Annotated in this window: 107 protein-coding genes (2 of these 107 only partly in view); 39 read left to right on the top strand and 68 right to left on the bottom strand. The window is 55.0% G+C overall.

The features are described from left to right. The 5 genes from ACTU44_RS21405 to ACTU44_RS21385 form a co-directional block, all read left to right on the top strand. On the top strand, positions 1 to 931 hold the 3' portion of the coding sequence (locus ACTU44_RS21405; RefSeq protein WP_462096328.1) for an NAD(P)/FAD-dependent oxidoreductase. 413 nt of this gene lie to the left of the window's left edge; only the last 931 of its 1,344 coding nucleotides appear in the window; its start codon lies beyond the left edge, outside the window; it ends in the stop codon at positions 929 to 931. Further along, the gene (locus ACTU44_RS21400) at positions 928 to 1,764 is read left to right on the top strand and encodes a DUF1365 domain-containing protein (protein ID WP_462096327.1); all 837 of its coding nucleotides are present in this window, start codon (positions 928 to 930) and stop codon (positions 1,762 to 1,764) included. The genes ACTU44_RS21405 and ACTU44_RS21400 overlap by 4 nt, the downstream gene beginning before the upstream one ends. A gap of 5 nt (positions 1,765 to 1,769) precedes the next feature. After that, the gene (locus ACTU44_RS21395; RefSeq protein WP_462096326.1) at positions 1,770 to 3,047 is read left to right on the top strand and encodes a class I SAM-dependent methyltransferase; all 1,278 of its coding nucleotides are present in this window, start codon (positions 1,770 to 1,772) and stop codon (positions 3,045 to 3,047) included. Next, positions 3,034 to 4,368 (top strand): MFS transporter, encoded by a 1,335-nt coding sequence (locus ACTU44_RS21390; protein ID WP_462096325.1) that lies wholly within the window; start codon positions 3,034 to 3,036, stop codon positions 4,366 to 4,368. The genes ACTU44_RS21395 and ACTU44_RS21390 overlap by 14 nt, the downstream gene beginning before the upstream one ends. Positions 4,369 to 4,455: 87 nt before the next feature. Beyond that, on the top strand, positions 4,456 to 4,947 hold the full coding sequence (locus ACTU44_RS21385; protein WP_258548616.1) for a DUF3833 domain-containing protein: 492 nt from the start codon (positions 4,456 to 4,458) through the stop codon (positions 4,945 to 4,947). Here ACTU44_RS21385 and ACTU44_RS21380 read toward each other — a convergent pair. The 3 genes from ACTU44_RS21380 to ACTU44_RS21370 are packed head-to-tail and all read right to left on the bottom strand — an operon-like array spanning position 4,910 to position 6,965. Beyond that, positions 4,910 to 5,356 (bottom strand): nuclear transport factor 2 family protein, encoded by a 447-nt coding sequence (locus tag ACTU44_RS21380; RefSeq protein WP_462096324.1) that lies wholly within the window; start codon positions 5,354 to 5,356, stop codon positions 4,910 to 4,912. The two genes, ACTU44_RS21385 and ACTU44_RS21380, sit on opposite strands and share 38 nt — an antisense overlap. After that, entirely contained in the window at positions 5,353 to 6,120 is a 768-nt protein-coding gene (locus ACTU44_RS21375) for an SDR family NAD(P)-dependent oxidoreductase (RefSeq protein ID WP_462096323.1), read from the bottom strand. The genes ACTU44_RS21380 and ACTU44_RS21375 overlap by 4 nt, the downstream gene beginning before the upstream one ends. After that, the gene (locus tag ACTU44_RS21370; RefSeq protein ID WP_258548617.1) at positions 6,117 to 6,965 is read right to left on the bottom strand and encodes a DUF6134 family protein; all 849 of its coding nucleotides are present in this window, start codon (positions 6,963 to 6,965) and stop codon (positions 6,117 to 6,119) included. The genes ACTU44_RS21375 and ACTU44_RS21370 overlap by 4 nt, the downstream gene beginning before the upstream one ends. A 136-nt stretch (positions 6,966 to 7,101) precedes the next feature. Between ACTU44_RS21370 and ACTU44_RS21365 the strand changes: the two genes are divergently transcribed. Further along, entirely contained in the window at positions 7,102 to 7,905 is an 804-nt protein-coding gene (locus tag ACTU44_RS21365; protein WP_114096999.1) for an RluA family pseudouridine synthase, read from the top strand. Here ACTU44_RS21365 and ACTU44_RS21360 read toward each other — a convergent pair. The 10 genes from ACTU44_RS21360 to ACTU44_RS21315 all read right to left on the bottom strand — a co-directional run bounded on the left by ACTU44_RS21360 (position 7,852) and on the right by ACTU44_RS21315 (position 21,300). Beyond that, positions 7,852 to 8,778 (bottom strand): AEC family transporter, encoded by a 927-nt coding sequence (locus tag ACTU44_RS21360; RefSeq protein WP_462096322.1) that lies wholly within the window; start codon positions 8,776 to 8,778, stop codon positions 7,852 to 7,854. The genes ACTU44_RS21365 and ACTU44_RS21360 overlap by 54 nt on opposite strands. A 60-nt stretch (positions 8,779 to 8,838) precedes the next feature. Further along, entirely contained in the window at positions 8,839 to 9,285 is a 447-nt protein-coding gene (locus ACTU44_RS21355; RefSeq protein ID WP_114097001.1) for a methylglyoxal synthase, read from the bottom strand. Positions 9,286 to 9,489: 204 nt separating this feature from the next. Continuing rightward, positions 9,490 to 10,896, bottom strand: a complete 1,407-nt coding sequence (gene lpdA, locus ACTU44_RS21350) for a dihydrolipoyl dehydrogenase (protein ID WP_462096321.1) — start codon at positions 10,894 to 10,896, stop codon at positions 9,490 to 9,492. A gap of 24 nt (positions 10,897 to 10,920) precedes the next feature. Next, the gene (gene odhB, locus ACTU44_RS21345; RefSeq protein WP_462097444.1) at positions 10,921 to 12,189 is read right to left on the bottom strand and encodes a 2-oxoglutarate dehydrogenase complex dihydrolipoyllysine-residue succinyltransferase; all 1,269 of its coding nucleotides are present in this window, start codon (positions 12,187 to 12,189) and stop codon (positions 10,921 to 10,923) included. A gap of 104 nt (positions 12,190 to 12,293) precedes the next feature. Continuing rightward, complete coding sequence (locus ACTU44_RS21340; RefSeq protein WP_114097003.1) at positions 12,294 to 15,206, bottom strand: 2-oxoglutarate dehydrogenase E1 component; 2,913 nt, start codon at positions 15,204 to 15,206, stop codon at positions 12,294 to 12,296. 69 nt (positions 15,207 to 15,275) lie between these two features. Then, positions 15,276 to 16,151 (bottom strand): succinate--CoA ligase subunit alpha, encoded by an 876-nt coding sequence (gene sucD, locus ACTU44_RS21335; protein WP_336083220.1) that lies wholly within the window; start codon positions 16,149 to 16,151, stop codon positions 15,276 to 15,278. A 2-nt stretch (positions 16,152 to 16,153) separates the two neighbouring features. Further along, on the bottom strand, positions 16,154 to 17,383 hold the full coding sequence (gene sucC, locus ACTU44_RS21330) for an ADP-forming succinate--CoA ligase subunit beta (RefSeq protein WP_258548629.1): 1,230 nt from the start codon (positions 17,381 to 17,383) through the stop codon (positions 16,154 to 16,156). Between the two features lie 140 nt (positions 17,384 to 17,523). Further along, a complete protein-coding gene (gene mdh / locus ACTU44_RS21325; protein WP_114097006.1) occupies positions 17,524 to 18,474 on the bottom strand; it encodes a malate dehydrogenase in 951 nt (316 codons plus the stop codon). 578 nt (positions 18,475 to 19,052) lie between these two features. Further along, positions 19,053 to 20,180: a cell division protein ZapE gene (zapE, locus tag ACTU44_RS21320; protein WP_114097007.1), complete on the bottom strand. Its 1,128-nt coding sequence runs from the start codon at positions 20,178 to 20,180 to the stop codon at positions 19,053 to 19,055. 130 nt (positions 20,181 to 20,310) lie between these two features. Further along, complete coding sequence (locus ACTU44_RS21315) at positions 20,311 to 21,300, bottom strand: CorA family divalent cation transporter (protein ID WP_462096320.1); 990 nt, start codon at positions 21,298 to 21,300, stop codon at positions 20,311 to 20,313. Positions 21,301 to 21,475: 175 nt separating this feature from the next. Between ACTU44_RS21315 and ACTU44_RS21310 the strand changes: the two genes are divergently transcribed. Next, a complete protein-coding gene (locus ACTU44_RS21310) occupies positions 21,476 to 24,079 on the top strand; it encodes a mechanosensitive ion channel family protein (protein ID WP_336083209.1) in 2,604 nt (867 codons plus the stop codon). 11 nt (positions 24,080 to 24,090) lie between these two features. Here the strand turns inward: ACTU44_RS21310 and ACTU44_RS21305 are convergent, their stop codons facing one another. From ACTU44_RS21305 to nadA, 3 genes are all read right to left on the bottom strand, one after another. After that, positions 24,091 to 24,507 (bottom strand): NUDIX hydrolase, encoded by a 417-nt coding sequence (locus ACTU44_RS21305; protein ID WP_462096319.1) that lies wholly within the window; start codon positions 24,505 to 24,507, stop codon positions 24,091 to 24,093. Positions 24,508 to 24,524: 17 nt separating this feature from the next. Continuing rightward, a complete protein-coding gene (gene nadC / locus ACTU44_RS21300) occupies positions 24,525 to 25,364 on the bottom strand; it encodes a carboxylating nicotinate-nucleotide diphosphorylase (RefSeq protein WP_462096318.1) in 840 nt (279 codons plus the stop codon). A 75-nt stretch (positions 25,365 to 25,439) separates the two neighbouring features. After that, entirely contained in the window at positions 25,440 to 26,462 is a 1,023-nt protein-coding gene (gene nadA / locus ACTU44_RS21295) for a quinolinate synthase NadA (protein WP_462096317.1), read from the bottom strand. A gap of 424 nt (positions 26,463 to 26,886) precedes the next feature. On the opposite strand from nadA, the gene ACTU44_RS21290 reads away from it, so the two are divergent. Beyond that, a complete protein-coding gene (locus tag ACTU44_RS21290) occupies positions 26,887 to 27,120 on the top strand; it encodes a hypothetical protein (protein ID WP_462096316.1) in 234 nt (77 codons plus the stop codon). 562 nt (positions 27,121 to 27,682) lie between these two features. Next, a complete protein-coding gene (locus ACTU44_RS21285) occupies positions 27,683 to 28,009 on the top strand; it encodes a hypothetical protein (RefSeq protein ID WP_114097195.1) in 327 nt (108 codons plus the stop codon). A 51-nt stretch (positions 28,010 to 28,060) separates the two neighbouring features. Here ACTU44_RS21285 and ACTU44_RS21280 read toward each other — a convergent pair whose 3' ends face one another. The 6 genes from ACTU44_RS21280 to fsa form a co-directional block, all read right to left on the bottom strand. Further along, complete coding sequence (locus ACTU44_RS21280; protein WP_462096315.1) at positions 28,061 to 29,449, bottom strand: glutamine synthetase family protein; 1,389 nt, start codon at positions 29,447 to 29,449, stop codon at positions 28,061 to 28,063. A gap of 50 nt (positions 29,450 to 29,499) precedes the next feature. Next, complete coding sequence (locus tag ACTU44_RS21275; protein ID WP_462096314.1) at positions 29,500 to 29,991, bottom strand: class I SAM-dependent methyltransferase; 492 nt, start codon at positions 29,989 to 29,991, stop codon at positions 29,500 to 29,502. 91 nt (positions 29,992 to 30,082) lie between these two features. Beyond that, positions 30,083 to 30,688 (bottom strand): glutathione S-transferase, encoded by a 606-nt coding sequence (locus ACTU44_RS21270; protein WP_462096313.1) that lies wholly within the window; start codon positions 30,686 to 30,688, stop codon positions 30,083 to 30,085. 119 nt (positions 30,689 to 30,807) lie between these two features. Further along, complete coding sequence (locus ACTU44_RS21265) at positions 30,808 to 31,758, bottom strand: tyrosine recombinase XerC (RefSeq protein ID WP_462096312.1); 951 nt, start codon at positions 31,756 to 31,758, stop codon at positions 30,808 to 30,810. Next, positions 31,737 to 32,426, bottom strand: coding sequence for a DUF484 family protein (locus ACTU44_RS21260; RefSeq protein WP_114097017.1), 690 nt, complete (start codon positions 32,424 to 32,426; stop codon positions 31,737 to 31,739). Before ACTU44_RS21260 ends, ACTU44_RS21265 begins: the two co-directional genes overlap by 22 nt. Before the next feature lie 125 nt (positions 32,427 to 32,551). Then, complete coding sequence (gene fsa, locus ACTU44_RS21255) at positions 32,552 to 33,208, bottom strand: fructose-6-phosphate aldolase (protein WP_114097018.1); 657 nt, start codon at positions 33,206 to 33,208, stop codon at positions 32,552 to 32,554. Between the two features lie 172 nt (positions 33,209 to 33,380). Here fsa and ACTU44_RS21250 point away from each other — a divergent pair, with 172 nt between their 5' ends. Next, the gene (locus ACTU44_RS21250) at positions 33,381 to 35,612 is read left to right on the top strand and encodes a primosomal protein N' (RefSeq protein ID WP_462096311.1); all 2,232 of its coding nucleotides are present in this window, start codon (positions 33,381 to 33,383) and stop codon (positions 35,610 to 35,612) included. A gap of 16 nt (positions 35,613 to 35,628) precedes the next feature. Here ACTU44_RS21250 and ACTU44_RS21245 read toward each other — a convergent pair whose 3' ends face one another. Next, on the bottom strand, positions 35,629 to 36,462 hold the full coding sequence (locus ACTU44_RS21245) for a substrate-binding periplasmic protein (protein ID WP_462096310.1): 834 nt from the start codon (positions 36,460 to 36,462) through the stop codon (positions 35,629 to 35,631). 114 nt (positions 36,463 to 36,576) lie between these two features. Between ACTU44_RS21245 and ACTU44_RS21240 the strand changes: the two genes are divergently transcribed. From ACTU44_RS21240 to atpC, 6 genes are all read left to right on the top strand, one after another. Beyond that, on the top strand, positions 36,577 to 36,849 hold the full coding sequence (locus tag ACTU44_RS21240) for a MazG nucleotide pyrophosphohydrolase domain-containing protein (RefSeq protein ID WP_114097196.1): 273 nt from the start codon (positions 36,577 to 36,579) through the stop codon (positions 36,847 to 36,849). Positions 36,850 to 37,325: 476 nt separating this feature from the next. Beyond that, positions 37,326 to 37,883, top strand: a complete 558-nt coding sequence (locus tag ACTU44_RS21235; RefSeq protein WP_114097021.1) for a F0F1 ATP synthase subunit delta — start codon at positions 37,326 to 37,328, stop codon at positions 37,881 to 37,883. Then, positions 37,883 to 39,415, top strand: a complete 1,533-nt coding sequence (atpA, locus tag ACTU44_RS21230) for a F0F1 ATP synthase subunit alpha (RefSeq protein WP_114097022.1) — start codon at positions 37,883 to 37,885, stop codon at positions 39,413 to 39,415. Before ACTU44_RS21235 ends, atpA begins: the two co-directional genes overlap by 1 nt. Before the next feature lie 30 nt (positions 39,416 to 39,445). Then, complete coding sequence (locus ACTU44_RS21225; RefSeq protein WP_114097023.1) at positions 39,446 to 40,336, top strand: F0F1 ATP synthase subunit gamma; 891 nt, start codon at positions 39,446 to 39,448, stop codon at positions 40,334 to 40,336. Between the two features lie 52 nt (positions 40,337 to 40,388). Further along, on the top strand, positions 40,389 to 41,807 hold the full coding sequence (gene atpD / locus ACTU44_RS21220) for a F0F1 ATP synthase subunit beta (protein WP_114097024.1): 1,419 nt from the start codon (positions 40,389 to 40,391) through the stop codon (positions 41,805 to 41,807). Positions 41,808 to 41,848: 41 nt separating this feature from the next. Further along, complete coding sequence (gene atpC / locus ACTU44_RS21215) at positions 41,849 to 42,253, top strand: ATP synthase F1 subunit epsilon (RefSeq protein ID WP_462096309.1); 405 nt, start codon at positions 41,849 to 41,851, stop codon at positions 42,251 to 42,253. Between the two features lie 133 nt (positions 42,254 to 42,386). Here atpC and ACTU44_RS21210 read toward each other — a convergent pair whose 3' ends face one another. The 4 genes from ACTU44_RS21210 to ACTU44_RS21195 form a co-directional block, all read right to left on the bottom strand. Further along, positions 42,387 to 44,990, bottom strand: a complete 2,604-nt coding sequence (locus ACTU44_RS21210; RefSeq protein WP_462096308.1) for an ABC transporter permease — start codon at positions 44,988 to 44,990, stop codon at positions 42,387 to 42,389. A gap of 22 nt (positions 44,991 to 45,012) precedes the next feature. Next, positions 45,013 to 45,459, bottom strand: a complete 447-nt coding sequence (locus ACTU44_RS21205) for a response regulator (protein WP_114097197.1) — start codon at positions 45,457 to 45,459, stop codon at positions 45,013 to 45,015. Between the two features lie 463 nt (positions 45,460 to 45,922). Further along, positions 45,923 to 47,155 carry a c-type cytochrome biogenesis protein CcmI gene (ccmI, locus tag ACTU44_RS21200; protein WP_462096307.1) on the bottom strand — a complete coding sequence of 411 codons (1,233 nt, stop codon included), beginning with the start codon at positions 47,153 to 47,155 and terminating at the stop codon, positions 45,923 to 45,925. 20 nt (positions 47,156 to 47,175) lie between these two features. Continuing rightward, entirely contained in the window at positions 47,176 to 49,158 is a 1,983-nt protein-coding gene (locus ACTU44_RS21195) for a heme lyase CcmF/NrfE family subunit (RefSeq protein ID WP_462096306.1), read from the bottom strand. 196 nt (positions 49,159 to 49,354) lie between these two features. On the opposite strand from ACTU44_RS21195, the gene ACTU44_RS21190 reads away from it, so the two are divergent. Next, positions 49,355 to 50,374 carry a cation diffusion facilitator family transporter gene (locus tag ACTU44_RS21190; RefSeq protein WP_114097029.1) on the top strand — a complete coding sequence of 340 codons (1,020 nt, stop codon included), beginning with the start codon at positions 49,355 to 49,357 and terminating at the stop codon, positions 50,372 to 50,374. A 107-nt stretch (positions 50,375 to 50,481) separates the two neighbouring features. Here the strand turns inward: ACTU44_RS21190 and ACTU44_RS21185 are convergent, their stop codons facing one another. The 6 genes from ACTU44_RS21185 to ACTU44_RS21160 form a co-directional block, all read right to left on the bottom strand. After that, entirely contained in the window at positions 50,482 to 51,243 is a 762-nt protein-coding gene (locus ACTU44_RS21185; RefSeq protein WP_114097030.1) for a PhoH family protein, read from the bottom strand. A 338-nt stretch (positions 51,244 to 51,581) separates the two neighbouring features. Next, positions 51,582 to 52,808, bottom strand: a complete 1,227-nt coding sequence (arsJ, locus tag ACTU44_RS21180) for an organoarsenical effux MFS transporter ArsJ (protein ID WP_114097031.1) — start codon at positions 52,806 to 52,808, stop codon at positions 51,582 to 51,584. Positions 52,809 to 52,819: 11 nt separating this feature from the next. Beyond that, the gene (locus ACTU44_RS21175) at positions 52,820 to 53,836 is read right to left on the bottom strand and encodes an ArsJ-associated glyceraldehyde-3-phosphate dehydrogenase (RefSeq protein ID WP_462096305.1); all 1,017 of its coding nucleotides are present in this window, start codon (positions 53,834 to 53,836) and stop codon (positions 52,820 to 52,822) included. 38 nt (positions 53,837 to 53,874) lie between these two features. Then, complete coding sequence (arsB, locus tag ACTU44_RS21170) at positions 53,875 to 54,912, bottom strand: ACR3 family arsenite efflux transporter (protein ID WP_114097198.1); 1,038 nt, start codon at positions 54,910 to 54,912, stop codon at positions 53,875 to 53,877. Positions 54,913 to 54,935: 23 nt separating this feature from the next. Then, positions 54,936 to 55,448 carry an arsenate reductase ArsC gene (locus ACTU44_RS21165; protein ID WP_462096304.1) on the bottom strand — a complete coding sequence of 171 codons (513 nt, stop codon included), beginning with the start codon at positions 55,446 to 55,448 and terminating at the stop codon, positions 54,936 to 54,938. 29 nt (positions 55,449 to 55,477) lie between these two features. Then, complete coding sequence (locus ACTU44_RS21160; protein WP_114097034.1) at positions 55,478 to 55,810, bottom strand: ArsR/SmtB family transcription factor; 333 nt, start codon at positions 55,808 to 55,810, stop codon at positions 55,478 to 55,480. Positions 55,811 to 55,970: 160 nt separating this feature from the next. On the opposite strand from ACTU44_RS21160, the gene ACTU44_RS21155 reads away from it, so the two are divergent. The 4 genes from ACTU44_RS21155 to ACTU44_RS21140 all read left to right on the top strand — a co-directional run bounded on the left by ACTU44_RS21155 (position 55,971) and on the right by ACTU44_RS21140 (position 60,153). After that, positions 55,971 to 56,294: an ArsR/SmtB family transcription factor gene (locus ACTU44_RS21155; RefSeq protein ID WP_114097035.1), complete on the top strand. Its 324-nt coding sequence runs from the start codon at positions 55,971 to 55,973 to the stop codon at positions 56,292 to 56,294. A gap of 77 nt (positions 56,295 to 56,371) precedes the next feature. Next, positions 56,372 to 57,409, top strand: coding sequence for a permease (locus ACTU44_RS21150; RefSeq protein WP_462096303.1), 1,038 nt, complete (start codon positions 56,372 to 56,374; stop codon positions 57,407 to 57,409). Positions 57,410 to 57,511: 102 nt separating this feature from the next. Continuing rightward, positions 57,512 to 59,107 (top strand): peptide chain release factor 3, encoded by a 1,596-nt coding sequence (locus ACTU44_RS21145; RefSeq protein WP_114097037.1) that lies wholly within the window; start codon positions 57,512 to 57,514, stop codon positions 59,105 to 59,107. Between the two features lie 8 nt (positions 59,108 to 59,115). After that, positions 59,116 to 60,153 (top strand): acyltransferase family protein, encoded by a 1,038-nt coding sequence (locus ACTU44_RS21140; RefSeq protein WP_462096302.1) that lies wholly within the window; start codon positions 59,116 to 59,118, stop codon positions 60,151 to 60,153. A gap of 12 nt (positions 60,154 to 60,165) precedes the next feature. Here ACTU44_RS21140 and ACTU44_RS21135 read toward each other — a convergent pair whose 3' ends face one another. The 3 genes from ACTU44_RS21135 to ACTU44_RS21125 all read right to left on the bottom strand — a co-directional run bounded on the left by ACTU44_RS21135 (position 60,166) and on the right by ACTU44_RS21125 (position 62,353). Next, positions 60,166 to 60,492 carry an AzlD family protein gene (locus tag ACTU44_RS21135; protein WP_114097039.1) on the bottom strand — a complete coding sequence of 109 codons (327 nt, stop codon included), beginning with the start codon at positions 60,490 to 60,492 and terminating at the stop codon, positions 60,166 to 60,168. Continuing rightward, the gene (locus tag ACTU44_RS21130; protein ID WP_114097199.1) at positions 60,489 to 61,301 is read right to left on the bottom strand and encodes an AzlC family ABC transporter permease; all 813 of its coding nucleotides are present in this window, start codon (positions 61,299 to 61,301) and stop codon (positions 60,489 to 60,491) included. Before ACTU44_RS21130 ends, ACTU44_RS21135 begins: the two co-directional genes overlap by 4 nt. Positions 61,302 to 61,444: 143 nt before the next feature. Next, on the bottom strand, positions 61,445 to 62,353 hold the full coding sequence (locus ACTU44_RS21125; protein ID WP_462096301.1) for a LysR family transcriptional regulator: 909 nt from the start codon (positions 62,351 to 62,353) through the stop codon (positions 61,445 to 61,447). Between the two features lie 288 nt (positions 62,354 to 62,641). Between ACTU44_RS21125 and speB the strand changes: the two genes are divergently transcribed. Beyond that, entirely contained in the window at positions 62,642 to 63,694 is a 1,053-nt protein-coding gene (gene speB / locus ACTU44_RS21120) for an agmatinase (protein ID WP_462096300.1), read from the top strand. A 71-nt stretch (positions 63,695 to 63,765) separates the two neighbouring features. Here speB and ACTU44_RS21115 read toward each other — a convergent pair whose 3' ends face one another. Beyond that, positions 63,766 to 64,659, bottom strand: coding sequence for an AraC family transcriptional regulator (locus tag ACTU44_RS21115; RefSeq protein WP_336083164.1), 894 nt, complete (start codon positions 64,657 to 64,659; stop codon positions 63,766 to 63,768). 359 nt (positions 64,660 to 65,018) lie between these two features. Between ACTU44_RS21115 and ACTU44_RS21110 the strand changes: the two genes are divergently transcribed. The 6 genes from ACTU44_RS21110 to ACTU44_RS21085 all read left to right on the top strand — a co-directional run bounded on the left by ACTU44_RS21110 (position 65,019) and on the right by ACTU44_RS21085 (position 75,161). Next, complete coding sequence (locus tag ACTU44_RS21110) at positions 65,019 to 67,139, top strand: methyl-accepting chemotaxis protein (protein WP_462096299.1); 2,121 nt, start codon at positions 65,019 to 65,021, stop codon at positions 67,137 to 67,139. A gap of 339 nt (positions 67,140 to 67,478) precedes the next feature. Then, positions 67,479 to 68,639: an efflux RND transporter periplasmic adaptor subunit gene (locus ACTU44_RS21105; protein ID WP_114097045.1), complete on the top strand. Its 1,161-nt coding sequence runs from the start codon at positions 67,479 to 67,481 to the stop codon at positions 68,637 to 68,639. Between the two features lie 2 nt (positions 68,640 to 68,641). Further along, positions 68,642 to 71,836 carry an efflux RND transporter permease subunit gene (locus ACTU44_RS21100; protein WP_462096298.1) on the top strand — a complete coding sequence of 1,065 codons (3,195 nt, stop codon included), beginning with the start codon at positions 68,642 to 68,644 and terminating at the stop codon, positions 71,834 to 71,836. A gap of 1 nt (position 71,837) precedes the next feature. Beyond that, on the top strand, positions 71,838 to 73,289 hold the full coding sequence (locus tag ACTU44_RS21095) for an efflux transporter outer membrane subunit (protein WP_462096297.1): 1,452 nt from the start codon (positions 71,838 to 71,840) through the stop codon (positions 73,287 to 73,289). Between the two features lie 103 nt (positions 73,290 to 73,392). Next, the gene (locus ACTU44_RS21090; RefSeq protein WP_462096296.1) at positions 73,393 to 74,004 is read left to right on the top strand and encodes an alpha-ketoglutarate-dependent dioxygenase AlkB family protein; all 612 of its coding nucleotides are present in this window, start codon (positions 73,393 to 73,395) and stop codon (positions 74,002 to 74,004) included. 110 nt (positions 74,005 to 74,114) lie between these two features. Beyond that, positions 74,115 to 75,161: a LacI family DNA-binding transcriptional regulator gene (locus tag ACTU44_RS21085; RefSeq protein WP_336083152.1), complete on the top strand. Its 1,047-nt coding sequence runs from the start codon at positions 74,115 to 74,117 to the stop codon at positions 75,159 to 75,161. A gap of 3 nt (positions 75,162 to 75,164) precedes the next feature. Here the strand turns inward: ACTU44_RS21085 and ACTU44_RS21080 are convergent, their stop codons facing one another. Together ACTU44_RS21080 and ACTU44_RS21075 are read right to left on the bottom strand one after the other, a co-directional pair. Next, positions 75,165 to 76,325, bottom strand: coding sequence for a glycosyltransferase (locus tag ACTU44_RS21080; protein ID WP_462096295.1), 1,161 nt, complete (start codon positions 76,323 to 76,325; stop codon positions 75,165 to 75,167). A gap of 52 nt (positions 76,326 to 76,377) precedes the next feature. Then, positions 76,378 to 76,965: a DNA-3-methyladenine glycosylase I gene (locus ACTU44_RS21075; RefSeq protein ID WP_462096294.1), complete on the bottom strand. Its 588-nt coding sequence runs from the start codon at positions 76,963 to 76,965 to the stop codon at positions 76,378 to 76,380. A 327-nt stretch (positions 76,966 to 77,292) separates the two neighbouring features. On the opposite strand from ACTU44_RS21075, the gene ACTU44_RS21070 reads away from it, so the two are divergent. The 4 genes from ACTU44_RS21070 to ACTU44_RS21055 all read left to right on the top strand — a co-directional run bounded on the left by ACTU44_RS21070 (position 77,293) and on the right by ACTU44_RS21055 (position 79,554). Continuing rightward, the gene (locus tag ACTU44_RS21070; RefSeq protein WP_114097051.1) at positions 77,293 to 77,589 is read left to right on the top strand and encodes a YggT family protein; all 297 of its coding nucleotides are present in this window, start codon (positions 77,293 to 77,295) and stop codon (positions 77,587 to 77,589) included. Between the two features lie 16 nt (positions 77,590 to 77,605). After that, positions 77,606 to 77,941 carry a DUF167 family protein gene (locus ACTU44_RS21065; RefSeq protein WP_336083146.1) on the top strand — a complete coding sequence of 112 codons (336 nt, stop codon included), beginning with the start codon at positions 77,606 to 77,608 and terminating at the stop codon, positions 77,939 to 77,941. Then, positions 77,934 to 78,833 carry a bifunctional methylenetetrahydrofolate dehydrogenase/methenyltetrahydrofolate cyclohydrolase FolD gene (folD, locus tag ACTU44_RS21060; RefSeq protein WP_462096293.1) on the top strand — a complete coding sequence of 300 codons (900 nt, stop codon included), beginning with the start codon at positions 77,934 to 77,936 and terminating at the stop codon, positions 78,831 to 78,833. The genes ACTU44_RS21065 and folD overlap by 8 nt, the downstream gene beginning before the upstream one ends. A gap of 274 nt (positions 78,834 to 79,107) precedes the next feature. Then, entirely contained in the window at positions 79,108 to 79,554 is a 447-nt protein-coding gene (locus tag ACTU44_RS21055; RefSeq protein ID WP_462096292.1) for a DUF2059 domain-containing protein, read from the top strand. A gap of 147 nt (positions 79,555 to 79,701) precedes the next feature. On the opposite strand, the gene ACTU44_RS21050 is transcribed toward ACTU44_RS21055, so the two are convergent. After that, the gene (locus ACTU44_RS21050; protein ID WP_462096291.1) at positions 79,702 to 81,696 is read right to left on the bottom strand and encodes an SLC13 family permease; all 1,995 of its coding nucleotides are present in this window, start codon (positions 81,694 to 81,696) and stop codon (positions 79,702 to 79,704) included. A 204-nt stretch (positions 81,697 to 81,900) separates the two neighbouring features. Here ACTU44_RS21050 and ACTU44_RS21045 point away from each other — a divergent pair, with 204 nt between their 5' ends. Then, complete coding sequence (locus ACTU44_RS21045; protein ID WP_462096290.1) at positions 81,901 to 83,142, top strand: winged helix-turn-helix domain-containing protein; 1,242 nt, start codon at positions 81,901 to 81,903, stop codon at positions 83,140 to 83,142. 106 nt (positions 83,143 to 83,248) lie between these two features. Here ACTU44_RS21045 and ACTU44_RS21040 read toward each other — a convergent pair whose 3' ends face one another. The 7 genes from ACTU44_RS21040 to ACTU44_RS21010 form a co-directional block, all read right to left on the bottom strand. After that, a complete protein-coding gene (locus tag ACTU44_RS21040) occupies positions 83,249 to 84,019 on the bottom strand; it encodes an SDR family NAD(P)-dependent oxidoreductase (RefSeq protein WP_068519864.1) in 771 nt (256 codons plus the stop codon). A 78-nt stretch (positions 84,020 to 84,097) separates the two neighbouring features. Further along, positions 84,098 to 85,105, bottom strand: a complete 1,008-nt coding sequence (locus ACTU44_RS21035) for an ABC transporter ATP-binding protein (protein WP_462096289.1) — start codon at positions 85,103 to 85,105, stop codon at positions 84,098 to 84,100. 39 nt (positions 85,106 to 85,144) lie between these two features. Further along, on the bottom strand, positions 85,145 to 85,975 hold the full coding sequence (locus ACTU44_RS21030) for a carbohydrate ABC transporter permease (protein WP_114097057.1): 831 nt from the start codon (positions 85,973 to 85,975) through the stop codon (positions 85,145 to 85,147). Between the two features lie 10 nt (positions 85,976 to 85,985). Further along, on the bottom strand, positions 85,986 to 86,858 hold the full coding sequence (locus ACTU44_RS21025; RefSeq protein WP_114097058.1) for a carbohydrate ABC transporter permease: 873 nt from the start codon (positions 86,856 to 86,858) through the stop codon (positions 85,986 to 85,988). 154 nt (positions 86,859 to 87,012) lie between these two features. Next, positions 87,013 to 88,323 (bottom strand): ABC transporter substrate-binding protein, encoded by a 1,311-nt coding sequence (locus tag ACTU44_RS21020; protein WP_114097059.1) that lies wholly within the window; start codon positions 88,321 to 88,323, stop codon positions 87,013 to 87,015. Between the two features lie 199 nt (positions 88,324 to 88,522). Further along, on the bottom strand, positions 88,523 to 89,473 hold the full coding sequence (locus ACTU44_RS21015) for a sugar-binding transcriptional regulator (RefSeq protein WP_114097060.1): 951 nt from the start codon (positions 89,471 to 89,473) through the stop codon (positions 88,523 to 88,525). A gap of 193 nt (positions 89,474 to 89,666) precedes the next feature. Beyond that, the gene (locus tag ACTU44_RS21010) at positions 89,667 to 90,689 is read right to left on the bottom strand and encodes an aspartate-semialdehyde dehydrogenase (protein ID WP_462096288.1); all 1,023 of its coding nucleotides are present in this window, start codon (positions 90,687 to 90,689) and stop codon (positions 89,667 to 89,669) included. A gap of 446 nt (positions 90,690 to 91,135) precedes the next feature. Between ACTU44_RS21010 and ACTU44_RS21005 the strand changes: the two genes are divergently transcribed. The 4 genes from ACTU44_RS21005 to sigJ all read left to right on the top strand — a co-directional run bounded on the left by ACTU44_RS21005 (position 91,136) and on the right by sigJ (position 94,556). Further along, positions 91,136 to 92,359, top strand: coding sequence for a class I SAM-dependent methyltransferase (locus ACTU44_RS21005; RefSeq protein WP_462096287.1), 1,224 nt, complete (start codon positions 91,136 to 91,138; stop codon positions 92,357 to 92,359). A 138-nt stretch (positions 92,360 to 92,497) separates the two neighbouring features. Beyond that, positions 92,498 to 92,920, top strand: coding sequence for a hypothetical protein (locus ACTU44_RS21000; protein ID WP_462096286.1), 423 nt, complete (start codon positions 92,498 to 92,500; stop codon positions 92,918 to 92,920). A 131-nt stretch (positions 92,921 to 93,051) separates the two neighbouring features. Next, positions 93,052 to 93,486, top strand: a complete 435-nt coding sequence (locus ACTU44_RS20995; RefSeq protein ID WP_114097063.1) for a carboxymuconolactone decarboxylase family protein — start codon at positions 93,052 to 93,054, stop codon at positions 93,484 to 93,486. Between the two features lie 146 nt (positions 93,487 to 93,632). Next, positions 93,633 to 94,556: an RNA polymerase sigma factor SigJ gene (gene sigJ / locus ACTU44_RS20990; RefSeq protein WP_462096285.1), complete on the top strand. Its 924-nt coding sequence runs from the start codon at positions 93,633 to 93,635 to the stop codon at positions 94,554 to 94,556. 37 nt (positions 94,557 to 94,593) lie between these two features. Here the strand turns inward: sigJ and leuB are convergent, their stop codons facing one another. From leuB to ccoN, 20 genes are all read right to left on the bottom strand, one after another. Continuing rightward, positions 94,594 to 95,697, bottom strand: coding sequence for a 3-isopropylmalate dehydrogenase (gene leuB, locus ACTU44_RS20985; RefSeq protein WP_462096284.1), 1,104 nt, complete (start codon positions 95,695 to 95,697; stop codon positions 94,594 to 94,596). Between the two features lie 92 nt (positions 95,698 to 95,789). Then, positions 95,790 to 96,401: a 3-isopropylmalate dehydratase small subunit gene (leuD, locus tag ACTU44_RS20980; protein ID WP_114097065.1), complete on the bottom strand. Its 612-nt coding sequence runs from the start codon at positions 96,399 to 96,401 to the stop codon at positions 95,790 to 95,792. A gap of 4 nt (positions 96,402 to 96,405) precedes the next feature. Further along, a complete protein-coding gene (locus ACTU44_RS20975; RefSeq protein ID WP_114097066.1) occupies positions 96,406 to 96,594 on the bottom strand; it encodes a hypothetical protein in 189 nt (62 codons plus the stop codon). An 11-nt stretch (positions 96,595 to 96,605) separates the two neighbouring features. Next, positions 96,606 to 98,012 carry a 3-isopropylmalate dehydratase large subunit gene (leuC, locus tag ACTU44_RS20970; RefSeq protein WP_114097204.1) on the bottom strand — a complete coding sequence of 469 codons (1,407 nt, stop codon included), beginning with the start codon at positions 98,010 to 98,012 and terminating at the stop codon, positions 96,606 to 96,608. Between the two features lie 553 nt (positions 98,013 to 98,565). Continuing rightward, on the bottom strand, positions 98,566 to 98,970 hold the full coding sequence (gene rplS, locus ACTU44_RS20965; RefSeq protein ID WP_068519851.1) for a 50S ribosomal protein L19: 405 nt from the start codon (positions 98,968 to 98,970) through the stop codon (positions 98,566 to 98,568). Between the two features lie 3 nt (positions 98,971 to 98,973). After that, positions 98,974 to 99,690 carry a tRNA (guanosine(37)-N1)-methyltransferase TrmD gene (gene trmD, locus ACTU44_RS20960; protein ID WP_114097067.1) on the bottom strand — a complete coding sequence of 239 codons (717 nt, stop codon included), beginning with the start codon at positions 99,688 to 99,690 and terminating at the stop codon, positions 98,974 to 98,976. 3 nt (positions 99,691 to 99,693) lie between these two features. Continuing rightward, complete coding sequence (gene rimM, locus ACTU44_RS20955; protein WP_114097068.1) at positions 99,694 to 100,368, bottom strand: ribosome maturation factor RimM; 675 nt, start codon at positions 100,366 to 100,368, stop codon at positions 99,694 to 99,696. Positions 100,369 to 100,416: 48 nt separating this feature from the next. Then, complete coding sequence (rpsP, locus tag ACTU44_RS20950; protein WP_114097069.1) at positions 100,417 to 100,827, bottom strand: 30S ribosomal protein S16; 411 nt, start codon at positions 100,825 to 100,827, stop codon at positions 100,417 to 100,419. Between the two features lie 149 nt (positions 100,828 to 100,976). Then, positions 100,977 to 102,464 carry a signal recognition particle protein gene (gene ffh, locus ACTU44_RS20945; RefSeq protein ID WP_114097205.1) on the bottom strand — a complete coding sequence of 496 codons (1,488 nt, stop codon included), beginning with the start codon at positions 102,462 to 102,464 and terminating at the stop codon, positions 100,977 to 100,979. Between the two features lie 244 nt (positions 102,465 to 102,708). Next, positions 102,709 to 103,578 (bottom strand): pantoate--beta-alanine ligase, encoded by an 870-nt coding sequence (gene panC, locus ACTU44_RS20940; protein WP_462096283.1) that lies wholly within the window; start codon positions 103,576 to 103,578, stop codon positions 102,709 to 102,711. A gap of 54 nt (positions 103,579 to 103,632) precedes the next feature. Next, positions 103,633 to 104,478, bottom strand: coding sequence for a 3-methyl-2-oxobutanoate hydroxymethyltransferase (panB, locus tag ACTU44_RS20935; RefSeq protein WP_114097071.1), 846 nt, complete (start codon positions 104,476 to 104,478; stop codon positions 103,633 to 103,635). A 214-nt stretch (positions 104,479 to 104,692) separates the two neighbouring features. Beyond that, positions 104,693 to 105,391, bottom strand: a complete 699-nt coding sequence (locus ACTU44_RS20930) for a cyclic nucleotide-binding domain-containing protein (protein ID WP_114097072.1) — start codon at positions 105,389 to 105,391, stop codon at positions 104,693 to 104,695. 78 nt (positions 105,392 to 105,469) lie between these two features. Beyond that, positions 105,470 to 105,658, bottom strand: coding sequence for a cbb3-type cytochrome oxidase assembly protein CcoS (gene ccoS / locus ACTU44_RS20925; protein WP_114097073.1), 189 nt, complete (start codon positions 105,656 to 105,658; stop codon positions 105,470 to 105,472). A 4-nt stretch (positions 105,659 to 105,662) separates the two neighbouring features. Then, on the bottom strand, positions 105,663 to 108,083 hold the full coding sequence (locus ACTU44_RS20920; protein ID WP_462096282.1) for a heavy metal translocating P-type ATPase metal-binding domain-containing protein: 2,421 nt from the start codon (positions 108,081 to 108,083) through the stop codon (positions 105,663 to 105,665). After that, entirely contained in the window at positions 108,080 to 108,598 is a 519-nt protein-coding gene (locus tag ACTU44_RS20915; protein ID WP_336083107.1) for a FixH family protein, read from the bottom strand. Before ACTU44_RS20915 ends, ACTU44_RS20920 begins: the two co-directional genes overlap by 4 nt. Before the next feature lie 34 nt (positions 108,599 to 108,632). Next, positions 108,633 to 110,120, bottom strand: a complete 1,488-nt coding sequence (gene ccoG, locus ACTU44_RS20910) for a cytochrome c oxidase accessory protein CcoG (RefSeq protein WP_462096281.1) — start codon at positions 110,118 to 110,120, stop codon at positions 108,633 to 108,635. Between the two features lie 310 nt (positions 110,121 to 110,430). Further along, positions 110,431 to 111,303, bottom strand: coding sequence for a cytochrome-c oxidase, cbb3-type subunit III (gene ccoP / locus ACTU44_RS20905; protein ID WP_462096280.1), 873 nt, complete (start codon positions 111,301 to 111,303; stop codon positions 110,431 to 110,433). Between the two features lie 15 nt (positions 111,304 to 111,318). After that, the gene (locus ACTU44_RS20900) at positions 111,319 to 111,480 is read right to left on the bottom strand and encodes a cbb3-type cytochrome c oxidase subunit 3 (protein ID WP_114097078.1); all 162 of its coding nucleotides are present in this window, start codon (positions 111,478 to 111,480) and stop codon (positions 111,319 to 111,321) included. Positions 111,481 to 111,497: 17 nt separating this feature from the next. Further along, a complete protein-coding gene (gene ccoO, locus ACTU44_RS20895; RefSeq protein ID WP_336083096.1) occupies positions 111,498 to 112,229 on the bottom strand; it encodes a cytochrome-c oxidase, cbb3-type subunit II in 732 nt (243 codons plus the stop codon). A 14-nt stretch (positions 112,230 to 112,243) separates the two neighbouring features. Beyond that, entirely contained in the window at positions 112,244 to 113,701 is a 1,458-nt protein-coding gene (gene ccoN / locus ACTU44_RS20890; protein WP_114097080.1) for a cytochrome-c oxidase, cbb3-type subunit I, read from the bottom strand. A 419-nt stretch (positions 113,702 to 114,120) separates the two neighbouring features. On the opposite strand from ccoN, the gene ACTU44_RS20885 reads away from it, so the two are divergent. Next, complete coding sequence (locus tag ACTU44_RS20885) at positions 114,121 to 114,639, top strand: hypothetical protein (protein WP_114097081.1); 519 nt, start codon at positions 114,121 to 114,123, stop codon at positions 114,637 to 114,639. Here the strand turns inward: ACTU44_RS20885 and ACTU44_RS20880 are convergent. Further along, a complete protein-coding gene (locus ACTU44_RS20880) occupies positions 114,603 to 115,187 on the bottom strand; it encodes a Crp/Fnr family transcriptional regulator (RefSeq protein ID WP_462096279.1) in 585 nt (194 codons plus the stop codon). The two genes, ACTU44_RS20885 and ACTU44_RS20880, sit on opposite strands and share 37 nt — an antisense overlap. A gap of 92 nt (positions 115,188 to 115,279) precedes the next feature. On the opposite strand from ACTU44_RS20880, the gene ACTU44_RS20875 reads away from it, so the two are divergent. Beyond that, on the top strand, positions 115,280 to 115,343 hold the 5' end (the start) of the coding sequence (locus ACTU44_RS20875; protein ID WP_462096278.1) for an SDR family oxidoreductase. 707 nt of this gene lie beyond the right edge of the window; 64 of the gene's 771 nt are visible here — the first part of the coding sequence; its start codon is at positions 115,280 to 115,282; its stop codon lies beyond the right edge, outside the window.

Raw genomic sequence — 115,343 nt, 5'->3', positions numbered from 1 at the left:
CGAAGACGGAACCGCCGAACATATAAGCCTTGGCGATTATTTGCGCGACAAACGCTATTCCAGGGCCTTCATCAATGATCATCTTTTGCCGATGGGGGCTGCAATCTGGTCGACGCCGGTCGATACCATGATGGCTTATCCGTTGGCTGCCTTTGTCCGGTTCTGTCAGAACCACGGCCTGTTACAGATCAAGGATCGCCCGCAATGGCGTACCGTGGTTGGTGGATCGCGCGAATATGTAAAACGCATGACGGCGGGCATATCGGGCGGGGTGATGCTTGATCGTGCGATTGCAAAGGTCGGACGCAATCCGGCGGGCGGGGCCTATGTCGAAGACCGGTATGGCAAGCGCGATCTTTATGATCACGTTGTGCTGGCCTGTCACGGTGACCAGGCACTTGGCCTTCAGGAAAATCCTGATGCGCGGGTCAAAGAATTGCTGTCGGCCTTTAAATATGAACGCAACCTTGCCATCTTGCATAGTGACCAAAGCCTGATGCCGAAAAACGCGAAGGTCTGGTCAAGCTGGAACTATCTGGCCGAAGAACAGGATGGTGAACAAAAGGTCTGCGTTACCTACTGGATGAACCGTTTGCAGCATCTCGATGACAGCACCCCGTTATTTGTCACCCTCAATCCGCCGCGCCATCCCCAAACCGGCAGCGTGATCCGTTCATTCCTGTATGACCATCCGCTCTTTGATGCCGGTGCGATGGCTGCCCAAAAGGATCTGTGGTCAATTCAGGGCGTCGACAATCTTTGGTATTGCGGCAGCTATTTCGGATATGGCTTCCACGAGGACGGACTTCAGTCGGGCTTGGCAGTGGCCGAGGCCCTTGGAAATGTTCGCCGTCCTTGGACTGTCGAAAATGAAAGCGGTCGCATCCATGTCCGCAACCCCGCGAAATCGCAATCGAGCGAGGCCGCATGAGCCAACCATTGCAAAGCGCAAACTGGGCTTCGGCCCTGTATGAAGGGGTTGTAACCCATCATCGGCTGCGTCCGAAACGCCACAAGCTGCGTTATTCGGTGTTTTCCTTCCTGCTTGATCTTGATGAAATCGATGATTTGTCATCGCGGCTTCGGCTGTTTAGCCGCAACCGGTTCAATCTGTTTTCCTTCCATGATCGCGATCATGCCGACGGAGCAAATACAAATTTGCGCCGCCGTATGGAAACATTGTTGGGGCGTCATGGTTTGGGTGATTGTGCGCACAAAATCCGGTTGCTGTGCTATCCGCGGCTGCTCGGTTTCGTGTTCAATCCGTTGTCGGTCTATTTCTGTTATCGCGCCGACGCGACGATTGGTGCAGTCCTTTATGAGGTCTCGAACACCTTTGGTGACCGGCACAGCTACCTGATCCCGGTTGGGGAGCATGGCCTTGATGACAAAGGAGTTTTGCGCCAGTCCTGTGCCAAGGGGTTTTATGTTTCCCCCTTCATCGACATGGTGGCGGACTATCATTTCCGTATCCGTGTACCGGGTGAAAATGTTGCGGTGACCATTCGTGAAACCGATGCCAGAGGCGCATTTCTAACAGCGGCATTCGTCGGTGATCGAAACGCACTTTCCGACCGTAAACTGTTTGGAGCATTCATTCGCTACCCGCTTATGACCCTGAAGGTCGTCGCGGGTATCCACTGGGAGGCGCTTCATCTTTGGCGCAAGGGGATGACATTCCACAAACGACCGGCACCCCCGCAAGACGCGGTAACCTATGTGCTGGAAACCGGGACTGCAGCGGCCCAAGCAGGAAAGAGATAAGAAAAATGCCAGACCGCAACTCTTCGGCTTCAGAATTGTCTGTTTCAATGCGCGATCGCCTTGTGCCCTTGCTGGGCAGCATGACGGGAAATCGCAGCCTGTTGAAAGTCATGCTGCGCAGGGTTTTGTCGCATCTGCATTACGGCAGGCTGACCCTTGTTCTGCCCGATGGAGACAATCTTCATTTCGTCGGTAACCACGAAAATGATCTTCAGGCCGCGATCCATATCCATGACTGGAAAGCCATTCGCAAGCTTGCCACGGGCGGTGACGTCGCCTTTGCCGAGGCCTATATGGATGGCAGCTGGAGCAGCCCTGACATTACCCGGCTGATGCGGGTTGCGATGCTGAACGAGAATATCGTCCGGGCGCGTCTTGCCGGGGGGCTTTTGTCACGCACGATTGCGCGGATCGGGCATTTGCGTAATGCCAACACGCTCGAAGGATCAAGACGCAATATTTCCTATCACTATGATCTCGGTAACGATTTCTATGCTGGCTGGCTTGATCCCGGCATGACCTATTCATCGGGATATTATCGCCATTCTGACATGACGCTTGAATCCGCACAGGCCGCAAAATATCAGCGTATCTGTGATCTGGCCGACTTGCAGCCGGGCGAAACGGTTCTTGAGGTCGGGTGCGGCTGGGGCGGATTTGCCGAACTGTCGGCTGGAAAATATCGCTGCAATGTGACCGGCCTGACATTGTCGGGCGAACAGCATGCCTATGCCCGTCGGCGTCTCCTGATGCAGGGGCTTAATGATCGCACCAACATTGTTCTGCGTGATTACCGTCATCAGGACGGACAGTTTGACAAGATCGTTTCCATCGAGATGTTCGAAGCCGTCGGTGAAGAACACTGGCCGACCTATTTCGAAATGATCCGCAAGTGTCTGCGTCCCGGTGGCCGGGCTGTATTGCAGATCATCACCATTGACGATGAACGGTTTGAAACCTATCGCAAGGGTGCCGATTTCATTCAGCGTTACATCTTCCCCGGTGGCATGTTGCCATCGCCAACAGCCCTTGCTGCGGCGGTCAGTGACGCGGGGCTCAAGCTGCAGCATAGTGAATTCTTCGGCAAATCCTATGCCCGTACGCTGGGCGAATGGCAGCGACGGTTCCAGCATGGCTGGGATACAATTGCCAAACAGGGATTTGATCCGCGCTTCAAACGCATGTGGGAATATTATCTCGCCTATTGCGAAACCGGGTTTGAGTGCGGCTCGATCGATGTGGGTCTGTTCGTTATTGAACATCCCAACGATGCCCCAGCCTGATATTTCCCGTCACACGGCAATCTTTTATGCCCTTCCGGCGATGGCGGCTGCCGTGCCGACCATCCCGGCCTATGTATTATTGCCCAGCTACTATGGTGATGATCTCGGTCTTGGTCTTGCCATCACGGGTGTCGTGCTTTTGCTGGTGCGGGTAATTGATATGGCAACCGATCCGCTGATCGGCTGGTTATCTGATGTCACGGGCAGGCGCAAAATCTGGGTCGGTTTCGGGGCCGTGCTTGCCGGTATCGGATTATGGTATCTGTTCACGCCACCCGACGTTCCGGATGCGGTTTATCTTTTTGTCTGGGCCAGTGTCCTGTTTCTGGGATGGACCCTTTTTCAGGTGCCCTATCTGGCCTGGGGGGCAGACCTGTCTGGCGATTACAAGACCCGAACATCTCTGACGGCCCTGCGTGAAGGGGCGGGGTTGATTGGTATCGTTCTGGCCGGTGGTATTCCGGTTCTGATCCATGCAACGGATCGCGCTGATGAAATCAGGATGCTTGCGGTCGTCACACTTGTTTTGGGTGCCGTCTTTGTCGCGCTTCTGATCTGGCAGGTGCCTGATCCTGTTGCGCAACGTAAACGTCCAAAATCGATTGCCATGGGAAGTCCAACAGTTGCCATCCGTCTCGGATTGCGCAGCTTGCGCGATAATCGGCTTTTTGTGCGGTTGCTTGCAGCCTGGATGATCAATGGTCTTGCTGCCGGGTTGCCAGCGGTGTGTTTCCCGCTTTTCGTGCGCTATTATCTGCAACTTGATCAAGGCACGGAAAACGTTCTGATCCTGCTGTATTTCCTTGCGGCAATCATCGCCATTCCGCTGTGGGCTTTTTTGTCGGCCCGGTTTGGAAAGCATCGTGTCTGGTGCCTTGCGATGGCAATCGCGATCATTGCCTTTGGCTTTGTGCCGTTCCTTTCGGTTGGGGATGCGCTCGGGTTCGGGGTGATCTGTCTTGTGACAGGTGCGGCACTGGGGGCTGATCTTGCCCTGCCACCGGCCATTCAGGCCGATGTGGATGACTGGGATCATTACCGTTTTGGGACGCGACGAACCGCATTGCTTTTTGCCCTTTGGAACATGACCAACAAGCTTGCCATGGCGCTTGCCGCCGGGATTGCCTTGCCAATTCTGGGGGCTTTTGGACTAACGGATGACGCGGGGCAAAAAAGCGGCGCATTGGTCGTGCTTGTTTTGATCTATGCGGTCATCCCCATCGTACTGAAATCAGGAGCAATCGGGATGATGTGGCGCTTTCCTTTGGGGGCATCGCATCAGATTGCAATATGTCGGCGCCTGTCACGCCGCACTGTTTGATCTTGGGGCCAGATAGTCAGGAGCAAGTTCGTGCTGCGTAAAACAATCGCGTTGTGTTTGTTGTTGCTTGTAACCGGATGTGGGTCAATGAAACCGCAGGATTTTGCGCAAAAAGAACCCGTCTTCGATGTATTCGATTATTTCGAAGGCAGCAGCCGCGCTTGGGGAATATTTGAAGATCGATTTGGCAAATTGCGTCGTCAGTTTACCGTTGATATCACCGGGACAGTGACGGACGGTGTTCTGACTCTCCAGGAAGATTTTTTGTATGACGATGGCGAAACGGATCGTCGGGTCTGGGTGATCACCAAATTGGCGGATCACACCTATGAGGGCCGCGCAGATGACGTTATCGGTACTGCCATCGGAAGCCAGTATGGCAATGCCTTGAACTGGACATATGACATGGATCTCAAGGTTGGAGATGGTACCTGGCGGGTCAGTTTCAATGACTGGATGTTCCTGCAACCGGACGGGGTTCTGGTTAATCGTGCGCGGGTCAAGAAGTGGGGTTTGGAAATCGGCGAAGTGACTTTGTTCTTCAGAAAGCCGCAACACGTCGCGCAAGCCGCCGAATAATCCATCCAAGGACAGGCAGTTTGCCATAAAAATACTGGCCCGAATCCCAGTAATCAATATGGGATTCGAGAAGGCTGCCATCCTGATTAAAGCTGACTTCGGTCATGCCGGTGAATTCCCACAAACCGATGACCGGGATTTTTGCGCTAAATTGCCAGCGCAGGAACCCCAGATCACCGTCAAGCGCCTCATGGGTAACCACAAAATTCGGGTGTTGGGTTTCGCGGAACGTTTTGCCCAGATAGGCACACACATTATCTGGCCCGTGCAATGTGGTGAAGGGATCGGAAAACGTAAAATCCTCCGTCACCATGCTCGACAATTCATCGACCGTATCAGGCGACAGGTTTTCAAAATAGGCGCCATAGGCAGCCAGCAAATGGCGTTTCCTGTTTGCGATCTCGTTCATGCCTTCACCAGTTTGCGCATCAGTTTGAAAAACAGCCCATAAGGTAGAATTCGCGTCAGTTTCAGTTGTCGGACAAAGGGCGGTGGAAAGGCAATTTCGAAATCATTGCTTTTGCACAAATCCCGATACATGAAGTTTGCTGCCTGCTCGGGCGTTAGCAAATAGGGCATCTCGAAATCATTCTTGTCTGTAAGGCGCGTTTTGACAAATCCCGGATTGATCACGCGCAGCAAAACGCCAGTACCGGTCAGTTCGGTATGAAGCGTCTCACACAGATTGATAAGTGCGGCCTTGGTCGGGCCATAGGCCGCAGCATTGGGCAATCCGCGATATCCTGCAACCGAGGCAACCACGGCAATTTCACCCGACTTGCGCACCCGCATGCGGGCCAAAAGCGGCTCCAGACAATTGACGATCCCCATATAGTTGGTGTCGATATGGCTTCGGATGGTTTCTGCGGAGAACCCCGAAACCTTCATCGGGGAATAGATCCCGGCCGCCAGAACAACCAGATCAGGCAGGCCAAATTGCTGTTCGATGGTGTTAAGGGCGGTTTTAACCGCATTTAGATCGGTAACATCAATCGATACGGGGGTAATGCCGGGCATTTCGGTCGCCAAATCACGCAATTTGTCCGAATTTCGTGCCGAAATGATGATGTTTTGGTCATCTGATGTCGGTTCATCATGGAATTTACGGGCCAATGCGGCACCAATCCCTGCTGATGCCCCGACAATCCAGATGGTCTTGAACGACTTGGTCATCCCTGATCCTTTCGGGCGGTCCGGGTCTGGCAATTCATGCAGCGATAGGTGATGGTTGAACCATCGCGCGCCTTGAATTGCAATCCGACCCAGCGACCCTGATGGTCGTACCAGGCATTGGTTTCAAGCTCACCGTCATAGGTAAACTCCGTTGCCTGAATCGTCCCGTTTGTTGTGCGCAGCATTTCACTGCCATATGGTGTGATATCGACCGCGTTTGCCTTGCCCGTGATGGTATTGAGCACCGACTTCCCGGCCAGAACCCCGCAATGCCAGTGATCGGTCGGGAAAATTCCCGCCGGCACTGTTTGTATCCCGTCGGGACCATCGACAATCAGCCGGTCCTGATCACGGGTTGCACGAACCGATGTTTTCTTGCCATCGTCATCAACAGTGACAGACAGCCTGGTCAATTGATTGCCCTGCCACATGCTTTCGGACCGATAGGCAAAGCTATAGGCGTTAAAGCCAAGGAAACTGATATCGATATTGCTTTGGGCAATGACCTGAAGTCCGTCACGGCCCTGATTGAAGGTCACACTATGGCGCCCGACTGGGGCATCATTGCGGCGGATCTGGAATTGCAGTTCAGGACCATACCGTTTTACCGGATCAAACCCGCGACAGGTATCGGGACGCTCGAACGCATCTGAAAGTGCGACACTACGCAACCGATCATTTTCCCGTGCCGCAGATGGCGTTGCTGCTGGATTTTCCGCATCTTTTTGCGTTAGCGGACTGGCTTGCGATGCAGGCAGCATGGCAAAGCCCGCAGCACCAATCAGGCTTGCCGCGAAAAGGGCGGATCGAACAGGCTTGGGAATCTGGTCCATTGTCTGGTCCATTGTTTGGGCATTCCGGGTTGCATCGATACGGGTTGAACAACGGGTTGTATGTTCTTGTTACGAAGAATGCTGATCGCCGGATCAAACGTCATCGGCATTGCCGGGGGCCGTCCGATGGGGTAAAGCAGGGGCTTACATGAAAGGCCAAGCCATGCCCCATCCAATTGCCGAAGACCTCATCGCGCATGTCCTGCATCGCGATTCAAATGTCATCGTTTTGAACAAGCCGCCGGGACTGGCGTCGCATGGCGGGCCAAAGACCTATTTTCATGTTGATGCCTATCTGCCGGATCTGAAATTCGGCATTCAGTCTGAACCGACTTTGGCGCATCGTCTTGACCGTGATACGGCGGGCTGCCTTTTGCTGTGCCGTCATCCGAAATCGTCCAAGAAAATCACCCGCCTGTTTACTGAAAAGAAAATCGGCAAAACCTATTGGGCGATTGTGCGTGGTGCGATGGAGGACGATCACGGTTTCATTGATGCGCCGATTGGCAAAACCAATGATGAAAGCGGCTGGCAAATGGTTGTCCACGAAGATGGACAGCCTTCAAAGACCGAATACAAGGTACTGGGACGCGGCAAGGATGCCGATGGTCAGGACATTACATGGCTCGAACTCGTCCCGCATACCGGACGGACCCATCAGTTGCGTGTTCATCTTGATCATATCGGGCATCCGGTGGTCGGGGATCCGTTCTATGGACGCGGGGATGAACCGCCGATCTTCGGCGCGCCGCCGACCCTGATGCTGTTATCGCGTCAGATCATCGTGCCGTTCCATGCTGATCGCGACCCGGTCGTGGTTGATGCCCCGCCGCCCGAATTGATGCGGGCCGGGCTTTCAGCCTGTGGTTATGACGGGGATTATGCCGCGCATGCGAGCTCAATTGATGCTCAATATACCGGCGATGATAGCGACGCTGAAGGCGGAGAGTAATGTCTCAAGCGTGATGATCGATGCCATGGCATCGGGATCGCCATTAAGCTGACGCGCAAGGATATAGGCATTCCCCGCGCACGGCATTCCGGCATAAAACACCCCCATGGCCAGAACCATGCCATCAACGCCCGCCAGATGCAGGCAGATGCCGGTAATCAGCGGCAGGATGGCAAGCTTGATGGTGGTGGCCAATGTGATGGCCCAGATGGCCTTTTTGCTCAGGATAAATCGAAGTCCCGCCCCGACCGAAAGCAGGCTTAGCGGCAGGGCCGCGGTCTTGAACAGGGCAGCGGTATTTTCGATGGGCAGCGGAACGTGAGTGTTACTCACATTCAGGATCGCACCCGCACCAGCGGCAATGATGATCGGGTTTTTGACAATCCCGTTGATGATCCGGGTCAGGCTGCTTTTGCCGCCGCTAAAGGCACTTAGGACGACAACACCGAGCATGTTGGTGGCAATCACCATGACCGCAACAAAGACAATGGCAAGTGCCAGTCCCTCGGCCCCGTAAAGTGCATCGGCAACCGCAAGCAGGACATAGCTGTTATAGCGAACCGATCCCTGAAAAATGGATGTGAACAGGGGCGTGTCACGTGTGATCAACGGGCGCAGCAGCAACAAAGCTGCCGACATTCCAAGCGTCGCGGCAAGGGTGACACCTACAGCCGTTCCGGCATTGCCGCTTGAAAAATCTGCCCGGTAAATCTCGACAATCAGAAGGGATGGCAACAGCAAGTAATAGGTCAGCCGGTCAATCCCCGCCCAGATGTCAGACCCCTTGATCAGATAGCGCTTTAGTGCTGCCCCAACGAGGATGGCAGCAAAAATCGGAAAGATCGCAGCGATCAGTTCATAGGCAAGTTGCATGACGGACGGGGCGCTCTGAAATGGGTGGGCAGATATCGGGGGAATATTCCCCGGCAATCCTCAAACTTTTCGATTGTTGTAATCGGCAAAGACCTGTTCGGGGGAATGATTGCGATATTGCTCGCAGATTTCCTCGAACCGGGGATTGCTGATCAGAAGGTCTGCCGTGCTTTGGTTGCACGCAATCGGAACCTCATAGAGGTTTGCCAAACGAATCAGGGCACGCACATCCACATCATGGGGGTGTGGGGTCATCGGATCGGTAAAGAAGAACATGGCCTGCAACTGCCCATGGGCAATCATCGATCCCAATTGCTGATCACCGCCAAACGGCCCGCTTTTAAGCGGATGAATATCAAAGTCCGGAAACCGTTCCTGCAACACGCGCCCGGTGGTGCCGGTGGCAAAGATACGGGTATTGGCAAAGCTCGCCTGATGCTTGGCCAGCCAGTCGGCCATTTCGCGTTTGCGACGATCATGGGCAACGACGCCGATGGATAAGGTCATTTGTGGTCTCCCGGCCTTTGGCATTGATTTATCATACTAATCCGCAATGCCGTCTGGCGTCACGCGCCAATCATCGGACAAATGTGCAAAGCTGCCCTGCCGGAATGGGACTTGGCCCATATTGTGCGGCTTGGCGATGCCCCAAAACAAAACGGCCGCCCCAAGTGAATGGGACGGCCGTTTGCAGATCAGAAAACTGATCAATTACATGTGGATCGCGCGCTTGCCGGCATCCAGTGCGGCTTCCTTGACGGTTTCGCCAAGGGCCGGATGGGCGTGGCAGGTACGTGCGATGTCTTCGGCAGATGCGCCGTATTCCATCGCCAGAACCACTTCGGCAATCAGATCGCCAGCAGCCGGACCGACAATATGCGCGCCGACGACACGGTGCGTTTTCTGGTCTTCAAGCAGCTTGACGAAACCATCGGTGCTTTCCATTGCCTTCGCACGGCCATTGGCGGTGAAGGGGAATTTACCGACAGCGTACTCGACGCCTTCTTCCTTAAGCTGTTCTTCGGTTTTGCCAACAGAAGCAACTTCCGGCCAGGTGTAAACAACACCCGGGACCTTGCCGTAATCGACATGGCCTTCTTCACCGGCAATCATTTCTGCAAGGGCAACGCCGTCTTCTTCAGCCTTGTGGGCCAGCATCGGACCGACGATGGTATCGCCGATTGCAAAGATGCCGCCGATATTGGTCTGGAAGTATTCGTCGGTTTTGACACGACCGCGTTCGTCGAGTTCAACGCCAACTTTATCCAGGCCAAGGCCGGTGGTGTAGGGACGACGACCGATGGCAACCAGAACCACGTCGGCTTTGAGTTCCTCTGCATCGCCGCCCTTGGACGGTTCAACAGTCAGGGTCACACCGGACTTGGTGGTTTTGGCAGAGGTAACCTTGTGACCGAGTTTGAAGTCCAGACCCTGCTTGGCAAAGATGCGCTGGGTCTGTTTGACCAGCTCGCCATCCATGCCCGGCAGAATGCGGTCAAGGAATTCAACAACGGTGACTTCGGCACCCAGACGACGCCAGACGGAACCAAGTTCCAGACCGATGACGCCAGCACCAATGACAACCATCTTCTTCGGCACTTTCGGAAGGGTCAGCGCGCCGGTCGAAGAGACGATGGTTTTCTCGTCAATTTCAACACCCGGCAGCGGGGTGACTTCCGAACCCGTCGCAATGACGATGTTCTTGGCATTCAGGGTTTCTTCGCCGCCATCAAGAAGGGCAACCTTGACCGAGGTCGGCGAGGTGATCTCGCCGGCACCTTTGACATAGGTAACCTTGTTCTTTTTGAACAGGAATTCGATGCCTTTGACATTGCTGTCAACGACCTTGTCCTTGCGGGCCATCATCTTTTCAAGATTGACCTTCGGCTTGGAAACTTCGATGCCGTGGGTATCGAAATGTTCCGAAGCTTCTTCGAACAGGTGCGAGGAATGCAGCAGAGCCTTGGACGGAATGCAACCGACATTCAGGCAGGTACCGCCAAGTGCACCACGTTTTTCAACGCAGGCAACTTTAAGACCAAGCTGTGCGGCGCGGATGGCGCAAACATAACCGCCAGGACCGCCACCGATCACGACAACGTCGTAGTTCTCACTCATGAGTTCTTTGATCCTTTTGTCTGATCAGATGTCGAGCAGGATGCGTTCCGGGTTCTCGATGCATTCCTTGACGCGTACCAGGAAGGAAACGGCTTCACGGCCGTCAATGATACGGTGGTCATAGGACAGTGCCAGATACATCATCGGACGGATTTCGACTTTGCCGTCGATTGCGACCGGGCGCATCTGGGTTTTATGCATGCCGAGGATACCGGACTGCGGAGCGTTCAGGATCGGCGATGACAGCAGGGAACCAAAGACACCACCGTTGGAGATGGTGAAGGAACCACCGGTCATTTCGTCCATGCCGAGTTTGCCGTCACGGGCACGCTTGCCGAAATCGACAATGGTGCTTTCCAGATCGGCAAAGGTTTTTTCTTCTGCCGAACGGATGACCGGAACAACAAGACCCTGCGGGGTGCCAACGGCAACGCCGATGTCGCAGTAGTTTTTGTAAATGAAGCTGTTGCCGTCGATTTCGGCGTTAACAGCCGGCCATTCTTTCAGTGCCGTGGTGCAGGCCTTGATGAAGAAGGACATGAAGCCAAGCTTCACGCCGTGTTTCTTCTCGAAACCGTCTTTGTACTGATTACGGCAAGCCAGAAGGTTGGTCATGTCCACTTCGTTGTAAGTGGTCAGCATGGCCGCAGTGTTCTGGGCTTCTTTCAGGCGGCGCGCAATGGTCTGGCGCAGCTTGGACATTTTGACGCGCTCTTCACCGTCACGCAGTTCGCGTTCCGGCTTCGGAGCTGCCGGTGCGCTTGCGACCGGTGCAGCTGCACGCGGTGCCGGTGCGCCACCAGCAAGATAGTTCATGACGTCGCCCTTGGTCAGACGGCCATCTTTGCCGGTTGCCGGGATGGCCGCCGGGTTCAGATTGTTGTCTTCGACCAGTTTGCGAACTGCCGGCGGCAGCGGATGATCGGTATTGGCAGAAGTTGCCGCAGCCGGGGCAGCAGCAGGTGCCGGCGCAGCAGCCGGGGCTGCCTTTTCTTCCTTGGCCGGTGCGGCTTCTGCTTTTTCTTCTGCCGGAGCGGCAGCAGCAGAACCTTCTGCACCTTCGTTGATCATGGCGATCAGGGCACCAACTTCGACTTCGTCGCCTTCACCAACAACCAGTTCAGCAATAGCGCCGGCAACCGGTGCGTTGACTTCAACGGTTACTTTGTCGGTTTCAAGTTCGACAATCGGTTCATCGGCAGCAACAGCATCACCGACTTTTTTGTACCATTTTGCCACCGTGGCTTCAGATACAGACTCGCCCAGCGCGGGAACTTTAACTTCAGTCGCCATTTTTTCCTCGACCGTTTTTTCAATCAGGCAGTGTGGGTCTGCCATGATGCGAATGAATTCTAATGAACGTATCGGACGGGCGATTTCTCGCCCGTCCGGTAAAGTTATTTGACGCTTAGTGCCGCATCGACCAGTTCAGCCTGCTCACGCAGGTGGGCCTTCAGAAGACCCGTTGCCGGCGAAGCAGATGCTGCGCGACCGACATAAACCGGACGACCCGCCTTGTGCGAGATGTTCGACAGGGTGGCTTCGATACGACGATCGACGAAGAACCAGGAACCCATGTTCTCGGACTCTTCCTGACACCAGACGACATCAGCATTCGGGTATTTGGCCAGTTCCGTTGCCAGTTCCTTTTCCGGCCACGGATAAAGCTGTTCGACACGCACAAGCGCAACATCTTCGATGCCACGGTTTTCGCGCTCGGCGAGAAGATCGTAATAGACCTTGCCCGACGACAGAACGACGCGTTTGACCTTTTTGTTTTCCACCAGCTTGCCGGTTTCCTCGATCACGGGCTTGAAGGTCGTGCCTGCCGCAAATTCGGACAGGTTCGATACAGCCTGTTTGTGACGCAGAAGCGACTTCGGTGTCATCAGAATCAGCGGCTTGCGGAACGAGCGACGGATCTGACGGCGCAGGATGTGGTAATAGTTTGCCGGTGTCGTACAGTTCGCCACCTGCATGTTGTTTTCACCACAAAGCTGCAGGTAACGTTCCAGACGGGCGGAACTGTGTTCCGGACCCTGGCCTTCGTAACCATGCGGCAGAAGCATCACCAGACCCGACATACGCAGCCATTTGGCCTCGCCCGAGCTGATGAACTGGTCAATGATGACCTGTGCACCGTTGGCAAAATCACCGAACTGGGCTTCCCAGAGAACCAGCGAATGCGGTTCTGCAAGGGTGATCCCGTATTCAAAGCCCAGAACACCGGCTTCGGACAGCGGCGAGTTGAGAACTTCAAGCTCGGCCTGACCGGTACGGATGTTGTTGAGCGGGGTGTATTTTGCCTCGGAGGTCTGGTCGACCAGCTTGGCATGACGCTGCGAGAAGGTACCGCGCTGGCAATCCTGACCCGAAAGACGGACCGGGGTGCCTTCGCACATCAGGGTTCCGAACGCCAATGCCTCGGCGGTCGCCCAGTCAAGGCCCTCGCCGGTTTCGAACATCTTCGCTTTGGCCTTCAACTGACGAAGGATTTTGCGGTTGATGTCAAAGTCACTTGGCGGGGTGGACAGTGCGCGGCCGACTTCCTGCAACAGGTCATTGTCAACGCCGGTCTGACCGATCCAGTCGGCATCTTCGCCATGCGAGGATGCAAGACCAGACCATTTACCTTCAAGCCAGTCTGCCTTGTTCGGACGATAGCTTTCTGACGCCTTGAACTCTTCGTCAAGGTAATCCTGGAACGACTTGTCCAGTTCCTTGGCGCGTTCTTCGGTCAGAAGGCCTTCTTTGATCAGCTGCTGTGCATAGATGTCTTTGGTGGTCGGATGTTTACCGATCACATCATACATTATCGGCTGGGTGAAGGCCGGTTCGTCGCTTTCGTTGTGGCCAAAGCGGCGATAGCAGAACATGTCGATAACGACATCCTGTTTGAATTCCTGACGGAATTCGGTCGCGATGCGCGCGGCATGAACCACTGCTTCGGGATCGTCACCATTGACGTGCAGGATCGGAGCCTGAACGACTTTGGCAATGTCCGAGCAATACGGCGAGGAACGGGAGTCGGTCGGTTTGGTCGTGAAACCGATCTGGTTGTTCACAACAAAGTGGATCGTACCGCCGGTACGATAGCCTTTGAGGTGCGACAGATCGAAGGTTTCTGCAACAAGACCCTGACCGGCAAAGGCTGCATCACCATGCAGGAGGATACCCATAACCTGCTCGCGATTGACGTCTTTGCGCTGGGACTGTTTTGCGCGGACCTTACCAAGGACAACGGTGTTCACAGCTTCCAGATGCGACGGGTTTGCCGTCAGCGAAAGGTGAACAACATTGCCATCAAATTCGCGGTCGGCAGAAGTGCCAAGGTGATACTTAACGTCACCCGAGCCCATCACGTCGTCCGGCTTGGACGGGTTGCCCATGAATTCCGAGAAGATCGCACGGAACGGCTTGCTCATGACGTTGGCAAGAACGTTCAGACGACCACGGTGCGGCATCCCGAAGACAACCTCGCGGATACCAAGCTGGCTGCCGCGTTTGAGGATCTGTTCGAGCGCCGGAATCAGGGCTTCGCCACCGTCAACGCCGAAACGTTTGGTGCCGACATATTTGGTATGCAGATAGTTTTCAAAGCCTTCGGCTTCGACCAGGCGCTCAAGGATGGCTTCCTTGCCGCGTGCAGTAAACTGCGTCTGGTTGCCGATGCTTTCGATCCGCTGCTGAATCCATGACTTCTGTTCAGGTTCCTGAATGTGCATGAATTCGATACCGATCGACCCGCAATAGGTTTTGCGTGCCAGCGAAACGATCTGGCGGATGGTCGCGGTTTCAAGACCCAGAACGTTCGCGATGAAAATCGGACGATCAAGATCGGCTTCGGTGAAGCCATAGGTCTTGGGATCAAGTTCCGGGTGCGGTTCACGCGGGGCAAGGCCCAGCGGATCCAGATTTGCTTCCAGATGGCCGCGCACACGGAACGAACGGATCAGCATAAGTGCGCGAATGGAATCATTGGCCGCAGCGCGAATGGCGTCGGAATTTACCGTACCAGCCGCAGGTGCTGCGAGGGCTGCCGGAGCATAGGCCACCTGGGCCGGGCGTTCGGCATGTCCCTGTGAGACGTCGTATCCCTCCATGCCGCCAACAACCTTGGTTTCCCGTGGTTGCCAGCTAGGCCCGCGCATTTCTGCGAGAAGTTCGGAGGCGTCGTCCTGCAACCCGTCAAAAAACTCTGCCCAGCTCTGGTCTACCGCAGACGGGTTCTCCAGATACCGGGCATAGATTTGAGCGATGTAGGTTGCGTTCGACTCGTTAAGAATCGTGTCGAGATCTTGAGGTTTCATTTGTGGTCGGAAGGCATGGTCCTCAAGACAGGACCACGCCCCCCCTTGCCTTTCCTCTGACTACCCAGATTAGCCCTTCAAAGCCTTCAGCATCGTCGAGCCGAGGCTTGCCGGGGAATCGGCAACAAGAACGCCAGCACTACGCATGGCTTCCATTTTCGCATCCGCGGTGCCTTTGCCGCCCGAGATGATCGCACCGGCATGGCCCATGCGTTTACCCGGAGGCGCAGTAACACCGGCAATGAAGCCGGCAACCGGTTTCTTGACTTTGGAAGCCTGCAGGAATTCACATGCTTCTTCTTCAGCCGAACCACCGATCTCACCGATCATGATGATGCCTTCGGTTTCCGGATCCTTAAGGAACAGGTCGAGGCAGTCGATGAAGTTGGTGCCGTTGACCGGGTCACCACCGATACCGATACAGGTCGACTGACCGAGGCCAGCGGCCGTGGTCTGTGCAACTGCTTCGTAGGTGAGCGTACCGGAACGCGAAACGATACCGATTTTACCGCGACGGTGAATGTGACCCGGCATGATGCCGATTTTGCATTCGTCCGGGGTAATGATACCCGGGCAGTTCGGACCGATCAGGCGGGTCGAAGAACCTTCGAGCGCGCGCTTGACGCGAACCATGTCAGCAACCGGAATACCTTCGGTGATGCAGACAGCCAGTTCGACTTTGGCGTCGATGGCTTCGAGGATTGCATCGGCTGCGAAGGGCGGCGGAACATAGATAACCGAAGCATTCGCACCGGTTACATGAACAGCTTCTTCAACGGTGTTGAAGACCGGCAGGTCAAGGTGCTTGGTGCCGCCTTTACCCGGGGTTACGCCACCAACCATCTTGGTGCCATAGGCAATTGCCTGTTCGCTGTGGAAGGTGCCCTGCGAACCGGTGAAACCCTGGCAGATAACTTTGGTGTTTTTATCGACGAGAACAGCCATAGTTACGCGGCCTCCTTCACAGCTTTGACCACCTTCTCGGCGGCATCGGCAAGGTTGTCAGCCGAAACAATCGGCAGACCCGATTCTTCGAGGATCTTCTTGCCAAGTTCGACATTGGTACCTTCGAGGCGAACGACCAGCGGAACGTTCAGGCTGACTTCGCGGGCTGCTGCCACAACGCCGTCTGCAATCACGTCACAACGCATGATGCCACCAAAGATGTTGACCAGGATGCCTTCGACATTCGGGTCAGACAGGATCAGCTTGAAGGCCGTGGTAACGCGTTCTTTGGTTGCGCCGCCACCAACGTCAAGGAAGTTAGCCGGTGCGCCACCATAAAGCTTGATGATGTCCATGGTTGCCATGGCAAGGCCTGCGCCGTTAACCATGCAGCCGATGGTGCCATCGAGCTTGATGTAGTTGAGGCTGTGTTTTGCAGCTTCAAGTTCGGCCGGGTTCTCTTCGTCTTCGTCGCGCAGGTTTTCGATGTCCGGATGACGGAACAGCGCGTTGTCGTCGAAGTTCATTTTGCAATCGAGAGCGATGATATCGCCTTCGCCGGTCACGACCAGCGGGTTGATCTCAACCATGGCTGCATCGGTGTCGAGGAAGCACTGGTACATTGCCGACATGAATTTGACAGCTTTGGAAACCTGCTTGCCTTCGAGGCCAAGGGCGAATGCCAGTTTACGGCCATGGAAGCCCGAGAAGCCAGCTGCCGGATCGATGTCAACGGTGACGATCTTTTCCGGGGTTGCTTCTGCAACTTCTTCAATGTCCATACCGCCTTCGGTCGACGCCATGAAGATCACGCGCGAGCAAGCGCGGTCGACGAGAACCGAAAGATACAGTTCGCGTGCGATGTCGCAGCCTTCTTCGATATAAACGCGTTTGACTTCTTTGCCTTCCGGACCGGTCTGGTGGGTAACCAGGGTCGAACCGAGCATCTGTTCAGCGTTAACGCCAACTTCTTCGACGCTTTTGACAACGCGAACGCCGCCTTTATCGCCTGCTTTGGCTTCCTTGAAGGTGCCTTTACCGCGGCCACCTGCATGGATCTGGGACTTCACCACGTAAACCGGACCAGCCTGGGACTGGGCAGCTTCGATGGCTTCCTGAGCGGTATATGCAACTTTGCCATTCGGCACGGTCACACCGTATTTGCGAAGAATTTCTTTCGCCTGGTACTCATGAATATTCATGTTCGGTCGCTTTCTTGCCTTCCGTACGATTTCCGGTGGGTCAGAAATCGGGATTTCAATGTCCCCGTATATGCGGGAGGGACTTTGTTGCGAGGCCCGCGATCACTGAAGTTATAAAAACAACAATGATTGAAAAACGGGCCGGTCACTGACCAGCCCGCTTCGCGTTCTTAGAGCATGCCCTTGGCAGCTTCAACGAGACCGCGAACTGCGTTCACGGAATTGTCGAAGTTTGCTTTTTCGGACTCGTCAAGATTGATCTCGACGATGCGCTCAACACCGCCAGCACCCAGAACAACCGGGACGCCGACGTAAATACCATCAACGCCGTATTCACCGCTCAGATAAGCAGCAACCGGCATGACGCGTTTCTGGTCTTTCAGATAGCTTTCTGCCATCGCAACAGCCGAAGCTGCCGGGGCATAGAAAGCAGAACCGGTTTTGAGCAGGGCAACGATCTCGGCACCACCATCGCGGGTACGCTGAACGATCTCGTCGATTTTCTCCTGCGTGGTCCAACCCATTTTGATCAGGTCAGGAACCGGGATACCGGCAACGGTCGAGTAACGGATGGACGGGACCATGGTGTCGCCGTGGCCGCCAAGAACGAATGCGGTAACGTCTTTGACCGATACTTTGAATTCTTCTGCGAGGAAGTAACGGAAACGTGCCGAGTCCAGAACGCCTGCCATGCCGACAACTTTCTTCGGGTCGAAGCCGGTTGCCTGCTGCATCACCCAGACCATCGCATCAAGCGGGTTGGTGATTACAATGACGAATGCATTCGGTGCATGTTCCTTGATGCCCTGACCAACCTGGGTCATGACTTTGGTGTTGATGCCGATGAGATCATCACGGCTCATGCCCGGTTTACGAGCAACACCTGCGGTGACGATGACGACATCAGCGCCTGCGATGTCTTTATAGTCACTGGTACCCTTGAGGTCGGCATCAAACATGTCGACGGGGGAGGATTCAGCAATGTCAAGCGACTTGCCCTGTGGCATGCCATCAACGATGTCGAAAAGGACGACGTCGCCAAGCTCTTTCAGGCCGACGAGGTGAGCAAGCGTACCACCAATATTGCCAGCACCGACGAGCGCGATCTTGTTGCGGGCCATTCCGTTACCTTCTTCCCTATTACGCTTCCTGGGGGTCGAAACTCAACTTGGGAGCGCGATTGAAAATTTAAACCTGCGAACGCGAAATAATCGTTCGTAAACATCGAGTGTCGTAAACTGAATCGCTCCGATTTACAAGGGGAAACCCCGCTGTTTTTACGAGGAAAACCGCCGGTTCGCGGTTTATTGCAACTATGGTCTAAACGCTTAAAAACCGTTCATGTTGCGATTGCGAACGCGCATGAATGCGCAGCAAAACCAAAGCCTGTTTGCGATTGCGGGCTGCCTAAAGGAAAGGCAGTCTGGGCGTTTGCTGCGAATTCGGGCGTGCGATCATGATTATGCCACCCCAGCATTGCATGAAACTGCCATCAGCCATGCGATGCACACGTATTCGAAAAAACGCTAATACGACGAATTTTGCGTGATTTTGCGTTTGTGACATGCCTCACGCAAGAATCGCCTGATGAAGTGCGACCATGCGGCGAATTATTGCGACGGTTTTAAACTCTGGTGGGTGGAGTCGTTTTTGACATGGCGCAATGACAGGATACAGACCGGCTGCTAGACAGCTAGAATCAGGTCAAATGCGCCATATCGAGATATTCCTGACTGCGCATTTCGGTCAGTCGTGACACGGTGCGCTGGAATTCGAATGAATAATCCCCGTCAGTGTAAATCTCTTTCGGGTCACATTCGATGGCACAGATCAGTTTGGCCTTATGTTCATACATGGCATCGACCAGCGTGCCGAAACGCTTGGCCCAGTCGCGGCGCGAGTCCGGCAGCTTCGGAATGAAATCGATCACGATCGTATGGAAATGGGTGGCAAGGGCAATGTAGTCCCCCGGACCCAGCGGGCGGGTGCATAATTCATCAAAGGTGAATTTGGCAACACCGGCACCGGCTGCGGAAATTTCGATCTTGCGGCCCTTGATGGTCAGGCTGTCTGGGGCGACCCGCGCCCCATGCGTCAGGGTCGCAAACATTTCGTCAATTTTGCCAGCGGCCTCATCGCGTGCCACAGGATAAACAAACACGTCTGCCGCCGTCAGATTGCGCATGCGGTAATCGGTCGGGCTGGCCAGTTCAAGGACGTCGAGCTTGCGCTTGATCATGTCAATGAAGGGCAGGAAGTTCTGGCGTTGCAGACCGTCCTTGTAAAGATCATCGGGCACACGGTTCGATGTGGTGACAATGACCACGCCGTGTTCAAACAGTTGCTCGAACAGGCGGCCGAGAATCATCGCATCGGTGATATCGGTGACCTGCATTTCGTCAAAGCACAGCAACCAGGCACCGTCGGCCAGGTCCCTGGCGATGGGCGGGATCGGGTCGGCATCATCCTTTTTCTTGGTCTGGCGATACCGGTGCATGCGTTCATGCACATCCTGCATGAAGTCGTGGAAATGCACCCGGCGCTTTTTTTCAATGTCGATGGTTTCATAGAACAAATCCATCAGCATGGATTTGCCACGCCCCACTTCGCCGTAAATATAAAGCCCAAGCGGCGGGGTCGGTTCATCGCGACGACGCGTCAGACCAAACCGTTCACGCCAGCCACCCGTACCGGTTGCCGGTTCATAATGCGACAATGCGTTTTTCAGACTTTGCAGCTTTTCAGCGCAGAGTTCCTGCATCGGATCATGAGACAGCTCACCATTGGTGATTTTCGCGCGATAACGGGAAAGCGGGCCGTCGGTCATCAACAAATCTCGGATGCAGTGAAAGGAATCTTCAGAACGGGAACTGTCATAGCGCCAAGACGCATTGCAATGCAACAAGGGGCTTTGCATTTCAGCCCCCTGGATTGCGCAGACTTTGACAAAAGGGTTATCAGATCAGACGCATTTTCCGGAACAGCCAGATCTCGAACGCCGTAAAGGCAGCGAGCAGAACCACCACCCCGATAAAGCCAAACGGACTGTCTGCGGCGGGAATGCCGCCGACATTGATCCCGAGAAGCCCGGTCACGAAACTGATCGGAAGAAACAGTCCGGCGATCACGGTTAGCCAGTACATGGTGCGGTTCATCTGTTCGGTTTCGATCGCCATCAGGTTTTCATTGACGATCTGAAGACGTTCGCGAAGGGAATCAAATTCCTCGACCAGTCGCACAGTTTTATCGGTAAGCGCGCGGGCGCGCCGCTTGAACCGTTTGTCCGACCATGCCGGTTTCTGTTCGACATAGTTTGAAAGTGCATCGCGCTGCGGCGCCATATGCCGACGCAAACGCGATACCGTGTTGCGGATATCCGATCCGCGACGGCGCAGCGGAAGCGTTTTGCCCTCGGCTACGGTTTCCTGATCATCCTCGACGGCATCGACTTCTTCCTCGATGCCGCGCACAAGATTCTCAAGCCGGAAAACCAGCCGTTCGGCAACGGTCAGAACGAAGTCATCAATGCTGCGCGGTGCGTTGTTTTCCGCAATTGCCGCCCGGATATCATCAAAGGCCTTAAGGGACTGGTTGCGCAGTGTTATCACCATGTTTGCCGTCACCCAGAAACGTACCGAAATCATATCGGCCGGATCATTTTCGGCATTCAGGTTCACCCCGCGCAGGTTCAGCGAATATCCCGGATCATAGAAGAATACCGCCGGGCGCGTCCCGCGGGTGGCCAGCGTATCGGCAATGGTGGGATCAATTCCGACAATATTAATCAGCCAGTCACGCACCCCGTCGCCCATCCAGTCAAGATGCACCCACAAATAGGCATTCTCGTCCGGGGTCGGCAGGCTGTCTTGCAGGTTTGCCCATTCTACCGGTTTGGCAGTGCCATTGTGGCTGATCTCAAATGCGTTGATCAGGGCCGGTTTGCTCATTGGGGGCTCCTTGATTGTCTTGCCTGAATAGTCCGGGCAAAGAGCTGATGACGTTTTCATCAATCCATGGGAACGAAACGTTAGATGATTCGTTACAGTCTTCAGTGTAACCTGTTTACAAATCGCGAAAAACGTTCAAATACCGGTCTTTGGATATCATTATGGATCATCAGGCATGACTTCACTTCGTCGCGTGTTCGCAGGTTTTGTTATCTGTTTGTTTGCGATAATGGCGGCACAGAATGTGACGGCGCAAAGCAACGATAACGGGCCGGATGCCGTTCAGAAAATCGAACTGGAAAATGCCCAGAACCGCATATCGGAATGGGACGGGGCCCTTGATGACCTTGAACAGACCATCACCAGGGACGAAGTCACCAATCGCTTTATCAATGACGGGCGTGATGAACTTGAAGCAATCCATCTTGGCATCGTGACGCTTCGGGACCGTGCCGATGAACGCCTGAAACGTTTCAAGACGGCCCTTGGCAAACTGGGTGATCCCCCGGCCGAGGGACAGGAAGAAGTCCCGGCTGTGGCGCGTGAACGTGAACGCATCGGTCAGGATATCGCGCGCGTGACCGGCGTGATCAAGCAACTGGAACTTGTTGATTTCCGTGCGACAGAGCTTTCTGACCAACTGGCCGGACTGGCGCGCGAACGCTTTACACGACGCATTCTCGGGCGTGTTGATGTGCCGCTTGATCCGGGTGTCTGGCTGACGGCGTGGAGTGAAATTGTGCGCCTGCCCAGTATGGTTCAGGCCCGGTATGCCAATCTTGAGGTCGACGGACAGGCAGCTGACGAGCTGGCCGAAATTGCGCCGGGTCTCGTTCTTATGACCGTGATCGTGATTGCTGCGCTGATTGGTGGCGAAGTCATTGTCTTGCGCTATATGCCCGGTGGCTGGAAAACCGTGCCACAGGAAGACCGGGTGGCGTTGATTTCGGGAACCCGTTTTCTGTTTACGGCGATGGTGCCCGGTATTGCCCTTTTGATCGCGTACGGCATTCTTGATTCCCGTCAGGCCCTGTTAAAGGGGGCGATGGGTGACTTCATCCATCAATGTTTTGCCGCGGCCCTTTTCCTGTTGTTTGTCGGGGCGGCGATCCGCAGTGTTCATTCCCCGTTTTCACCCGCACTGCGCCGCGCGGGCACAACGCCGCGTGGGGCGCGAATTGTCGGGATTTCTTCGCTTGTCGTTGCGGTGATCTTTGCCTGGGACATGGTGTTGCTTCAGGGGGCGACCACCCTTGGAACGTCACTTGAAATCGCCCTTGTGCAAAGCATCTCGAATGTTCTGGTGATTTCGGTCCTGCTGTTCATCTCGTCACTTGGGGCGTTCTGGGTCCATGACGAGAAGGATCGTCATGAATTCTGGCCCAAGCTGGAGCGTCGCAGCCGCCGGGTTCTTAAGGCCGTCGCGATCCTGATGCCGGTTCTGATGGTGCTGGGATATGTCGCGCTGGCGCGGTTCATTCTTGAAAACCTGATGATGGGGCTGGCATTTCTGACCTGTTACTGGCTGCTGCGCGGTTATTTCCGGGCCTTGATGCATACCTATCTGGTGCGTCCGGAACCCAGTGACGACAGCAAAACCACAGATGCGGTACATGGCACGCTGTATTTCTGGCTCCGGGTTCTGATCGATGTGGTGATGGTGACGATTGCCGTGCCCGTCGCGGTGATGATCTTTACCGACATTGCCTGGACGGATCTGATCCTTGCGGTTCAGCAGGCCTTTGTCGGCATTCAGGTTGGCGGCATTCATTTCTCGCTGCGCTCGATCCTGCTTGCGGCTTTGATGTTTGTGATCGTGCTGGGCCTGATGCGGTTTTTCCAGCGGATGCTCAGCACCCGTGTCCTGCCTAACACCAAGCTTGATCAGGGATTGCAGCATTCTGTTTCGGCGATCTTTGGCTATGCAGGGATCTGTCTTGCCGTGCTTCTGGCCATTTCGGCGGCCGGGATGGACTTGTCCAACCTTGCGATCATCGCCGGTGCGATTTCGGTTGGTATCGGTTTTGGCATGCAAAGTATCGTCAACAACTTCGTATCGGGTCTGATCCTTTTGGTGGAACGTCCGATCAAGGTTGGTGACTGGATTGTGGTCGGCGCCGATCAGGGTTTGGTCAAGGACATCCGCGTGCGCGCAACCGAAATCGAAACCTTTGACCGTTCATCCATCGTCATTCCGAACTCGGAGCTGATTTCCAACCGGGTGCTGAACTGGACGCTCAAGGAACGGTCGGGCCGCGGCATCATCCGGATCGGGGTATCTTATGGGGCCGATGTCGACAAGGTTCGCGAAATCCTGCTCGAAATGGCGGACAAGCGTCGCGAAATTCTGAGTTATCCGGCCCCGCAGGTTATCTTTATGGATTTCGGTGCCAGTTCGCTTGATTTCGAACTGCGCTATTTCCTGCGCGATATTGGCGATGTGATTGCAGTGGCAAGCTCGATCCGCTTTGAGCTTGTGCAGCGCTTCCGCGATGAGGGCATCGAAATTCCGTTCCCGCAGCGTGATCTTAATCTGCGCGATATTGACAAGCTGACGGATGCCATTCGCGATGCGGGTAAAGGGGCGGTGCGATCCAAACCGGTGCCAGCGCCCTCGGTCCCTGACGAAACACCGACCTCGGATGACGAGATCGAGCATGGCGCGGACCAAAAGGCGGCACCGCCATCATCGGCCAAGGACATTTCGCGTGATCGCGATGCGTCCGGGCGTGACATTCCTGATGCTGGTGGTGATCCGGACGGGGATGCACCGCGCTAGGCGTGTAATATCTAGATATCAAAAAGTGCAGCTGTGATCTTTTGGCCCATCGGGGCCATCAGATCGCGCTCGCGCTGGGTCAGCCAGCGCAGCTCGGCGATTTCGCGTGCCGGGGCAAGGGTGCCATGATAATCGGCACTAAAACAGGTCATGCGGACAATCGCCCCGTCAGGCTGATTGTGCCCACGTCCGCTAAAGGTACCAATCTCGCGGATGCTGTCGTCAATCAGTGTGACACCAAGTTCCTCGGCAACTTCGCGGATGATGGCATCTCGCGCGGTTTCGCCCGGATCAATCTTGCCACCGGGCAGATAAAACCGGTCACGACCATGACTGCGCACCGACAGGATTTTGTCGCCATCGCGCAAAATCCAGTTGGCGGTTTCAATGACCTTGAGGGTCGGGATGTCTGTATCGCGATCTTCCATTTGGCAATCAGGGGCGATTACAGGATCGCCACATCCAGTCCGATATCGACCGCCGGGGCCGACTGGGTGATGCGCCCGACCGAGACGTAATCAACACCGGTCGCCGCAATTGCACCAATGGTCTGAAGGTTTACACCGCCAGATGCCTCGGTCTTGCAGCGGCCATCAACAATGGCAACGGCTTCGCGCAGCATGTCCGGGCCCATGTTATCCAGCAGGATGATATCAGCACCGGCCATTGCTGCCTCTGCCACCTGATCAAGGGTGTCGCATTCGACTTCGATCTTGGGCAGATTGGCTGCACGGGCGGCCTCGACGCATTTGGTGATCGATCCGACAACACCGATATGGTTGTCCTTGATCATCACCCCGTCATACAGACCCATGCGATGGTTTTGTGCGCCGCCCATACGGGTTGCATATTTTTCCATCTTGCGCCAACCCGGCAATGTCTTGCGGGTATCAAGAAGCTTTGCCGATGTTTCGCCCATGGCCGCTACATAGGTCCGCGTGGTGGTGGCAATGCCCGAAAGATGCTGCAGGGTATTAAGCGCCGTACGCTCGGCGGTCAGGATGCCGCGTGCATTACCCTCGACCACGGCCAGAACGTCCTTGGCCGCAATGGCATCACCATCTTCGCAATGCTTTTCGATTTTGGCATCGGGGACCAGCTTGCGGAAACACTCAAGGGCGATATCAAGCCCGGCCACCACGATATCCTCGCGGGTTTCAAGCGCGACGCGCAGGCGCGCATCGGCGGGCACGACGTTATCAGATGTGATGTCGCCGGTGCCGATATCCTCAGAGAAGGCGCGATCAATGAATTCCGAAATTTCAGCCTGGGTCAGGACGGTCATGGTGGGTGCCGTATTTAATGCGATGGGAATGGCAAGCAGCCCCGCAAATCTTGCGGGGCTGTGAGGTGATTTGGCTTAGGCCGCCGTGTCTTTTTTGACCGGAATGTTCTTTGACATTTCCAGCATGCGTTCAAGCGGCTTGACCGCTGCGACGCGCAGGTCTTCGGGCATGACAATCTGCGGGCCGTTATTGACAAGGCACAGATACAGCTTTTCAAGCGTATTGAGTTCCATGAACGGGCAGTTATTGCACGCACATGACCCGTCCGCACCCGGCACCGGAATGAATTCCTTGTGCGGGGCTGCCTTTTCCATCTGGTGGATGATGTGGGGTTCGGTCGCGATCAGGTATTTCTGATCCGGGCCGTTAATTACATATTCCAGGATCGCACGGGTCGAGCCAATGTGATCGGCATGTTTGAGAATACCCTCATGGCATTCCGGGTGGGCTGCGATCTTGGCATCCGGGTTCTGGGTTTTCAGGCGGATCAGTTCGCGCTCGGAAAACTGTTCATGCACAATGCACGAGCCGTTCCAAAGCGTCATGTCGCGACCGGTCTTCTTGGCAAGATAGGAACCAAGATGGCGGTCAGGCGCCCAAAGGATCGGCTTGTCGAGCGGGATCTGGTCGATGATCTCGGCCGCATTGGACGAGGTCACGATAATATCGGACGCAGCCTTCACCTCTGCCGAGCAGTTGATATAGGTGATGGATACGTGATCAGGATGCTGTTCGCGGAATTTGCGGAACGGTTCTGGCTGGCACGAATCCTCGAGCGAGCAACCCGCTTTCGAGTCCGGCAGCAGAACGGTTTTGTTCGGGCTGAGGATTTTGGCAACCTCGGCCATGAAACGCACGCCGCAGAACACGATAACATCGGCATCGGTTTCGGCAGCCTTGCGCGACAGGTCCAGACTATCGCCAACAAAGTCGGCAAGGTCCTGAATTTCCCCATCCTGATAGTAATGGGCCAGAATGATCGCGTTCTTTTCCTTTTTCAGACGCTGAATCTCAGCTTCCAGATCAAGGGTGGGATCAATCTGCATTTCCGACATTGCGTCAGCAGAAGCCTCGGCAATGGTGATCATTTCATTCATGGCGTCGTCTCATCTCGCCTGTTTGCAAGCCGGAGATAAGTCGCGGGGCCCGGCATTGCAAGTTAATGACAGTTTGAAACCTGAATATCGCCATTAGACCGGGATGGCAAGGAATAGGGCGGCAAGAAAGAGCCGCCATGCATCAGAAATGGTAAGCTGATTGATAAATCTCAGTGAAGGGGGGGGGGGCTGTGCCATTCTATGTCGGAGGGCAGTTTATTAAAATGGGCGGGGCATGACGTCCTTTAAGGGCCAAAATGCTTTGGCGGTATTTTGGTCTGATCGGGTGCTGATGTGCTGGCCCATTCACGGGGTGAAAAACCGCTATCAGCTTTTACATATCAGCGTTGCACAATCAGAAGTGTGCGTCTGTCCAAGATGCGATCATAACACCCGTAACGAATGCACATGAGAGTCTTTAGATATGGAAGATATGGATTGGGTTCCTATAGCCTTTGGTACATTTAAGGTTGTTGCCTTGGTCACGGCCATGTTCTTCGCGATCAAGTGGCATTACGATCAAGGGGAAAAGCTGGGTCGGCAGGCGGTACTGCGTGCCGGAATCAAGATTACAGCAGGCTTCGTTTTCGCGTTAACGGGTGTGGGGCTCCTCGTTCTGGTTCTTAGCAGGATGCTCGGTCTGGACTTGAGCTACTGAAACTGAAACCTGCGTTGAGATTGCCTGTTTGACTGAAATGACGAACCGGAAAGCTTCGCAGGGGCAGACCGTAAAACTTTAGATCGTCTCACGGCCGTTGAAGCATTCAGCGGCCGTCGTTCGTATTCGGATAGTTGAACTCTGGCAAATATGGCGCCGAAATGCGGATCTATACTGATTTTTAGGCAGTAAAGTGGGATTGGAATGTAACTTTACCTTTCCTTTCATGTGTTAAAATCAAGAAATATCCGAATAATTATTTTTTAATATTGGTAACTACTCGATATTTATTTTCCGGAAATAAATAAAAAATAACGAACTTGTAAATTTATGAAAAATATTCATACAGTGAAAACTGGATGTGTTTTTTGATTTTTCAAAAATATCCGGAATTATTCTAAAAATTTATTCGATAATTCGAGGTTTCGACGGCCTGAATTCATGTGGCCGTTGTTAATTCGAGACCTCTGACGTGTCTGTAATCCAAGCCAAGTGTTTGACAGCGGGAATGTTCCTGCTCGTTTGGCCTGCCCAACGTGCGTTTCCGCGCAAGGAGCCTTTTTTGACAAATCGTACCACTTCGAAAGTTCTGAATTTTGCACGCCCGTTCAGTATGCGCGGCCTTGCAGAAGTTCTTCCTGCTGGCTCTTACAAGGTCATTACCGAGGAAACGCAGGATGAAAAACTGACCTATCCCACCTGGCAATGGGTGTCGACGCAGATTCACCTTTATACGAATTCGGACCGCCCGGAATCCTCACGCGTGCTGAGCGTCGATCCGCGCGATCTTGAAGTCGCATATCTGCGCGATCAGAAAACAATGGATGCGCGCCCGCAAGTCGCGTTTTCGGCGCGCAAATCGAACAATCGTGCCAAGCGGGTTTTCTAGATTCCCGCTCTTGAAGTGACTCCGGTCAGTGCGATCTGACCGGACGGCACCTTAAACCGAAAACCCGTAATATTCCCACTCGGCGGCGCTGACCTTAAGTGCCATATGCTCGTATTCGGCCTGCTTGATTTTGGTGAATGCAGTGTGGAACCGGGCACCTAGGGTACGTTTGTTGAAATCCGATGCGCCAAACCGGTCGATGGCTTCAAGCCAGTGACGCGGAAGATCATTCGGGGCCTTGGCGTGGCCGATTTCATCTTCGCTGGGCTTGCCCGGATCAATCTTGCCCTCGATCCCGTCAAGGGCTGCACCCAGGGTGACGGCTGCGACCAGATACGGGTTGGCATCAACACCAGCGATGCGATGTTCGAAATGCCGGGTTTTGCCCGGTGTGCCCGGTACGCGCAGCGCCACAGTGCGGTTTTCAACACCCCAGTCATCCGATGCCGGTGAATACATGGCGGATGCAAAGCGACGCCATGAATTCATGAACGGGGCCAGCAACAACATGGTTTCGCCAATCGTGCCACGAATGCCGCCAATGGCATGAAGCATCAGCGGGCTGAGCGATCCGTCCGCCTGATCGGCAAACAGGTTATTGCCATTCGGGTCGGCAAGCGACAGGTGCAAATGCATCCCTGATCCGGCTTCGTTGCCGAATGGTTTTGGCATAAACACGGCCTCCATCCCGAAGCGCCGGGCGCAGGTGCGGATCAGGCGTTTGGCAATAATCACATCGTCGGCAGCACGCATCAGATCGCGATACCGGATGGTCATTTCATATTGGCCCGGACCATATTCCGAAATCAGGGTTTCAAGCGTCAGATCAAGATGCTTGGCCCCTTCATAAACCGCATCAAACAGCGGCGACATTTCGTCAATCTCGTCAACCGACATGGTATTGCGAAGCGCACTACGACGCTTGGTCATCGCATAGGATGCAGGCTGATAAAGCCCCGATGCGTCCGGTGTGCGATCCACCAGATAAAATTCCAGCTCGAACGCGCCCATGGGATGGTAGCCAAGCTTTTCGGCGCGCTTGACCTGTGCGCCAAAGACATTGCGCGGGTCGACGTCATGGGGCGTGCCGTCTTCTTCATACATGCTGATCAGAAGCTGCCCGCGTCCGGTATGGGGCAGATAGCCCAGCGTGCCGGGAACCGGCCAACACCGGCAATCGCCGCCGCCGCCGGTCTGGACCAGACCGCAATCATCGACATCCTCGCCTGTCACATCCTGTCCGAACAGGGAACTTGGCAAGCCACGCCCGGATTTATAAACGCCTTCGAGTTCGTGACGGCGGATCATCTTGCCGCGACCAATGCCGTGGAAATCGGTCAGGATAATGTCGATGGCCTCGACATCCGGATATTTGGCCAAGAATTCCTGTGCTTCGGAAAGCTGCGATCCGCTGGGCGAGGTGGCGTTATGGGTGGTCACGACTTGGCATCCTGATGGTGGTGTGGCGTTGGTCAATTACGGGGGGATTATTACCCCTGATAGCGCCGGAAGAAATAGCGATCTTGCGGAACGCCTTCGGGCAGCGGTTCGGCAATGGTGCCGGGCACGTCGATTTTCTGATCCGATGCGACGATTGCGCCCTTCATCAGGGCCGGTGGCAGGGTTTGACCGATGAAGGTTGCGATCCTGGCATTCAGGGCTTCATCCCCGGTGCCGACATCGGAATGCACAAGGGCAACCTTGCCCTTGAACCGTTCAACCGCCATGGGCAGGGTTTCAAAGATATCACCAAGGAAAAGGTGATCGTCATCCGGAATGCATTTCGGGTGGGCGGCGATCTGACGATCAAACACATAGATTTCCCGATCCGGCATGATTTCGCGGAGATGGTCGAACGTCCGGCCATTGCCAAGCCCGACTTCAAGTACGATACCGTCGTAATCCTTGATCATGTCGGCGGCGGCATTCAGGCAGTCGCGTTGGGCTTGCAGGCGGCGGATAACGCTGTTCAGACGTGACATAACGGGTGAAGCTCCGGGTTTTGAAAATCTGGAATGCTATTTGGATCGGATTGACGTCTTGCACACGTCATCATGCGCAAGGCGCTGAAAATCAGCCTTCAAACTTGGTTTCATCAAAGGCCGGAACACGCGCACGGAACGCATCCAGCCAGCTGATCAGCGTCGGATATGTTTCGCGCCATTTACCGTCAAAGCGCAGATCAAGATAACCAAGCGCACAGGCAATCGCGACGTGACCGATGGTAAGGTCACCCTCAAGCGACGGTGCGTTTGCACTCAGATGATCAAGGGATCGTTTGACCTTGTCGGACTGGTAGGACAGCCAGTCATCGTGGCGTTTGTCTTCCGGGCGCATCCGGGCTTCATATACCTGAAGGATCGAAGCATCGACGATGCCATCGCCCAGTGCCTGAAGGGTCAGGGCTTCCCAGCGGGCATCGCTTTCGGTCGGATGCAGGGATACGCCATCAGCCTGTGCATCAAGATATTCACAGATCACGCGCGAATCAAAAATCTTGCGACCATCATCAAGGATCAGGATCGGGATTTTGCCCAGAGGATTTTGCTGACGCAGGGTATCAGCCGGATCATTGGTGTTGGACATCTCGACGGTCAGCAGATCATAGACACCGAGAATCTTGGCAGCGATTTTGACTTTCCGGCCAAACGGTGATGGGGCACTGGAACGCAGAATCATGATTTTCCTCCATGGGGGCAACTGGTTGCGCGCAGTGTAAGGGGGAACTGCAAGCCGGAGGAACTGAAATTTTCTCAAATGACCGATCCGGGAGCAAAACCACCCGGCGCAACAGGGCCCTAGCGTCGGGCCCGCGGGTGGGTGCCATTATAAACCGCCATCAATTGTTCCGTATCGACGGCGGTATAGCGCTGGGTGGTCGAAAGAGACGCGTGCCCCAGTAAGTCCTGAATGGTGCGCAAATCCCCGCCACCTGCCAGAAGATGGGTCGCAAAGGAATGGCGCAGCGCATGCGGGGTGGCGGTATCGGGAAGGTTCAGCAGTTCACGTACCTTGCGCATTTCGCGTTGTGCAACCTGGGCAACCAGCCGCTTGCCGCGTGCGCCGACAAAAAGCGGTTCCTTGCCATCCGGGGCAAAGGGGCAGGCGCGCACATAGTCCTCGATCGCGTCACGCACGATGGGGAGAACAGGCACAAGTCGTTGCTTGTTGCCTTTGCCCGTTATTACCATTGAATCGCCGCTTGGGCGCTGATTGGCGTTAAGGTCGAGTGCCTCGGAAATACGAAGTCCACAACCATAAAGCAGGGTGAAAAGGGCCAGATTGCGCTTGGCGAGCCACGGTTCATCTTGCCAGACACCGGCATTATCAAGCACCGCCATCGCATCATCGGGTGCCAGTGGTTTTGGCGTTGATTGTGGCAGACGCGGGTTGCGGATCGACTGCACAGCGGCATTTTGCCCGCGCCCGGATCGTTCGAGAAAACGGTAAAAATTGCGTAGCGATGACAAGGCGCGCGCCGTCGACGTTTTGGCCATGCCATCCATGCTGCGCCGGGCCAGCCAGCTTCGAAAATCGCGCGGGTTCAGGCGCAGCAAATCTTTCAGATCGGGAACCGCGCCAAGGTGGCCGGCGACAAAACCCAGAAAGGCATAAAGGTCGGCCTGATAGTTTTCCGTGGTGTGATCCGATGCCCGTCGTTCGTTGCAAAGCCATCCCCGCCAGTCGGCAATGGCTTCGCGCAGGTCATTGGGCAATGTAAGGGCGGTCAGACCGTTTGGGTCAGCCATCTGCGCACACCAAATTCGATCACTGATGCCAGGAACATGATCAGGTCATTGGCCTGTGCCGGGCTGAAATAACCCGGTTCCTTGACGCCAAAGGCCACAAGTCCGACCGGATCGCCATAAAATGGTGCAAGCCGGACGATGGCGGCTGAGCGGATATCTTCGGCGCGCGGGCCAAAAATGGCCTCGTCACCGGCATCATCGGGCAACAGCCAGACATCCTGTTCTTCACCCAGAACCTGATCAACCGCACCAACGACCAGACGGCGCACACGCCCGTCACAGCTTGGCACCGGGGCCTCGTCACATTCTTCAAAGCACAGTGCAATCGCATCAAGATCAAGCAATTCCGGAACCAGGTCCTGCAATGCCTCGACAAAGGTTTCAAATCCGCGCGCATTGAGCAAGGCCAGCACCGCACGGTGAATACGGCTTTGGGTTTCGAGGTTGGATTTCGAAATATTGATCAGCTCGCTGGTCGCCCCGCGCAGCTTTTCGCGTTCGTCACGCAGGCGGGCAACGACATATTGCTGCATGTCGGCAACACCATTGCCCAGTTCACGAACCGGCAATTCAAGACTTTCAAGCAAGTCGGGGCGCGTTGTGAAGAAATCAGGATGTTCGGTAAGGTAGGCCATCACATCGTCGGCGCGCAAAGCTGTCTTTTCCATCGGTTCCGGCTTGAAAAATGAGAAACAAAAAACCCGGCTGCCACAATGCGGGCAGCCGGGTTAAATGCATGTTAAAAACCGGCGCTGTGTCCGGTTTTTATCTGTTTCTCGGGCTTTGGGCCTGATTACAGAATGGACTGGCCGGTTTTTTCCCAGTCAGCAAGGAAGGTCTCAAGACCCTTGTCGGTCAGCGGATGTTTGGTCAGCTGGCCAAGAACCTGCGGCGGGATGGTGACAACATCTGCACCAAGGCGTGCCGAATCGACAACGTGCTGCGGACCACGTGCCGAAGCAACGAGGATCTCGGTCGTCCAGTTCGGATAGTTGTTGTAAACCTCGACGATGTCGGCAATCAGCTGCATGCCATCAGACGAAATGTCATCAAGACGGCCAACGAACGGCGAAACATAAGTCGCACCGGCCTTGGCAGCCAGGATCGCCTGACCAACCGAGAAGCAAAGGGTGACGTTGGTCTGGATGCCTTCGTCGGTGAAGGTGCGGCAAGCCTTGAGGCCATCGGCGGTCAGCGGCAGCTTGACGACGACATTGTCAGCAATCTTTGCCAGCTTGCGGCCTTCTGCGACCATGGTCTCGTAGTCGGTCGCTGCAACTTCTGCGCTGACCGGGCCGTCGACGACGTCACAAATTTCCTTGATCAGTTCGAGAAACGGTCGGCCAGACTTTGCTACCAGCGACGGGTTGGTGGTGACACCGTCCACGAGGCCGGACATGGCGAGTTCGCGGATTGCGTCGATGTCAGCGGTATCGATGAAAAACTTCATTGGATTTCCTGTTTAGGACCTGTTGTTCAATGATGCGGTTAGCTGCTAGGGTCAGAGCCATCTGATGACGGGACCAGACCCTTTGCTGTGGGACCGTTTTGTCTTTGCCTGACGGCTCGAAACTGGCAATTCCGGTTCGGCGCAACAGGCAATCTCACGGGGTTTATAATATATGAGTGCCGCAAAGGCCACATCTGGAAATCTGTTTGCTGATGATCCGGCCTTTCAGGTAACTGCACAGACCATTTCCGTGCTGCCGCCTCTGCCTTTGGCGGGGCCATATGATTATCTGGTGCCCGAAGGTCTGTCTGTTGCCCCCGGAGATTTCGTTGAAATCCCGTTGGGGCGTCAAACACAGCGCGGTGTGGTCTGGGGACAGGCAAAGGGCGATGTCGAGTCGTCGAAGCTGCGCGAGATTTATGGTGTCCTGCCGACCGAACCGATGGCCGATGTCACGCGCCGGTTCGTAGACTGGGTGTCGGCCTATACCATGGCCCCGCAAGGTGCGGTGTTACGCATGGCGATGAGCGTCCCCGACGCACTCGAAGCCCCAAAACCGATTTTCAGATTCACCCTGAACCGTGATTTTGACGTAGCGTCGCTGCGCATGACGCCGCCGCGCAAACGCGTTCTGGAGTTCTTGGGTACCCATCCCCCGATGGAACAGGGCGATATCTTGCGTGAAACCGGGGCCGGGGCCAGCGTGGTCAAGGGACTGGTCGAAGCCGGTGCGGTGCAGCGCCTGATGGTGACGCCGCCATCCCCGTTTGACTTGCCCGATCTTTCTATCCCGCGTCCGGATCTTTCCGATGAACAGACCGAAGCCGCCGATGCGCTGTGCGCGCGGGTCGAGGAGGGCGGTTTTTCCTGCACGCTTCTTGATGGTATTACCGGATCGGGCAAGACCGAGGTTTACTTTGAACCGATCCGTGCCGCACTTGCGCAAGGCAAACAGGTGGTGGTTCTGTTGCCCGAGATTGCCCTTTCCGCGCAATGGCTGCAGCGTTTCCGTGACCGGTTCGGTGTGGAGCCCGCCTTGTGGCATTCCGAAGTCGGACAGGCGCGCCGTCGTGATACCTGGCGTGCGGTGGCTGATGGTTCGGCACGCCTTGTGGTCGGGGCGCGATCTGCCTTGTTCCTGCCCTATCATGATCTTGGTCTGATCGTGGTTGATGAGGAACATGAACATGCTTTCAAACAGGAAGATGGCGTGATTTATCATGCGCGTGACATGGCAGTGACGCGGGCCCATCTTGGCGGCATTCCGGTGGTGCTGGCATCGGCGACCCCGTCTCTTGAAACACTGGCCAATGTCGAGGCAGGCCGCTATCAGCGCGTGGAACTTGGCAATCGTCATGGCGTGGCTGTTTTGCCCAGTGTCGAGATCATCGACATCCGTTCGGACAAACCCGAACGCAATCGCTGGATCACACCGACCCTGAAAAAGCGGCTGGTGGAAACCTTTGCCAATGGCGAACAGGCGATGCTGTTCCTGAACCGGCGCGGTTATGCGCCGCTAACGCTGTGTCGGGCCTGCGGGCACCGGTTCCAGTGCCCGAACTGCACGGCCTGGCTGGTGGAACATCGCGCTTGGGGCAAGCTTCAATGTCACCATTGCGGATATCAGGCCAAGGCACCAGATACCTGCCCGGAATGCGGGGCAGAGGGCAAGCTTGCCCCGTGCGGGCCGGGAGTCGAGCGGCTGTTTGAAGAGGCGGTGGAAACTTTTCCCGATATCCGGATCGAGGTGGCGACATCTGACAACATCATGGGACCCAAGGCCGCAGCCGAATTGGTCCGGCGCGTTCATAATCATGAAGTCGACCTTCTGATCGGTACCCAGATTCTCGCCAAGGGGTATCACTTTCCCATGCTGACCCTTGTCGGGGTGGTTGATGCCGATCTTGGTCTGGCAGGTGGTGATTTGCGGGCAGCAGAGCGCAGCTATCAGTTGCTGACCCAGGTTGCCGGGCGTGCCGGGCGTGGAGATCGACCGGGCACGGTGATCCTGCAAACGGCGGATCCGGCAAACCGGGTTATCAAGGCAATTGCGGCGGGGGATCGGGATGCCTTTAACGAGGTGGAACTGTCCCAGCGTATGACGCACGGGATGCCGCCGCATGGTCGACTTGCCGCACTTATAATAAGTGGCAAAAAGGAAAACGAAGTCGATGAAGCCGCATGGCGGATCGGTCGCGTGGCCCCACGGGGTGACGGATTGATGGTTTTGGGACCGGCCCCGGCCCCGCTTTCATTGCTGCGCGGGCGCTATCGCCGTCGTTTTCTGATCCGTGCGGACAAGGGGGTAAAGATGCAGGCCCTGATCCATGACTGGCTGTCCAAGGTCAAGACACCGGGCAGTGTCCGGATTCAGGTTGATATTGATCCCTACAGCTTTATGTAGGCCTGTTACCGAATGCCTATTGGGAGTATTGGGATTGCCACCAGTCCAGACCATCCGGACCAAGGTAGCGTTCAAAAATCGCAAGTAACCGACCATCAGAACGCATTTCGCGAATGACCCTGTTATATTCGTTCAGGAACTGCTTTTTGTCCGGGTAGTCGGATGCTTTTGAAAACGGGTTGTAATAGGCAGCCCGGCGCAGGGGTGGATACAGAAACGCTATTCTGGAACGCTCGCCGGACTGGATGGTTTCAAAGACGGTGCTGAGATAATTGACCGGAACGGCATCAAAGCGTTGTTGCAACAGCATCGGGATCAAAAGGTCGTTCCGCGCAACGGTTTCAATATCAAGTCCGGAATTCCAGAAGGCCTGCGTGTAGGAATAACCGGCAGCTGCCCCGATTCTGAGATTGGCAAGGTCGGAAAAATCGGAAAAACGGATGTGGTTCTTGTCTTCCTTGCGAATGGCAAAACGCCAGTCGAGCAACAAATGCGCTTCGTCGGGATAAAGAAGGTAGCGCGCCCGTTCGTCATTCAGTGACAGGGTAAGGACAATATCGGAATCGCCCTGTTTGGCGTTGTGCAGCAACCGGCGGCCCGTATCGACGAAGCGGAATGTGAAGTCCGTGATACCCATCTCGCGAAGGACTTCGGTCATGATGTCGACATCAATGCCAAGCGGCTTGTTGTTCGAGGACCATTTCAGGGGCGGTTCGTTCAGGCATTCTATGATGAGTGTCCTTGCCGCAGCCGTGTGATAGGAAAATAGCAGGACACAAAGCGCAAAAAAGACGCAGCCCATTTGATAAATGGCATGTCTTTGCAGGCTTGTGTCGTTCGGCTTAATCATTTCTGCCGTCCGGTTGTGGGGCGTCAGTCTCGGCAATCAACTCGATGTCATCAGGGATTTAAAGTGAAAAACCGTTGCGAAAACAATAACGTCAGAGTGGAAACCCAGCAAACAATGTCTGACTGGGCAGAGGCAACTTTTGGTCCGGTGCAAGATCCAAAGGCGCTTTGGAACCGGGCCTTGCTCGAAATGCAGGAGCTTGGCGAAGCTGTAGATCACCAAGATCTTTCAGAAATCGGCAAGGAAGCCGCCGACGTCATGATCCTGCTGTATCGTCTGGCCAGTCAGTTTGATCTCGATCTTGATGCCGAGCTTGATGCGAAAATGGCGATCAACCGGTCCAGGACTTGGTCTTCAAAAGGGGACGGAACGGGATCACACATTTGACATATATATAGGGTGTCACAAACACCCGGGGGCGAATTGCCACTGAAAAAAAGATGTGTTGAATGGGGGGGCGTCTGTCGCAGAGGCGTTCGGAAAAAAAACAATCTGGTGTGAACTTGATTACATTTTTGCGGGTTTTTGTCTGATTTCGGTTGGAAGGGTGAAAAGAATGTCTGCCGAAATCGGGGGATTCGTCGCAAAAATACCGTGACCGGGCAGATCTGAACCCGGCTGCTGATAAAGGGCGACTTATAAAATAGTCGTACGACCTCCTGAAAACAGGGTGTTTTTGCGGTGTTTTGGCCCTTCTTTGCCAAAGAATGAAAAAGAGCACCCAAATGCGCTTGCGCGGGGGTTGCCCATGCCATGGACATGTGATACCAAACGCTCGCTTCCCGGAAGGAGACCCTTTCGGGAGACCATTTTTTTATACGTATCCGAGTCGTTCTCATAACCAGAATTGAGGGCTTTCACCGGTGTCCCAAAATACTGCCGCGACCGGGCTCCAAGGGCGCTACGCCACAGCACTGTTTGACTTGGCCAAATCGGCCAAGCAGCTTGATGTTGTCAAAAGCGATCTTGAATTGCTCGACCAGGCCATCGCAACCAGCGATGACCTCCGGAATGTACTCCGCAGTCCCGTGATTTCCCGGGACGTGCAGGCCAAGGCGATGGCGGCTCTTCTGGACAAGCTTGGCGTTTCCGAGTTGACCAAGAAGACCGTTGGACTTCTGTCTCAGAAGCGTCGTCTGTTTGCCCTGCCGGGTGTTATCGATTCCTACCTTTCCATGCTCTCGGCTCACAATGGCGAAGTAACCGCACAGGTCACCTCGGCATCCGAGCTGAAACAAGAGCAAATCGAAGCCGTTACCGGCGCTCTCAAAGAAGTTGTTGGCGCCACTGTCAAAGTGGACCTTAAAGTTGATCCGGCGGTTCTTGGCGGTCTTGTCGTCAAGGTCGGTTCCCGGGTTTTTGATGCCTCGCTTCGTACCAAACTTCAGAAGCTCGAGCTCGCTATGAAAGGGGTTGCGTGATGGAAATCCGCGCCGCGGAAATCTCCGCTATTCTTAAGGATCAGATTGCCAATTTTGGCGCTGAAGCCGAAGTTGCCGAAGTCGGTCAGGTTCTGTCCGTCGGTGATGGTATTGCCCGTGTTTACGGTCTGGACAATGTTCAGGCTGGTGAACTCGTTGACTTCCCGGGTGGTATTAAGGGCATGGCCCTTAACCTCGAAGAAGACAACGTTGGTGTCGTGATCTTCGGTTCTGACCGTTCGATCAAGGAAGGTGACCAGGTTAAACGTACTGGCTCCATCGTTGACGTTCCGGTTGGTAAAGAACTTCTCGGTCGCGTTGTCGACGCGCTGGGTAACCCGATCGATGGCAAAGGCGACCTTGGTGCCAAAGAACGTCGCCTTGCTGACGTCAAGGCTCCGGGCATCATCCCGCGTAAATCGGTTCATGAGCCGGTACAGACCGGTATCAAGTCGATCGACTCCCTGATCCCGATTGGCCGTGGCCAGCGCGAGCTGATCATTGGTGACCGTCAGACCGGTAAAACCGCTATCATCGTTGACACCATTCTGAACCAGAAGCCGGTGAACGATGCAGCGAAAACCGACAGCGACAAGATGTTCTCCATCTATGTTGCAGTTGGTCAGAAACGTTCGACCGTTGCTCAGGTTGTTAAGGTTCTCGAAGAGCGCGGCGCGATGGAAAATACCATCGTCGTTGCAGCTACCGCGTCCGACCCGGCGCCGATGCAGTTCCTGGCTCCGTTCGTTGCTTGCGCAATGGGCGAGTACTTCCGTGACAACGGCATGCACGCAACCATCTTCTATGATGATCTGTCCAAGCAGGCAGTTGCATATCGTCAGATGTCCCTTCTGCTTCGCCGCCCGCCGGGACGTGAAGCATTCCCGGGTGACGTCTTCTATCTGCACTCCCGTCTGCTGGAACGCGCTGCGAAGATGAATGACGAAAACGGCGCTGGCTCGCTGACCGCTCTGCCGGTTATCGAAACCCAGGGTAACGACGTTTCCGCGTTTATTCCGACCAACGTGATCTCGATCACCGACGGCCAGATCTTCCTTGAAACCGACCTGTTCTACAAAGGCGTACGCCCGGCTGTGAACGTTGGTCTGTCGGTTTCGCGTGTTGGTTCTGCCGCACAGATCAAAGCGATGAAGCAGGTTGCCGGCTCGATCAAGCTGGAACTCGCTCAGTATCGTGAGATGGAAGCATTCGCACAGTTCGCATCGGATCTTGATCCGGCGACCCAGAAACTTCTGGCACGTGGCGCACGTCTGACCGAGCTGCTCAAGCAGCCGCAGTACTCGCCGCTCAAAGTCGAAGAGCAGGTCGTTGTGATTTATGCTGGTGTTAAAGGTTATCTCGACGCTATCGCAGTGAACAAAGTTCGCGCCTTCGAAGATCAGTTCCTGTCGGAAATTCGTTCCGCTGGTGCTGACATCCTCGATGCGATCCGCACCGAGAAGGTTCTGTCGGATGACAGCGAAACCAAGCTTAAAGCGTTCCTCGACAAGTTCGCGAAAACCTTCGCGTAAGACTGAAACTTAGGCGAAGGAGGAAACGCAATGGCTAGTTTGAAGGATCTGCGCTCGCGCATTGCCAGCGTCAAATCGACGAGGAAGATTACCTCGGCGATGAAGATGGTGGCAGCCTCCAAGCTCCGTCGTGCACAGGATGCAGCCGAAGCAGCCCGTCCCTATGCTGAACGCATGGGGACGATGCTCGGTCGTCTTGCAACTGCCGTCGGTAGCAATGAAGGCGCTCCAAAGCTTCTGGCCGGTACCGGTAAGGACAACGTGCATCTGCTCGTCGTCTTCACCGCAGACCGTGGCCTTTGCGGTGGTTTCAACGCGTCGATCGTTAAAGCAACCCGTCTGAAAGCCAAGGCACTTGTTGCCGAAGGTAAGACGGTGAAGCTGATCTGTGTTGGCCGCAAAGGCGCAGATGCGCTCAAGCGTGAATTTGGTGACAATATTGTCGCCCGGTATACCGGCATCGAAGGCAAGAAGGGCATTGATTTCTCTTCTGCTTCCGACGTTGGCGATAAAGTTCTGGCACTGTATGAAGAAGGCGAATTCGACGTCTGCACGATCTTCTATAACAAGTTCGTGTCCGCGATTTCGCAGGTTGCAACGGCACAGCAGCTGATCCCGTTTGTCGGTGAAGAAGCTGCTGAACAGGAAGAAGCTGCTGCTACTTCTGCGGTTTATGATTACGAACCGTCCGAAGAAGCCATTCTGGCTGATTTGCTGCCGCGTAACGTTGGTGTCCAGATTTTCGGTGCGATGCTTGAAAGCAGCGCATCCGAGCACGGTGCGCGTATGTCCGCAATGGATAACGCAACCCGCAATGCCGGCGACATGATCGACCGACTGAGCATCCAGTACAACCGCTCACGTCAGGCTCAGATCACCAATGAACTGATTGAAATCATTTCCGGCGCCGAGGCTTTGTAAGCGGGTCGCAGGAAGTTAACGGATAGCTTTGTCCGAGCAGGAGACAATACCTATGGCGAACAAGAAGGCGGGGAAAATTTCCCAGGTAATGGGCGCCGTCGTCGACGTTAAATTCGACGGCGAACTGCCTCCCATTCTGAACGCGCTGCATGTTGACAACAACGGTCAGCGTCTGGTTCTCGAAGTTGCACAGCACCTTGGTGAAAATGCGGTCCGTACGATCGCAATGGACACCACCGAAGGTCTGCAGCGTGGTCAGGAAGTTCTCGATACCGGTGATGCGATCTCGGTTCCGGTTGGTCCGGAAACCCTTGGTCGTATTCTGAACGTTATCGGTGAGCCGGTTGACGAACGTGGTCCGGTTAACGCAACCAGAACCGCTCCGATCCACCGTGAAGCACCTGACTTCATCGATCAGGCAACCGACACCGAAATTCTGGTTACCGGCATTAAGGTTATCGACCTTATCGCTCCGTACACCAAAGGTGGTAAAATTGGTCTGTTCGGTGGTGCCGGCGTTGGTAAAACCGTTCTGATCATGGAACTGATCAACAACGTTGCCAAAGGCCACGGCGGTTACTCTGTTTTCGCTGGTGTTGGTGAACGTACCCGTGAAGGTAACGACCTCTATCACGAGATGATGGAATCGGGCGTTATCAATCCGGAAGGCGAATCCAAAGCCGCACTGGTCTATGGCCAGATGAACGAACCCCCGGGAGCACGTGCACGTGTTGCTCTGACCGGTCTGACCCTTGCGGAATACTTCCGTGATGAAGAAGGCCAGGACGTTCTGTTCTTCGTCGATAACATCTTCCGCTTCACCCAGGCTGGTTCGGAAGTGTCCGCACTTCTCGGTCGTATCCCGTCTGCTGTGGGTTATCAGCCGACGCTGGCAACCGACATGGGTGCGCTGCAGGAACGTATTACCTCGACCAAAAAAGGTTCCATTACCTCGGTTCAGGCAATTTACGTCCCGGCCGATGACTTGACTGACCCGGCACCGGCAACCTCGTTTGCTCACCTTGATGCAACCACCACGCTGAACCGTCAGATCGCCGAGCTCGGCATCTATCCGGCAGTTGACCCGCTCGATTCCACCTCGCGTGCTCTCGATCCGGGCGTGATTGGCAAGGAACACTACGAGACCGCTCGTGAAGTTCAGCGTATCCTTCAGACCTACAAAGGTCTTCAGGACATCATCGCCATCCTCGGCATGGACGAGCTTTCGGAAGACGACAAACTGGTTGTGGCACGTGCCCGTAAGATCCAGCGTTTCCTTTCGCAGCCGTTCCACGTTGCAGAAGTCTTCACCGGTACTCCGGGCGTGTTCGTTCAGCTCGAAGACACCATCAAGGCTTTCAAAGCGATCTGCGCTGGTGAATATGACCATATGCCGGAACAGGCATTCTACATGGTCGGCACCATCGAAGAAGCCATCGAAAAAGCCAAGAAGATGGCCGAAGCTGCCTAAGGCAGTTTCGGTCCCCCTCCGGCTAAGGAGCGAGGATTGTCATGACTGATACGACTGTACTGGAACTTGTTTCGCCGTCTGCCCTGCTCAAATCCGAGCCGGTCGAGATGGTCGTTGTTCCGGGCACGGACGGGAATTTTGGTGTGCTGCCCAAGCATTCGCCGATGATCTCGACCATTCGTCCGGGTGTCATCGACATCTATGCAGGTGGTAAGGTTTCCGAACGTATCTTCGTTGCTGGCGGTGTTGCAGAGGTTAATCCCGAACGTTGCACCATTCTGGCAGAAGAAGCGGTACCGGTTGCCGATCTGAAAGCTGACGAAGCACAGGCACGTCTTGAGAAGGCAACTGCCGATCTCAAGGAAGCCAGCACTGCCCACGACAAGGAAAATGCCGAGCGCGCGCTTGACATTGCCCGTGCACAGATTGCTGCCCTGACCAACTAATCGTCAGTTGGAAATTTTAAAAAGGCCGTCCTTCGGGGCGGCCTTTTTCGTTGTCTGCTCACGCGGCGGACAGATTGGGGTGTAACCGGATTCTGCCGCCATTGTGCCGGGGCCTTCCTGTTTGATCTGGAGATTATCCGCGCCAGCCGGGTTGGGACCGCAAGGATGCCATTTGCAAGATCCAGCCGCCGCCAAAGCCAAGCAGCGCAATCACGCCAAGTGCAACCAGTCCCGTTGACGTAAAAAGCGGCGCAACCTGACTGATATTGATAGAGCCAATCGCAAAGCTTGCGGCAAGTGCAATGCCGGTTCCCATGACGATGCCAAGCATCCCGCTGACCGTTACCAAGATGCCGGTTTCAAGTGCGCCGGTCTGGATGATCTGTCGGGGCTGGATGCCAAGGGCGCGCAACATCGCAAGTTCCCCCGCCGCGTGCTGGCGCAAGGCGATCAGGCCGGTCACAATCACCAGCACCGCACCAACCGTGGCAAGCACGGTCTGGGCAATCAGGATGGCGCGCACCTGATCAAACATTCCGGATAATCGTTCAAGGACCCCTGCCACCCGGATCATCGGAACATGGGGGAACTGACCCTGCAAACGGTCTGCGACCTTTGTGACCGTTTGGTGGGCCATAAGGTCGGGTTCATGCAGGCTCAGGGCCGCGATCACACCATGCGGGGGTGGCGGGTCCATGGGGGACAGGACAATCGGAAAATCAAGCGCAAGCCGGGTCCAGTCAATCTTGCGCAGATTGGCGATTTTGACTGTGATCGGTTCGCCCAGGATATTTACCGTAATCTGATCGCCGATAGTAATGCCAAGGGCAGCGGCGATGTCGGCATCAAGCGATGCCAGTCTTTCATTCACACTATCGCGCGTCCACCAGTCCCCGGCGATTAGCCGGCTTTGCGCCATCGATGATGTTGGCGCATTGGTCCAGGACAATCCGCGATCACCGCGTATGAACCAGTGATAGCGTCTGGGTATCTCGGACAGACTGACCGGACGTCCGTTAATACGGGTAACCCGACCGTGCAGGAATGGCATCCGGGCAAGGGATGAAATCGCCGGATCACCGGATGCGACGGCGCGGAAAGCATCGCTTTGCTCTGGTGGCAGATCAAAGAAGACCAGATCGGGTGTTTGACCTGGCAAAACGGATTTAAGGTGATGACCGGCAATGGTTCCAAACAGGACCACCGCAAGCAGGCATGTGACAGCCAGTCCGAAAGATGCGGCAATGGTGATGGTCGGCGCCGACGGGCGGGCAATATTGCGCAAGGCAAGTCGCCATGCCGCTGAACCATTGGTTCCACGGGCCAATATGGAGGACCCTTTGCGCACCAGCCAGCCCAATCCAACAAAACATGCCAGACACAAACCAAGTACTGCGATCAAAAGAACGGAAAACCATCCAAGATCAATCAGCCGAACCGCAAAGCCGGTTGTCGCAAGTATCAGCAGTGCCGGCAAAAGGAAGTGCGGCGAACGAAGTGGACCCGATATCGCAAAGGAAGGCGCAGATTGTGAGGACTGGTCGCGAAACAGCGATGCGGCATTGACCTGACATGCCTTGCGGATCGGCCCAAGTGCGATCAGGGTGACAAAACAGACCACAAAACCAAAGATCAGCAGTGCATTTCCGGGGCCCGGTGCAATGACAATCCCGAACCGGGTTGCGACCATCGGGGCAAGGGCGATGGTGACGACATGGCTAAGGGCAAATGCCGTGATCACGGCGGCAACGGTGACAAGGCCCACCATGCAGCCGATGGCAAAAATCAGCTGAGAGGGCCTGACACCAACGGCGCGCATCAGGGCAAATTCACTGCTGCGCGCGCTCAGGTCCGCGCGAAGGGCATTGCCGATTGCCGTCATTGTGATGGCAAAAATCGCAATTCCGATCAGGCTGGCAAAGGCAGAGGCAAAATCGCCAATACGCTCAATGCCGGGAATACCGTCATCAGCATTCACAATACGCCAGCCGCTGTCGGGAAACTGCTCTTCGATTTCGGTAATGATCCGGGCATTAGACATGCTGCTGTCGGGCGCCCGTTTCAGGCGGCTATACCAGTAAATCTGTTTATCTGATGACAGAAGTTCGTTTAACCCATAGGCATCAAGAGACACCAGAACACGCGGCCCCAGCGAAAAAAGACGAAACTTGCGTTCGGGTTCTGCCAGCAAGGTCGCGCGGATCTGATAGGTCTGATCACCGATAGTGATTTCATCATTCAATGCCAGGCCGGATTGTTCCAGAAAGCCCGGATCAACAATCGCGCCGCTGACTCCGTCGCGGATTTCCAGCGCGTTCTGTGCTGTGATGCCGGGGGATAGCAGAAGGTCACCATAAAGCGGATATGACCGGTCAATGGCCTTTAATTCCGAAAGAATAGCGGGTGATTGTGACGAAGACCGGATCATGACGCGCTGTTCGGCCGTGATGGCAACTGTGCCAAACTTTGTCAGAAAGACTTTTTCCTGATCGGTTGGTGGGCGATGAAACAGACGCAGTGAAATATCGCCACCAATGGTCTGCTGGGCAGACTGACGCATTGCATCGCGTACAGAATGGGTCAGATTGACTGTCAGCGACAGCGTGGTGATTGCGAAGATCAGGGTACCAAATAACGCACCAATGCCAATGCCCGGGCGTCGCAATTGACGAAGCGCGAAATACAATCCCGCAGCATAAAGCCGGATTTGGAAAGAGGGTGATGTCAGGCGGGACACGGCAGTCTCGCGGGCAGGTGGGTTACGGCGTCGGGGTAAGTGCCAACCCGAGCCAGAAGGATTCGATCATTTTCATCAGGTCGATGAATTCTGTCACATCCACGGGCTTGCGCAAATAACAGTTTGCCCCGGCGGCATAGCAAAGATCGACATCGTGATCCGCCCCCGAAGTAGTCAGGACGATAACCGGGATTGAAGCCGAATTGGGATCGTTGCGAATATCGCGCAGCATTTCGCGGCCATCCTTGCGCGGCATGTTCAGATCCAGAAGGATCAGACGCGGTCGTGGCGCGTTGCGATATGGACCATCCTGTTGAAGGAACTGTAATGCTGACATGGCATCCTTGACGTGGTGAAGCTCGACGGGGCGTTTGAATTCCCGCAATGCTTCGCGCACAAGGCGTGCGTCACCCGGATTGTCTTCAATCAACAACAGATTATTCGTTATGCCATTTGCGTGAGCCGACATTGCACCCATTATCCAATCGGGTGGGCATTTATCTTATACCCTGTCCCTGTTCCCTGCTTTGTGAGACGCTTGAATTATAATAAGAAAATATAGAAGTGGTTCCCCAACCACCGCTAACACCCCATATTAACGAATAGCATTTTTCTAATTTAGCTACCCTTAAGACTGGTTCTCATACTTTGGCACGAAAATCAATGTAATAAGGCCGTATTAAAGTAGAAATCATTATCCTTACGTATGAAACATAATGTCTCATAAGGGGTGGTGAAAGGGTAAATGGTAGAAAATTTTCATGCAAAAAGGGGATGATTCCGGGTTTTTACGTGCAAACGGTTCGCGATAAAGTCCGGATATGGCAATGGCTGCATCATTTTGACGCAGCCATCACAGGAGATTTGCCTTGCAACAGGATATGGGCAGGGATCTTCAACAAGCAAGACTGTTGTCTGGTCCCGCCTGGCAACTAGTTGGTCGCGATTCCGATTTCCCTGGCAAGAGTATCAAACCGTAAAACCATTTCAGGCTGGTCGGCAAAGAATTCGGCAGCCTTCTGATAGGTGGTTTGTGCTTCGTCTGTCTTGCCCAGAACCATATAGGCCTGCATCAGACGCGCCCAGCCATCCGGGTCATTTGGTTCGCTTTCGAGGCGTTCGGCAAGACGGTCAACCATCCCGTTAATCATTTGCTGCCGATCTTCGGGGGTCATTTCCTGGGCAGCTGCCACGTCGTCCTGACTGGGACCAGCCATTTGCGGGGCTGTGGCAACTTTCAGACGGCCCTCGATATCAATACCCTGCGCGAGGGCTGCATCATTGATGCGCTCAACCACCATCGGAACCCAGTTGGCATCGCCAGGTGCAGCATTGACCAGTTCAATCCAGCGATCAACGGCAAGGGCGATGTTGCCATCCTGTGCATCGGCAAGGCCCAGATAATATCCGATGCGCGGGTCCAGGCTATCGGTGGTGGCAGCTTCTTTCAGAACACCACGTGCTGTGGCATTGATCTGGCCATTGTCCCCGCGGATCAGGCTTTCGGCATACATGGCAAGATAATCGCCATCCCGATCCGAAAGCTTGACGGTTTCAAGGAAGGCGGTCTGGGCTTCAACCGGGCGCCCAAGCGCCATCAGGCTGGCCCCCAGAAGTTCCCAGCCCTTAAGGTTTTTCGGATCATTGATCAGCTTCTGCGAAAGGTCGCTGACCGCGCGGTTCAGGACATCGGTGCGTTCGCTGTTGGTTGCCTGTGCATGACGAATGGCGTCGATTTCATCGGCACGACTGGCAATCGGGCGATCAGGCAGGTCAGGCCGACCAAGATCAAGATAAATTCCCAAACCGCCGGTCAGGAACACCAGAATGGCAATGACGGAAACAATCCGGATTGGTGACCCGACCAGTCCCGACGTTACATTTTCGGTTCTGGTCTTGATGCGCTGATCCGCATTGAGGATGCGGCGCTGTACTTCGATGCGCGCTGCATTGGCCTGCTCGGTACTTAAAACACCGCGTTCGATATCGCGGTCAATTTCGGCCAGCTGATCGCGATAGACCGCAAGGTCGTGATCAAGCTCGATGTTGCCGGTTTCTTCGGAACCAGAAGTCCCGGTTGCTGATTGGTGCTGTCGCAAGACAGGCCAGAGAACAAAACCCGCAACAAGAAGCGTAATGGCGGCAAGAACAATCCAGATGGTCATAAGGTTTCCTGTCGTATCGCTTATTCTGCAGGAACGGCCTTGGCCGCTGCTTTGGGGGAACGGGTGGGGGCGCCAATCCGGTAGCGTCGGTCAGACAGTGACATCAGGCCACCAAACACCATGATAAGTCCGCCTGCCCACATCCAGGGGATCATCGGTTTGACATAGAAACGCGTGATCCATTTGCCGCTTTCATCCTGATCACCAATCACGGCATAGATATCGCCGGTGAAACTTGAATGAATGCCTGCCTCCGTGGTGGGCATCCCTTCGACCGTATAGACACGTTTTTCCGGTGTCAGGACAAGGGTGCGTTCGCCCGGGGTGGTAATGGTGACGGTTGCCTGACGGGCAACAAAGTTTGGTCCCTGATATTCACGGATATCAGAAAGGGTAAAGGTATGGTCTGCGACATGCGCACTTTCACCCACGGCAAGGGACTGAACGGCTTCGTTTGTCCACGCCTGTGACCCGGTAATCCCGGCAACCACAATGGCAACACCGGCATGGGCCAGCATCGTACCATGCGCCGAGCGCGGAAGATTGCGCATCCGGCGCAAACTGACACCAAGCGGCTCACGCATGAGCTTGATCCGTCCGGCCCATTCAAGGATTGATCCGACAAACAGCCATGCTGCAAGCCCCATCCCGAACAGGGCAAAGGCCGGACCGCCTGACAGCCACATCGTAATCAGGACGATGACCACTGTGGCAGCCAATGCGATTTTGAGCTTGTTGAAAACGCCCAGAAGGTCGGCGCGTTTCCATGGCATCAACGGACCAAAGGCCATGGCAATGATGACCGGGGTCATGATCGGCACAAAGGTCGAATTAAAGAATGGTGCGCCAACAGAAATCTTTTCGCCATTCAGGGTTTCAAGCAACAGCGGATAAAGCGTTCCGAGCAACACCATGGCTGCGGCAATCGACAGAAGCACATTGTTGAAAACAAGCGCGCCTTCACGCGAAATCGGCTGGAACAATCCGCCGCCCTTAAGGCTGGGTGCACGCCATGCATAAAGGCAAAGCGACCCGCCAACCGTAATGAACAACAGGAACAGGATAAAGACCCCGCGGGTCGGATCGGTGGCAAAGGCATGCACAGATGTCAGCGCGCCCGACCGCACAAGGAAGGTTCCCAAAAGCGAGAAGGAAAAGGCAAGGATGGCCAGGAAGATGGTCCAGCTTTTCAGCGCATCGCGCTTTTCAACCACGATGGCCGAATGCAGCAACGCTGTGCCGGCAAGCCAGGGCATGAAGGATGCGTTCTCAACCGGATCCCAGAACCACCAGCCGCCCCAGCCAAGTTCATAATAGGCCCACCAGGAACCCAGCCCGATCCCCGCAGTCAAAAAGACCCACGCCGCCAGCGTCCATGGACGTACCCAGCGTGCCCATGCCGGATCAACCCGTCCTTCAATCAGGGCAGCGACCGCAAAGGCAAAGGCAACCGAAAAGCCGACATAGCCGAGATACAGGAAGGGCGGATGAATGGCGATGCCCGGATCCTGAAGCAACGGGTTCATTCCCTCGCCATCAAGGGGCGGGTTGATCACCCGTTCAAACGGGTTGGATGTCAGAACGATGAACAGGATAAAGCCAACCCCGATCAGTCCCATGACACCAATCACACGCGCCAGAAGCGGCGGCGGAAGATTCCGTCCAAAGGCGGCAACCGCCCCGCCAAACAGGGTCAGGATCAGCACCCAAAGCAGCATGGACCCTTCGTGATTGGCCCAGACACCGGTGATCTTGTAGATCATCGGCTTGGATGTGTGGCTGTTTGACAGCACATTGAGAACCGAGAAATCGGATGTGACATAGGCATAGGTCAGCGCCAGAAAGCTTGTGGCGACCAAAGCAAAACAGGTGATGGCCAAACGTGGCGCAACCGCAAGAAGCACAGGGTCCCGGCGCGAGGCGGCCAAAAATGGCAAGGTCGCCTGAGCAAGTCCGATGACCAGTGACAAGATCAATGCGTAATGTCCGATTTCTACAATCATTAGGTTCTCTCTCATGCGCCCGATTGCGAGATATAATCTCTGAAAACAGGCTTTGAAACCTTGCGGAATATCAAATATGCGCTATTTGCTGCACAACGCAGGGCAAAAATGTGGCAATAGTCATTACATATTATGCTCAAACAGGCTATAAAACCGCTGTCAGGTGGCAGATTGGTAGGCCAGAGGTCAACAACGTATGAGTCAATGTCCTGTCATTGACATAGCGCAGAAGGAAACTTGGGCGCGTCGCGCGACGACGGCTTCCATTGTCATTGCTGCGACTCTGATCCTGATCAAGGCTGTTGGCTGGTTCCTGACCGACTCAGTAAGCCTCCTTTCGTCCATGATTGATAGTATGCTTGATGTTGGTACGTCTGTGATCAACTTCATGGCCGTACGTTCTGCATGGCGTCCTGCCGATCATGACCATCGTTTCGGGCATGGCAAGGCCGAACCGCTTGCCGGCCTTTTCCAGTCTGCCTTCATGATCGGGGCGGCTGTTCTGGTTCTGGCCGAAGCCGCTTCGCGTCTGAGCGCGCCAAAACCGATTTCCTTTGCCGTTGAAGGCATGTGGATCATGGCGGTTTCACTGGTGATGACCGTCGGTCTGGTGCTGTTGCAGCGCAAGGCTGTCCGTATGTCGGGCTCCGTCGCGGTCGATGCCGATTCCATGCATTACAGCAGTGATATATTGGCAAACCTTGCGGTCATTATTGCACTTTTTGCCGGAGTATCGGGCTTTGCCTGGGCCGATCCGGCGATTGGCGCGCTGGTGGCAAGTTTCCTGCTTTATGCTGCGATCAAGGTCGGGCGGAATTCGGTCAAGGTCCTGATGGATGCCGAATTGCCTGATTCCGACAGCCAGCGCATCATTGAACTGACCATGAAAAATGCATCGGTGATTGGCATTCATCGTCTGCGGACCCGTTCATCAGGTGTGCATCGCTTCGCCGAGATCGAACTGATCATGGATGGCGGCATGTTGATGCGCGAAGCCCACACCATTTGTCATCAGGTGATGGACAGCATCCGTTCCGAATATCCTGACCTTGATATCACCATCCACCCGGAACCGCCTGAAGACATCCATCTTGATGAATTCAGCGGCTATACCGAGGATCCGGAATTCTGGCATACCGGGCGCGCCAAGCGTGCCGGTCAGCATGACATACCCGTTTCCAATTCGGGCGGCGAGATTGCCGCGATGGGGCGCTAGGACGCGCCAAAGAGTTTGCCTTGTTGGCGATAGCAGTTGCACTGGCGTAAAAAAGTGGCGGACCCTTTCGGGCCCGCCTTTTCTTCTTTGGTTTGCAGTGTCGGAACTCAGAGAACCGTAAGCATGCTTGCGACCAGCGGATGGCGAACAATGTCTTTGTCACGCAACTGGACACAGGCGACATCTTCAACATTTTCAAGTCGTTCGGACATTTCCGAAAGACCCGACATTTCCGGCAGAAGGTCGGTCTGATCCGGGTCACCGGTCAGGATCATGGTTGAATTCCAGCCAAGACGCGTGACCAGCATCTTGAGCTGTCCGTATGTGCAGTTCTGGGCTTCGTCGATGACGACAAAGGCATTGTTAAGCGTACGGCCGCGCATATATCCGATTGGTGCAATTTCGATGGTGCCATCGGAAAGATAGGTGCGCAGACGTTTGGTTCCGAGGCGATCATTAAGTGCGTCATAAAGCGGGCGAAGATACGGGGCCATCTTGGCTTCGACGTCACCGGGCAGGAAGCCGATATTTTCACCTGCTTCAACAGCCGGGCGGGCCAGAACGATGCGGCCAATATCGCCTTTATCAAGGGCTTCGACAGCTTTGGAGACTGCGATATAGGTTTTACCTGTTCCGGCCGGGCCAAGGGCAAGAACAAGGTTGAAGGCATCAATGGCCTCCATCAGTGCGGCCTGGTTTTCACTTTTCGGGCGGATGTTGCGGCGGTAGCTTTGATCGCGTTGTCCTTTCGGTTCTGCGGCTTCCCCCTGAAGCGGGTGCCAGTCAGCGTTCTTTTCATCGAACAGTTCATGGACATTGTTGTCGGACTGTTGCGGACGGTTACGACGGCGTGCTGCGCGCTTACCCATGACGATCACCTCATCAAATGTGCCAAAAAAGCAAAACGCGCCATTCCGTCATGGAAAGGCGCGCATTCAATTTTCATCTTGCGATGGAAGTGGCGGTAGGAGTTTCCGCCGGTCACAGCATGTTGCATGTGCGATCCGGGGGGCGAAAATTCTCGTTGTAAGACGCTTTTTCGCGGCACTCGGGAACTCCTCCTGCGGTCCAGTGATTGACCGTTAATTGGAATCGTACCCCTATATGCAGTGTCTTGTCACGATTTTTTGCGCGATTAAATTTTCGTGAATCTGGAAAATGAGTCTTTTCATATATTTATCCCGCATATGCGAAGGAACTTTTTTGTTCAACTCTGCGGTGTGGCGGTCATTCTGGTCGGAAGAGCCGCGCTGATGATCCAGCTGATGGTCAAAAACGCAATCGATGTCACAAGACACCCGACCAGCCCGCCATAGTAATAGGCAATACCCGAAAGAATGGTGCCGCTCAGGCGTCCGATGGCGTTGGACATATAATAGAAACCGACATTCATCGCGACCTTGTCCCCCTCGGCATAGGCAAGGATCAGATAGGAATGCAGTGACGAATTGACCGCAAAGACAATCCCGAACACCAGCAAGCCGCCAAGAACGGCAAGTTCCGGGGCGAAGTCCTGAACGATGGCGGCGGCAATTGCGGTTGTCACCGCGATCAGGGCGGCAATCCAGAACCGGGCGGTTCTGCCATCGGGTTCATGGGATTGCGCGCGCAGCATCTTTGGGGCGATGGCCTGAATGAAGCCATATCCGATAACCCAAAGCGCCATGTAACTGCCGACTTCGATGTGGCTCCAGCCAAGTTCGGCTGCCAGAAAGACCGGAAGGCCGACCACAAACCAGATATCGCGTGACCCGAACAGGAACAGCCGTGCCGCTGACAGGACATTGATCTTGCGGTCGCGGGAAAAAACATCGCGGAATTTGGGCTTTATCTTGCCTGCCGGACCTGCCATCGCATCGCCAAGCGAAAGCGCAACTGCGATCAGCGTAATGGCAAGGCCACCGGCCATGGCAAGTAATGCACCGGAAAAGCCAAGCCCGGATAAAAGGGCGCCGCCCATGAAAAACCCGACACCCTTAAGGGCATTTTTCGATCCGGTCAGAAGCGCAACCCATTTGAAAAGTGCCCCCTCGGCATTGGCAGGCACCAGAACCTTGATTGCCGATTTGCTCGACATCTTTGTCAGGTCCTTGGCGACACCTGATGCGGCCTGAAGCCCCATGACATAGGCGACCGAAACCGCCGGAAGCCAGTCCGGACTGGTCAGCGACAGGGCTGCAAGCGATGCGATCTGAAGAACCAGACCGCAATAAAGCGTAAAGCGCAATCCGCGTGCCTGTGCTACCCAACCGCCGACCAGATTGGTAACGACCCCGGCGACTTCATAAAGAATGAATAAAAGCGCGATCTCGAACGCGGAATAGCCCAGCGCATGGAAATGCAGCAGGACAAGCATCCGAAGCGCCCCGTCGGTCAGGGTAAAGCCCCAATAGGCCCCGGTCACCAGCGCGTAATTGCGGATTGCAGCCGACATCAATTGTCCCCTTACAGGCCTTGTGCGACTTTGGCAGCGAGATCAGCCATCCGGCAGACATATCCCCACTCATTGTCATACCAGGCCAGTATTTTGACCTGCCGTTTGTCGATCACCATGGTTGATCCGGCATCAATGATCGATGAGCGGGAATCGTTCAGGTAATCAACACTGACCAGCGGGCGTTCCTCGTAACCAAGGATCCCGGCCAGATAGGTTTCAGATGCCTCGCTCATCAGGCGATTGACGGTTTCAACATCGGTATCGCGCGCAACCTCGAACACGCAATCGGTCAGCGATGCGTTCAAAAGCGGCACACGCACGGCAATCCCGTTCAGTTTGCCCGCAAGCTCCGGATAGATCATGGTGATTGCGGTGGCTGAACCGGTGCTGGTCGGGATCAGCGATTGCAGGCATGAGCGCGCCCGGCGCAGGTCATTATGTGGCAAATCGACAATGGTCTGGGTGTTGGTCACATCATGAATGGTGGTAATCGACCCATGCACGATGCCAAGCTTTTCATGCATGACCTTGACGACGGGTGCCAGACAGTTGGTCGTGCAGCTTGCCGCCGTCAAAAGATGATGGGTCGCCGGATCATAAAGATCATCATTGATCCCATAGACGATATTAAGTGCGCCTTCCTTGACCGGGGCGGCGACAATCACCTTCTTCACTCCCTGATCAAAATAGGGCTGAAGTGTTTCGGGTGTTTTGAACTTGCCGCTGCATTCCAGAACGATGTCGCAGCCCATTCCGGCCCAGTCGGTATCACCCGGTGTCGGATTGTCGCTAAATGAAATTCTGTGGGTCTGATCAATCACCACCTGATCATCGATACAATCAACCCGGTTGGTCCAGCGCCCGTGAACGGAATCAAATTCAAGAAGATGGGCCGCCGTTTTGGCGCCGCCCTTGATTTCATTAATATGAACGAAATCAAGGTTCGGGTGTCCCCATCCGGCACGCAGAACCAGCCGTCCCATGCGCCCGAAACCGTTAATGCCAACGCGAATTTTTCTGGTCATATCACTATCCTGAAATTTCCAAGGCTGTTGATGGCCCGTTACATGTTCGGGGTCTGGTTGGCCGGGGCGAACCAGCCACGCGACCGGTTGGCAATGGCGACAAGTGACAGCATCACCGGCACCTCGACCAGAACACCAACCACGGTCGCAAGGGCGGCACCCGATGAAAACCCGAAAAGTCCAATGGCGGTGGCAACAGCAAGTTCAAAGAAGTTCGATGCACCAATCATCGCAGACGGGGCGGCGATCCTGTGTTCAACGCCCAGAAACTTGTTGGCGACATAGGCGATTGCGGCAATGAAATAGGTCTGCAAAATGATCGGCACGGCCAAAAGGGCAATGATCATCGGCTGTGCAATGATCTGCTGGCCCTGAAAGGCAAACAGCAGGACCAGCGTGCTGAGCAGCGCAATCATCGAAAGCGGTTTGAGCTTTGCATCAAAGGCGTTGAAGTGATCAATCCCGCCCTTCATCAGATGACGGCGAATTGCCTGCCCGAAAATCACAGGGATTACGATAAAGGCGATGACCGATATCGTAAGTGTTTCCCACGGAATGGTAATCGCCGAGATGCCCAGCAAAAGTGCAACAATCGGGGCAAAGGCAAAGATCATGATCGTGTCATTCAATGCCACCTGCGTCAGGGTGAAATTGGCATCCCCCTTGGTCAGATGCGACCAGACAAACACCATTGCCGTACAGGGGGCTGCACCAAGCAAGATCAATCCGGCGATATAGCTTTCAATCTGGGCTTCGGGCAAAAGCGGGCGGAACAGAAACCCGATGAACAACCAGCCAAGAGCGGCCATGGTGAACGGCTTGATCAGCCAGTTCACGCCAAGCGTCACACCAATGCCGCGCCATTGCTGGCGGACTTCGTGCAGGGCGCCGAAATCAACCTTCATCAACATTGGCACGATCATCAACCAGATCAGGATCGTGACGGGAAGGTTGATCTCATAGGCTGTCAGATTACCAATCGCCTGAAACTGATCTGGCAAAAGCTGACCCAGAATAATGCCAACCACAATGCTGGCCGCGACCCAGACCGTCAGATAGCGTTCAAATAATCCCATGGTGCTTTTCTCTGATGCGCTGTTCATGCGTCCTCATGATCTGATATCTGGCCAATTTTATCGATTTCCTGCTGCAAGGACATCCGGTCCAGTGATTTGAATGGCAGGCTGGTAAAGACCGAAATCCGGTTGCGCAGCATGCGATAGGTATCGGCAAAGGCCAGACGTTTTTCGGCTTCGCTGCCGGTGGCGTCGGCCGGGTCGGGCACGCCCCAATGGGCCGTCATCGGCGATCCCGGAAAGATCGGGCAATCCTCATTGGCGGTGGCATCGCAGACCGTGAACACGAAATCAAACTTGATGATGTCCTGTTCGGAATAGACCTCCATCGCCTTGGAGGAAAAGGCATCCGTGTCATGGCCAAGACTTGCCAGCAGTTCCTTTGCATAGGGATGGACCTCGCCACGCGGATAGGATCCGGCGCTATAGCCAAAGAAGTGATCGTGCCCTTCCTTCTTCAGGATGGCTTCGGCCAGAATGCTGCGTGCCGAATTGGCCCGGCACAGGAAAAGCACATTATAGGTACCGCCAGACATGTTTCCGTCCTTTGCAAAGACAGGTTGGATTAACAGCAATCGCCCTTGGTCGCAGGAGAAAGCCCACATAGTTCCGGTCGCCCCTGACAGCAGTCATCTGTCAGAAACCCAAGCAGATCGCGCATTTCTTCGGGCACGATCCGGTAAATCATTGATCGTCCGTCACGTGTCGCCCTGATCAGCCCGGCATTGCTCAATGTCGCCAGATGCGAAGACATTGTGTTGTGCGGGATACCGATCTGGCGCGCCAGTTCACCTGCGGCCATGCCGGTGTCTCCGGTCGTGGCAAGCAGTCGAAAAGCAGCCAGTCTGTGTTCCTGTGCCAAGGCGGCAAGCGCGGTAATTGCGTTATTTGTGTCCATATGTCGGGAAATATCGACATATCTGGGAAATGACAAGTGACAATTCTGTGTCATCCGCCGTCCTCGACAGACAGGTATGGAGATTATTCAATATATACAGTGCATTAAGGAATGCTGAAAAATATCTTTAAATAACTAGAAACATAGTTATAATGAATGCATGAAAGAAAAAGACATCGCACCTGCCTTTGCCGCACTGGGTCATGAAGCCCGACTGAAAATCTATCGTCAACTGGTCAAGGCCGGGCGGGATGGATTGAATATTGGCGAAATCGGTCGTTTGCTCGGACTTCCGGCATCGACCCTGGCCCATCATCTGGGCACGCTGGTTCAGGCCGGTCTGGTGACACAGGAAAAGCAGGGCCGCGAAACCCGCAACCGCGCCGATTTTGATGTGATGCAAAATATTGTCGGCTTCATTGCTGATGAATGTTGCAGTGGTGTTGATCTTTCCGTTCTGACATCCGCCGCCGAGGCGGAATAAACCAGCAGTAATTCAGGGGCTTGCAGAAGCGGGTCTTTCATTTGCGATAATATAACCAATTTTCTAGGAATATAGATATGACTGCCCTGACCATGCAACTTCGCCGAATTGGTGTATCGGCCCGTCAAATTGACCGGGTTCTGTTGGCGGCCTTGGCCATATTGCTGGCGGTCTATTTGTTTGATCCCGCCCGGCTTGTGCCCAGTATCACCTTTACCCTTGATGCCTTTATCGGCACCGCGCCCTATTTGCTGCTGTCCATCGGGATCGCCGCCTATGCGACGGCAAGCGGGGCGGATAACCTGATTTCGCGCGCCTTTGCCGGGCATCCGGTGCGGATGGTCTTTACCGCCGCGGCCTTCGGGGCTTTGTCGCCATTCTGTTCGTGCGGTGTGATCCCGCTGATTGCTGCCCTGTTGGCCATGGGGGTTCCGCTTGCCCCGGTGATGGCGTTCTGGCTGGCGTCGCCTGTGATCGACCCGGCGATGTTCGTTCTGACCGCTGGTACATTGGGCACCGACTTTGCGGTGATCAAGCTGGTTTCTGCCATTTTCCTTGGTCTGATGGGGGGCTTTGTCACCATGTGGCTGGTCGGACGCGGTTTCCTGTCTGATCCTTTGCGCGACGGGGTCGGGAATGGCGGATGCGGCGGGGCCAAGGTCCGTGCGCCCAGGGATGTCGTCTGGAGATTCTGGCAGGATGGTGAACGGGTGACGAAGTTCCGCAAATCGGCCATCGCCAATGTAATCTTTCTGGGGAAATGGATGGCCTTTGCCTTTTTGCTTGAAAGCATGATGGTTGCCTATATCCCGGCAGAAAGCGTCAGCGGTTTGCTTGGCGGCGAAGGTGTCGGGCCGATTGCCATTGCAACCCTTGTTGGTGTTCCGGCCTATTTGAATGGTTATGCCGCCCTTCCGGTGATGCAGGGCCTGATTTCACAGGGTATGCAATCAGGGGCCGCAATGGCGTTTCTGGTGGCGGGCGGGGTTTCGTCGATCCCGGCGGCGATTGCGGTCTTTGCGCTGGTCAAGAAGCCGGTTTTCGCCCTTTATCTGGCATATGCGCTGGCTGGATCGTTTGCAATCGGGGTTGTTTCGCAGGTTTGGCTGGCCTGAACATGGCAATACATGCCCGATATGACGAATTCACGGTGGCAATGGCGGTAAAAATCGCTACATTGCGCGCCAAGATTTCATATCGGATTAAAGTTGATAACCATGTCGATGATTGACCAGCAGGTATCGCGTCGCCGTACCTTCGCCATCATTGCCCATCCGGATGCGGGTAAAACCACCCTGACCGAAAAGCTGTTGCTGTTCGGGGGTGCCATTCAGATGGCTGGTGCGGTGAAGGCGAAAAAGGAACAGCGTGGCGCACGTTCGGACTTCATGAAGATCGAACAGGATCGCGGTATTTCCGTGTCTTCGGCTGTGATGACCTTCGAGTTTGAAAAAAACATCTTCAACCTGCTTGATACGCCGGGCCACGAAGACTTTTCCGAAGATACCTATCGCGTTCTGACCGCGGTTGATTCTGCCGTCATGGTGATTGACGGTGCGAAGGGCATCGAGGCCCAGACGCGCAAGCTGTTTGAGGTCTGCCGTCTGCGTGACGTGCCGATCACGACCTTTGTAAACAAGCTTGACCGTGAAGCCCGTGATTCGTTCGAATTGATTGATCAGATCGAACAGGATCTGGCACTTGATGTGTCGCCGGTGACCTGGCCGATTGGCTCGGGCCGTGATTTCCATGGCTGTTACGATCTGGTCAATGATCAGCTTCTGTTCATGGAAAAAGGCGGCAATGTCGTCAAGGAAGCCATTCCGATCAAGGGGCTTGACGACCCGAAGCTTGATGAACTGATCCCGGATTACCTTCTGGAAAAGTTGCGCGAAGAAGTCGAAATGGTGCGCGAAATCTGCCCGCCATTTGATTTGCAAAGCTATCGCGAGGGGCATCTGACGCCGGTCTTCTTTGGTTCGGCTGTCAATAACTTTGGCGTGCGTGAATTGTTGCGCGGCATTGGCGAAATCGCACCGACCCCGCGCCCGCAGGAAGCGGCAACGCGCCTGGTTGACGCGGTCGAGCCAAAGGTTGCGGGCTTTGTGTTCAAGGTGCAGGCCAATATTGACCCGAACCATCGTGACCGCATTGCCTTCATTCGTCTGTGTTCCGGTCATTTCAAGCGCGGCATGAAGCTTAAACATGTGCGTGCAGGCAAACAGATGGCGGTGCATAACCCGATGCTGTTCTTTGCCAATGAGCGTGACATTGCCGAAGAAGCTTGGCCGGGTGATATTATCGGTATCCCAAACCACGGGACGCTTCGTATCGGCGATACCCTGACCGAGGGCGAAGATCTTCGCTTCCGCGGTGTTCCGGCCTTTGCCCCGGAATTGCTGCAGAAAGTCCGTCTTGATGATCCGCTCAAGGGCAAGCATCTTCAGCGTGCGCTCGAACAGCTTGCCGAAGAAGGCGCATCACAGGTCTTTAAACCGATGATGGGCGCGGACTGGATCGTCGGCGTGGTCGGTCAGCTTCAATTTGAAGTTCTGAAAGAACGCATCTCGGCCGAATATGGCATCAAGGTGCATTTCGAACAGACCCCGGCCTATGCTGCACGCTGGGTCGTCGGTGATGATCCCCTTGAAATCAAAAAGTTCCGCGATTCAAACCAGTCGGCCCTTTTTGAAGATCATGATCAGACGCTTGTCTTCATCGCGCGTAACGCCTGGCATCTTGAAACCACGCAACGCGACTGGCCGAACCTGAAATTCGAAGCCACCCGCGAACAGAATATGGTCGCTGCCTAGGCATGAACATGCCGGTTCAGACACACCAAAACAGGATGGCGGCAATCGACGGATTGCGCGCCATCGCTGTTTTGATGGTCGTAGCATTCCACTATCTGGGTCGCTGGCCCAATGACTATACCGGATTGTCATTCGCGCCGATGTTCGAGTTTGGTTGGCTCGGCGTTGATTTGTTTTTTGTGATCAGCGGCTATTGCATTGCCATGACCGCCGAACGGACCGGATCCCTTGCGACATTCTGGGGGCGGCGTTTCGGGCGGTTGTACCCGGCATATGTCGCCGGTGTATTTCTGACCTTTGCACTGGTCAGTTATTTCGGTCTGCCCGGCAAGGAAGTAACCGTTCTTCAGGCCTTGGGAAATCTGCTCTTTCTCAATGCTGTCGCCATGCCACCAGTCGATGGTGTCTATTGGAGCCTGATCGTCGAACTCAAATTCTACTTTATCTATGGCTTCCTGCTTTGCATCAGCCGCCGTCCATCAATCATTCTGGGCGGAATGGTTGGCTTGTTCTTGCTTGGGCTTGGATTGCGCTTGGTCGGGATTGATCATTTCGACCGGATTATCCGGCCGGAACATATCATCCTGTTCCTGATCGGGGCGGCACTGTTCTTTGCCCACACGCAGAATTCAGGTGCGCAACAACGCCCCTATTACCTACTTGCCGTTTGTGCATTTCTCGCAAGTTTTACGACCGGGGCTTATGACGCTGTGGTGCCATATGCCGCCGTGACGTTGCTGGTCGGTATCATCGTCATTGCAACGCGACGGTTACCGGTTTTGAGCATCTTGTGGCCGGTTGGTCTGATTTCTTACAGCTGGTATCTGCTTCATCAAAATATTGGTCTGCTGATCATTCGTGCAGCGACCAATGCCGGATTTGGTGATGCGCTTGCCGTTGCCAGTGCCGTGACCGGAACGCTTGCTCTGTCGATGATGCTGTATTTCGTCTTTGAAAATCGCACCATGCGCAAACGGGCCAACCAGCTGTTTGAAAAGATATTCTCTATCCTCAAGCTAAACCGGTTGGCCAAACAGCCTGCGTAACGGCTACGACCATCAACTGATGAAATATCGGCCAAGTCCCACCAGAACCATCCCGACTGCCATTGCCGCGAACAGGTTGCGTGCAAGCGCCATAGTAATCACGGTGGCCGCTGCCCCGGCAATACCGATGGCACCGGCCGAAAGCGCACTGGGCACCCAGACCGAAATCAGAACCGCACCGGGAAGACGTTCAAGCACATGCGCCCAGCGACCATGTTGCGGCAAACGATCCGCCATCAAAAGCCCGCCAAGGCGCATGCCATAAGTCACGGCGGCCATGCCAAGGATGGTCAGAACGGCTTCAAGGCTGAAACTTGTCAGATCGGGGAACTGGTTCATTTGCCGGCCTCCGGGCTGAGCGTAGCTGTGGTGCCAGTACCTTCTGGCGCGCCATAGGCATCGCGACCTTCAACCGCAATCTCGGCTTCAAGGCTGTCGTCATCCATATCCGGACGCCAGGTCAGGGCGGCGGTGACAACACCGGCACCGGCACCGGCCAAAATCGACCAGGTGCCGGGCAAGGTGTAATGTCCGATGATCGATCCGATGGCGGCAGCCACCCATGGCAAAAGGTCAACCTTGCCCTTCCACATGCCAATGGTCAGGGCCGCAAAAACAGCGGTGAAGGCGAAATCAAGTGCATAGACTTCCGGATCGGGAATGCCGCCGCCCAGAAGATACCCGATCATGTTGCCTGCCGCCCAGACCACACCAAGGAAGATACCGCCACCGAGCAGAAATCCCGGATTGGCAAGATTTTCCTGGGTCATGGAGACGGCCCAGTTTTCATCGGCAACCATATGCATGCCGCAAATCTTGACCCAAAGCGGACGGCCTTTAAAAACCGGGCGAAGCGATGCGCCAATCAGGATATAGCGCATATTGATCACAGCCGTGGCAACGATGATGGTCGCGGCCGGGATGGTTTCGCGCCACAGATCAACCGATACAAATTGCGCTGATCCGGCAAAGACCGTCAGGCTCATGAATAAAAGTTCGCCCAGCGACAAGCCGCGCTGGGACGCAAGAACACCAAGCACCGCACCAAAGATGATGGTGCTGGGCAAAAGCGGCAGACAGGCAAGTGCGCCGCGTCTGATGGTATCAGAGTCGAAATGCCCGATTTGGGCAGGTCCGGGGCGTGACATTTCCGACGTTTCCTGTTGGTTGTTTGCCGGTTCATTCGGGGCGACCGGCAATTTTGGTGGTGGGCGAGGAGCCAGATCATACAGGCTCCAATATGGGACACAGGAAATAGGGCGTATTGGACGATATTGCTATTGGTGATTTCCTAGTCGCGTTTGGCGCCAAAATCCTCGATCAAAAGATCAAGAAACAGCTCTGCGACCGGATCAAGCTGCTTGTTGGAATCAAAGCTTGCCTGAAACAGTGCCTCGACAAAAAACTGATCGGGACGGATCGGGCGCATGCGACCGGCCTCGACAAACTGTTTGGCATAATGTTCGGGCAGATAGCCCAAAAAGGCGCCCGAAAGGATCAGCCGTGCTTCGGCTTCCATATCCGAAACCATGGCATGGGGCCGGGCAATTGCAAAATCCTTAAGGTCACGACCAAGCCAGAATTTCCGCCCGACAATCCGGAACCGGCGGATTTCGTCAATATCGATCTCGCTGTCAGGCTGGGTGTAAAGCGGATGATTAACCCCGCAATAAAACCGGTGCATTTCCGGATAAAGCGAAATGTAGCTCAGCCCCAATACCGTTTTGGGAAAGGCACAGATACCGACCTGAATGGCGCCGGTCACGACTTCGCGCAGCAAATCATTGGGCGGATAGGTGACAACATTCAATGTTACATCCGGGGCCTTTTGGACAAAGCGCGCGATGGTTCGTTCGATCTGGCGTGCGCCGGGATCGGTGATGGTGTTGTCGGTCAGACCGATGGTCAATGTGCCATTGAGCTTATCGCGAAGCGACCGCATTTTGGTCTCGTAATGCGCGACCGATTTAAAAAGGCGGTGGGCTTCTTCAAAGACGACCTGTCCTTCACGGGTAAGGGAAAATCCACTGCGCCCGCGTTTGCACAGGCTAAATCCAAGCCTTGTCTCAAGGGCGGTGACATAACTTGAAATCGTGGAAAGTGACAGGTTGAGATCGCTTTGTGCCGCAGCAAATCCGCCAGCTTCGACAATGGTCAGAAAGATGCGCAAAAGCTTCAGATCGGTTTGTTCAATCGCCATGGCACGGGGGTCCGTATTGTTTACTTTGGAAAATGCCAAAGTAAAGTTCAGCATTACGTGATTTTTCCGGCCCGCGCAATTTGATCTGCTGTGCAGGTGGTTTCAGGCCTGCATGTATCGTGGCAGCAGATTTGTGACTGGATTGGCCGGGTTTGGGGCAGTTTCCTGCTTTCACACCTGCAATGTGGACAGATGCAGCACCCTGAACCCGATAGTTCAAATAATCAGAAACGTCACGGACGTCCCCGATATCAGCGATATCCAAAAGGGTCCAAGGAGGCCAGCATCGTGAATAGTGAAAAGCTTGCAAAACTGCGCGAAAAATACGGCAACGCCAAAGGCGGCGATATGTTCGATCCGCATTTCAGGGAAGTGGCGGAAACCCAGTTTTCATCAAGTGGTGAACGTAAATGGCCCTTTGCCGGGGTGCCGACATTCCTTGATGCACCATTTGCGCCGGATGCTGCAAAAACCAATTTTGACGGCCTTGATGTTGCCCTTGTCGGTGTGCCGATGGATCTGGGTGTGACCAACCGGGCCGGGGCGCGCCTTGGACCGCGCGCCGTACGCAATATTGAACGTATCGGCCCCTATGAACATGTCCTGCGCATGGTGCCCGGTGCCCATTGCAATGTTGCCGATATCGGGGATGTTCCGTTCCGCAGTCGCTTCTCGCTTGAAAGCTGTCACGAAGATATCGTCGACTACTTCACCAAAATCGTTGATGCCGGTGTCATCCCGATTGCTGTTGGTGGGGACCACTCGATCAGCTATTCGATCCAGCGCGCGGTTGGCAAGGATCGCCCGGTCGGCATGATCCATCTTGATGCCCATTGCGATACCAGTGGTGAATATGAAGGGGCCAAATTCCATCATGGTGGTCCGTTCCGCCAAGCGGTGATGGACGGGGTTCTGGATCCGGAACGCACCATTCAGATCGGCATTCGCGGGGGGGCTGAATATCTGTGGGAATTTTCCTATGACAGCGGCATGACCGTTATTCATGCCGAAGAAGTCCCGCAGATCGGTGTTGAAGCCGTAATCGCCAAGGCCCGCGAAGTGGTTGGCGATGGTCCGGTCTATCTGTCCTTTGATGTTGATTGCCTTGATCCGTCCTTTGCGCCGGGAACCGGCACGCCGGAAATCGGTGGCCTGACCTCGCGCGAGGCACTGGCTATTTTGCGCGGGCTTAAGGGGCTGGACTTTGTGGGGGCCGACGTGGTTGAAGTTGCTCCGCAATATGACGCAACAACCAATACTGCCCATGTTGGCGCACAGATACTGTTTGAAGAATTGTGCCTGGTGACCGACGCGCTTAAACGTCGCAAAGGGGGCGCATAGGACGAACTGCCGGCCTGTCGGGGCGGGAGAAATATCTGTTCCTGACAGGCTGGCTGTCTTCTTGGTTTCGATCAGGCTTTGTGATCAAGGCTTGCGATAAAGGCACCGGGGCTGACACCCCACATGGCTTTGAAATGCCGGTGCAGGTGGCTTTGATCGGCAAAGCCGGTGGCGGCTGCCGCATCGGCAATACTGGCCCCGTCAAACAGCATGCGTTTGGCCCGGCGCAGCCGCATATGGTTGAAATAGGTATGCGGGGGTAGACCGGTGGCCTCGCGAAACACGCGCAGCAAGTGAAACCGGCTAAGCCCGGTAATCGTCGCTAGATCTTCAAGCGCGATATTTTCGTCCAGATGGGCCGCCATGTAATCAATCACGGCTTGCACGCGTTTGTCCTCTGACCCCGGACGATAGATAAAGGGCGGGGCATCCGCATGGCGCAACGCCAGACGGGCCGCACTGTAAAGCAGTGTACTGTCGCGTTCGAGCAAGCTGGTAGAGGCCACACAATCGGGCCGGAACATGTGGTGAAGCTGCTGTAATTGCAGATGCAATGCCGGATCATCAACCACGCAATTGCCAAAGAATGGCAGGCCGGTGCTGTTGGGCGACAGCTCGGTGACCAGATTGCCAAAGATTTCCGGCGCAATGAACATGATCTGGTAGTGATAGCCATCATCGGATGCCGAACGACCGTCATGAACCTGCATCGGGTTCATCATCAAAATCTGTCCGCGTGCGGCGACATAATTGGTGCCACGCGTCATGAATTGTTCGGCGCCGTTCAGGATGGTGCCAAACGCGTAATAGTCATGGCTGTGCTTGGGAAAGCTGAAATTCTTGTAATCGGCTTCAAACAGATCAATTCCGTCGGCTGCACGCCAGTGGCGGGCAATCTCGCGGGGGCGCCGGACCGCAGATGTTCGGTGCCGTGGCGCAGTGTTATGAGGCGATGCTGATCCCATAACCCAAGTATAGCGCCAAAAATGCACCCGGCTTGTACAATATTGTCATGGTGACATTTTCACGATGGCTGCAACAGCTGTGACGTCAAAAGTGACAGAAACAGACGATTCGACGGCGCCTGGCTGAAAATTGCGGAAAAGACGGCTTTCCAGATGGCATAGATCATCCTCAACAGATGTATAGGGTGATGTTCATATGAACATTTAATCCTGTCATTGTTGTTGTTTCGAGCGCGCAAATTAAAAGGAACGGTCACGCTTATCTAGACAAATGCGGATTTCATCTAAGTGTTACAAAACTGAGCCCTGCGCTGCTGTAAGGATCGCGCCAAACGTCCCATTTTCTGTTTGGAACTTACATGTTTCTTGATCGAATTCGCATCGGTTCGCGTATTTTCGCAGGCTTCTTTGTGCTGGTTGTCCTGCTGGTCGGGCTTAGCGCATTGTCTTCGACCTATCTGCTTGGTTTTGGCTCGCATGCTGATCGCATCGCCAAAAGTACCGGCCTTGTCGGGCTTGCCAATGACTATGCGCTTAAGCTTGAACGTCTTTCAAATCAGGTGCTGTTGTTTGCACAAACCGTCGATCCGCTTGATCGCGAGGGTATTGCAACCATTCGTGCATCGGCCGAGCAAAGCGGTGCCACCCTGGTCGAGGCGCTGCGCGCATCGGGTGATGCCGGTCGTGCCGATACCCTCGAAAGCCTGAGTGCCGATTATATCGCAACGCTGGAACCGCTTGTCTTGCGTGCGGAAAACCTGACCGCCGCATCCGACACCATGTTGCTTGGTGCCAATCAGCTTGGCCAGTCTGCTGCAAAGCTTGAACAATTCATCGGCAAGCGCGATCCCGGGATTGCCAGCAAATATGCAGACAAGCTGGGCGAGGCCAATCTGGCCGCCATCGTCAACAGCCTGCAATATTCAATCCTGCGCACACCGGAATCCCTTGATCAGGCGCGCTCCAACACATCTGCGCTGACCGATCTGCAAGATGAAATCAAAAACGCGGTTGGCAAATTGTCGCGTAATGACAAAAAGCTGTTTGCCTATGCCGTGCGGGACAATGATCTGTTGAAACAGGGGGCAAACCAGCTTGAAGGATCGATTGGTGGTTTCCGTCAGTCGATGGATGACTTCAAGGCGGCCGTCCGCGAAGTCCAGACCATCACCCAGAATATCCGCGCCGAGGCCATGGAAAACCAGACCCTTCTGGTGGATGCTGCACATGCAGAATCTGAAAGCTCGGCACTGACCAATATTCTGGTTGCCGCCATTGGTGTTGTGGTCGCCCTTGCCCTGGCATTGGGGATCGCCATGAGCATCCTGCGTCCGCTCGGACGGGTGAATGGTGACATGACGCGACTGAGCGAAAATGACACCGAGATTGATCTGGTCGATACTGATCGCCGCGACGAATTTGGTGCGATGGCGCGCACGGTTGCGATCTTCCGTGAAAATGCGCTGAAGATCGAACAAATGGCCGAGGAACGCATCACCCTGCAGCGGATCGAGGAAGAAAAACGCCGCGCATCCCTTGGAGCCATGGCCGAAACCATCGAAGGTGAGACCACGGGTCTTGTCAAATCGGTCAATCATCAGGTTACCCGCATGCGTGAAGCTGTGGTCGAAGTTGCCGCCGCCGCCGAACGTGTCACCACCCAGACACAGGCCGCAACCAGTGCCGCCCATGACAGCCAGTCACATTCAAATGCCATCAGCGATGCCGCCATCCGCCTGACGGATGCCATCGGTTCGATTGCCAACCGCGTCGAACATCAGCGCGAAATCGCCCAGAATGCCGTTGGCTCGACCGAACAGTCGGCCAAGGCGGTTGATGATCTGCGCGAAGTCGCTCAAAGCATCGAACAGATTGTCGATCTGATCCGTGGTATTGCCGGTCAAACCAACCTTCTGGCCCTGAATGCCACGATCGAGGCCGCGCGTGCAGGCGAAGCCGGCAAGGGCTTTGCTGTGGTCGCTGCCGAGGTCAAAAACCTTGCCGGTCAGACCGAACGTGCAACCGAACAGATCACCGAGCATGTCAATGCGATGGGGGCTGTAACCGATCGTTGCGTCGCCTCGATGGAGGAAGTCGGTGTGACGGTTCGTTCCATGATGTCGATTTCTGACGAGGTCGCCGGCGACGTCGAACACCAACGCCGCGAGACCGAGGAAATCACCGGCGCCATCTCGCTCGCGGGTGATGCGGTCCGCCATGTCGGTGTGGCGATTGTCGAGGTTTCCAACGATATCGAAGTCACCCGCAAGCTTAGCCTTGATCTGAACCGTCGTGCGGACGAGGTTGAACGCAATGTGACCGAACTGACGGCATCACTTGATCGTGCGGTGGCCTCGGCTGCGGATGATGGCGAAAAGGCTGCCCTGTCAGATGAGCCGGGTGCAAAGGAAGTCATCGAAGACTGGCGCAAGGATAATCTTGTCGCCTTTCCGCAAAACACGATGTTGGGGGCAGCCTGATCTGGGATACCAGACGGCAGGACTGCTTTTCAACCAGACCCGATAGCCATTCTGCTGGCCCGTGCATCATGACAGATGTGCGGGCCGGTCTGTTTCTGATCCGGGTGCGTATAAAACCACGGTTCTTGTCGGGATCAAGATACAAACTGCGACGTTTCTGATACACTTTTTCTGTGGTTCTGACCAACCGGTTGCAATATCTTTCCCGGTATAAGTGTTTCAAAAAACAACAATCTCCCGATGCGGGCAAGAAACTGAAATACAGAAATTTTCCCGGTAGGGAACAGGGCTCTCTTGGGGCAGGTCACGTGATCTGCCCGACTTGGAAGTATCAAAGTGATGGCGCGTAAATCAACGCTTCTGATCGCAGGTGTCGCACTCATTGCAGTCGCCGCATCTGCCTATATCTTTGCCAAAGACGAAATTGTCGCGCTCGTATCGTCGGGCGGTCAATCCGAACAGGGCCAGCAACGCAGTGGCGGTGGTGGCTCAGGCGGGGGTAGTGATCGTGCGCTTCCGGTGATTGCCGAATATGCCAGCCTGATGGATGAAACAACCGTCGTTGAGTCCGTGGGGACGGGCAAATCCGCCCTTGGAGTTTCGATTTATCCCGCAGTTTCCGGCGAAGTTGCAGACGTTCTGGTCCGTGCTGGCGACAAGGTCACCAAGGGTCAGGTTCTTGTCATTCTCAATTCCGAGCGCGAACGCCTTGCCCGCAATCTTGCAGCCGTTCAGGTCAAGGATGCCGAACAGCTTCTTGCCCGCTATGAGCAGGCCCGCCCGCTTGGTGCGGTTGCGGAAAGCGAGGTCGACAGCGCCCGGACCGCGCTGGCCGAAGCAAGAATTCAACTCGATCAGGCCGAGGTTGATCTGGCGGATCGGACCATTCTTGCGCCATTTGACGGCATCATCGGCATTCCCCAGATCGAGGCCGGTGACCGTGTAGACAGCTCCACCATGCTTGTGACCCTTGATAATATCGACAGCATTCTGGTCGATTTCGAAGTTGCCGAAACCCGGTTTGACAATGTCAAACCCGGACAGTCGCTGCGCGTTGAAACATGGAGCCTTCCGGGCGAACTTTTCACCGGGGTTGTTGAATCAATCGGAAGCCGCATTGATCCGGAAAGCCGGACCTTTAATGTGCGTGCGCGCGTGCCCAACCCGAATGGTCGCTTGCTTGCCGGGATGTCCTTTGCCGTTTACGTCGATATTGAAGGTAAACAATATCCCTCTGTTCCCGAGATTTCCGTCCTTTGGGGGGATGGTGGCACCTATGTCTGGCGGATCGCCGATGAAGAGGTGTCGCGTGTTCCCGTTCGTGTCGTCAAACGTACCAACGGCCGTATCCTGATTGATGGTCCGGTCGCCAAGGGGGATCTTATTGTTGTCGAGGGTGTCTTGCGCCTGCGTCCGGGCCGCAAGGTTGACGCAACCATTCGTAACACCATTGACGAACCCGGTGTCGCCGCCCGCGAGGGTACAGGTGAGGGGTCCTGACCATGACCGATCATTCCGGCAATCAGGATCAGAATGATCTTGCATCCCTTAGTATCCGTCGCCCGGTGCTGGTCTGTGTTGTCGCCCTGCTGATCATTCTGGCCGGTCTGGCTGCGATGCTTGGCGTGGAAATCCGCGAATTGCCGAACGTGGATCGGCCGACTGTGACGATCAGCGCAACCTATCGCGGCGCATCCCCGGAAACCGTTGACGCCGAAGTCACCTCGGTTCTTGAAAGTGCTGCTTCGCGCGTCAGTGGCGTCAAGAATATCAATTCCCAAAGCGAGGAAGGCAGCTCGCGGGTTCGCATCGAATTCTATCCGGATGTTGAAATCAATGATGCTGCCAGTGACATCCGCGAAGCCGTCAGCCGCGCGACCAGAAGTCTTCCGGACGAGGTCGAGGAAGTCCGTGTGGTCAAGGCCGATGCAGATGCCAGTGCGATCATGCGCATGGCGGTTGTCACCACCCGCCTGACCGAGGAAGAACTCGCCAATATTGTCGATGACCAGATCACCCCGGCCTTGCTTGCCGTTCCGGGTGTTGCGGAAATCACGGTCAACGGCGATCGCGAAAAGGTTCTTCATGTCCGCGTTGATCCGCTGCGTATCGCAAGTTACGGACTGTCGGTAAAGGATATTGCCGATGTTTTGCGAACAGCACAGTTCGACATCCCGGCAGGCAGCTTTGAATCAGCCGATCAGAAACTTTTTGTGCGTGCCGATGCATCGGTCTGGGAAGTCGAAAAGCTCAACCAGATGCTGGTACGTGACGGTATTCTGCTTGGCGATGTTGCCGATATCTATTACGGCCCCGATGATGCGACGTCCTATGTTCGCCTTGATGGCAGGGCCGTAATCGGGCTTGGCGTTGTGCGACAGGCCCAATCAAACACCATTGCGATTTCCAATGGTGTGCGCGACGCGGTCGACCGTCTGAACAAACAGTTCGATGGCATCGAAATCTTTGTTAACTCTGACGATGCGGTATTTATCGAAGGTGCATTGTGGGAAGTGATCTTTAGCCTCGCACTCGCGATCATCATCGTGATTGGCGTGCTGTATCTTTTCCTGCGCTCCTTTACTGCAACCCTGATTCCGACGGTAACCATTCCGATTGCACTGATCGGCACAGTTGCCGCTGTCTGGGCGATGGGGTTCTCGATCAATATCCTGACCTTGCTGGCGCTGGTTCTGGCGACCGGGATGATCGTTGATGATGCGATTGTGGTGCTTGAAAACATTCAGCGTCGCCGTCATCAGGGGCTTGGCTCAATGGCGGCTGCGGTGCTTGGTACCCGGCAGGTGTTCTTTGCCGTAATTGCGACCACGCTGACCCTGATTTCGGTGTTTGTGCCGATTTCTTTCCTGCCCAGTACGGCCGGTCGTCTGTTCCGTGAATTCGGTTTTGTTCTGGCCTTCTCGGTGGCGGTGTCATCCTTTGTTGCACTGACTTTGTGTCCGATGCTGGCATCGCGTCTCAAACATATTGATCCCCATGACGGTGATGCAAATGTCGAACCCAATATGCTTGAACGGGTCGGCATTTTCTTTGCGGGGATTTACCGCGTCATTCTGGAATGGGTGCTGCGCAACCCGGTCGTCACATTGATGATCTGTATTGTTGCCGGTGGTCTGGCGTTCGGTGCCTATAACGCGGTGACCAAGGAATTGCTGCCCAACGAGGATCGCGGACGCATTCTGGTATCCCTGCGTGGTCCGGACGGGGTCGGTATCGATTATATGGACCGTCAGGTCGAAGCGGTCGAAAACATTCTGCGACCGGTGGTCGATGCCGGGGATGCCTATAACATCTATACCATCGTTGGTCTTTGGGACCCCAACCGTGCATTGGTGATCGCACCGCTGGTGCCGTGGGATGAACGTGATCGCAGCCAGCAGGAAATCACCAACAGCATCCGGGGCAAGCTGAATGCCTTGCCGGGCGTACAGGCCTTTGTCTGGCAACCTAACAGCCTTGGTTTGCGTGGCGGAACCGGCGAAGGGTTGCAATTTGCCCTGACAGGGACGAACTATCGCAATCTTGCGGCCAATGCCCGTGCCCTTCAGGCCGAACTTGAAGCAAACAATCCGAAACTGACCGGTATCCGGGTGTCCTACCAGACCACCCAGCCACAGCTTCTGGTCAATATCGACCGCAAGCGCGCCTTTGATCTTGGCATCGAGATTGACGAACTTGATACGACGCTGCGTGCGATGATCGAGGGATATGAAGTCACCGACATCAATGTCGATGACCAAAGCATCCCGGTCAAACTGCGCAGTGCAGTTGGCAGCATCAATGACCCGTCCGATCTTGAGAACCTGTTTGTTACCGGAACCAATGGCCGTATTCTTCCACTGTCATCGGTCATCACGCTCAGCGAAGAAGCCGTTGCTTCCGAACTCGAACGCGAAGGTCAGCAACGTGCGGTGGGTATTTCTGCCAACCTTGCGCCGGGCTACACGCTTGACGATGCGGTTAATGACGTCACGGCTGCGGCCGACAAGGTCCTGTCGCCGGGTGTCGGTGTCTTGTTCCTGGGCGATGCCGCGGCCTTGGGTGAAACATCAAACGATGTTCAGATCACTTTCCTGATTGCGGTTCTGGTCGTGCTTCTTGTTCTGGCAGCCCAGTTCGAAAGCTTCATGTCCGCCCTTGTGGTGGTGCTGACCGTGCCATTTGGTCTGGCCGCGGCGATCTTTGCACTTAGTCTCAGTGGTACCTCGATCAATATCTATAGCCAGATCGGGCTTGTGATGCTGGTGGGGCTTATGGCCAAAAACGGCATTCTGGTGGTTGAATTCGCCGACCAGCTGCGCGATGCCGGCCGATCCGTCCGCGAGGCCGTTCATGACGCGGCGATGGTGCGTTTGCGTCCGATCATGATGACAATGATCTCGACGGTGCTGGGTGGTTTGCCACTCGTGCTTGGTTCCGGCGCCGGGGCAGAGGCCCGTGCTGCAATCGGTTGGGTTGTGTTTGGCGGGCTTGGCTTTGCCACCGTATTTACATTGTTCCTGACCCCGGTACTGTATCTGTTGCTGGCACCACTGGTATCGGCACGTGCGGATGGTGGTTTGAAACTGCAAACCCAGTTGCGTGCCGCAGAATCCATCCCCGACACGGGCGAGATTCCCGACGAACTCCCCCATGGATCAGATGCCAAGGGCGGTATTGAAGGAAGTGCGAAATAACATGAATACGCGTCGTCTTTTTGCAGTTTCGGGAATCGCTTTGCTCGGCGCACTTGGCGGCTGCCAGTCTGTCGGACCTGATTACACGGCACCGAGTTTTGACCTGGTGGGGGCCTATACCCCTGAAATCCCCGTAATCACCGCATCACAGGCCGATCACGGCCGCTGGTGGGAAAGCACAACTGATCCGGTCTTGCAGGGACTGATCAACGAGGGTGTCACCAACAATATTGATCTCAGAATTGCGATCAGCCGTATTCGTGCCGCCGCTGCAACCGCACGCGGTGTCGAAGGGGCCAATGGTCCGACGATTGGTGCAACCCTTGACAGTTCGGCGGATCGGTCAACCTCAAGCCGGGCCAGTGGCGATCATGTCGATGATCTTGGCTTTGGCGCGGGGATTGACCTGTCATGGACAGCGGATCTTTGGGGCGGACAGACCCGCGAGGAAGAAGTCGCCAAGGCCGATTATCTGCGTCAGGTCTATCTGCGCGAAGATGTCTATCGCACCATGATAGCCGACATTATCGGCAACTATATCGAACTGCGCGGCGCGCAGAAACGGCTGGCCCTGTTGCAGGACTCCCTTGATCTGCAACGCCAGACCAGCAACATCGTGCAGGTTCGGCTTCAGACCGGTCTGGGATCGGAGCTTGATCTTTCGCGTGCGCGGGCCGAGGTCGCCGATCTTGAGGCCACGGTCCCGACCTTGCAGACAAGTATCGACCGGTCGATCAATGCAATCTCGATCCTTGTCGGTGCACAGCCCGGCTCCCATCGCGACCTGTTGCTTGACGTCTCGCCCTTGCCGGAATTCCAAAGCAGTCCGCCGATTGGCATTCCTGCTGACTTGCTCCGTCGCAGACCGGATGTCCGCGCGGCGGAACTGGCACTGATTTCTGCGACCTCGCAGATCGGGGTGGAAACCGCCACACTTTATCCGGAACTGACGCTCAGCGGGTCTTTGGCCCTGGGGGCGACCGGATATGGCACCGGGCCGATTGTCCGCACAGCCATGGCGGCCATCGGAGCACTTCTGGACGCGACGCTGTATGATGGTGGTGAACGTCGTGCGAACATCACCGTGGCCGAAGAAGAGGCCGAACAGGCTTTCCTGACCTATCGCCAGACCCTGCTTGCGGCGATTGAAGAAGTCGAAAGTGCGATTTACGGCTATGTCGGTGCCATGCAGCAACGGGACTCCCTGATTGCATCGGTGCAATATCACCGTGATGCGTTTGAACAATCCAGGGTCCGCTATGTGCAGGGGCTTTCGGATTTTCTCGACGTGCTTGATTCACAGCGCAGCCTGACCGGTTCCCTGCAATCGCTTGCCGATGCCGAAACCGATCTCGAACTTGAAACCATCAATCTCTATAGCGCTGCGGGACTGAGTGTCGAGGATGTCGAACGATATGCATCCCAGGAAGGTGTCACTCTGGTGAATGGCTAACGGGCCCGGGTTTTCTGTGAAAACAAATATATCAGCGAACTGTGCCTTGAGTTTCGCAACCGTTCGTCATAGGTGTTTGGCAGAATGACTTCCGGGGATGATCATGACCGGCGATCTGTTTGCCAATGAACCACCACGCAATCTTTTGCCCTTTGACGGGGAAGTTTTGCTGCTGCGCGAAATCATGGACCCGGATGTTGCAGACCGGACATTTTCGCGCCTGAAAAGCGGGATCGTCTGGCAACAGGAAATCGCCAAAATTCATGGCAAGGAAATCCCCGTTCCCCGATTGACCGCTTGGTATGGCGAGGTCGCCTATCGCTATAGCGGCGTCTATCATCCGGCTGCACCGTTTCCATCCGTAATTGCACCCTTGCGCAAACTTGCCGAAGACCTTTCCGGTGCATTGTTTAATACTGTTCTTCTGAACTATTACCGGGATGGTCGCGACAGTGTTTCCTGGCATGCCGATGACGAAGACGTGCTGGGGGAAAATCCGGTTATTGCCAGCCTGTCCTTTGGCGAGGAACGGCGCTTTCATTTACGGCATAAAAAAACCGGTGATCGTATCAGCATCGATTTGCCGCATAACTCGGCCCTGATCATGGCCGGGCAAACCCAGCATTTCTGGTTGCATCAAATTCCCAAAACTGCCCGTCAGGTAAATGAGCGGATCAATCTGACGTTCCGCCATACCCAGCCGGAAAACAGATAAGGCTTATGAACTTCAATGTCTTCTGGTAGCGAAACATTGCTTTTGGCTATAGTGTAACCGCTTCAAATCACTATCAGTGTGAAACACACGGGCTCGGGGAAAACAGGCGCATGGCAAAACGCGTAAAACTTCTGGATGTCGCAAAGGCGGCCGGGGTTTCGCAAGGAACAGCGTCAAATGCCTTTGGCAAACCCGATCTGGTCCGCCCCGAAGTACGCGAGCGCATTTTTGCTGCCGCCAGGGAACTTGGCTATCGCGGGCCGCATGTCATGGCCCGGATGCTGCGCACGGGCAAGGCTGGTGCGCTTGGTGTGGTGTTTCCCGATAACCTTGAATATGCCTTTAGCGATCCGGCAGCGATTGAGTTGCTGCGCGGGATCGGGCGCGAATGTGCGCAGCATGGCGTCAATGTCATGATCATTTCTGCGCAAAATCAGCAACAGGCAATCGAGGCGGTCAATAATGCCGCTGTTGATGCCTTTCTGGTCCATTGCTATTCCGACAATAATGACATCATCGCCGCCATTCAGCGCCGTAACCAGCCGCTGATCAGCATCGATACCGACATTACCGGTGCGGCTGGATCTGTGGTGCTTGATGATTTCGGGGCGGCCAGAAATGCCGCCCGGCATCTTCTAGATTGCGGGGCAAAACGTTTTGGCATCCTGTCGCTTCAGGCGACCGAGCATGATCATTTCGGCCCGATGAATGCTAACCGGATCGGGGCGGCCAGCCACCGGGTCGTCCGTGAACGTCTGGCGGGCTATCACGATGCCCTGCAGGCAGCCGGGATTTCTGCCTCCGACATTATCCATGTCGAATGCGACAACCAGTCAGGCCATAGCGCAAAAATGACCACGGAATTGCTGGCACAGCATCCCGAAATCGACGGCATTCTCGGCATGTCGGATGTGATTGCGATCGGGGCGATTGATGCCGCGCGCACGTCTGGCCGCAAGGTGCCCGACGATCTCAAGGTGATCGGGATTGACGGTATTGCTGCGGGTGAACGCACCGACCCGCCCCTAACCACCATGTATCAGGACTCAGTTGAAAAGGGACGTCTGGCTGCAGAAATGGCCCTGTCAGACGGCGGTGGTAAAACCATCACCCTTGAAACCACCCTGTTGCTGCGCGGTTCCAGTAAACCCGCCTAGCATCTAGTTCCCATCCTTCGGGAAATTGAAATCCGGCATTGCGCGATTGCCTGCCAGTCCGTTCCAAAGGGCAAGATAACGATCATTCATTGCCGTCAGACTGTAATGATCAATGATCCGTTTGCGCGCAGCGGTCTTGCGACAGGTCCGGCTATCACTATCTTCGGTCAGAAGTTCCTCGATGGCGTTGGCAAGTTTATCTGGTGCACGCAGCGGGACAGTCTTGCCAGTACCGCCCAGAATTTCTGCAACATCACCAACATCATTGCCGATTGCCGGTACACCACATGCCATGGCCTCGCCGATGACATTGGGAAACCCTTCGCCAAAGCTTGACGACAGAACCGCAATGTCGAGGGCAGGCACGATCTTGGCAACATCGCGCCTTAGTCCAAGGGCTGAAACATGTGGGGCGAGCTCCGCGGGTACGGCAAGGCTTTCGGTATCGTGACCAATCAGGATCAGATGCGCATCATGGGTTTTGGCGCGAAGCAGCCTGATCGCTTCAAACAGGGTATCGTGATCCTTGGCCGGGTCCTTGCGCGCGACCATGCCAATCAAATGTTTGGCCGGTTCAATGCCAAGTTCGGCGCACAGTCTTTTTCGTGCACCGGGATCGGGGCGCCATTCATCGGTGTCAAAACCGTTGGGCAGATAGGCCCATCTTTTGGGGTGATAGCCGCATTTGATGTGATGACGCTGACCGGCATGCGAATTCGCGGCAATCACGGCTGGACGATCGGACAGTTTCGCCAGCAATCCCAGAACAATGCGGGTCGAACGTCCGTATTGTGCAAGATCCATTTCCGCACAGCGGATATTCCAGACGAGCCTTTTGGTCCCGCGTCCTGACAGGATGGCAGCAAGGGTGGCGATAAAATCGGAATGATACAGCCATGACATCATGGCGTCGGGCTGCGTGCGGCGCATCAGCCGTGAAAGCCGGATGATCGCGCCGGGCAAATCGCGCATGCCCGATGCCATGCCAAGGCAATGCAATTCAACACCGGCCGCCATCAGGTCGGGGCCGTATACCCCTTTATCCATCAGTGAAACAACGATCTGGCGCGGGATATCAGGCCCCGGATTTTGCGCGTTATGACACGCAATCCGGGTCAGGACGCGTTCAGCACCCCCGGCGTCGAGTTCGTTGATGATATGCATTACGGTTGCCATACCAAGGCTATAGCAGGCCTTTGCCCATCAGAACAGATGGCTATTTTGCAAGCTGCGAGTAGCGGTAACAATCCGTGGTGTGATCCATCACAAGGCCGGTGGCCTGAAGGAAGGCATAGATGATGGTCGTGCCGACAAACTTCATGCCGCGCTTTTTCAGATCCTTGGAAATCCGGTCGGAAAGCTCGGTCGAAACCGGGCAGTCACCCATGGTTTTCCAGTGATTGATCACCGGCTTGCCATCAACGAAGTTCCAGATATAGGAATCAAAGCTTCCGAACTCTTTCTGGATGGCAATGAATGTTTGGGCGTTTTTAATAGTCGCGGCGATTTTTAATTTATTTCTAATAATCCCCGGGTCGGCCATCAGCGATTCCTGTTTGGCTTCGTCATAGGCCGCGACCTTGTGAACATCGAAATTATCAAAGGCCGCGCGATAGGTATCGCGCCGTGCCAGAACCGTCAGCCAGCTTAACCCCGCCTGCGCCCCTTCAAGGATCAGCATTTCAAAGAAAAGCCGGTCATCATGGACCGGAACACCCCATTCCGCATCGTGGTAATCAATGTAAAACGGCTTGTCGAGATGGATGTTTGCCCAGCCGCAGCGCGGATGATCGTGGTGGGGCATGCTGGTTCCTTTCAATGGCACGGCGTGTTGGCGCGAGGCGCATTGTTGGCAAGAAGCGATCATGCCCGCAAGTCGATAAGCAGATGTGACTGACATCTCCTGACAGTTTCTGGCAAGGGCACAATGCAACCAGGCGGCGTATGGTGATGTCAATCGCACCACCTTGTCAGGTGACAGGGATCACAAAACGATGAAAACTTGGCCCGGTAACGGGTGAAATCAACGCTCTGCGCTTGCGTTACCGGCCATTGCCGACTAGGTTTTGCAGCGTGCAAACATCTTACCGGGCAAAAATCGAATATGCCCCGGCGATAGTAAGGAGCGGCGATGCTGGCGATTTTTTGGCTTATTGATACTGTAGTTGGTATCTACATTTTCATGCTGATTGCTTCTGCAATCCTGTCATGGCTTGTGGCATTCAACGTCATCAATACCAGCAACCGATTCGTCTATATGGTCGGTGATTTCCTCTATCGTGTGACCGAACCGGCCCTGCGCCCGATCCGGCGCGTCATGCCGGACCTTGGCGGCATCGATCTTTCGCCGATTGTTCTGATTCTTGTTCTGCAATTTGCCAATATGCTGATTCAGACCGATGTGCGGATGGCTCTTTTAGGTTACTAGATGTCTCATTTAGACAATGACTGATCCCGTTTGCGAGATACTCTCTGACCAAACCGGGATCCGTCTGTTTGTGCGTTTAACGCCAAAAGCCTCGCGCAATGCGATCAATGGTCTGATGAATGATGCGACTGGCCGCACACAGCTTAAAGTGTCGGTCACCGCAGTGCCGGAAAACGGCAAAGCCAATCAGGCCCTGATAAAACTTTTGGCAAAAGCGGCCAAATGGCCTAAATCCTCGGTCGGGATCGTTGCCGGGCATACAGACCGCAACAAGGTGCTGGTGATTTCCGGCAATCCCGCAGAGCTGACGGCGCAAATTACCCAACTTACGGGCGGACAGACACATGAGTGACGCAAAAATCATCGATGGCAAGGCATTCGCTGCCAAACTGCGCGAAGACATCACCGCAGAAGTTTCCAAGCTGAAAGCGGACCACGGTGTGACCCCCGGTCTTGCCGTCATTCTGGTGGGCGAAGACCCGGCCAGTCAGGTCTATGTGCGCAACAAGGGTAAACAGACCCTTGAATGCGGCATGAATTCCTATGAGCACAAGCTCTCGGCCGATACCAGCCAGGAAGACCTTCTGGCCCTGATCGCCAAGCTCAATGCCGACGAAAACGTTCATGGCATCCTCTGCCAGCTTCCGGTGCCCAAACATATCGACGAACAGGCGATCCTTTCTGCCATCGATCCGGCCAAGGATGTGGATGGCTTTCATGTCGTCAATGCCGGTGCACTGGCCACGGGCGGAGAGGGCTTTGCCCCTTGCACGCCTTATGGCTGCCTGATGCTTCTGAAAGATACCCTTGGTGATCTGTCGGGCAAACGTGCGGTGGTTGTCGGGCGTTCCAACATCGTTGGCAAGCCGATGGCGCAGCTCCTGCTGAAGGAAAGCTGCACGGTTACCATTGCGCATTCGCGTACCCGCGATTTGCCCGAAGAAGTCCGTCGTGCCGATATCGTCGTTGCCGCAGTTGGCCGCCCGGAAATGGTCAAGGGTGACTGGATTGCTCCGGGTGCCACGGTGATTGACGTCGGTATCAACCGCGTTGAAGGGGCCGAGGGCAAAATGAAGCTGGTCGGCGATGTCGAGTTTGAAAGTGCCGCCAAGGTTGCCGGTGCCATCACCCCGGTTCCGGGGGGAGTCGGGCCGATGACCATCGCCTGCCTGCTCAACAACACCTTGATTTCGGCCTGCCGTGCCAACGGCCTTGAAGCGCCGAACCTTGGTTTTGACAGCTAAATAAGGCGGTTAAAAGAATTTCAAAAGGGCAGCCAGAGGCTGCCCTTTTTATTTGTGTTCTACAACGACCAAACCCATAACAACATCGGCACCCCAACCACCACCAAGATGATCTTGATCGGCAGGCCGAGTTTCCAGTAGTCGCCGAAGTGGAAATCTCCGGGACAATGGTTCGTTGACCCTTTTCGAGGGGGAATGAATGATGGTTAATCTATATCTATAGTTGTAATGTTGTTATGCTGGTAAGCGATGCTTTAAATCTATGGAGGACAATATGAAAGTTCCGAGGAAAAACATTCTTTCGTCAGGTCTAAAAGGTTCTGTTCTGCTTTTAACTTTTCTGGCGATGGTAGTTTTGTCTAACACTACATTTGCGCAGGAATCGTCACAGACGAGATTAGAAGCTGCCGAACGGTATGCAAAAGTCTTTAATTTGCCGAAAATGATGAATGAAACGGTGGCGCAGATTGCATTGCAAGTTCCTCAAAACAGGCGAGATGAATTCATCCAATTTATGTCACAAGCGTTAGACATGGAGATGCTTGAGAACCTGATAACCACCTCAATGGTTCAGCATTTCACAACCAATGAATTGAATGCCCTTGCCGATTTTTACGGATCACCGGAAGGAATTTCAATAGTCGAAAAAATGCCAGCCTACATGGCTAGTACAATGCCAAGAATACAGGCAGAAGTTCTTAAAACCGCAGAAAAATTTTGATAATTGGATTCACTTCGATGTGGAAAAGGCCGGGATTCCTGTTTTCACAAACCCAATGATAACCGTTACGAGATCGCTTTCTCGCAGGTGTTGATTGGTGTTCCAAATGATTTGTCTGGGGCCTGAACACCTGTGAGGAACTCAACGTCATAATGGCCACACCCACAACAACATCGGCACCCCAACCGCCACAACGATGATCTCGATCGGCAGGCCGAGTTTCCAGTAGTCGCCAAAGCGGAAGCCGCCGGGGCCGAGGATGAGCGTGTTGTTCTGGTGACCGATGGGGGTCAGGAAGGCGCAGGATGCTCCAATCGCAACCGCCATCAGAAATGGGTCGGAGCTCGCACCGAGCTGGGCGGCACTGCCAATGGCAATTGGGCACATGACAGCCGCGGTAGCGGCATTGTTCATGAAATCTGATAGCGTCATGGTGACGACAAGGATCAGGCCGACGGCGATCACCGCGTTGCCTTGCGCGACCGATTCCAGCAGGAAGCGCGCGATCAGATCGGCACTGCCGGTACTTTCCATCGCATTGGCAACCGGTATCAGGGCGGCGAGAAGCACCACGACGGGCCAGTCGACCGCGTCATAAAGCGTGCGCGGTGACACTACCCCGAACAGCAGGGCGGCAAGGACGCCGAGCGCAAAGGATATGGCGGCCGGCAGGATGCCAAGGGCCGCGAGCAGAATGGCAATCCCCATAATGGCGCTGGCCCGGAATGCCTGGGACTTGTCGGCAAGATGCAGGGAACGTTCGGCAAGCGGGGCGCAGCCCATCCGGCTGCCAAACTCGCCAATGGCGGCAGGCGAACCTTGCATCAAAAGCACGTCGCCTGCCTGCATCTTCATGGTGCGCAACCGGGTCATGGATCGCTGTCCCTGACGAGACAGGGCAAGCAGGTTGATGCCAAAGCGGCTTCGGATACGAATATCGGCAGCAGACCGTCCGATGAAGGCGGCACTGGGCAAAACGACAACTTCGATCAGGGACACATCATCAGATTGCAGGGCCTTTTTATGCTCTGCTTCCTCATCTGATGCGTCGTTCTTGCGATCTGTTTTTGCGGTGCTTTTGCTGTCGGCTTTTGCGTCGTCGGGAAGATCAACTTTCTTCTCGGCATTATTGGCCTTCTGGGCTTTGGTGGTTTCCTTTTTAGATTCTTTCTTTGCTTCCTTCTGGGCTTCTTTTTGAGCCTCCTTCTGAGCTTCGAGGGCCTCTTGAGTCTTGCGTTCGGCCTCAGCACTTCGCCATTCGGCCTCAAGGGTCAGGTCAAGGGCCGAAAGGACAGAGGCCAGACTTTCAGGTTCGGCTTCGATCAGAAGAATGTCGTTCTGGTGAAGTTCGCGATAGGGGCTTGGGGCCGGAATTCGCCGTTCATGGCGGATCAGGCCGATGACCTGTGCGTCGGATTTTTCGAGCTCGTTATTAAGATCGCGCAGCAACATGCCAACAGATTTGCTGCCCTCGGTGATGCGGGCCTCGGTCAGATAGGAGCCGGTTTCAAATCCCTCGGCCCCGGCGCGTTCGCGGGTTGGTACCAGAAACCGCCCGAAAAGAATGACAAAGGCCAAACCCGATACTGCGATGGCAAGGCCGACGGGACTGTAATCAAACATCGAAAAGCCGTCGCCATTCAGTTTCGCGCGAAACCCTGAAACGATCAGGTTGGGGGGCGTCCCGATCAGGGTCGTCATGCCGCCAAGGATCGAACCAAAGGCAAGCGGCATCAGGATTTTACCCGGTGGCAGTCCCTGTTTGTTGGCGATCTGAAGGGCAACCGGCATCAAAAGTGCCAGCGCCCCGACATTGTTCATGAAAGCCGACAGAAGGGCCGCCAGCAAGCTGAGTGCGGCAAGCGTAATGAAGGGTCCCGCCGATTGCGGAAGAATGGTCCGGGTCAGGGTATCGACCGCGCCCGATTGTTGCAGGGCCGATGACAGGATCAGGATGCAGGCAACCGTGATCACGGCGGGATGGCCAAAGCCGACAAAGGCGGCGTCAGTCGGGACAAGTCCCAGCACCACACAGACCAGAAGGGACGCCATCGCAACCATGTCATGACGCCAGCGTCCCCACAGAAACAGGACGACTGTACCGACAAGAACCGTCAGGATCATGATTTGCGGGCTATCCATGTCTGCCGGTCCTGTTTTGTGACGGGTTTTCTGTTCCAAAGCCTAGGGGGAGGCAGCCTGATCGGTCAAGTGAAGTCGGGCGGGGTCGGGGTTGAAAAAGAGTCCGATCAACAGAATTTCACGTTGTTGCAGGCTCCTGCCACATTTGTCAGGATGATGTGTTAGCATCGCCCTGTTTTCATTTGCCAATTTTCCAGAGTGATCATGCCAGTTGACAGTATTTCCATGCCCGATGCCTCGGTCGCGATTTCGATAAAGCAGGCGCGCAACCTTGCGCTTTGCGGGCAGGGATTTGATCAGAATGACAGCAAGCCTGTGACCAAACGCCGGATCATGAAGGCGATCCGCCAGACCAATATGTTACAGGTCGATAGCGTCAATGTGCTTACCCGCGCCCATTACATGCCGATCTTTAGCCGGTTGGGTGTCTATGACCCGGCAATGCTTGATGACATTGTCTGGGGCAAATCGCGCGACCGGAAATTGTTCGAATATTGGGGCCATGAAGCATCGATGATCCCGGTTGAGGATTATCCGCTCTATCGCTGGCGGATGGAGGATGCCGAGCAGGGCAAGGGCACCTGGGGGCGGATTGCCCGAATTCAGCGCGAGAAACCTGAACTGATCACCGGCATTCTTGACCATATCGAACGCCATGGCCCGGTGGGGTCGAGCGACCTTGAAGAAAAAGGGGCGAGCAGTTCGGAATGGTGGGGATGGTCGGACACCAAGATCGCCATGGAATATCTGTTCTGGAGCGGGCAGGTGATGGCGCAAAAGCGCCGGTCAAGTTTCGAGCGGATTTACGATTTGCCACACCGGATCATCGGGGATGCGGCCCATGATCCGGCACCGGACCGGTTGGAGGCGCAATCAGACCTGATCTGCAAGGGGATTGCGGCGATGGGTATCGCAACCGAAGCCGATTTGCGCAAATATTTCCGCCTGCCGACAGCTGATGTGAAGGACTGTCTGGTCAAACTGCTCGAGGAGGGACGGTTGCTGCGCGCGGATGTCGAAGGCTGGAAACAGGCAGGATATCTGTGCCCGAACGTCAATCCGCGTGCGCGGGCAAAGCCGACCTGTCTGATGGTGCCATTTGATCCGGTGATGTGGGAACGCGACCGGGTCGAGCGGATATTCGGGTTTAACTACCGGATCGAGATATATGTTCCGGCCGAAAAACGCCAGTATGGCTATTATGTCCTGCCATTTATGTTAAACGGCGAATTTGTTGCGCGTGTCGATTTGAAGTCCGAGCGCAAAAAGAACGTGCTTCTGGTGCAAGGCGCGCATCTTGAAGACGGGCTTGCCCAGGGTGATGTTGCAGGCCCGTTAATGGAACATTTGCAGCGTCTTGCAACGTTCCTTGGCCTTGAAAATGGTGTTGAGGTCGTGGGGAATAATGCGTTTTCGCGCTATCTGGCGAGTGTGCCTGTTTCCTGAAAGGGTAAACGGGGCGCAGGTCCCACATCTGCGCCCCGTTTTACCACTGTTCCGACTTTGACCATAAAAAGCTTCAGGACATTATGGTCAACAGTTGCACCTGGCCTTACCAGCAGGTGTAACCCCCATCAGCCAGAACAATGGATCCGGTCATCAGGCTGGAAGCATCGGATGCCAGGAACAGCACAACCGATCCGATTTCTTCGGTCAGGCCAAGGCGGGCCATCGGGGTGCCATTGATCCAGGCGTCGTACATTTCCGGCTTGGATTTCACGAATTCATTGAGCGGGGTCGCAATATAGGTTGGCGCAACCGCATTGACGCGCACACCACGCCCGCCCCATTCAGCAGCCAGCGATTTGGTCAGGTGATGAACCGCTGCCTTGGAGGCATTGTAATAGGCCTGCTCCTGCGGCTTGTTGACGATGAAGCCCGACATCGAGCCGACATTGACGATGACGCCGTTTTTCTTGGCCAGCATCTGTTTGCCAAACTCGCGGCAGCACCAGAACGTCCCGTTCAGATTGACGTCGATGACATTGAGCCAATGTTCATCGGTGACGGTTTCCGCCGGGGTTTCCGAACGCGCAATACCGGCATTGTTGACCAAGATATCGATGCCGCCTTGCTTGGCCATTTTTTCAGCACTGGCACGGACCTGATCGGTATTGGTGACATCCATGATGTCGATATCGGCGGTGTAACCCTTGGATTTGAGGTAATCACGGCCTTCTTCGGCAACAGCTTCGCTGATATCGCCGATGACAACATGGGCACCGGCCTCGGCCAGTGCTTCGCAGCAGGACAGGCCGATGGCGCGACCGCCACCGGTGACATAGGCGCGACGCCCGGAAAGATCGAACTTTTTAAGATACATTTTGGACTCACAGTTAGCTTGATTGGTAAGGCGGGATCGCAAGCCGCTAAGGGCTTTGCGATCCGGTTTGTTCACGTATCAGGATGCGCCAAGCGCCAGACCATGGGCGTCAAAGCAGTGGATGCGATCCTGTTCAGGTGTCAGGAAGATCTTGTCATGTTCACCAAGCGGCATTTCGCCGGTGGCACGGACCGTCATCGGACCAAGGCCATCGGCTTCGACATGGAGATATGTCTCGGCTCCGAGATGTTCGGCGATTTTGACTGTTGCAGCGATGACGCCACTTTCAGTGCTGACCGCGAGATGTTCGGGACGAATGCCGATTTCATGACAATTGTGTTTTGCTGCAAGCTCCCCGCCCAGGAAGTTCATTTTTGGCGAGCCGATGAAACCGGCGACAAATTTATTGGCGGGGTTGTTATAGAGTTCCATCGGCTTGCCGACCTGTTCGACACGGCCAGCCTGAAGAACCACAATCTTGTCGGCCATGGTCATGGCTTCGACCTGATCGTGGGTCACATAGATCATGGTGGTTTTGAGTTCCTGATGCAGCCCGGTGATTTCAAGACGCATATTGACGCGAAGGGCGGCATCAAGGTTTGAAAGCGGTTCGTCAAACAGGAAGGCCGCCGGGTTGCGCACGATGGCGCGACCGATGGCAACACGTTGACGCTGACCACCGGAAAGGGCGCCGGGACGCCGTTCGAGATAGTCGGTCAGGTTGAGGATCTTGGCCGCAGACTGGACTTTCTGGTCTATGACATCCTTGCTTTCGCCCGCCATTTTCAGACCAAAAGCAATATTGTTATAGACCGTCATATGCGGATAGAGCGCATAGGACTGAAAGACCATCGACAGGCCGCGTTTGGCCGGTGCCTCGTTGGCAACGTCGGTTCCGTCGATCAGGATTTTGCCATCAGTGACATCTTCGAGACCGGCAATCAGACGCAGCAGGGTTGATTTCCCGCAGCCTGACGGACCGACAAAAACAACGAATTCACCATCATTGATATCAAGATCAACACCGGGAATAACATCCAGCGTTCCGAAGCTTTTCTTGACTTTTTCCAGTCGGATAGCACCCATTTTGGTGTTCCTTCTTTCTCTATTTTCACGGGCTTGCGGTTACTTGACCGCGCCGAATGTCAGACCACGTACCAGCTGTTTCTGCGAGAACCAGCCGATGACCAGAATTGGGGCAACCGCCAAGGTTGATGCGGCTGAAAGCTTGGCCCAGAACAGCCCTTCGGGGCTGGAATAGGATGCGATGAAAGCCGTCAGCGGGGCGGCATCAGACGTTGTGAGATTGAGCGTCCAGAACGCTTCATTCCAGGCCAGGATGATGTTGAGCAGCATGGTCGAAGCAATGCCGGGAACAGCCATGGGCAACAGCACAAAGATGATTTCCTTGGGCAGGGTTGCGCCATCCATCCGCGCGGCTTCCAGAATGTCGGTCGGGATTTCCTTGAAATAGGTGTAGAGCATCCAGACCATGATCGGCAGGTTGATCAGGAACAGCACCATGATCAGACCAAAGCGCGTATCAAGCAGGCCCCAGTCGCGGAAGACCAGATAGATTGGCACAAGCACGCCAACCGGTGGCATCATCTTGGTCGACAGCATCCACAGAAGCGCGTCCTTGGTCCGCTTGGTCGGGTTAAAGGCCATTGCCCATGCGCAGGTCACGGCAAAGACCAGACCAACCAGTGTCGACCCGACAGACAGGATGATCGAGTTCAGGGCGAACTTGAAATAGTTCGAGCGTTCCTGAACCTCGGCGTAGTTTTCCAGCGTCCAGTCAAAGGAAATGAAGCTGGGCGGGATCGAAACCGCTTCGAGTTCGGATTTGAAGCTGGTCAGGACCATCCAGAAGATCGGGAAGAAGATCAGAAGCCCGACGATCCAGGCAAATACCGAAAAGCTGATATAGCCAAGGGGAGATTGTTTATGTTCCATGTCGCGCCCCTTACTTGTCCAGGTTTTTGCCGATAAGGCGGATCAGGAAGATCGCCACGATATTGGCCAGAATGACCGCGACAATGCCGCCAGCCGAAGCGCCACCAACATCAAACTGCAACAGCGCCTGCGTGTAGACGAGGAAGGCGATGTTGGTCGTTGCCAGACCCGGGCCACCCCCGGTGGTCACAAAGATTTCGGCAAAGACGGTCAGCAGGAAGATGGTTTCGATCAGGATTACAACCGTGATCGCGCGGCTGAGATGGGGCAGGGTAATATAGAAAAATATCGCGACCGGACCGGCACCATCCATCTGGGCGGCTTCTTTCTGGTCACGATCAAGCGATTGCAGCGCTGTGAGCAAAATCAGAACCGCAAAAGGCAACCATTGCCATGACACCATGATGATGATCGAGGTCAGCGGTGCATTGGTGAACCAGTCAATCGCGGGCAGGCCAAGCAAACTGGCGATCCAGGCAAACATCCCCGAAACCGGGTCCATCAAAAGGTTTTTCCAGACCAGTGCATTCACGGTCGGCATAATAAAGAACGGTGCGATCACCAGCAGACGCAGAATACCGCGTCCGAAGATCGGCTGATCAAGCATCAGGCCAAGCAGGATGCCGCCAACCACGGTGATGACAAGAACAGAGCCCACCAGCAAAAGGGTGTTTGCAAGCGATGCAAAGAAAGCCGGATCTGTCAGGAAAAATTCGTAATTAAGTGTACCGATCCATTCTTCCATTCCCGGCGACAAAAGATTGTAGCGCAGGAAGGAGAAGTAAATCGTCATGCCCAGCGGGACGGCCATCCACAAAAACAGGACAATGATCGACGGCGCGGACATGATACGCCCGGTAAGGGTCGAGGCCCGTGTCGACATGATGTGCTCCCCGAGATTGATGTTGCTGATCCTATTCCAGATGGAAAGAGGGCGGTGCGTTTTGCAACCACCGCCCCAAGTTCATCAGGTCAAGGAGGCGCAGGCCAGAAATCATTTCAGATGTGCGATGAAATGAAATCCGGCCTGAGGTGCATCAGTAGTAACCAGCCTTACGCATGGTGCGGTCGGTACCGGACTGTGCAGCGGCAAGAGCCTGTTCGACAGTCATCTGACCGGCAAGAGCAGCAGAGAATTGCTGACCGACCGTGGTGCCGATGCCCTGGAATTCCGGGATCGCAGCGAACTGGACACCAACATAGGGCTTCGGTTTCATGGTCGAGTTGATCGGGTCTGCACTGTCGATGGCAAGAAGGGTCTCGTCAGCAAACGGTGCGGCTTCGAGATATTTCGGGTTCTGATACAGCGACATACGGGTGCCCGGCGGTACGTTCGCCCAGCCTTCTTTCGACGCTACCAGTTCCAGATAGTTTTTCGAGGTCGCCCAAGCGATGAATTTCTGGGCGGCTTCGACTTTCTGGGACCCCATCGGAATGCCAAGGTTCCAGGCCCAGAGCCAGTTGGCGCCGGTGCAGGTTGCCGCACACGGAGCTTCGGTGAAGCCGACCTTGTCGGCCACTTTGGACTCTTTGGGGTTGGTTACGAAGGATGCAGCAACCGTTGCATCAATCCACATGCCGCATTTGCCCGAGTTGAACAGCGACAGGTTTTCGTTAAAGCCGTTCGAGGTCGCGCCCGGAGGACCATAGTTACCAAGGATATTGGTATACATGTCCAGGGCCGCCTTCCACTCGGCGCTATCGAAGGTCGGGTTCCAGTTTTCATCAAACAGGCGCGCGCCATAGGCATTGCCCATGGTGGTGATCAGCGCCATGTTTTCACCCCAGCCAGCCTTGCCACGCAGGCAGATGCCATAGACACCCTCGTCGGGCTTGTGGAGTTTTTTGGCGATCTCAAGGGTCTGATCCCAGGTCAGGCGACCATTGATGGTGATGCCGGCCGCGTCAAACAGATCCTTGCGATACATCATCATCGAGCTTTCACCGTAGAACGGTGCAGCATAGAGTGCGTCATCCTTGGATACTGCGGAACGGATGGCGGGCATGATGTCATCAACATCATAGTCCGGGCCAAGTTGATCGAGCGGTGCCAGCCAGCCTTTTTCAGCCCAGATCGGCACTTCATAGGTGCCAATCGTCATGACGTCATACTGACCGCCCTTGGTGGCGATATCAGTGGTGACGCGCTGACGCAGGGTGTTTTCTTCCAGCGTGACCCATTCAAGCGAGATGTCCGGGTTTTTGGAGGTGAAATCATCCGTCAGCTTCTGCATGCGGATCATGTCACCGTTATTGACGGTTGCGATGGTCAGTTTCGTTTCGGCATTGGCGTGTGCGATACCGCCAGCCAACAGCGCACATAGCGCTGCTCCCATTACGCGTTTCATATTTCCTCCCAAAAGGACTGTCTACCCGTTGGGCAACTTGGGTTGCCCGTCTTGATCATTTGTTCAGGTAATGAGCATTCACTCAATTTTACCTCATCTTGTCAAACGAAATCGTTTTTGCGGCGCACAAAACAAAACCCTGCCAGAAGATCTGGCAGGGTGGTTTTATGCTGGATTGTTGCAGACTTGCGCAGGCGTGCTAGCGCAGCAAAGATTCAGCTGTTGCCTCGTCGGTGATCAGGGTCGAAATCAGCTTTCCGCGCATGGCACCCCGAATCGCTGCGACCTTTTTGGCCCCTTTGGCAACGGCGATGGTGTTGGTTGCCGGCTGGCAGGCGGGCGCGCTGGTCACACAATTATTCACCGGATGGTCAAGGATATTGCCGTCCTGATCAAAGGACCAGCTGATGACTTCGCCAATCGCACCGCTGTCGCGCAGGGAGGTCAGTTCATCCTTTGAAATAAACCCGTCAATATGAAGCGGCGCGTCATCGCCCAGATGCCCGACACCCATAAAGCGGATATCGGCTTCGCGTGCGAGCTTGAGGATATTGTCCATCGGCGGCTGCTTTTGCATGCGTTCGCGCATTTTCGGATCTTCGATGATGACCGGGATCGGCAGCGGATAGTGCGGCGCGCGGGTGCGGTCGGCAAGATCGGTGACCGCATCATAGAAACTTGCCGCCCCGTCATGGGCGATGGTGCCGACCAGCGAGACGATCTTGTGATGGCTTCCGTCAATCCGGCCGATTTCATCGACCATGGCGCGCATGGCCCGTCCGGTGCCAAGGGCGATGATTTTGGGATCGGTCGATTGCAAGGTGCGTTCAAGATAGTTTGCCGCGGCCTGTGCCATGCCAAACATTGCCTCGGGCGCAGAGGGATCGGTTGGCACGACATCGCAATTGGCAAGTCCGTATTTCTCGCAGATGGCCCGGCCCAGTTCCATGCAACGGGTGATCGGATGATCAAGACGAACCTTCACAAGGCCCTCGCTGACAGCAGCCGAGACCAGTCGTTGCGCGGTCGGGCGCGAAACACCAAGCTTGTGGGCGATTTCGTCCTGCGTATTGCCGGCGCAATAATAAAGCCAGCCAGCGCGGGCTGCTTCATCCAGACGGGCCGCTTCCTTGCGGGTTCGTTTTACCATCCGAGTCCCCCGATATGTCTTTTTGCGCGTCACCCGTCCCGGATATGGCCGGTGTGTGACGGATTATTTTTCCCTGAAGTCTTATACTTTTCCCTAGCGCCTTTTGGAAACTCTTACCAGCATCCATATGTCTATAAACGACAAAACCCGCCTTGTGACGGGCGGGTTTTGAAGATGAAACTGTTGGTCTGCCTTATTTCCTGGGCAGGAATTCTGCGACCAGTTTTTCGGCAATCTGAACCGCGTTCAGGGCCGCGCCCTTGCGCAGGTTATCGCCAACACACCACAGCGACAGGCCGTTTGCGACCGTCGGGTCCTTGCGCACGCGCGAGACAAAGACATTGTCTTCGCCCTGGACTTCCTGCGGGGTGACATAGCCTTCGTCCTGGCGGTAATCGACAACCGAAACGCCCGGGAAGTCTTTCATTGCCTTGCGGGCTTCTTCGACGGTGATCGGTTTTTCAAACTCGATATTGACCGCTTCGCCATGACCGACAAAGACCGGGACGCGAACGCAGGTCGCATGAACGGCGATTTCCGGATCAAGGATTTTGCGGGTTTCGACCGACATTTTCCATTCTTCGCGGGTCGCGCCATCATCCATGAAATTGTCGATATGCGGGATGACGTTAAAGGCGATCTGTTTGGTGAATTCTTCCTTTTTGGGAAGGTCATTCACATAGATGCCTTTGGTCTGGTTAAACAGCTCGTCCATGGCGGCACGACCGGCACCCGACACGGACTGATAGGTCGCAACAACGATGCGTTTGATCGTGGCGATGTCATGAAGCGGTTTAAGGGCCAGAACCATCTGAATGGTCGAGCAGTTCGGATTGGCGATGATGTTCTTTTTGGCGTATCCGGCCAGTGCATCGCCATTGACCTCGGGCACGACCAGCGGAACACCCGGTTCCATGCGCCAATAGCTTGAATTGTCGATGACAACGCAGCCTGCTTCGGCCGCCTTGGGGGCCAGTTTCCTGGCGGTTTCACCACCGGCCGAGAACAGGGCGATATCGACGCGCGAGAAATCAAAGGTTGCGGCATCAAGAACACTGATCTCGTCATCTTCGCCATAGCCGACGGTGCGCCCGATGGATTTCGACGATGCCAGTGCAAAGACTTCATCGGCCGGGAACTTACGTTCGGCAAGGGTGTTGAGCATTTCGCGCCCGACATTTCCGGTCGCGCCGACAACGGCAATCTTGTAGCCCATCAGGTGCCTCTTTTCAGTCTTGTGGGCATGGTGGCCAGACCCGGACCGACGTGGAAAATCCGCGTTATGGTTCGGACGGCGCAGGACACATGCCTGTGGATAATTTCGGATAATCTGCGGCGAGATGTAAGGCTTTCAAAGCAATTGCGCAAGCGTATCCTTGATATGGCTGATGCGATTACTACTTGAGATCGCAAAAAAATCTGGCAAAATCGTCAGTGGGGTTCATGTGTCGAACCCGAAATCAGAATCGTTTTGCATCCTGCTTGGTTGATTCCTGTTTTCGGCTTGGTCCGCATCGCGTAGCCGCAGCCACCATCTAAGACCTTCCGAACGGCAAGATAGAACGATCCTGAACAGGGTTCGATACAGATATGCAGCGTGACTGCATATGGGGCGATCAATATTCCGACTTTTGCAAAAAGGACGGCCTGATGACGTACCCGATGAGTTTGGATTGGACACAAAAAAAGGTTCTCGATTTCTTTCGGGAACATGTAACGCGCGGAACACTGGTTTTTCGCGTCGATGACAAGCATGAAGTCGTTTTGGGGGATGGCGCGCCGCCAAGGGCCGGGATGACCGTACCCGACTGGGCCAATACCCTTAAAATGGCGCTAAGTCCCGATCCGGGATTTGGCGAGGCCTATATGCATGGCGGCTTTGATGTCGTCAGCGGTGAAATGGAAGACCTGATCCGGGTGTTGCGCCTGAATTTTGAAGGCGGGCATTCCTCAAGCGGTTTTGGCACCTTCATTGAAAAATTGCAGGCGCTTAAATTCCAGATCGCACAATTCACCACTGTCAAGGCAGCCTCCAAGCGGGTGCGCCACCATTATGATATCGGTAATGATCTTTACACCCGGTTCCTTGATCCGGAGATGCAATATTCATGTGCCTTCTGGGATGATGGTGCGCAGACGCTTGAAGAAGCCCAGCACCGCAAAATGAGCCTGACCACCCAGCGCCTGAAAATCAACGAACCGGATTTGCGGATTGTCGATATCGGGTGTGGTTGGGGTGGACTTAGCCGGTTCATCCATCGTGAAACCGGGGCCGAAGTCCACGGGATCACATTATCGACCGAGCAATATAACTGGGCGCAGGAAAAGCGCGCAGAGCTGGGCGACAATGCCAAGGCCGGGCTTGATTATCATCTGCTGGATTATCGGGTGTTTGCCGATGCCAATGCCGGTAAATATGATCGCGTGGTTTCGGTCGGCATGTTCGAACATGTCGGGCGCCATCAGTTCAAAACCTATTTCGAAAAGGTTGGTGAACTGCTTAAGGTTGGTGGGCGGGCGGTCATTCACACCATCATCAAGCCGCGCGCAGAATTCACATCGCCCTGGATTGATAAATATATCTTTCCAGGTGGCTATATCCCGGCAGTGCATGAAGTGATCGAGGCGGCTGAACACGCCAAGCTGATGGTTGAAGCATCGCATTTCCACCCCGGCCGCAATTATGCCCGGACCCTTGTCGAATGGCGGGAACGCTTCCGGGCGGTGCGTGACGAACTGGACCCGACCAAATATGATGAGGAATTCCGGCGGATGTGGGAGTTCTATCTGGCGGGTTGCATAAATGCCTTTGACGATTCCGAGGGCGGTGGCGGCATGCGGGTCGGCCAGTTTGTCTTTACCAAGCCGGGCTTTGAATATGCCTGATGTCACAGGGCGGGAAACGAAGGTTTCCCGCCCTGGCGGTTTTAACAGCCAAATCAAGATCCAATATACATCGCGTGGTCGACCGGCACGACAGATGTAAAAAACGACTAACCGGTCATTTTGTCGGGAGGAAACGACATGCTTAAAGTGATGGACCGGGACGATCGTAAACAGCGTGCCCGTGACGTATCTGTGATCACGGGTGCTCCGCATATCGGTCAGGTCGAGGACTATATACGCGCATTGAGCACAATCGAACTTTCAAGCTGTGAACGCGATATGCTGCGCGCCCATGCAAAGGCGCCGGGGCGGGAAATAACCGGACTTGAACTGGCCGAAACCGTCGGGCATTTCGGATGCCGGATGGGGCTTAAGAAATATGGTCGTCTGGCAGCCAAGATATCGACAGCTGCCGGATTGCCGATCTGCCAAACCGATGTCAGTGATTATCTTGCCGCGATCTTTACCCTTGCAGATGGCAAGCAATCGGATGGTGAGGACTGGAACTGGGTGATGCATGAGCAGGTGGCATGTGCCATGGAAAATCTTGGTCTGGTCTAGGTTTTCAGAACAGAACGTAGCCGGTTACAAAAAATATCGAAAAAAACGTGTGGTCGTGTAACGCGGTCCATCCGCGTTTCGTCCTTGTGGGCAGAAGGGAGATGATCCCGTATTCCACAAGGAGATTTGCCGTGAGCCGCTTTTCATTCCCCGAAGCTAGCCCGTCCCTGTTCAAACCGATGCTTGCCCTTGCGACAGCGCTTGGTGACAACGCCAAAATCCCGGCCGTGTTGCGTGATCTGATCGAGTGTCGTGTGTCGCAGATCAATCAATGTTCCTATTGCCTGCGCATGCATTCAAAAAGCTTCGCCGAACATGGCGGAGATTCCGTGAAACTGGCCCTTTTGCCGGTCTGGCGTGCAGCAGAGGGATTTGACAATGCCGAACGGGCGGCGCTGGACTGGGCGGAATGCCTGACCAGGGTTGAAAGTCAGGAACGCATCGCGCAAAGCCATCGTCAGCTTGTCGAACATTTTGAAGCGGATGCAATTTCCGAGCTGACCTGCATCATTTCGACCATGAATGCCTGGAACCGTCTGGGAATTGCCCAGCACGAATTTGCATGATGCGGGGGCCTTTGCGCAAGGAGGTGGATGATGATATCGCCTCTTTGCAAGATCATCGCCCATCGGGCAGGATGAACAGCACCACGAAACCTTTTTGCGCGGCACAGGGTGAACCTGTGCCGCTGCACCCGTTTGATGGACCCAAAATGTCGGATCAGATTTTTGAACAGCACCGTGCACGACTGACGGCACTGGCCTATCGGATGCTGGGCAGTCATGCCGATGCCGAGGATGCGGTTCAGGATGTCTGGCTGCGCTGGCGCAAGCAGGACCATGACATCATCAGTGATGCGACCGGCTGGCTGGTGCGGGTCTGTAGCAATATCTGTCTCGATGTTTTGAAATCGGCCCGGCGACAACGCGAGAATTATGTCGGCAACTGGTTGCCTGAACCCTGGATGCCGTCCGAGCCCCCCAAGGCCGAAGCCAATCTGATTGAACAGGACGGGTTGGGACAGGCCTATTTATTGATGCTTGAACGTCTGACACCGATTGAGCGGGTCGCACTTGTCCTGCATGAAGTGTTTGACTGGTCCCATGACGATATCGCACCTGTGATCGAACGGACTGCCAACAATACACGGCAAATCCTGTTTCGGGCGCGCGGCAAGATGAAACGCGACAGCGAACGCGATGCCACCCCCGATCCGGCAGGGCGGATATGGGAACAGCCGAAAATAGAAGCCTTTATCAAGGCACTTAGTCTGGGTGATATCAGTCAGCTGGTCAGTCAGCTGGCTCCGGATGTGATCCTGCATTCCGATGGCGGTGGCAAGGCACAGGCAACCGCCAATCCGTTATTCGGGGCTGATCATGTTTCCCGGTTCTTCGTCGGGGTTTGGGGCAAGCGTGATCCGCGCGAACGTGTGTTCCATATCACCATTGAGGGTGAATGCTGGCTTCTGATGCAGTTGAACGACGTGATTGTAACCGGGATCAGCGCGTCAGAGCGCGACGGACGGATTGTTGATCTGTTTGTCCATCGCAATCCCGACAAGCTCGAACGGTTCAACGCGGTGATTGCCGATGCAACCGAGATTGATCTGACAAACAAAAAGGCCAGGGAATGAACCCCGGCCTTTTCAATTTCGAGATCAGAACGACAGATCAGACAAGTTTGTCGAGTTCGTTGATCAGCGACTCACCCATGACGGTGGTCGAAACTTTGGCCATGCCCGGCTGCATGATGTCACCGGTGCGAAGCCCGCCCTTCAGGACGTTCTGAACAGCGGTTTCGATCAGGGTTGCATCATCGCCCATATCGAACGAGTAACGCAGCATCATGGCAAAGGACAGGATGGTTGCCAGCGGGTTGGCAATGTCCTGACCGGCAATGTCCGGAGCCGAACCGTGTACCGGCTCATACAGGGCTTTGCGTTTGCCGTCAGCGTCTGCTGCACCAAGCGACGCAGACGGAAGCATACCAAGCGATCCGGTCAGCATGGCCGCGCAATCAGACAGAATGTCGCCGAACATGTTGGTGGTGACCATCACGTCGAACTGTTTCGGGTTACGAACCAGCTGCATGGAAGCGTTATCGACATACATGTGGCTGACTTCGACTTCCGGGAAGTCCTTGGCAACACGTTCAACAACTTCGCGCCACAGAACGGTGGATTCCAGAACGTTGGCCTTGTCGACAGAGCACAGACGCTTGTCACGTTTCATGGCCATGTCAAAAGCAACGCGCGCAATGCGTTCGACTTCGGGCTCGGAATAAACCAGGGTGTTGTAGCCATACCGAACGCCGTCGCGTTCTTCGATGCCACGCGGCTGGCCGAAATAGATGCCGCCGGTCAGTTCGCGAAGGATCATGATATCCAGACCCTTGACCACGTCTTCTTTCAGGGTCGATGCACCAACAAGTGCATCAAACACCAGTGCCGGACGCAGGTTGGCAAACAGGCCCATTTCCTTGCGGATTTTCAGAAGACCGCGTTCCGGTTTGATATCAAACGGAAGGTTGTCCCATTTCGGACCACCAACAGCACCGAGCAGAACCGCATCAGCTGCCATTGCATCGGCAAGGGTTTCGTCGGTCAGCGGGTTGTTGTGCGCATCGATCGATGCGCCGCCAATCAGGCCTTCGGTGATTTCGAAGTTCACATCACGCTTCTTGGCCATCCAGTCCATGACGCGCTGAACCTGACGCATGACTTCCGGGCCAATTCCGTCGCCCGGCAGCATCAGTACTTTTTTGGTGGTGGTCATAAAAGAATCCTTCCCAGATATTTTCGGGGCCGCTCACCCCGTAACGATAGAAAAGGGGTGGCAAACGCAACCGTTCGCCACCCCTTTTTGAATTAGAGCGACAGCCAGGGCTGCGAGGCCGCGCGTTTGGCTTCGAATTCGTTGATGGCATCGCCTTTCTGCAGGGTCAGGCCGATATCGTCGAGACCGTTCAGCAGGCAATGTTTGCGGAATTCTTCGACTTCAAACTTGATGCAACCGCCGTCCGGACCGGTGATTTCCTGTTTTTCAAGGTCAATCGTCACGGTGGCGTTGGAACCACGTTCTGCATCGGCCATCAGCTTGTCGACATCTTCGTGCGGCAGACGGATCGGAAGGATGCCGTTCTTGAAGCAGTTGTTATAGAAAATGTCGGCAAAGCTTGGTGCGATTACGCAGCGAATGCCGAAATCAAGCAGCGACCAGGGTGCGTGTTCACGCGACGAACCGCAGCCAAAGTTATCGCCAGATACAAGGATCTGGGCATTGCGATAAGCCGGCTTGTTGAGAACGAAATCAGGGATCTCGTTGCCATTGTCGTCGTAACGCATCTCATCAAACAGGTTCTTGCCAAGGCCCGAACGTTTGATGGTTTTGAGGAACTGTTTGGGAATGATCATGTCGGTATCGACATTGATCATCGGCAGCGGTGCTGCAACACCGGTGAGCTTGGTGAATTTATCCATTGTCTTATCCCTTGCTTCCAGTTTCCCAGGCCAGACCCAGTGCTTCGATCAATTCTTCGGTAGCATCGAGTTCCTGCGCGACGAAATCGGGAAGGTTGATCCCGGTCAGCTGCGGCAGGAGCTGCTCAAGCACAGGGGCACGTCCCAGACGTGGTGCGCTTTCGCGGAAATTGATGAATGCAGTGTCGGCCATGGGAACTGTCCTTAACCGAGTTTACGAATGTCGGTCAGATGACCGGTGATAGCAGCAGCTGCTGCCATGGCCGGGCTGACGAGGTGGGTACGACCACCACGGCCCTGACGGCCTTCGAAGTTACGGTTCGAGGTCGAAGCGCAACGCTCGCCCGGTGCCAGACGGTCCGGGTTCATCGCCAGACACATCGAGCAGCCCGGTTCGCGCCAGTCAAAACCGGCTTCGATGAAGATCTCATGCAGACCTTCGGCTTCAGCCTGTTCCTTGACCAGACCTGAACCCGGTACGATCATTGCATTGACCGATGCGGCAACCTTGCGACCCTTGGCCACTTCGGCAACAGCGCGCAGGTCTTCGATACGACCGTTGGTGCAAGAACCGATAAAGACGCGGTCGATCTTGATTTCCTCGATCGGGGTGCCAGCGGTCAGACCCATATATTCGAGCGAACGCGCGATGGCTTTCTGCTTGCCCGGGTCCTTGGCATCGGTCGGTGCCGGAACAACACCGGTAACCGGGACGACGTCTTCCGGGCTTGTGCCCCAGGTAACCTGCGGGACGATTTCGGTGGCATCAATCTCGACGATCTTGTCGTAATGAGCACCTTCGTCAGACGGCAGGGTCTTCCAGTATTCAACAGCCTGTTCGTATGCGGCACCTTTGGGTGCCATTGGACGGCCCTTGATATATTCAAAGGTTTTCTCGTCCGGTGCGATCAGGCCTGCACGTGCGCCGCCTTCGATCGACATGTTACAAACGGTCATGCGGCCTTCGACCGACAGTGAACGGATTGCCGAGCCTGCATATTCGATGACATAGCCGGTACCGCCAGCGGTGCCGATGCGGCCGATGATGGCAAGAGTGATGTCCTTGGCGGTCACGCCCGGATGCAGATCGCCCTCGACCTTGACCAGCATGTTCTTGGCCGGTTTCTGAACAAGGGTCTGGGTTGCCAGAACATGTTCGACTTCGGACGTGCCGATACCGAATGCCAGCGCACCGAATGCCCCGTGGGTGGAAGTATGTGAATCACCACAAACCATGGTCACACCCGGTAGGGTGAAACCTTCTTCCGGACCGACAATGTGAACGATACCCTGACGCAGGTCGTTCATCGGGAAGTAATGAATGCCGGTGTCGCGGGCGTTCTGGTCAAGGGTTTCAACCTGAATGCGGCTGTCTTCTTCCTTGATGCCCTGGGTACGATCAGACGTCGGAACGTTGTGATCCGGAACCGCAAGGGTCAGCTCGGGATGGCGCACTTTGCGGCCGGAATTGCGAAGACCTTCGAACGCCTGCGGGCTGGTTACTTCGTGGACGAGATGACGGTCAATATAAAGCAGGCAGGTGCCATCATCCTGCGTATCGACCACATGACTTTCCCAAATCTTGTCAAAAAGGGTTTTAGGTTGACCCATCTCGACCTCCTCATAAAACATCGATCTTTTGAGCAGCAACAACCGTCCGTCTGAGTGGTCCGGAGTTTCGCGAAGAAATGTGCGCAAGTCTTGATGCCGGTATCGGCGGGCGGGCTTGGCGGTTTCTCCGGCGCAACCGGTTTGACCCGATTTGCGAAATTTTATTATCCAGAACCACGCGGGTTTGATTGTTTGTGCCGCGGGAGTGCCTTTATACACTCAAGCCTTTAAATCGCAAGGCATGGGGCGCGTGTTTTTCCCGGATTTGCATCCAGAAATTGAATCACAAAAAATACAGCATCCCTGAGTAGCCAAATCACCGGAAATCGATATAGGTTAGGGATATCTGATATAAAAAAAGCTGATCGGAATATGGTATGGTTTCTGCGGGTCAGGATTGCCGGTCCGGATTTTCGGCGATTCGCTATAATGCAATCATAGCGTGTATTTACCTGTTTCTTTCCCTTGGCACCCCGTCGGAACAGACAAAAGAAAACGGGCCCACCCGAAGGTGAGCCCGTCTTTTCGTCTGACATAGCCAAACGGCGGAGAATTACTTCTTCGCGCGTTCTGCTGCGGTCAGTTTGCCTTTGTGGCCAGTGGTCTGCTCGGCGATACGTGCAGACTTACCGGTACGACCACGCAGGTAGTACAGTTTCGCGCGACGGACGTCACCGCGGCGAACGACTTCGATTTTGTCGATGGCCGGGGAGTACGACTGGAAGATACGCTCAACGCCTTCGCCCGATGCGATTTTACGCACGGTGAAGGAAGAGTTCAGGCCGCGGTTCTTCTTGGCGATGCAAACGCCTTCGAACTGCTGGATACGCTCACGGGTACCTTCAACGACTTTCAGGTGTACACGAACGGTATCACCGGCGTCGAATTCCGGAACTTCGCGCTGCGCAACGATTTTGTCGAGCTGCTCATTCTCGAGCTGCTGGATGATGTTGGTCATGGTTTAACCCTCTTTGATGTTCCCGTTTGCGACATACTGGTCCCAAAGGTCCGGGCGTCGCTCACGAGTAATTTCTTCTGCCTGTGCATGCCGCCAGGCTTGTACCTTGGCATGATGTCCGGAAAGCAAGATCTCCGGCACGTCACGCCCGTTCCAATTGGCCGGGCGCGTGTAATGCGGATATTCAAGCAACCCGGTTTCAAAGCTTTCCTCGTCGACGGATTCAGTCTTGTTGACTGTTCCCTCGATGAGGCGAATGCACGATTCAATCAGGACCATGGCCGGCAGTTCGCCGCCCATGAGGATGTAATCACCGATGCTGATTTCCTCGGCCTGATGTTCATCCAGAACCCGCTGGTCGATACCTTCGTAACGACCGCAAAGCAGGATGGCACCAGGACCTGCTGCCAGTTCACGGCAACGTTTCTGGTTCAGCACTTTTCCCCGCGGGCTGAGGTAAATCAGCGGCAAGTTCGGTGCATCTGCACGCAACTCACGCAGGGCGGCGTCGACAATATCCGGGCGCATGACCATACCGGCCCCGCCCCCGAAGGGATTGTCGTCTACAGTGCGGTGGCGGTCGGTTGCATGATCGCGGATGTCTTTGACATCAAGCGACCAGATCCCGTTCTCAAGCGCACGGCCAGCCAGAGACTGTCCAAGCACGCCCGGAAACATTTCCGGGAACAGGGTTGCAACTTTTGCCTGCCACACAGACATCGATCAGGCCTCCTTCCCGCTGCCGGTCGCGGTTTCCGCGCCTACTGCATCGGCAGTGACGGCATCAGAATCGCGGTCGGCCTGAGAGTCCTTGCGGGGTTTGTTGGGACGACGGCTGCGATTGCCGGGTCCTTCCTCGTCCTGCAGTAGCCCCTCGGGCGGATTTACCACCAGCTTGCGTTCCGAAAGAACCACATCGGGAACAACTTCCCTAGTAAACGGAAGCACGACAACCTTGCCCCGGACTTCTTCGAGCGCGACTTCGATTACGTCGCCAGCGCCAAAATCAGCCACACCACGCACGGTTCCGAACAGCGATCCATCAATGTGGAAGGCTTTCAGACCGACAAGGTCAGCAAGATAGAATTCGTCGTCATCTTCCGTTTCGGGCAGTGCCGTCCGCGGTACATGAAGCTTGGTTCCCCGCAGCCGTTCGGCGGCGTCCCGGTCGTCCACACCTTCGATCTTGGCGATCAGCTGGTCGCGGACATGTCCAACGGGCGAGAGCTTGTATTTCACATGCCCTTTTGCGTCGAACAACGGGCCGTAACCGACAAGGTTATCCGGGTCGACGGTATAGCTTTTGACGCGCACGGCACCACGCACCCCGTGCGGGGCGGTGATCATGCCGACGCAGACATAAGCTTCGTCGTTCTTGGATTTGCGGGTATCAGCCATTTCGGTTCACAAGTTTCCGGTATCTGATCAAAGCGTGCTTTCAGCGAATTACTCGCCTGCAGCTTCTTCAGCAGGTGCTGCTGCTTCGGCAGCGGCTTCCGCAGCAGCGGCAGCAGCAGCTTCAGCTTTTTCAGCTTTCTCACGAAGACGTTCCTGAGCTTTCGCTTTCGGAGCAGACTTCTGCGGCTGTTCGGTCGGTTTGAACGCATCAGCCAGGCCAGCTTTGCCCAGGAAACGTGCAACACGATCGGTCGGCTGTGCGCCAACAGACAGCCAATATTTAATGCGTTCTTCTTTGAAGGTAACGCGATTGCCAGCATCCTTCGGGAGCATCGGATCATAGGTACCGACTTTCTCGATGAAGCTGCCGTCACGCGGAGCGCGGGCGTCAGCAACTACGATACGGTAGTACGGACGCTTTTTGGCACCGCCACGGGAAAGACGAATCTTGACAGCCATTCGGATAAGTTCCTTTCAGCTTGGGTTTGTAGTCTTAAATCAGGACCCCTTGGGGCCTATTCGCTTAGTCTTGTAGTCATCCGGCCTTGTGGGCCGTTTCGGTTCCTAAGAGGAATTCTTGAGAACCCGTTTAAGAACCTGGGATCTGGCTATTTCTTTTTGCCAAACCCCGGGAATCCCGGAGGCAGGCCACCGCCGCCTCCCAATCCCGGCAGACCGGGCGGCAAGCCGCCTGCACCACCGGGGAAACCTTTTGGCAGATTGCCAAGGTCTGGCATATCGCCGCCCTCGAGCATCGCCGGATCCATTTTCGGCATACCGCCAAACAGACCCTTTTTACCCATCTTGCCCATCTTTTTGATCATGGTGGACATGGTCTGGTATTGTTTGAGCAGCTTGTTCACATCCTGAACGCTGAGCCCGCAACCCGCAGCAATACGCTTTTTGCGCGATGCCTTGATCAGGGCCGGGTTTTCACGTTCCTTCGGCGTCATCGACAGGATGATCGCTTCCTGATGTGTCAGAAGTTTCGGATCAAGCTTGGTCTGCGACATCTGTTTTTTCAGCGCGCCCATGCCCGGCAGCATCCCCATGATGCCGGAAAGATCACCCATCTTCTGAAGCTGCTTGAGCTGTGCGAGAAGATCGTTCAGGTCGAACTGACCCTTACGCAGCTTCTTCGCCATTTTCTCGGCGTCTTCGGCCTTGATCGTTTCAGCCGCCTTCTCGACAAGGCTGACAACGTCGCCCATGCCCAGAATACGGTTGGCAATACGATCCGGATGGAAAGCTTCCATCTCGTCGATTTTCTCGCCGACACCGATCATCTTGATCGGGCAGCCGGTGATCTGACGCATCGACAGGGCCGCACCACCACGTGCATCACCGTCAATACGGGTCAGAACGATACCGGTGATGCCGACCTTGTCGGCAAATTCCTTGGCCACATTGACCGAGTCCTGACCGGTCATCGCATCGGTGACCAGAAGGGTCTCGACCGGGTTGACTGCATCGCGGATCTGGGCGACTTCGCTCATCAGTTCCATGTCGATATGCAGACGACCGGCGGTATCAAGGATGACCGCGTCATAGCCTTCCTTGCGACCGGTATCCATCGCGCGCTTGGCAATCGAAACCGGCTTTTCACCCAGAACGATCGGCAGAACACCAAGACCGTTATCGTCGGCCAGAATTTTCAGCTGCTGCTGCGCGGCCGGACGATAGATATCGAGCGATGCCAGAAGAACTTTCTTGTTGCGCTTCTTGGTCAGGTGCAGCGCGATCTTGGCAGAACTGGTGGTCTTACCCGAACCCTGAAGACCAACCATCAGGATCGGAACCGGCGGGGTGGCGGCAAGATTGATGTCTTCGCCTTCGCCCAGCATGTTTTTCAGTTCGTCATGGACGATCTTGACGACCATCTGGCCCGGGGTGACCGAGCGCAGAACGTCCTGACCAACCGCACGTTCGGTGGCATTGGAAATAAAGGTTTTGACGACCGGCAGCGCAACGTCAGCCTCAAGCAGGGCGACGCGTACTTCGCGCATGGCTTCCTTGACGTCGGATTCCTTCAGCGCGCCACGTTTGCGCAGCTTATCGAGAACTCCGCCAAGGCGATCGCTTAGTCCTTCAAACATTCCAAATCCCGTCTGTGTTGCCGGTGTTTCCACCGAGTGCGCACAAAAAACTAAAACCCAGTGCTCGAAAACTCGAGGACTGGGGGAGTCACCCCTTGGGCGACCGTTGGTGAGGAGGGTTTATTGGATCGGGGGTAAGGAGTCAAGCGCAATCGGGCGCAAAAGCGCGATGTTCTGCGCTTTTCGAGTCAATTCGCACCCAATCGCTGATTCTGATGAGGGCAAGGTGGTCCCAACCAGATGTTTAGGCTGCGGAACCACCCGGAATAATCGCATGATTATCAATCAGGCGTGCCTTGCCAAGACGGGCGGCAACAAAGATGCGTGCCGGTTTCTTGACGGTATCATTCACCAGTTCAAGTGTTTCCGCGTCCCGGACTTCAAGATAGTCAATCGGTGCAAAGCCCGCAGCAAGGATATCTTCGCGCCCCTTGGCAAGAAGCGGAGCAAGGGCGGCACCCTTTGCCGCCTGTGCGGTAATGTCGGCCAGAACCCGGTTCAGGGTCGGGGCGACAGCGCGTTCTTCGGGCAACAGATACCGGTTGCGCGATGACATGGCCAGGCCATCCTCTTCGCGCAGAATTTTGGCACCAATGATGTCGACCGGGATGTTGAGATCGGCTGCGAACCGGCGGATGACCATCAGTTGCTGATAGTCTTTCTGGCCGAAAATTGCGCAATCGGGCAGGGATTGCAGCAGCAGTTTGGTGACGATCTGCGCAACCCCGTCAAAGTGACCGGGACGGGATGCGCCGCAAAGCACATTGGTCATGGCACCATCGACGCTGACCTTGGTGGCAAAGCCGTCGGGATACATTTCATCGACCGAGGGGGCAAAGCAAAGCTCGACCCCGGCAGCATCAAGAAGCTTCTGATCGTCAGGAAGGGTGCGGGGATAGGCCCCGAAATCCTCGTTCGGTCCGAACTGGGTCGGGTTGACGAAAATCGACACGATCACGCGATCCGCATGTTCACGGGCAAGGTGCGTCAGGCTGATATGGCCATCATGCAGCGCGCCCATGGTTGGAACCAAGGCAACACGCAGGCCTTGTGCGCGCCAGTCGGCAACAGTCGCGCGCAAATCTGCGACGGTGTGAACAGTCGTAAGGGACATCGTGATCGTCGTATCGAAATTTCAAGAAATCGCGGCGGTCAGAACCAATGGTTCTCAGACCGCGCGCAACTTACCCTTATTGGGGACACCAAAGCAATGTTCATCCGCCGGGAACTGACGGTTGCGCACTTCGCTGGCATAGGTGCCAACAGCTTCGGAGATTGCATCCCCGAGATTGGCATAGCGTTTGACGAATTTCGGTGTGAAATCGGAAAACAGGCCAAGAATATCCTCGGTCACAAGCACCTGACCATCGCAGGCCACCGATGCACCAATCCCGATGGTCGGAATATCAATGGTTTCGGTGATGCGGCGAGCAACTGCTTCAACCGTGCCTTCGATCACGACGGAAAAGGCACCGGCCTTCGCAACCGCGATGGCGTCATTGACGACCTTTTCTGCAGCCTCATCACCGCGACCCTGGCTTTTGAAGCCGCCCATCGTGTTGACCTGCTGGGGCATCAGGCCGATATGGGCCATGACGGGAACGCCGCGCTGGCTTAGGAATGCGATGGTTTCGGCAAGCTCGGCACCGCCTTCGAGTTTGACGGCAGCGCAGCCGGTCTCGGCCAGAATGCGCGATGCCGTACGGAAGGCCTGTTCCTTGGATTCCTGATAGCTGCCGAACGGCAGGTCAACGACAACGCAGGCATTTTTCGAGCCGCGCATAACCGCCTTGCCATGATTGATCATCATATCGACGGTCACAGCAAGCGTGCTGTCCATGCCATAAACAACCATGCCCAATGAATCGCCGACCAGCAAAAGGTCGCAATGTTCATCAAGGCGCTGAGCCATCGGCATGGTGTAAGCGGTCAGGCAGACAATGGGTTCAGAACCCTTGCGGGCACGAAGTTCAGGGACGGAGGTCCGGCCCATCTTTTTAGTGGTGGCACTCATGACGTTTCTCCCCCGGTTCGACCGGAATTGGCTGCCCGATCTGTGTCGAGCGTGCCGTCATGTTTACAATATGATGACGGTATTCGGGAAATATTTTTTCGCAATCGCGAAATAAGCAATTCGGCCAATAGTTTATCAATTGGCCGAATTCATGCTTTGTCCGTATCTGAATTCAGGCACGTTAAGGGTCTTTTTGTGCAGTTGCACAAGAAACTCAGAGGCCTTCGGCAAGGTCTTCGAGCATATCAAGACCGACGGCCTCGATATGGCGGTTATCCTTGAGCGAAATCGTTGCTTCCTTGCGCAATTGCGTCAGGGTGCGCGACACGGTTTCAATGGTCAGGCCCAGATAATCGGCAATGTCGGACCGGCTCATCGGGACATTGATCATGTCGGTGTTTTCACCGCGATGTTCCTGACGGCGGGCCAGCATCAGCAAGAAGGATGCGACCTTTTCCTTGGCGGTCTTGCGACCAAGCAACAGCATCTGATCCTGGGCTGCGGCGAGTTCGTCCACAGCCATGCCCAGCATGCGTTTTTCCAGATGCGGGAACTGATCAAACAGTTTTTCAAGCTTGGTCCGCGGGAAACGGCAGGCCGTTACCGGTTCAATCGCCTCGGCGGTGTAGCTGTAATTCGCATTAAGCGCCAATCCCAGAAAATCACCTGCAAACAGGAAACCGGTGATCTGACGGCGACCATCACCCAGCAATTTATAGAGCTTCACAGAGCCGGACGTGACGTTGAAAACGTAGTCGGCTTCCTCTGCTTCGTGGAAGATGGTGCTGTGCGAATCAAACTGGACGTGGGTCAGCAGTTGGCGCAACTGATCATGTTCAGCCCCGTGCAATGACGAGCAAAAGGTCAAGTCCTTGATAGAACAGGCTTCGCAAAGTTGGGGGCGGACTGCCATCGCAGACTCCGATGCTGGTGAGTCGAGACATTATATCGGGTTAATCTATGCGAACAGATAGGTGTGTTTCAAGCTATTCTAACTATCATTTTTTTTGAGTTTCTTGGATTTGTGCGCCAGCGCTTCATCATCGTCGTCAAACAGGATGCGATTGGCAGCCCCTTCCATATCATCAAACTGCCCCGAACGCAGCGACCAAAGGAACGCACCAAGGCCCAAAAGCCCCAGAAACAAAGCGATCGGGATCAGAAGAAGAAGGTTGCTCATGCCATTAGGCTCCTGCCTGTTGGGATGTTTGCGGGTGTACCTTGAACCCATGGTCATCTGGTTTGGACGATTTTGCATGCAGGCGCAAGGCATTGGCAATCACGATCAGTGAAGACGACGACATGGCGATTGCGGCAATCAATGGCGTGACAAATCCCGAAACCGCCAGCGGAATCGTGATCAGGTTATAGGCAAAGGACAGGGCAAAGTTCTGTCGGACCAGACGGTCAGCCTTACGCGCGACATCAATGGCCTCGATCACCGCACCCAGTCGGTCCCCCTGAAAGACAATGTCTGCGGCATTTTGCGAAATCTCGGCCGCAGTAGCAGGGGACATAGAGGCATGGGCACAGGCAAGGGCCGGGGCATCATTGATGCCATCGCCAACCATAAGGTCATGTTTGCCGTGATCGGCACGGGCCTGAACAAAGGCGGCTTTGTCGGTTGGTGACATACGGGCATGCCAGTCCCGCAGGCCAAGTGTTTCGGCCAGCTGACGCACCGTGCTGCTGCGATCCCCCGAAAGCAATGTCATATCAAACCCGCGCGCGCGCAGGGTTTCAATCACGCTATCGGCATCATTGCGCGGTGTATCGCGGAAAACAAAACGTGCCGGTGATTTCCCCGGTTCGGCAAGCCACAATTCCGGGCCGGTAATATCGGATGGCAAATCGGCATTTTCGGCAATGTTGCAAAATGTCCGGCTCCCCAGCAGGACCGGTCCCGACGGGCCTTGCGCGGTCAGGCCAAGGCCGGGCTGTTCGGTTACATTGGGATAAGGTGTTACATTGCCAGCAGCGCGGACCAGTGCACGTGACAGGGGATGGTTGCTGTTCGCGGCGATCTGGGCGGCAAGTTCCAGCGCATCCGGATCGGTCTGGCTGACGAGTTCGGGTTTGCCGGTGGTAAGCGTCCCGGTCTTGTCAAAGATGATGCCGGTGATCTTGGTCAGGCGTTCAAGGGCGGTTGCCGATTTGACAAGAATACCCGCACGCAGCAATCGACCGGTTGCAATGACCTGAACCACAGGAACGGCAAGGGCAAGCGCACAGGGACAGGTAATGATCAGAACCGCAATCGCGTTCATCAGGGCATCCTGCCAGGGCAGGCCGCCAATCAGCCACCATCCGGCAAAGGTCGCCAATGACAGAAAATGAACCACCGGTGCATAGGATTTGGCAACCCGGTCGGCAATGGCGACATATTTCGCACGCCCCTGTTCGGCATTTTCCATCAGCCGGACAATCTCGGACAGCAAGGTATTGCCACCGGTTGCTGTGACACGAATACGCAATGGTGCGGAAATGTTGGTGGTGCCCGCAAACACCGTTTTACCCGGCCGGGTCAGAACAGGGATGCTTTCGCCAGTAATGACACTGGTGTCGATATCGGACTGGCCGTCGATGACTTCGCCGTCGATGCCGATGCGTTCGCCGGCTGCGGCCAGAACAACCATACCCGGTTCGGCCTTGTGCGGGGCAATCAGACGTCGCGTACCATCATCATCAATCACGGTGATGGACCGGGCATTAAGAGATAACAGATGTTCGGCGGCGGACCGGGCCTGTCCACGGGCGCGACCATCAAGATACCGCCCGATCAGCAGGAAGAACAAAAGCGTGATGGCACTATCGAAATAGGCATGCGGTTCGCTTCGGATGGTTTGGGCAAGGCTCATGCCCAGTGCAAGGATCACTCCAAGGCTGATCGGCACATCCATATTGACCCGGCGATTGCGGATCGCCCCGATTGCAGAACGGTAAAACGGCATGCCGGCATAGGCGGCAGCCGGAAGCGCAATTAACGCGGACAACCAGTGAAACAGGTCGCGAGTGGCCCCGCCCATGCCCTGAAAATATCCGGCCCATACCGAAACCGACAGCAACATCACATTGCCTGCTGCAAACCCGGCAACGGCCAGACAACGCAGCAATTCCTTGTTGCGTGACACTGTTGCCTGTTCAAGGGCGGCCGGGTCAAACGGAATCAGGCGATAGCCCATCTGAAGAACCGGGGCGACGATGGCACCGATATCGGATTTGTCGCCCTGCCAGCTCAGTCGGAGGCGCAGGGTTGTCATATTGACCCGCGCCCTGATCACGGCCTCGTTGCGTTGAAGCAGGGTTTCAATCAGCCAGACACAGGCCGCACAATGAATGCCGTCAACCATCAGGTTAAGATGATGGGTGCCTTCATTGTCGGTGCTGGTCAGTTCGGTAAAATCTAAACTGCCAACGGGTTCTTCGTCCGGACGAAGAGCGCGGATTTTCGGATCGATTGCACGGCGTTTGTAATAGGAAGACAACCCCAATTCGCCAAGAAGCTCATAAGCCCCTGCACAGCCCGAACAGCAAAAATCAGGACCGGCCGGTGACGCGGCGGTCACCGGTTCCTGACAATGACGGCAAAGGGCGGTTTGGGTCATGGATTGATGACGACGTTCTCAAGCATCTGGTAGTCATCACCCATCGCATGGGCAATGGTCCGAACTTGCCAGCGACCATAAACCGGGATTTCTACGCTTGCGCGATATTCGCCCGGTGCGATTTCAGCCAAGGGTACGGTCTGGTCCAAATCGTCGCGATCCTGACGGGTCATGACCACCGACATCCTGGCCCCGCTGATCGGCCGGGATTCCTTGTCGCGGAAAAGGACTGTGACGGTACCCGCCTGATTGATGACGCCACCAACGGTCAGTTTGCTCCGCCAGCCAAGTTCGGCCTGACGGGCTGCGCCGGAAATGGCGGCATTGTAATTGTTGCCTTCTTCAAAGGCATGTTTGGTCACAAGTCCGTTCCAGCTGGTCATTGAAAAGGTGATCAGCGAGATATTGGCAATCAGCATGACGGCAAAGCCGCCAACAAAATACCATGGGATCCAGCGGTCCGACTTGCGCGGGCCATTCCGGGTGGAAGAAGGCGTGGTCATATGCGTTGCCATTGCGTGTCTTTCCTGTGCCAAAGCATTTGCACGATCAGTGGCCGGTTTTGGGGCCAGCGAATACTGTATCATATGTTTCCGAATTTCCGGTTTCCTGATCGGTCACGGTGAATTCAAACGGTGTGGCCTCGCCGTCAAGGGCTGACGGGCTCGCGGCAAGAAACACACGGAAACTGCCGACCCGGTCAGGGGCGACTTCAAGATCGAAATTGCCCTGCTGATTGGGTGTCTGACCAATGACCTGGAAATCAGATACATCAAGGCCGGTCACGGTCAACCGATAGGTTTTGGTGGCCTGTTCCTTGTTCAGCACTTTGACGGTATAGCCGTTGCGAACGTCGCCATCAGACAAGGGTACATAAAGCGGGTTGCGGTCACGCAGAACATTGAGTTCAAGAACTGAGCGGTTCAGTAACCCGAAGGCCATCACCGATGCGACCAGAGCCAGAATAATCGTATAGAAAATGGTACGCGGGCGAATGATGCGAACGCGGGTGGCTTTGCCCTGGGCGCGAAGCTGGGTGTTCTGAACCGAGTCAAACCGCACCAGATCACGCGGGAACCCGACCTTGTCCATGATGTCGTTACAGGCATCAATACACAGGCCACAGCCAATGCATTCCATCTGCAAACCGTCGCGGATATCAATACCTGTCGGGCAGACATTGACACAGGCATGGCAGTCAACGCAGTGGCCTGTCTCGGGAACTTCCCCGCGGGTCAGGTTTTTACGCTTGAGCGGGCCACGGGTTTCACCGCGCCATCCTTCATATGTGACGATCATGCTTTCATCATCAAGCATCGCGGATTGGAAACGCGGCCAGGGGCACATATAGGTGCAAACCTGTTCGCGGGCCCAACCGGCAAGAAGGTAGGTCGAGCCGGTCAGAAACGCGATGGTGACATAAACGCCAAGGCTTGCCTGACCGGTAAAGACGTCGGTGATCACGGTCGGGGCATCGTTGAAATAAAGAACAAAGGCACCACCGGTTGCCATGGCAATGGCAATCCAGGCCAGATGGGTTGCGCCGATTTTCCAGAGTTTTTCGAACGTCCATTTTGACTGATCAAGACGCATGCGCGCATTGCGGTCACCCTGAATGTAACGTTCGACCAGCATGAAAAGGTCGGTCCAGACGGTTTGCGGACAGCCATATCCGCACCAGATACGTCCGAACAGGGATGTTGCCAAGAACAGCCCGATGGCGGCCATGATCAGAATGCCGGTGATGTAATAGACTTCCTGCGGCCAGATTTCGATGAAGAAGAAATAGGCACGGCCAAGATCCATGTCGATCAGCACAGCCTGATCCGGAGCACTCGGACCACGATCCCAGCGGATCCAGGGGATCAGCCAATAAATTGCCAGCAAGGTGACCAGTGCAAACCATTTCAGGTTTCTGAACCGGCCGGAGACGCGTTTCGGATAGACCTTGTCGCGTGTTTTATAAAGCGGTTGATCGCGATCATCGTCTTCAGGGACTGAGACCGGTTCTGCATCGGGATGCGGCAAGCTGGACATGGCCATATTCGCTACCTGTTTATTGCTCCCTGCCGTGCTGACTGCGATGGTTTTGCGGGATATCGCCAGTCGGAGCAAACGGCCAGACTGTCAGAAAAGAAAAGTGAATTTCCGGACAGCGTTTCGGGGCAGGCTTTCATTATTCAAATCTAAGCCTGAAAATACGAAAAGTCCGGCATAGTCACCATGATACATGTCAATTTGCGACGTGATCATCATCGGAAAACTGTGCCGGACATATCGTTATGGACAATCAGGTCCAATGATAAAGGGCCAATGATTGAAAACCATTGGCCCTTAAATATCTGCCTTACTGGCCGCCACCCAGTGAGTGGACATAAACCGTCAGCATCTTGATGGTTTCTTCGTCAAGACGCCCTTCCCATGCGGGCATGACGCCGCGACGAGAATTGGTTACGGTTTCGGTGATGGTGGCCTTGTCGCCGCCATACAGCCAGATCGCATCGGTCAGGTTCGGAGCACCAAGTTCCTGAATGCCTTTGGCATCATCACCATGGCAAGATGCGCAGTTTTCTTCGAAGACAACGGCACCGCGACGGGCAGCTGCACTGTCGGTCGCACTGTTGGTCAAGTTCAGAACATATTGAACAACATCGTCAATCTGATCCCGTTCAAGCAGTTCGTCACGTCCGAAGGCCGGCATGTCATTGATGCGGGTGTCTTCATTGGCGTCCCAGCGGATACCAACATGGATGGTTTCGTTGATCGCTTCAAGCGAACCACCCCAAAGCCATGCATCATCCTGAAGGGACGGGAAGCCCGGATTGCCCGAACCACCCGTGCCGTGACACGGTGCGCAGTTGTCAGCAAAGATTGCCTTGCCGCCTGCCATGGAGAAATTCAGGAGTTCGGCGTCATTGACGACTTCCGAAACATCCAGTGCTGCAAGGCGTTCCATGTATGGTGCGCGCTCTGCGGCAACATTGTTCATGGTTTCATGCAGCTGGGTACGGTTGGTGGTACCAAACATCCCCTTGAGATAGTCGTTGGCAGTCGGCCAGGACGGGTAAACCACCCAGTAACCGATCGACCAGATGACGGTGACCCAGAAGACATAGACCCACCATGATGGCAAAGGTGTATTGAGCTCCTTGATGCCATCCCATTCGTGGCCGGTGGTCTCACGCCCGGACACTTGATCTTTCTCGACTTTTGTCGACATTGCTCAGTTCTCCCCTTAATCCTGATCCTGCAACGGAATTCGGGCGTGTGCTTCCATGTCCTGATTGCGCTTTTTGCTTGGCCACATGACCCAGGCAATAATCGCGCTGAACAACAGCATCAGCCACAAACCCCATAGCGGGCGGAAAAAGTCAGCGAGTTGCGTAAAGAATTCCATGACGTTCCCCTTTGCGACTAGCGCAGGTTCATCTGCGGATTGTAGGTGGTGAAGTCGACCATCCGGCCCAGCACCTGCAGATACGCAATCAACGCATCCATTTCGGTAAGCTGTTCAGGTTTGCCGTCAAAATCACCCGTTGCCGCATTCGGGTAACGTGCAAGGAAGTCATCGTCATAGGCCGCATCCTCGCTGGCCTGCAGGTAAAGGTCTGCCTTGGCGGCCTCGATCATCTCGTCGGTATAGGGAACCCCAACCATTTTGAGAGTTTCGAGATGGGCCTGGGCATCGTCAAAGTTCAGTTTGCGTTCAGCAAGGAACGGATAACCCGGCATGATCGATTCCGGCACAACAGCGCGCGGGTCAATCATATGGGCGACGTGCCAGGCGTTGGAATATTTGCCGCCAACACGCGCCAGATCCGGACCGGTACGTTTCGAACCCCACTGGAACGGATGGTCATACATCGATTCCGCAGCAAGGCTGTAATGGCCATAACGTTCGACCTCGTCACGGAACGGACGGATCTGCTGGGAATGGCAGTTATAGCACCCTTCACGGATATAGATGTTACGGCCGGCCTGTTCGAGCGGCGAATAGGGACGTACCCCCTGAACCTTCTCGATGGTCTGTTCCATCGTGAACAAAGGCACGATTTCAACAATACCACCGATAATGATGGTCAGGAAAATGCCGAGGATCAGAACAAAGACGTTCTTTTCAACGATATGGTGTTTTTTAAGAAGCATATCTCGTTCCCCCCTTATTCGGCTGCAACGGTGGCAGGTGTGCCGATCGGAGCTTCGTTACGCAGATCGCCCTTGATCGTCTTGTAGACGTTCCAGACCATCAGCAGCGAACCAAGAACAAACAGCAGGCCGCCGGTTGCACGAATGATGTAGTAGGGATGCATCGCCTCAACGGTTTCGATGAAGGAATATTGCAGGAAGCCCAGTTCGTCATAGGCACGCCACATCAGGCCCTGCATGATCCCCGAAACCCACATCGAGGTGATGTACAGAACAATCCCGATGGTTGCCAACCAGAAGTGGTGGGAAACCAGACGCATCGAATAAAGGCGCTCGCGGTTCCACAGAACCGGGATCAGGAAGTAGATCGCACCGAACGACACGAAGGCAACCCAGCCAAGCGCACCGGAATGCACGTGACCAATGGTCCAGTCGGTATAGTGCGAAAGACCGTTCACCGCCTTGATTGACATGACCGGACCTTCGAAGGTCGACATGCCATAGAAACCGACAGCGGCAACCATGAAACGCAGAACCGGATCGGTACGCAGCTTGTCCCATGCCCCCGAAAGGGTCATCAGGCCGTTGATCATCCCGCCCCAGGACGGCATCCACAGCATGATCGAGAAGGTCATGCCCAGAGTCTGCGCCCAGTCAGGAAGCGAGGTGTAATGCAGATGGTGCGGACCAGCCCAGATATAGAGGAAGATCAGCGCCCAGAAGTGAATGATCGACAGGCGATAGGAATAGACCGGGCGTTCGGCACGTTTCGGAATGAAGTAATACATCATGCCGAGGAAGCCGGCTGTCAGGAAGAAGCCAACAGCGTTATGTCCATACCACCACTGGGTCAGGGCATCCTGAACACCCGAGAACAGCGAATAGGACTTTGCGCCGGTCAATGAAACCGGAATGGCAAGGTTGTTGCCAAGATGGAGCATCGCAATCGTGACGATGAACGCCAGATAGAACCAGTTTGCAACATAGATGTGCGGTTCCTGACGTTTCAGCAGGGTGCCGACAAACATTGCGAGATAGCCGACCCAGACAACCGTCAGCCAAAGGTCAACGAACCATTCCGGTTCAGCATATTCGCGGCCCTGCGTAACACCGGTAACATAGCCGATTGCGGCCATCACGATGAAAAGCTGATACCCCCAGAAGACAAATGCAGGCAACGCCGTGCCACCATAAAGCGGGGTGCGACAGGTGCGTTGAACCACATAGAAGGAAGTCGCCAACAAGGCGTTCCCGCCGAAGGCAAAAATAACTGCCGAGGTGTGCAATGGGCGCAAACGCCCAAAGTTCAGAAACTCGGTATCGAAATTGAGTACCGGAAATGCGAGCTGCCAGGCAATGACATCGCCCACCAGAAATCCGACTACTCCCCAAAATACGGTCGCGAGTGCGGCCCAGCGCACAACGTCCATATTATAATTAACAGCAACAGAAGGTGATGCTGTCTGTGCCATGCTCCCTTGGCCCATGCTTGACTCCCGTTCAAGGTGTTCGGGGCAACTGTCCAGACCCTCTCGGACAGTCTCATCCGTCCCCATGAATAACCGGATATTGGAATGGTTATTCACCTGCACTTGAAGCCTCACCCATGGTGCCTCTTCTGAAATCAGCAGAAGCACATCAATGCCGGTGAGGTTTTCCAATCATAGTCGCGAGTATGCGGTTTGACGGGCCAAAAGCCATTGATGTACGTCAATATCGGCGCGCAATTCGCGGCAGAAATTCAATCAAGGAAAACCTTACAGGTGGCAAAGTGATGCCTCAAGTGTTGCGGCAATATATGCGCTTCAACTCACCCGAAGGTGTTGATGCACATCAAGGTTGACCGGATTTATTTGCGGCATGATCAGGTAAATTCCAGAGGACAACAATCATGTCAGAAGCCTATCAGGCACATCCCCTTACATCACATACTGCGGATATGACTTATCCGCTGGTGCAGATGATGCAGGTCGATATGTCCTTTGATCACTGGAGGGCATTTGTTGGCAGATACTGCCTGCCGGTTGGAGACTGCGAAAAGGTTCCCGGAACCGGCAGGAAATCGGATGCCGACCAGATTCTGTGGCAGCGGCAGCGTGGCATTATCGTGATTTCAAACGAACGCGGATATATCCACGGCCTGTTTTCCTATTATGTCCGTGATGACATGAAAGACGGCCTTGTCTTGCATGTGGACAATGTGATGGCGGTTGAAATTGTTGCCGGGGCCTATGTTCTTGATGCCATGCGCGATGCCATGACCCGGCTTGCACAGGTTCACAAATGCGCAAATGTCTATGTTTCCATCGGCGAACTTGACGGGCGTTTGCGCGATTACTTTGCCAAGGCGGGTTTCGTGCCAAGCAAAGTGCGTTATTGTGCGCCTGCCACGCCCAAAATTTCTGCCTGAGCAAGACGTTTGCGGATACGTGAAAGCGCGATTGGTGTAATGCCGATAAAGCTTGCGATCTGGGCCTGTGTCAGGCGGGGTACGATGGCGGCGTAGTCTTCCAGAAACCCCAAATAACGATCCTGAGCTGACAGACACAGGAACTCGTATTCGCGCTTTTCCTTGCGAAGGCTGACCTGCTCGTTGAAATCAAAAAACTGCGCCATCAATTCCGGCGAAGCCGCCGCAGCCTTTCTGATCCCGTCATAGGGAAATGCCGTGATGTCACAGTCTTCCAGACAGGTGATGGCAAAATGGCTTGGCGCGTTCATGATCTGACAGCGTCGTGATCCCATCACTGAATTTTCGGTAAAGAAGCTTTTGATCCATTCCTTGCCCTCGAACGTGACATAGGACATCTGTGCCAGCCCCTTGCGCAGGAAAATCACGTCGCGACAGATATCACCCTGCTGAATGATCCGGGTGCCTTTGGCATGACGGGCAATTCGTATTTGTCCATCAAGATGCGGATCGTTTTCGAGCCGCTTGATCAGTCCGCAAAAATCCATGCCTGATAAACCCGGGTTAATGCAAAAAGGTGCCGCAAGGTGGCAACTGAACGCTGATCTGTCATTAACAGAAAGCGCAAGGAACCATCATTATGACCAATCGGGCGTCATCTGTCCTGATTACCGGTGCAACATCGGGAATCGGGCGGGAACTTC

This window comes from Thalassospira sp. SM2505, assembly GCF_054901115.1.
Note: the sequence above shows the minus strand (reverse complement) of the source record. Positions and strands in the feature narration are given on the sequence as shown.

Excerpts from the sequence above, each read along its gene's own strand:
- ACTU44_RS21240 (WP_114097196.1), top strand. The coding sequence starts at position 36,577 with ATGTCTGACTGGGCAGAGGCAACTTTTGGTCCGGTGCAAGATCCAAAG.
- ACTU44_RS21095 (WP_462096297.1), top strand. The coding sequence starts at position 71,838 with ATGAATACGCGTCGTCTTTTTGCAGTTTCGGGAATCGCTTTGCTCGGC.
- ACTU44_RS21155 (WP_114097035.1), top strand. The coding sequence starts at position 55,971 with ATGAAAGAAAAAGACATCGCACCTGCCTTTGCCGCACTGGGTCATGAA.
- ACTU44_RS21160 (WP_114097034.1), bottom strand. The coding sequence starts at position 55,810 with ATGGACACAAATAACGCAATTACCGCGCTTGCCGCCTTGGCACAGGAA.
- leuB (WP_462096284.1), bottom strand. The coding sequence starts at position 95,697 with ATGACCACCACCAAAAAAGTACTGATGCTGCCGGGCGACGGAATTGGC.
- leuD (WP_114097065.1), bottom strand. The coding sequence starts at position 96,401 with ATGGATAAATTCACCAAGCTCACCGGTGTTGCAGCACCGCTGCCGATG.
- ACTU44_RS21140 (WP_462096302.1), top strand. The coding sequence starts at position 59,116 with ATGCCGGTTCAGACACACCAAAACAGGATGGCGGCAATCGACGGATTG.
- ACTU44_RS21070 (WP_114097051.1), top strand. The coding sequence starts at position 77,293 with ATGCTGGCGATTTTTTGGCTTATTGATACTGTAGTTGGTATCTACATT.
- ccoS (WP_114097073.1), bottom strand. The coding sequence starts at position 105,658 with ATGAGCAACCTTCTTCTTCTGATCCCGATCGCTTTGTTTCTGGGGCTT.
- ACTU44_RS20885 (WP_114097081.1), top strand. The coding sequence starts at position 114,121 with ATGTCAGAAGCCTATCAGGCACATCCCCTTACATCACATACTGCGGAT.
- ACTU44_RS21275 (WP_462096314.1), bottom strand. The coding sequence starts at position 29,991 with ATGTCACGTCTGAACAGCGTTATCCGCCGCCTGCAAGCCCAACGCGAC.
- ACTU44_RS21175 (WP_462096305.1), bottom strand. The coding sequence starts at position 53,836 with ATGACCAGAAAAATTCGCGTTGGCATTAACGGTTTCGGGCGCATGGGA.
- ACTU44_RS20920 (WP_462096282.1), bottom strand. The coding sequence starts at position 108,083 with ATGACCCAAACCGCCCTTTGCCGTCATTGTCAGGAACCGGTGACCGCC.
- ACTU44_RS21380 (WP_462096324.1), bottom strand. The coding sequence starts at position 5,356 with ATGAACGAGATCGCAAACAGGAAACGCCATTTGCTGGCTGCCTATGGC.
- rplS (WP_068519851.1), bottom strand. The coding sequence starts at position 98,970 with ATGACCAACATCATCCAGCAGCTCGAGAATGAGCAGCTCGACAAAATC.
- ACTU44_RS21385 (WP_258548616.1), top strand. The coding sequence starts at position 4,456 with ATGAAACCGCAGGATTTTGCGCAAAAAGAACCCGTCTTCGATGTATTC.
- ACTU44_RS21135 (WP_114097039.1), bottom strand. The coding sequence starts at position 60,492 with ATGAACCAGTTCCCCGATCTGACAAGTTTCAGCCTTGAAGCCGTTCTG.
- ACTU44_RS21130 (WP_114097199.1), bottom strand. The coding sequence starts at position 61,301 with ATGTCACGCCCCGGACCTGCCCAAATCGGGCATTTCGACTCTGATACC.
- atpA (WP_114097022.1), top strand. The coding sequence starts at position 37,883 with ATGGAAATCCGCGCCGCGGAAATCTCCGCTATTCTTAAGGATCAGATT.
- ACTU44_RS21205 (WP_114097197.1), bottom strand. The coding sequence starts at position 45,459 with ATGTCGGCTCACGCAAATGGCATAACGAATAATCTGTTGTTGATTGAA.
- ACTU44_RS21100 (WP_462096298.1), top strand. The coding sequence starts at position 68,642 with ATGACCGATCATTCCGGCAATCAGGATCAGAATGATCTTGCATCCCTT.
- ACTU44_RS21370 (WP_258548617.1), bottom strand. The coding sequence starts at position 6,965 with ATGGACCAGACAATGGACCAGATTCCCAAGCCTGTTCGATCCGCCCTT.
- ACTU44_RS21115 (WP_336083164.1), bottom strand. The coding sequence starts at position 64,659 with ATGGGATCAGCATCGCCTCATAACACTGCGCCACGGCACCGAACATCT.
- ACTU44_RS21080 (WP_462096295.1), bottom strand. The coding sequence starts at position 76,325 with ATGCATATCATCAACGAACTCGACGCCGGGGGTGCTGAACGCGTCCTG.
- ACTU44_RS21290 (WP_462096316.1), top strand. The coding sequence starts at position 26,887 with ATGGAAGATATGGATTGGGTTCCTATAGCCTTTGGTACATTTAAGGTT.
- ACTU44_RS21035 (WP_462096289.1), bottom strand. The coding sequence starts at position 85,105 with ATGGGTGCTATCCGACTGGAAAAAGTCAAGAAAAGCTTCGGAACGCTG.
- nadA (WP_462096317.1), bottom strand. The coding sequence starts at position 26,462 with ATGAATGAAATGATCACCATTGCCGAGGCTTCTGCTGACGCAATGTCG.
- ACTU44_RS21030 (WP_114097057.1), bottom strand. The coding sequence starts at position 85,975 with ATGGAACATAAACAATCTCCCCTTGGCTATATCAGCTTTTCGGTATTT.
- ccmI (WP_462096307.1), bottom strand. The coding sequence starts at position 47,155 with ATGACCATCTGGATTGTTCTTGCCGCCATTACGCTTCTTGTTGCGGGT.
- ACTU44_RS21225 (WP_114097023.1), top strand. The coding sequence starts at position 39,446 with ATGGCTAGTTTGAAGGATCTGCGCTCGCGCATTGCCAGCGTCAAATCG.
- ACTU44_RS21310 (WP_336083209.1), top strand. The coding sequence starts at position 21,476 with ATGACTTCACTTCGTCGCGTGTTCGCAGGTTTTGTTATCTGTTTGTTT.
- ccoN (WP_114097080.1), bottom strand. The coding sequence starts at position 113,701 with ATGGCACAGACAGCATCACCTTCTGTTGCTGTTAATTATAATATGGAC.
- ACTU44_RS21075 (WP_462096294.1), bottom strand. The coding sequence starts at position 76,965 with ATGCCCCACCACGATCATCCGCGCTGCGGCTGGGCAAACATCCATCTC.
- ACTU44_RS21050 (WP_462096291.1), bottom strand. The coding sequence starts at position 81,696 with ATGGATAGCCCGCAAATCATGATCCTGACGGTTCTTGTCGGTACAGTC.
- ACTU44_RS21015 (WP_114097060.1), bottom strand. The coding sequence starts at position 89,473 with ATGGTAAAACGAACCCGCAAGGAAGCGGCCCGTCTGGATGAAGCAGCC.
- ACTU44_RS20975 (WP_114097066.1), bottom strand. The coding sequence starts at position 96,594 with ATGGCCGACACTGCATTCATCAATTTCCGCGAAAGCGCACCACGTCTG.
- ACTU44_RS21270 (WP_462096313.1), bottom strand. The coding sequence starts at position 30,688 with ATGATTCTGCGTTCCAGTGCCCCATCACCGTTTGGCCGGAAAGTCAAA.
- ACTU44_RS21025 (WP_114097058.1), bottom strand. The coding sequence starts at position 86,858 with ATGTCGACACGGGCCTCGACCCTTACCGGGCGTATCATGTCCGCGCCG.
- ACTU44_RS21005 (WP_462096287.1), top strand. The coding sequence starts at position 91,136 with ATGAGTTTGGATTGGACACAAAAAAAGGTTCTCGATTTCTTTCGGGAA.
- ACTU44_RS21090 (WP_462096296.1), top strand. The coding sequence starts at position 73,393 with ATGACCGGCGATCTGTTTGCCAATGAACCACCACGCAATCTTTTGCCC.
- ACTU44_RS21190 (WP_114097029.1), top strand. The coding sequence starts at position 49,355 with ATGAGTCAATGTCCTGTCATTGACATAGCGCAGAAGGAAACTTGGGCG.
- ACTU44_RS21145 (WP_114097037.1), top strand. The coding sequence starts at position 57,512 with ATGTCGATGATTGACCAGCAGGTATCGCGTCGCCGTACCTTCGCCATC.
- ACTU44_RS21010 (WP_462096288.1), bottom strand. The coding sequence starts at position 90,689 with ATGGGCTACAAGATTGCCGTTGTCGGCGCGACCGGAAATGTCGGGCGC.
- sigJ (WP_462096285.1), top strand. The coding sequence starts at position 93,633 with ATGTCGGATCAGATTTTTGAACAGCACCGTGCACGACTGACGGCACTG.
- ccoO (WP_336083096.1), bottom strand. The coding sequence starts at position 112,229 with ATGCTTCTTAAAAAACACCATATCGTTGAAAAGAACGTCTTTGTTCTG.
- zapE (WP_114097007.1), bottom strand. The coding sequence starts at position 20,180 with ATGACCGACGGCCCGCTTTCCCGTTATCGCGCGAAAATCACCAATGGT.
- lpdA (WP_462096321.1), bottom strand. The coding sequence starts at position 10,896 with ATGAGTGAGAACTACGACGTTGTCGTGATCGGTGGCGGTCCTGGCGGT.
- sucD (WP_336083220.1), bottom strand. The coding sequence starts at position 16,151 with ATGGCTGTTCTCGTCGATAAAAACACCAAAGTTATCTGCCAGGGTTTC.
- arsJ (WP_114097031.1), bottom strand. The coding sequence starts at position 52,808 with ATGTCGGCTGCAATCCGCAATTACGCGCTGGTGACCGGGGCCTATTGG.
- arsB (WP_114097198.1), bottom strand. The coding sequence starts at position 54,912 with ATGGGATTATTTGAACGCTATCTGACGGTCTGGGTCGCGGCCAGCATT.
- ACTU44_RS21245 (WP_462096310.1), bottom strand. The coding sequence starts at position 36,462 with ATGATTAAGCCGAACGACACAAGCCTGCAAAGACATGCCATTTATCAA.
- ccoG (WP_462096281.1), bottom strand. The coding sequence starts at position 110,120 with ATGTCCAGCTTGCCGCATCCCGATGCAGAACCGGTCTCAGTCCCTGAA.
- ACTU44_RS21040 (WP_068519864.1), bottom strand. The coding sequence starts at position 84,019 with ATGTATCTTAAAAAGTTCGATCTTTCCGGGCGTCGCGCCTATGTCACC.
- ACTU44_RS21165 (WP_462096304.1), bottom strand. The coding sequence starts at position 55,448 with ATGTCTGGCGGTACCTATAATGTGCTTTTCCTGTGCCGGGCCAATTCG.
- ACTU44_RS20915 (WP_336083107.1), bottom strand. The coding sequence starts at position 108,598 with ATGGCAACGCATATGACCACGCCTTCTTCCACCCGGAATGGCCCGCGC.
- ACTU44_RS21125 (WP_462096301.1), bottom strand. The coding sequence starts at position 62,353 with ATGGCGATTGAACAAACCGATCTGAAGCTTTTGCGCATCTTTCTGACC.
- ACTU44_RS21055 (WP_462096292.1), top strand. The coding sequence starts at position 79,108 with ATGAAAGTTCCGAGGAAAAACATTCTTTCGTCAGGTCTAAAAGGTTCT.
- ACTU44_RS21110 (WP_462096299.1), top strand. The coding sequence starts at position 65,019 with ATGTTTCTTGATCGAATTCGCATCGGTTCGCGTATTTTCGCAGGCTTC.
- ACTU44_RS21390 (WP_462096325.1), top strand. The coding sequence starts at position 3,034 with ATGCCCCAGCCTGATATTTCCCGTCACACGGCAATCTTTTATGCCCTT.
- ACTU44_RS21355 (WP_114097001.1), bottom strand. The coding sequence starts at position 9,285 with ATGACCTTATCCATCGGCGTCGTTGCCCATGATCGTCGCAAACGCGAA.
- ACTU44_RS21305 (WP_462096319.1), bottom strand. The coding sequence starts at position 24,507 with ATGGAAGATCGCGATACAGACATCCCGACCCTCAAGGTCATTGAAACC.
- ACTU44_RS21360 (WP_462096322.1), bottom strand. The coding sequence starts at position 8,778 with ATGCAACTTGCCTATGAACTGATCGCTGCGATCTTTCCGATTTTTGCT.
- odhB (WP_462097444.1), bottom strand. The coding sequence starts at position 12,189 with ATGGCGACTGAAGTTAAAGTTCCCGCGCTGGGCGAGTCTGTATCTGAA.
- ACTU44_RS21265 (WP_462096312.1), bottom strand. The coding sequence starts at position 31,758 with ATGGCTGACCCAAACGGTCTGACCGCCCTTACATTGCCCAATGACCTG.
- ACTU44_RS21000 (WP_462096286.1), top strand. The coding sequence starts at position 92,498 with ATGCTTAAAGTGATGGACCGGGACGATCGTAAACAGCGTGCCCGTGAC.
- panC (WP_462096283.1), bottom strand. The coding sequence starts at position 103,578 with ATGTCCCTTACGACTGTTCACACCGTCGCAGATTTGCGCGCGACTGTT.
- ACTU44_RS21395 (WP_462096326.1), top strand. The coding sequence starts at position 1,770 with ATGCCAGACCGCAACTCTTCGGCTTCAGAATTGTCTGTTTCAATGCGC.
- ACTU44_RS21045 (WP_462096290.1), top strand. The coding sequence starts at position 81,901 with ATGCCAGTTGACAGTATTTCCATGCCCGATGCCTCGGTCGCGATTTCG.
- atpD (WP_114097024.1), top strand. The coding sequence starts at position 40,389 with ATGGCGAACAAGAAGGCGGGGAAAATTTCCCAGGTAATGGGCGCCGTC.
- ACTU44_RS20900 (WP_114097078.1), bottom strand. The coding sequence starts at position 111,480 with ATGGAATTCTTTACGCAACTCGCTGACTTTTTCCGCCCGCTATGGGGT.
- leuC (WP_114097204.1), bottom strand. The coding sequence starts at position 98,012 with ATGGGTCAACCTAAAACCCTTTTTGACAAGATTTGGGAAAGTCATGTG.
- ACTU44_RS21105 (WP_114097045.1), top strand. The coding sequence starts at position 67,479 with ATGGCGCGTAAATCAACGCTTCTGATCGCAGGTGTCGCACTCATTGCA.
- fsa (WP_114097018.1), bottom strand. The coding sequence starts at position 33,208 with ATGAAGTTTTTCATCGATACCGCTGACATCGACGCAATCCGCGAACTC.
- ACTU44_RS21195 (WP_462096306.1), bottom strand. The coding sequence starts at position 49,158 with ATGATTGTAGAAATCGGACATTACGCATTGATCTTGTCACTGGTCATC.
- ACTU44_RS21375 (WP_462096323.1), bottom strand. The coding sequence starts at position 6,120 with ATGACCAAGTCGTTCAAGACCATCTGGATTGTCGGGGCATCAGCAGGG.
- ACTU44_RS21150 (WP_462096303.1), top strand. The coding sequence starts at position 56,372 with ATGACTGCCCTGACCATGCAACTTCGCCGAATTGGTGTATCGGCCCGT.
- ACTU44_RS21315 (WP_462096320.1), bottom strand. The coding sequence starts at position 21,300 with ATGAGCAAACCGGCCCTGATCAACGCATTTGAGATCAGCCACAATGGC.
- panB (WP_114097071.1), bottom strand. The coding sequence starts at position 104,478 with ATGAGTGCCACCACTAAAAAGATGGGCCGGACCTCCGTCCCTGAACTT.
- ACTU44_RS21250 (WP_462096311.1), top strand. The coding sequence starts at position 33,381 with ATGAGTGCCGCAAAGGCCACATCTGGAAATCTGTTTGCTGATGATCCG.
- ACTU44_RS21400 (WP_462096327.1), top strand. The coding sequence starts at position 928 with ATGAGCCAACCATTGCAAAGCGCAAACTGGGCTTCGGCCCTGTATGAA.
- ACTU44_RS21185 (WP_114097030.1), bottom strand. The coding sequence starts at position 51,243 with ATGGGTAAGCGCGCAGCACGCCGTCGTAACCGTCCGCAACAGTCCGAC.
- nadC (WP_462096318.1), bottom strand. The coding sequence starts at position 25,364 with ATGACCGTCCTGACCCAGGCTGAAATTTCGGAATTCATTGATCGCGCC.
- atpC (WP_462096309.1), top strand. The coding sequence starts at position 41,849 with ATGACTGATACGACTGTACTGGAACTTGTTTCGCCGTCTGCCCTGCTC.
- ACTU44_RS21020 (WP_114097059.1), bottom strand. The coding sequence starts at position 88,323 with ATGAAACGCGTAATGGGAGCAGCGCTATGTGCGCTGTTGGCTGGCGGT.
- rimM (WP_114097068.1), bottom strand. The coding sequence starts at position 100,368 with ATGGCTGATACCCGCAAATCCAAGAACGACGAAGCTTATGTCTGCGTC.
- ACTU44_RS21085 (WP_336083152.1), top strand. The coding sequence starts at position 74,115 with ATGGCAAAACGCGTAAAACTTCTGGATGTCGCAAAGGCGGCCGGGGTT.
- ACTU44_RS21365 (WP_114096999.1), top strand. The coding sequence starts at position 7,102 with ATGAAAGGCCAAGCCATGCCCCATCCAATTGCCGAAGACCTCATCGCG.
- ACTU44_RS20930 (WP_114097072.1), bottom strand. The coding sequence starts at position 105,391 with ATGGCAGTCCGCCCCCAACTTTGCGAAGCCTGTTCTATCAAGGACTTG.
- ACTU44_RS20880 (WP_462096279.1), bottom strand. The coding sequence starts at position 115,187 with ATGGATTTTTGCGGACTGATCAAGCGGCTCGAAAACGATCCGCATCTT.
- trmD (WP_114097067.1), bottom strand. The coding sequence starts at position 99,690 with ATGTCTGTGTGGCAGGCAAAAGTTGCAACCCTGTTCCCGGAAATGTTT.
- ccoP (WP_462096280.1), bottom strand. The coding sequence starts at position 111,303 with ATGTCGACAAAAGTCGAGAAAGATCAAGTGTCCGGGCGTGAGACCACC.
- ACTU44_RS21340 (WP_114097003.1), bottom strand. The coding sequence starts at position 15,206 with ATGAAACCTCAAGATCTCGACACGATTCTTAACGAGTCGAACGCAACC.
- rpsP (WP_114097069.1), bottom strand. The coding sequence starts at position 100,827 with ATGGCTGTCAAGATTCGTCTTTCCCGTGGCGGTGCCAAAAAGCGTCCG.
- folD (WP_462096293.1), top strand. The coding sequence starts at position 77,934 with ATGAGTGACGCAAAAATCATCGATGGCAAGGCATTCGCTGCCAAACTG.
- ffh (WP_114097205.1), bottom strand. The coding sequence starts at position 102,464 with ATGTTTGAAGGACTAAGCGATCGCCTTGGCGGAGTTCTCGATAAGCTG.
- ACTU44_RS21065 (WP_336083146.1), top strand. The coding sequence starts at position 77,606 with ATGACTGATCCCGTTTGCGAGATACTCTCTGACCAAACCGGGATCCGT.
- ACTU44_RS21260 (WP_114097017.1), bottom strand. The coding sequence starts at position 32,426 with ATGGAAAAGACAGCTTTGCGCGCCGACGATGTGATGGCCTACCTTACC.
- mdh (WP_114097006.1), bottom strand. The coding sequence starts at position 18,474 with ATGGCCCGCAACAAGATCGCGCTCGTCGGTGCTGGCAATATTGGTGGT.